This window comes from Bradyrhizobium sp. dw_411 (assembly GCF_018449695.1).
Lineage (GTDB): Bacteria > Pseudomonadota > Alphaproteobacteria > Rhizobiales > Xanthobacteraceae > Bradyrhizobium.
In genome coordinates this window covers 1-114234 of the sequence record NZ_JAAVUY010000015.1, presented here as the reverse complement: position 1 = coordinate 114234, position 114234 = coordinate 1, and the positions used below count along the sequence as shown (strand labels likewise).

Here is a 114234-nt window from a genome sequence, read left to right as displayed (position 1 = left end):
CGGGACGCTGGCGCAGATGGCGCAGGCGACCGTTGCGCTGCTCGGCTTTGTTGCGATCCTGTTTCAGATCAACGAAATCCGCACCGGCAATCGGGCCGCCAGCGCCCGGCAGGCGTTTCTCGGTTACACCGATCTGGCGTTCAAGAATCCGAAATTCTCGTCGCCGGACTACGACGCGATCAAGGTCGGCAGCCGCGACGCGCAGGCCCAATATGAGAGCTTTGTTTCCTACTTCCTCTACGCCTGCGAGGAAGCGACCGCGGCATTCGCCGACAAGCACGAATGGCTGGCGTCGTGCGATTACGATTTGAAGCCGCATCTGCCGTTCCTCTGCGAGAAGAACGTGGCTGAACCGGCTTATCTTGCCACCTATAGTTCCGACACCCAGCGATGGGTGAAGGCGTCCCTGAAGACCGCCAGCGTCACGCCACCCGACTGCAAGCTGCGAAAGACCTGAGACACGCAATGACCAAACTCATCGTCGATGGCAAAGAGATCGATGTTCCCGCGGAATACACGCTGTTGCAGGCGTGTGAAGCGGCGGGCGCTGAAATTCCGCGCTTTTGCTACCACGAGCGCTTGTCGATCGCCGGCAATTGCCGGATGTGCCTCGTTGAGGTGAAGGGCGGCCCGAAGCCGGTTGCAAGCTGCGCCTGGGCGGTCCGCGATTGCCGTCCCGGTCCCAAGGGAGAGCCGCCGGAAATCTCGACGCGCTCGCCGATGGTGAAGAAGGCGCGCGAAGGCGTGATGGAATTCCTGCTGATCAATCACCCGCTGGATTGCCCGATCTGCGATCAGGGCGGCGAGTGCGATCTGCAGGATCAGGCGATGGGCTACGGCGTCGATACCAGCCGCTTTGCCGAGAACAAGCGCGCGGTCGAGGACAAATATATCGGCGCGCTGGTCAAGACCTCGATGAACCGCTGCATCCAGTGCACACGCTGTGTGCGTTTCACCGCCGAAGTCTGCGGCGCGCCCGAGATGGGCGCGACCGGCCGCGGCGAGGACATGGAGATCACGACCTATCTGGAATCCGCGCTGACTTCGGAACTGCAGGGCAACCTCGTCGATATCTGCCCGGTCGGCGCGCTGACCTCGAAACCCTACGCTTTCGCGGCGCGGCCTTGGGAACTCGGCAAGACCCAGTCGATCGACGTGATGGATGGCGTTGGCTCGGCGATCCGGGTCGATACCCGCGGCCGCGAGGTGATGCGCATTCTTCCGCGCGTCAACGAGGCGGTGAACGAGGAGTGGATTTCCGATAAGACCCGTCATGTGATCGACGGTCTGCGTACGCAGCGGCTCGACCGGCCCTATATCCGGGAAAATGGCCAGCTTCGCGCCGCGTCGTGGTCCGAAGCCTTCGCGGCGATCGCAGCCAAGGCCGGGCGCATCGACGGCAAGCGGATCGGCGCCATCGCCGGCGATCTGGCCGCGGTCGAAGAGATGTTCGCGCTCAAGGAGCTGCTGGCGAAATGCGGCTCGGCCAATCTGGCGGTGCAGGGCGGCGACGCCTTCGATCCCAAGGCCGGCCGCGCTTCCTATATCTTCAATCCCGCCATCGCCGGCATCGATCAGGCCGACGCGCTGTTGATCGTGGGTTCTAATCCGCGCCGCGAAGCCGCCGTTCTCAATGCGCGCATCCGCAAGCGCTGGCGCAGCGGTCAGCTCAAGATCGGCGTGATCGGCGCCAAGGCCGATCTGACTTACAGCTACGACTATCTCGGCGCGGGCACGGATTCGCTGAGCGATCTTGCGGCGGGCAAGAATGCCTTCGCGGATGTGCTCAAGAACGCGAAGCATCCGATTGTGCTGGTCGGTGCCGGTGTGGCCGCACGTCATGACGGTGCTGCGGTTCTCGCGGCCGCGGCGAAGCTGGCGGTGGATTTCGGGGCGATCAAGGACGGCTGGAACGGGTTCGCTGTTCTGCAGGACACCGCGTCGCGCGTCGGCGCGCTCGACATCGGCTTTGCCAAGAGCGGTCTCAGCATTGCCGAGATGACGACATTCGGCACGCTCGACGTGCTGTTTCTGCTGGGCGCCGATGAGGTCAAGGTGCCGGATGGCACCTTCGTGGTCTATATCGGCACCCACGGCGATCGTGGTGCGCACCGTGCGGACGTCATCCTGCCGGGCGCGGCCTATACCGAAAAATCCGGCATCTTCGTCAATACCGAAGGCCGGGTGCAGATGGCCAACCGCGCGGCGTTTCCCCCGGGGGAAGCGCGCGAGGACTGGGCGATCATCCGGGCACTTTCGGACGTTCTGGGCAGGAAGCTGCCCTATGACTCGCTTGGCGCCTTGCGGCAGGCGATCTTCAAGGCCACCCCGCATCTGATGCGCATCGACCAGATCGAGGCCGGCAACGCCGCCGATCTCAAGACGCTGGCGGGCAAGGGCGGCAGCGTCGAGAAGGCGCCGTTCACGACATCGGTTGAAGATTTCTATTTGGCCAATCCGATCGCACGCGCTTCGGCGGTCATGGCGGAATGCTCCCGCCTGGCGTCGGGGCGAATGCTGACGGCGGCGGAGTAAGGTGATGGCCGAATTCTGGACCAGTACGTTGTGGCCGCTGATCGTCATGGTCGCCGAGAGCCTGTTGCTGCTCGTGGTGCTGTTGATCGCGATCGCTTACATTTTGTTGGCCGACCGCAAGATCTGGGCGGCGGTGCAGATCCGGCGCGGCCCCAACGTGGTCGGACCCTGGGGGCTATTCCAATCCTTCGCCGACCTTCTGAAGTTCGTGCTGAAGGAGCCGATCATTCCGGCGGGCTCCAACAAGGGCGTGTTTCTGCTGGCGCCGCTGGTGAGCTGCGTGCTGGCGCTGGCGGCCTGGGCCGTGATCCCGATGAATGTCGGCTGGGTGATCGCGGACATCAATGTCGGCGTGCTCTTTATCTTCGCGATCTCGTCGCTGTCGATCTACGGCATCATCATGGCCGGCTGGTCGTCGAACTCGAAATATCCATTCCTCGCAGCACTTCGCTCGGCGGCGCAGATGGTGAGCTACGAAGTCTCGATCGGCTTCGTGATCATCACGGTGTTGCTGTGCGCCGGCTCGCTCAATCTGTCGGCGGTGGTTGAGGCGCAGAAGCTGCACGGATTCGCCAGCCTGATCGGACTGCCGCGACTCACCATTCTGAACTGGTATGTCTGGCCGCTGTTTCCGATGTTCGTGGTGTTCTACGTCTCGGCACTGGCGGAGACCAACCGGCCGCCCTTCGACCTGGTGGAAGCTGAATCCGAACTGGTTGCCGGCTTCATGGTCGAATACGGCTCGACGCCGTATCTGCTGTTCATGCTCGGTGAATACGTCGCGATCACCACGATGTGCGCGCTGGCGACGATCCTGTTTCTGGGCGGTTGGACGTCCCCCATTGATATTTGGCCGCTCAATTCGGCGCCACTGGGGATAATCTGGTTCGTGCTCAAAGTATTCTTCATGTTCTTCCTGATTGCGATGGCGAAGGCGATCGTGCCGCGCTACCGCTACGACCAGCTAATGCGGCTGGGTTGGAAGGTGTTCCTGCCGTTGTCGCTCGCGATGGTGATTGTGGTCGCCGGCGTGCTGCAGTTTGCGGGGATCGCGCCGAAATGAGGTCGCTATGAGTGTCAACATCAACGCTACAGCCCGCTCGCTGCTGCTGACGGAATTCGTATCGGCGTTCTTTCTCGCCATGCGCTATTTCTTCAAGCCGAAGCCGACGCTGAATTATCCCTTCGAAAAGGGGCCGATCTCGCCGCGCTTTCGTGGCGAGCATGCGCTGCGCCGCTATCCCAACGGCGAAGAGCGCTGCATCGCCTGCAAGCTGTGCGAGGCGATCTGCCCGGCACAGGCCATCACCATCGAGGCCGGCCCGCGGCGCAATGACGGCACCCGCCGCACCGTGCGTTACGACATCGACATGGTGAAATGCATCTATTGCGGACTGTGCCAGGAAGCCTGTCCGGTCGATGCCATCGTCGAGGGACCGAACTTCGAATTCGCGACCGAGACCCGCGAGGAACTCTATTATGACAAGGCGAAACTTCTCGCCAATGGCGACCGTTGGGAGCGTGAGATTGCGAAATCGATCGAACTCGACGCGCCGTACCGGTGAGGTGAGGGTATGATCTCACGCTACACCTCCACGTCATTCCGGGGCGCGCGAAGCGTGAACCCGGAATCTCGAGATTCCGGGTCTGGTCCTTTGGACCATCCCGGAATGACAGGGAGCCTCGTATGATCCTTCCCGCACTGTTCTTCTATCTGTTCGCCGGCGTCTGCGTCGCCTCGGCGGTGATGGTGATTGTCTCGCGCAATCCCGTGCATTCCGTGCTGTTTCTGATCCTGGCGTTCGTCAATGCTTCCGGCCTGTTCATCCTGATGGGCGCCGAGTTCCTGGCGATGATCCTGGTCGTGGTCTATGTCGGCGCGGTCGCGGTGCTGTTTCTGTTCGTGATCATGATGCTCGATGTCGACTTCACCGAACTGCGCGAGGGTTTTCTGGAATATCTGCCGGTTGGTCTGGTAATCGGCGCGATCTTCCTCGCCGAATTGCTGCTGGTCGGCGGCGGCTGGGTCATCAATCCCAACGTCGCCAAAACGATCACGGCGGCGATCCCGGCCAATATCAGCAACACCGAGGCGCTCGGCCTCGTGCTCTATACGAAATACATCCACTACTTCCAGATCGCCGGCATGGTGCTGCTGGTCGCGATGATCGGCGCCATCGTGCTGACGCTGCGCCACAAGGCCAGCGTCAAGCGGCAGGATATCAATGTGCAGAACGCGCGCACGCCTGAGCTTGCCATGAGCGTGCGCAAGGTGGCGACAGGGCAGGGCCTGCAGGATGCCGATGCCGCGGAGTGGGTGCAATGACGATTGGTCTCGGGCATTATCTGGCCGTCGGTGCGATCCTGTTCACGCTCGGGATTCTCGGCATCTTCCTCAACCGCAAGAACATCATCGTCATCCTGATGTCGATTGAGCTGATCCTGCTTGCCGTCAATATCAACCTGGTGGCGTTTTCGACCTTCCTCGGTGATATCGTCGGCCAGGTGTTCGCACTGCTGGTGCTGACCGTGGCGGCCGCCGAAGCGGCGATCGGCCTTGCGGTGCTGGTAGTGTACTTCCGCAACCGCGGCTCGATCGCGGTTGAAGACGTCAATCTGATGAAGGGCTAGCGCGGCACATGATCCAGGCAATTGTCTTTCTGCCGCTGATCGGCGCCATTCTCGCGGGGCTGATCGCCTTGTTCGGGGCGCATGCGCGCAATCCGAGCGGTGATGTGCTCGAACATCACGACGACGCGCATGGCGCCGACGCCCATGCATCCGATGCGCACGATGACCATGCCGACGATCACGGCCACGACGACCATCACGTGTCCGAACCGCCGGCCGCCGGCTCGCGTGCGGCCGAATTGATCACGACCGGGCTCCTGCTGGTTTCGGCGGCCTTGTCCTGGGCTGCCCTGGTCGATGTCGGCTTCATGCATCACGACGTCAGGATCGCGCTGTTTCCCTGGATCACCTCGGGCGATCTGCAGGTCTCATGGTCGCTGCGGGTCGATACGCTGACCGCCGTGATGCTGGTGGTGGTCAACACCGTCTCCTCGCTCGTGCATCTCTATTCGATTGGCTACATGGACGAGGACCCGAATCGGCCGCGGTTCTTTGCCTATCTGTCGCTGTTCACCTTCGCGATGCTGATGCTCGTGACGTCTGATAACCTCGTGCAGCTATTCTTCGGCTGGGAGGGCGTGGGTCTGGCGAGCTATCTGCTGATCGGCTTCTGGTATCAGAAGCCGTCGGCAAACGCCGCGGCGATCAAGGCCTTCGTGGTCAATCGTGTCGGCGATTTTGGTTTCGCGCTCGGCATTTTCGCGATCTTCATGCTGATCGGGTCGACCGACTTCGAGACGATCTTTGCCGGCGCGCCGGGCCTCACCGGCAAGACAATCGATTTCTTTGGCTGGCATGCCGACGCGCTGACGCTGACTTGCTTGCTGCTGTTCATGGGCGCGATGGGCAAATCCGCGCAATTCCTGCTGCACACCTGGTTGCCGGACGCGATGGAAGGCCCGACGCCGGTCTCGGCGCTGATTCACGCCGCGACGATGGTCACCGCGGGCGTCTTCATGGTCGCACGTCTATCGCCGCTGTTTGAGCTCGCGCCTAACGCGCAGGCCGTGGTGATGTTCTTCGGCGCCACCACCGCCTTCTTCGCGGCGACGATTGGTCTCGTGCAAAACGACATCAAGCGGATCGTGGCGTATTCGACCTGTTCGCAGCTCGGCTACATGTTCGTCGCGATGGGGGCGGGGGCTTACTCGGTCGGCATGTTCCATCTGTTTACGCACGCCTTCTTCAAGGCGCTGTTGTTCTTGGGCTCCGGTTCGGTGATCTACGCGATGCATCACGAGCAGGACATCCGCAACATGGGCGGGCTCTGGCGCAAGATTCCATTCACGTTTGCTGTGATGGTGGTGGGCACGCTGGCGCTGACCGGCTTTCCGCTCACCGCCGGTTACTTCTCCAAGGACGCAATCATCGAATCCGCCTATGCCTCGCACAATCCATTTGCGCTTTACGCGTTCTTGGCGACGGTGGTCGCCGCGGGGCTGACCTCGTTCTATTCATGGCGCCTGATCTTGAAGACGTTTTTCGGCGAACCCCACGATCAAGAACACTACGAGGCGGCTCATGAGGCGCCGATGTGGATGCTCGTGCCGCTTTTCGTTCTCGCGGTTGGATCGTTCCTCGCAGGCTTTCCGTTCAAGGAACTGTTCAAGGGCGCTGGCGTGGAAGAGTTCTTCCGCGAGTCGGTGAAGATGAATCCGCACATCATTGAGGACATGGAGCATATCCCGGCATGGGTTGGGTGGTCGCCCTTTGTCATGATGGTTGTTGGAGCGATTGTCGCTTATATATTCTACATCCGCCGGCCCTATCTGCCGGTCGAGCTCGCCCGACAACAGCCGCTGCTTTACAATTTCCTGCTCAACAAATGGTATTTTGACGAGCTCTACGACCTGATCTTCGTTCGTCCGGCCAAGTGGATCGGGCGGTTCCTGTGGAAGTTCGGCGACGGCTACATCATCGACGGCTTCGGGCCTGACGGCGTGTCGGCGCGGGTGCTTGACGTTACCCGCAATGTAGTTCGGCTGCAGACCGGCTATCTCTATCACTACGCCTTCGCGATGCTGATCGGGGTGGCCGGATTGATCACCTGGTTCATGTTTGGCGTGGGAGGCCAGTGATGACTACCTGGCCTATTCTATCTGTCGTTACGTTCCTGCCGGTGTTCGGCGCGCTGCTGATCTATATCAGCCGCGGCGATGACGAGGCGGCGCGGCGCAATTCGCGCTGGATCGCGCTGTGGACCACGCTGATCACGTTTGCCGTGTCGCTGATCCTGGTCATGCGTTTCGATCCCAGCCAGCCGGACTTCCAGTTCGTCGAAAAGGCGCCGTGGCTCGCCAATGCCATCACCTATCACATGGGTGTTGACGGCATTTCGCTGCCGTTCGTGATCCTGACCACTGCGCTGATGCCGTTCTGCATCGTCGCGAGCTGGAAATCGGTCACGATGCGGGTGCGCGAATACATGATGGCGTTTCTTATTCTCGAAACGCTGATGATCGGCACTTTCTCGGCGCTCGATCTGGTGCTGTTCTATCTGTTCTTCGAAGGCGGCCTGATCCCGATGTTCCTGATCATCGGGGTGTGGGGCGGACCGCGCCGGGTCTATGCCTCCTTCAAGTTCTTCCTCTACACGCTGCTCGGCTCGGTGCTGATGCTGCTGGCGATCATGGCGCTGTACTGGAATGCCGGCACCACCGACATTCCGGTCCTGATGCACACCGCGGTGCCGCGAAGCTTGCAGACTTGGGCGTGGCTGGCGTTCTTCGCTTCCTTCGCGGTGAAGATGCCGATGTGGCCGGTTCATACCTGGCTGCCGGATGCCCACGTCGAGGCGCCGACCGCGGGCTCGGTGATCCTGGCCGCGATCATGCTGAAGATGGGCGGCTACGGCTTCCTGCGCTTCTCGTTGCCGATGTTCCCGCTGGCCTCGCATGATTTCGCGCCGCTGATGTTTTCGCTCTCCACCATTGCGATCATCTACACCTCGCTGGTCGCGCTGATGCAGGAGGACATGAAGAAGCTGATTGCTTACTCCTCAGTGGCGCATATGGGCTTTGTCACCATGGGGATTTTCGCCGGCACCACCCAAGGCGTCGCCGGCGGCGTGTTCCAGATGATCTCGCACGGCATCGTGTCGGGCGCGCTGTTCCTTTGTGTCGGCATTGTCTACGACCGTCTGCATACCCGCGAGATCGCGGCCTATGGCGGACTGGTCAACCGGATGCCGCTCTATGCGCTGGTGTTCATGGTCTTCACCATGGCCAATGTCGGTCTGCCCGGCACCTCCGGTTTCGTCGGCGAATTCATGACGCTGCTCGGCACCTTCAAGGTCTCGGTCACGACCGCAACCTTCGCCACCACGGGCGTGATCCTGTCGGCTGCCTATGCGCTGTGGCTCTACCGGAAGGTCGTATTCGGCGCGCTGGTCAAGCCGTCGTTGGCGACCATCAAGGATCTCACATTCCGCGAGAGCCTGACGCTGGCGCCACTGGTTATTCTCACCATCCTGTTCGGGGTCTATCCGAAGCCGGTACTCGACATGTCGGCGGCTTCGGTCCAGCAACTCGTTACCAATTACGGCCACGCGGTGACTGCCATGAAGGCAGCCGCCCTGCTGCAGTAAAGGCGCTATTATGAACTTTGCAGGTTATCAGTTGCTGCCCGTGCTGCCGGAGCTTGTGCTGGCCCTCGGTGCCATGACGCTGCTGATGATTGGGGCCTATCGCGGCCCGCAGACGACCGGTCTTGTCACCGGTCTCGCGGTTTGTCTGCTGGTGGTCGTGGGTGCGCTGGAACTGTTGTTACCGGCTGGAAAACTGACGACGTTCAACGGCAGCTTCATCGTCGACGATTTTGCCCGGTTCCTGAAAATCCTGGCGTTGATTGGTTCGGCTGTGACGCTGATCCTGTCGACCGAATTCTTGGCCGATCCGTCCCGGCGCATCTTCGAATACGCGATTCTGGTGCTGCTCTCGACGCTCGGCATGATGGTGCTGATCTCGGCCGGCGACCTGATCATGCTCTATCTCGGGCTCGAATTGATGTCGCTCGCGCTCTACGTGGTCGCGGCCAGCAACCGCGACAACGCCAAGTCGACCGAAGCCGGCCTGAAGTACTTCGTGCTGGGTGCGTTGTCGTCGGGCATGCTGCTGTATGGCGCTTCGCTGGTATACGGCTTCACCGGCACGGTTAGCTTCGCCGGCATCGCGGCCTCGGCCAAGACGGGCAGCATCGGCATCGTGTTCGGGTTGGTGTTCCTGCTGGCAGGGTTGTGCTTCAAGGTTTCGGCCGTGCCGTTCCACATGTGGACGCCCGATGTGTACGAGGGCGCGCCGACGCCGGTAACCGCGTTCTTTGCTTCCGCGCCGAAGGTCGCGGCGATGGCGGTGTTCACTCGCGTCGCGCTCACGGCGTTTCCGGGCATCGTGCCGGAATGGCAGCAGATCGTGGTGTTCGTCTCGATCGCCTCGATGGCGCTGGGATCGTTCGCCGCCATCGGCCAGAAGAACATCAAGCGCCTGATGGCCTATTCCTCGATCGGCCATATGGGCTTCGCGCTGGTCGGGCTCGCGGCCGGTACGGCCGAGGGCGCGCAGGGTGTGCTGGTCTATATCGCGATCTATGTGGCGATGACGCTCGGCACCTTCTCGATCATCCTGGCCATCAAGCGCAACGGTCAGCCGATCGAGAATATCAGCGACTTCGCGGGACTATCGCGCACCAATCCGTTGCTGGCGTTCTTCTTCGCGATGTTCCTGTTTTCACTGGCCGGCATTCCACCGCTCGCGGGCTTCTTTGCAAAATTCTATGTATTCATCGCCGCGATCAAGGCGGGATTGTTTACGCTGGCTGTCATCGGCGTGCTCTCCAGCGTGGTCGGCGCATTTTACTATCTCACCATTATCAAGGTGATGTATTTCGACGAGCCGCTCGCCAAGCTCGATCCGATGCGCGTGGAATTGCGCACGGTGCTGGCGGTCGCGGGCCTCTTCAACATCTTTTTCTTCGTCTATCCGGGGCCGCTGGTCAGCGTGGCAACGGCTGCGGCGAAGTCTCTATTCTAGATGCCATTCACGCTCGGTTCCCGAGCCATATCGGCGGGTTATCGCCTCGCTGCATTTGAAAGTATCGGCTCGACCAACGCGGAAGCCATGTCGCGCGCGCGCGCCGGCGAGCGCGGGCCGATGTGGTTCGTCACCTCAGAGCAGACGGCGGGCCGTGGACGGCGCAATCGCCCGTGGATCGCGCCGCGCGGCAATCTCGCCAGCAGCATCCTCGAGGTCATCGATGTCACGCCGCCGGTCGCGGCGACCCTCGGATTCGCTGCGGGGGTTGCGCTTGAGACGGCGCTGCGAAATGTAAGCCATAAGGCATCGCCGGGATCGGCAGGATCGGAGCACATGAAGTTTTCGCTGAAATGGCCCAACGACGTTCTGGCAGGGTCACAGAAGCTTGCCGGCATCCTCCTGGAAGCCGAGGCCGTGCCCGACAATCGCCTGGCCGTCGTGGTCGGTATCGGCACCAACGTCGTTGCGGCCCCCGAAGGCACGCCGACCCCCGCGACCTCGCTGGCCGCGCTGGGCATTGATGTCGCGGCAGAGGAGCTGTTCGGCGCGCTGTCGGACAGTTGGACGGAATTTCGCGGCGTCTGGGACGCCGGACGTGGCTTTGGCGAGATCCGCAAGCTCTGGCTGGAGCGCGCCGCCGGGCTGGGGCAGCCAGTCGCCGTTCACACCGGCGCCGCCACGATCGAGGGAATATTCGACACCATCGATGAAACCGGCTGCATGATGGTCAGGACGTCAGAGGGCGCGCAGGTTCCGATATCGGCGGGCGACGTCTATTTCGGCGCGGCCGCGTCGGCGGGAGCAGCCTGATGGCGCGCCCGGATGAACTGACCTTTGCGCCCCTCGGGGGCGTCGGCGAGATCGGCATGAACCTGTCGATCTATGGCCTTGGCAACCGCCATCAGCGGTCGTGGCTGGCGATCGACCTCGGCGTATCCTTTGGCGACGAAGAACATCTGCCCGGCATCGACACCATCATGCCGGACGTCCGTTTCCTGGAAAAGGAACGCAAGAACCTGGTCGGCCTCGTCCTGACCCATGCCCATGAGGACCATTTCGGCGCCATCATCGACCTCTGGCCGAAACTGAAGTGCCCGATCTACGCGACCCAATTCAGCGCTGCGCTATTCGAGGCCAAATGCGCGTCCGAGCGCAATCCGCCGAAAATCCCGGTTACAGTGGTGCCATCAGGCGGCCGCGTCGATCTTGGACCGTTCACGGTCGAGTTCATTCCGGTCGCGCATTCGATTCCGGAATCCCATGCGCTGGCGATCCATACCTCGGTCGGCACGGTGCTGCACACCGGCGACTGGAAGATCGATCCGACCCCGATCATCGGCAAGCCGACCGACGAGCGGCGTTTGCGCGAACTCGGCGATGCCGGCGTGCTGGCGCTGGTCGGAGATTCCACCAATGCGGTACGGGAAGGGCGCTCGCCTTCGGAAGCTGAAGTCGCCAAGACCATCATCGAACTGGTGAAAGCGGCCAAGGGCCGCGTCGCCGTAACGACCTTCGCTTCCAACGTCGCGCGGTTGCGCGCCGTCGCCGATGCCGCGAAGGCGGCGGGCCGCGAGGTGGTCGTGGTCGGCCGCGCCATGGAGCGCGTGGTGCAGGTCGCGCGCGAAACCGGCTATCTCGATGGCGTGCAGAATTTCCGCGGCGCCGATCTCTACGGCCATTTTCCGCCCGACAAGGTGCTGGCGCTGTGTACGGGCAGTCAGGGCGAGCCGCGCGCGGCGCTGTCGCGCATCGCCAATGACGATCATCCGCAGGTCACGCTCAACAAGGGCGACTGCGTGATCTTTTCCTCGCGCACCATCCCCGGCAACGAGAAGGCGGTTGGCGCCATCATCAACGGCCTGATCACGCAGGGCGTCGAGGTGATCACCGACCGCACCCATCTCGTCCATGTCTCCGGCCATCCGCGCCGCGACGAACTGCGCGACATGATCTCGTGGGTGCGTCCGCAACTCTTGATCCCCGTCCATGGCGAGGCGCTGCATCTGTTCGAACACGCCAAGCTGGCACGGGCCTCGGGCGTGCCGAAGGTCCTGATCTGCCGCAACGGCGATCTGGTCAAACTCGGGCCGGGCGATCCTGCCGTGATCGAGGAATTGCCGTCGGGCCGGCTCTACAGGGACGGTTCGATCCTGGAGGATTCCAAATCGCGCGCCGTCGTGGAGCGGCGCAAACTGGCTTTCGCCGGTTGCGCCTTCGTCGCGATCGCCGTGACCGAAAAAGGCGAACTGGCCGACGATCCCGAGGTTGATCTGGTTGGCATACCCGAAAAGAATATGGCCGGCGAAATCATTGACGAGATCGTTTTCGATGTCGTGGTTTCGACCGTCGAAGGCTTGCCGCGCGCGCGTCGGCGCGACCCGGATGCGATGGCGGAATCGGTGCGCCGGGCCGTGCGCGCCACGCTGAACGAGCATTGGGGCAAGAAACCGCTGTGCTATGTTCACGTCCTGACGGTTTAGAGCGTTTTCGAGCGAAGTGGATACCGGTTCGCGTAAAGAAAACGCGTCAAAACAAAAGATTAGAGCCCGGTTCAATCAGAACCGATAAGGCTCTAAGGTAGCCGCGTTCGGCAAAAGCCGATGAACGCGCGCGAGAAAAAGGAATACGGAGGAGCGTCATGCTGGGCCGGCTCAATCACGTGGCGATTGCAGTTGCGGATGCCGAGAAGGCCGCCAGGATCTATGGCGCGGCGTTCGGCGCCGATATCTCCGCGGCGGTGCCGCTGCCCGAGCACGGCGTCATTACCGTGTTCGTGACGCTGCCCAACACCAAGATCGAATTTATCCAGCCGCTCGGCGCCTCCTCGCCGATCGCCAAATTCCTGGAGCGCAATGCCGACGGCGGCATTCATCACATCTGCTACGACGTGCCGGACATCATCGCGGCGCGTGATACGTTAATCAGGGAAGGCGCGCGGGTCCTCGGCGACGGGCAGCCCAAAATCGGTGCCCATGGCAAGCCGGTGCTGTTTCTGCATCCCAAGGATTTTTCCGGCGCGCTCGTCGAAATAGAACAGGCTTGAGCAGGGATGGCCTACACAATCTCGACCGGGTTTGCGATCTACTTCGTGATGTGGTGGATCGTGTTGTTTCTGACGCTGCCGTTCGGCGTTCGCAGCCAGCATGAAGACGGCGAGGGCAGTCCGGGCACCGATCCCGGTGCGCCTGTCGCGAGCCAGATGGGCCGCAAGCTGATCTGGACCACTGTGATATCGGCGATCCTCTTTGCCGTCGCGGTACTGGCCTATAATGAGGGGCTTCTCAGCGTCGAACGGCTGTCGAAGCTGATGGGTATTCCGCTCTAATTTACATTTGAATTGTGCGTGCGGGTTTGGAGAACAGGAAATGACGTTTCAAAGAATCATTATCGGGCTTTTGATTCTGACGATTGCCGGTCTTGCGGGATCTTTCTATTTAAACTGGCGAATGGCGGTCCAGCTTCGGACCATCAAGGCGTTTGTCGAAGGCTCTGTGTTCGCGGAAGCCGTGGCCGCCTGCGAAAAGGCGCCGAGCACCACGCCGTTCAAGTGGAATGGCGGGACCCTGACCAACGTGATCGGCTTGAATTCGGTCAAGCTCGACAAGTACCGGGTCGTTTCGAGCTATACGCTGTATGCCGATGGCGTTTATTGCGATTTCGATCCGATCAAGAAGAAGGCCGATATCGGATCGAATTTCCTCGAACGGGAATGATGCTCGCTGGCGTGTCGCAGAAATGAGCACAGAGAGAGGTTCGTTTCAAAAGAACCTGCCCCAAAAAGAAAAAGAGCAGGGCGCGGTGCCCTGCTCTGAAAATTGTGTCGACCCTATTTCCCCGCAAAGTTCGATTTGATCTTGATTTAGCGGGGCGACGCTGCTTGTGCGCGCCAGGGCTCCTCCCGAGACTTGGACCACCAGACTTCAACCTTGCGGCCAGCCTGAGCTTAAACAGGTAGCCTATCTTTCTGCCGTTGTCATCATTCTCAGCAACGATTGTTCAAATTTCGAGCAATTTCTGAAATGAATGGAATCTCGTCATAGTCCGCTGTGGTTAGCCGTGTAGGTTATCTTTTGAGGTATTATAGTAGGGTATTTAAAGAGCGACAGTGGAAGAGCGCTGCATGCGTCCGCGCCTCAGCGCTCGAGAGTGTGAGCATTGGACAAGCGCGCTGTTGCCAGCGCGACTCCTGCAAGGCCAAATTATTCCCTCGGCGCGATGAAATTCCGCGCGGGCTTGGCGATCACGATAGCTCTGGAAATCTCGACAAGCTCTGACGCGGGTGCTACGCCCAAAAGAGATCTCGGGGAGAACCATGCGGCGGCGGCTGGAACTATTCATTCCAATCGTGGTGTTGGCGGTGCTGGTGCAGCTCATTGCGCCGATCGCAGCCTTTCGCGTGGTGGCGTATGCGACCAGCGATCCCCTATATCTGGCGTCGATGTCGATCTGCACCGAAACAGCATCTTCCGCCTCGCAGCAGACGGCTCCCGCCAAGACGCAACATGATCACGGTGAATGCTGCGCGTTCTGCGGCGCCGGCCACGCTGCCAGCGTCGCTCTCGCTTCGCCGCCGCTGATTTTCGTAACGCTGCAGCGTCAATACCAGCAGATATCGTGGCTGGAAGCCGCAGAGCCGATGCCGACGGTTCGAGTCGGCTCGAATGCGCAGGCGCGCGCACCACCGTCCATTTCCTGACCTAGCGAACATCCGAACGATCGGCGCCGCTGCGGGCGTGCCGGTTGGTGCAGTTCAATAAGCTGGCCAAAGTGCCGGCGTCAGGATTTTTCCATGTTTCGTTATCGCGCCTCGGGTTGCGCGAGCACGCTGGTCCTTTGCAGCGCGCTTTCCGCAATTCCTTCGATGGCCAGCGCCCAGACCGAGTTGCCTCCTGTGACCGTCGAAGCGCCGACGCAACGTCAGGCATTTCGACCGGCCAGGAAGCCGGCCCAGCGGACGGCCACGGCGTCGCGGCGCAAGAAGCCCGTTGTAATCGTGACGGGCAAGCCACCGGTTGCGCCGAATGACAGTGACGCGAATGCAGCGCTGGGTACGCCGCCGATCAAGCAGCGATATCAGCTTCCGCAGGAATCCTTCAGCATCACCTCCAAACAGATCGATGAGACCATCAATCTCAGGGATCCGGAGGATGCCGTTAAATACATGCCGAGCCTGTTCGTTCGTAAACGTAATGACGGCGACAACCAGGCGGTGCTCGCGACGCGAAGCTGGGGCCTCAGCTCAAGCGCGCGGACGCTGATCTATTTCGACGACCTGCTGATCTCGGCGCTGATCGGCAACAATAATTCCGGCGCCTCGCCACACTGGAATCTGATCTCTCCGGAATCGATCGGGCGCGTCGATTTTCTCAACGGGCCGTACGCGGCCGCCTATCCCGGCAACTCCATCGGTGGCGTGCTGCTCATTACCTCGAAGATGCCGGACAAGCCCTTCGCGGTCGTGAAGGAAACGGTGTCGGTGATGCCGTGGAATCAATACGGCACTAAAGACACCTATGTGACCAGCCAGACCAGCACCGCGGCGGGTGACCGCAAGGGTCCGGTATCCTTTTTGGTCAGCGCCAACTATCTGAACAGCTATCAGCAACCTCTGACCTATACGACCTTTGGCACCGTTCTTGGCGTTGGTCCCGCGAACACGAGCGGGACTATCGCGGCCCAGAGCAGAACGGGCGGGGTCGCAAACGTAATCGGCACAGGTACGCTGGCGCATTCGGAACAGACTTCTGGCAATTTCCGGGTGGCTTACGACGTCACGCCGCTGGTGCAGGCGACATACTCGTTTGGAATCTGGAACAATATTCAGACATCCAATCCGCAGACCTATCTGACTTCGACGCTCACCGGCCAGCCGACGTTTGGTGGCCAAAGCGGGTTCGCGAGCAATAAGTATACCTGGGATCAAACCCATATGAGCAACGCCGTGTCGCTCAAGAGCGATACCAAAGGCGTGTATGATTTTGATCTATCCGCGTCGAGTTATAATTATCTGCAGGATATCATGCTCAATCCGTTCACCGTCGCTCCCACCGGCGCCGGCTATTCGCTGAACGGAAAGATCACCCGCAACGATGGCACCAACTGGCAGAATGCTGACGCCAAAGGCATCTGGCGTCCGTTCGGATATGATGGTCCGCAGGAAATCAGCTTCGGTTTTCATGGCGACCGCTATGAATTGCAGAATCCGATTTTTGCCTCAACGGTCTGGACCACCACATCCACCACCGGTACCGGCCAGCTCTATTCGGACAGCGTCGGCGAAACCCGAACCGGCGCCGCCTGGGTGCAGGATGCCTGGAAGATCCAGCCCAACCTGAAACTGACGCTCGGCGGTCGGCTGGAGACCTGGCAGGCTTCAAACGGCTTTAACGTCAATACGACGACGAATGCCACTACGGGAGCGATCACCTCGACCGCAGCGCTGAATCAACCCGGCATCAGCTCGACGAACTTCTCGCCGAAGGCGTCCTTGTCCTACGATCCGAACAAGGAGTGGAACATCACCACCAATTTCGGCGAAGCCTATCGTTATCCGACCGTGACCGAACTTTATCAAAACATCACGGTGGCCGGCGTTGCGACCTTCGCCAATCCGAACCTGACGCCGGAGCAGGACATCAACGGCGAGGTGAATATCGAGCGTAAATGGAATGACGGCCGTATCAGGCTGACGCTGTTCGAGGAGCGGGTCAACAACGCGATCATTTCGCAAACCACCAATGTGACCAATTCGACGGGCGGTCAGACGCCCACCACGACGATCGGCAACGTACAGGCGATCCGTCTGCAGGGCGTCGAACTGTCGGGCGAAAAGGACAATGTCGGTATTAATGGTTTGAAACTGTTCGGCAGCGTAACCTATGTGGATTCGCGGATTCTGAGCGATCCGACGTTTGTCAGCACCATCGGCGGCACCACGGCGGTCGGCAAGCAGGTACCCAACGTTCCGGAGTGGCGATCCACGCTTGGCGTGACCTATCGGCCGAATGAGAGTTGGGCCTATACGGTGGCGGCGCGCTACACCGGCAAGCAATATGCGACCCTTGATAACACCGACACCACGCAACACGTCTATCAGGCCTTCGATCCCTTCCTCGTGGTGGATATGAAAATCCACTACAACGCGACCCCGAATTTCTCGTTCGATTTCGGGATCGATAATATCTTCAACGAGCAATACTTCCTGTTCCATCCGTTTCCCGGCCGGACTTTCGTTCTCGCCGCGAAATACGCGCTCTGAGACAGGATGAAAAACAGGAAGCCGGCACAAAGGAAAATATCATGAAGCAAATCATACAAAGGTTTTTGGTCATCGCTCTTCTCGTTGCCCCGTTCGCAGCACCTGCGAGCGCTGAGGAAATCAAGGCCGGCGATCTCGTGATCTCGCAGGGCTGGAGCCGAGCCACGCCGGGCGGCGCCAAGATCGGCGGCGGATATCTTACTGTCGAGAACAAGGGCTCGGCACCTGACCGGCTGATCCATGCCTCCGGCGACGTCGCGGGCAAGATCGAGGTCCATGAGATGGCGATGAAGAACGGCGTGATGACGATGCGCCCGGTCGACAATGGTCTCACCATCGAGCCCGGCAAGACCGTCAAGCTCGCGCCGGGCGGATTTCATCTGATGATGTTCGATCTCAAGAACCCGCTCAAGCAAGGCGACAAGGTGCCGGTCATCCTTGAGTTTGAAAAAGCGGGCAAGGTGACGCTCTCGCTCGATGTCGAGGGCATCGGTGCGCAGGGCCCCGCAGGTGCAGGTAACACTGACGGCCAGACGGATATGAAGAACATGCCCGGAATGAAAATGTGAGAGCGATGATGTCGAACACCCGCTATTCGTTATGTTGCGCCGCCGTCGCTACGCTCATGGCGTCGTCGGCCAGCGCCCATGTCACGCTCGAAAACCATCAGGCCACCATCGGTACTGGATACAAGGCCGTATTCGCAGTGCCGCATGGCTGCGCCGGTTCGGCCACCACCAAAATCCGCGTTCAGATTCCCGAAGGCGTAATCGCGGTGAAGCCGATGCCGAAGGCCGGCTGGAATGTCGAGGTCATCAAGGGCAAATATGCCGCCGAGTATGATTTTCATGGCACCAAGTTTTCGGAGGGCGTCAAGGAAGTGGTGTGGAGCGGCGGCAAGCTGGCCGACGACTACTACGATGAATTTGTCGTCAGCACCTTCCTGACCGGCGTTCTCAAGCCGGACACGGTGCTGTATTTCCCGACCGTGCAGGAATGCGAGCAGGGGGTCAGTCGCTGGATCGAGATCCCGGCAGGCGACCACGCTGCGCACACGGAGAGCAAATGGCCGGCGCCCGGCGTCAAATTGATGCCGAAGCCCTGAACCGGCCTGGATGATGCGCCTTCTCGCCTGCCTGGCTGTGCTGTTGTCGGTTCTATGCGCCACGACGGAGGCATCCGCGCACGCGTCGCTGATTTCGACCGAGCCCGGCGACGGCAGCATGATGGCGCAATCGCCGAAGTCAGTGCGATTGCGCTTCAATGAATCGGTGAGGCCGGCGGCCATCAAATTGATCGACGGCGAGGGCAGGGTGCGCGATGACGCTGTTGTCAGCGCACACGACGACACCATTGAAATCACGCTGCCGGACAACCTCGCGCGCGGCGCCCAGTTCATCAGCTACCGCGTATTCTCCGCGGATGGACATCCGGTCGGGGGATCGCTGACATTTTCGCTCGGCATGCCGGCGGCGAACGTTGTGGCCCAAACCGACGGCAGTTTCGGGCTCGCGCCGCTGATCTGGCTGGCGCGGATCGGCGTTTACCTCGGGCTGTTCGTGGGTGTTGGCGGCGTATTCTTCGGCGTGTGGCTGGCGCGGAGAGATGCAGGCGCGAGCATGATCGGCACGGCTCTGGTGGTGGGGCTTGTCAGTGCCGTTGCAGCGCTGGGGTTGCAAGGCCTCGACCTGTTGGATCTGCCGTCGACTGGCATCGTGACATCGGCGCCGTGGAAAGCCGCGGCGGCGACCAGCCTGTTCTCATCCCTGATGATCGCGATAGCGGCGATGATCGTCGCCGCGATTGCCCGGCGAGACATCCCCGCCAGCGCCGCTCGCGCGCTATCGGCGCTGGCGATTGTGGGCGTCGGTCTTGCGCTGGCCACCAGCGGACACGCCAGTACGGCGCCGCCGCAATGGCTGAGCCGGCCCATGGTGTTTCTGCACGGAATTGGCGTGGCCTTCTGGATCGGCGCACTCGCGCCTCTGGTGGCGATGGCGCGAAGACCAAAAGCGTCGTTGCTCGCTATCCTCAATCGCTTTTCGCGCATGGCCGTGCCGGTGGTGGGAGTTCTGGTGTTGACCGGGCTTGTCCTCGCAATCGTGCAGTTGGAAAGTTTTCGCGCGCTGATCGAGACCCGATACGGGCTGATCCTGTTGATCAAGCTGGCGTTGGTCTTGGTGCTGCTGGGCCTTGCGGCGCTGAATCGGTTTTACCTGACGCCGGCACTCGCGCTTGATCCCTCGAATATCAGTCCATTGGTCCGATCGATCATGGCCGAATGCGTGGTGGCAGTAGCCATTCTGGCGGTGGTCGCCGGCTGGCGCTTCACGCCGCCGCCGCGCGCGCTGGTTACGGCCATCGCGACACCGCTGGCGGTCCATATCCACACCGAGACCGCGATGTTTCAGGTGCTGGTGTCGCCCGGCACGGTCGGCACCGACAGCTTTGTGCTGCAGTTGATGAATGGCGACGCCAGTCCGCTGGAGGCCAAGGAGACCACGCTGTTTCTGAGCCTGCCGGAGCGCGGCATCGAAGCGCTGGAGCGCAAGGCCGTGCTTGGCGCCGACGGCTATTGGCACGTCTTGGATGTGCCGCTGCCCTATGCCGGCCGTTGGCACATGCGCATCGATGCTCTGATCACGGATTTCAAGAAGATCAGCTTGGAAGACGATCTGGACGTGCCGGGGCGCTGAACCCGGAGGGTTATTTTTCGCAACTGTGCGGTTTGCGACGCTTTCGCGCCTTAATCTCACGCTCAAGGTTTTCAGCAAAACAACAGGAAATCCGCAATCTTAGCGGCTTTTTTGGCGGTCTTTTCGCCGGGCGCCGCCCTTGTGTTTTGGCACCCGATCCGGTTTCACTGCTTGCTTCGAACGCTTCACCGATTCTTTGAGAAATCCCATGAGATTGTCGCGGTTCTTTCTGCCCATCCTTAAAGAGAATCCGAAAGAGGCCGAGATCGTCTCGCATCGCCTGATGCTGCGCGCGGGCATGATGCGGCAGGAAGCGGCTGGCATCTATGCCTGGCTGCCGCTCGGTCTGCGGGTACTCAAGAAAATCGAGCAGATCGTGCGCGAGGAGCAAAATCGCGCCGGCGCGATCGAGCTGTTGATGCCGACGCTGCAACTGGCGGATCTGTGGCGCGAAAGCGGCCGTTACGATGCCTATGGCCCGGAAATGCTGCGCATCACCGATCGCCACAAGCGCGAGTTGCTTTACGGGCCGACCAACGAGGAAATGATCACCGAGATCTTTCGCTCCTACGTGAAATCCTACAAGAGCCTGCCGCTCAATCTCTACCATATCCAGTGGAAGTTCCGTGACGAGCAGCGGCCGCGGTTCGGCGTCATGCGCGGGCGCGAATTCCTGATGAAGGATGCCTATTCCTTCGACATCGACGAGGCCGCGGCGCGGCGATCCTATAACCGGATGTTCGTCGCTTATTTGCGGACCTTCGCGCGGATGGGGTTGAAAGCAATCCCGATGCGCGCCGAAACCGGTCCGATCGGCGGCGACCTCAGCCACGAATTCATCGTGCTGGCGGAAACCGGCGAGTCCGCCGTGTATTGCGACAGCGACGTGCTGAATCTGCCGGTGCCCGGCGAAGAGGTCGATTATGAGGGCGACCTTTCGCCCATCATCGCGCAATGGACCTCGGTCTATGCCGCGACCGAGGATGTCCATGACGCCGCGCGCTTCGACCGCGAAGTGCCGGCCGAGAAGAAGGTGCACACCAGGGGCATCGAAGTCGGCCAGATCTTCTATTTCGGCACCAAATATTCGGACACGATGAAAGCGCTGGTCGCCGGCGCCGATGGCGCCGAGGTAGCGATCCATGGCGGCTCCTACGGGGTCGGCGTGTCGCGTCTGGTCGGGGCCATCATCGAAGCCTGCCATGACGATGCCGGTATCAAATGGCCGGAAGCGGTCGCGCCGTTCAAGGCGGCGATCCTGAACCTGAAGCAGGGTTCTGCGGATACCGATGCGGCCTGCGAGCAGCTTTATCGCGAGCTCACGGCGAAGGGCGTCGATGTGCTTTACGACGACACCGACCAGCGCGCCGGCGCCAAATTCGCAGCCGCCGACCTGATCGGTATTCCCTGGCAGATACTGGTCGGCCCCAAGGGCCTCGCCGAAGGCAAGCTCGAGGTCAAACGCCGCAGCGACGGCTCGCGCGAGAATCTAAGCCCGGCTGAAGTCGTGGCACGGCTGACCTAGTGCGTCTTCGAGCGGAGAATTATCCACCGCGGTTATCCGGTTATCAGCCGTCACGGCTACAATTAGCCCGAATCGTGTGAAAATCGGACTATGGATGAAACCATGAGCGAGACAGTTCGAACCAAACCTTTTGCGCCCTTCGAGTGGCTGCTGTCGGGACGCTATTTGCGCGCGCGTCGCAAGGAAGGGTTCATCTCCGTCATCGCCGGATTCTCGTTCCTGGGCATCATGCTTGGCGTCGCCACGCTGATCATCGTGATGGCGGTCATGAACGGCTTCCGCAAGGAATTGCTCGACAAGATACTCGGCCTCAACGGCCATCTTCTGGTGCAGCCGCTGGAATCGCCGCTGACCGACTGGAAGGATGTCGCCGAGCGCATCAATGCGGTCGCGGGCATCCGGCTCGCGGCACCTGTCGTCGACGGTCAGGCGCTGGCGTCTTCGCCGTTCAACGCTTCGGGCGTGTTCGTGCGCGGTATCCGCTCCGACGACCTCAACAACCTCACGTCGATCGCCAAGAACATCAAGCAAGGCACGCTCGAGGGCTTCGACGAAGGGCAGGGCGTCGCGATCGGCCGCCGGCTCGCCGATACGCTGTCGCTGCATGCCGGCGACAGCATCACGCTGGTTTCGCCAAAGGGCGCGGTGACCCCGATGGGCACCACGCCGCGCATCAAGCCCTACAAGGTGACGGCGGTGTTCGAGATCGGCATGTCGGAATATGACGCAAGCTTTGTGTTCATGCCGCTGACCGAGGCGCAGAACTACTTCAATCGCACCAACGACGTGACCGCAATTGAGGTGTTCACGACCAATCCAGATAAGATCGAGGCGTTCCGCAATGCCGTCACCGGGGCGGCTGGCAGGCCTGTCTTCCTGGTCGACTGGCGGCAGCGCAATTCGACCTTCTTCAATGCGCTTCAGGTCGAGCGCAACGTCATGTTCCTGATTCTGACGATGATCGTGCTGGTCGCAGCCCTTAACATCGTCTCCGGCCTGATCATGCTGGTAAAGGACAAGGGCAGCGATATCGCGATCCTGCGCACCATGGGGGCCTCGCAGGGATCGATCATGCGGATCTTCCTGATTACGGGCGCGGCGATCGGTGTGGTCGGCACGCTGACCGGATTTCTGGTCGGCATGCTGATCTGCCTCAATATCGAATCGATCCGGCAGTTCCTGTCCTGGCTCACCAACACCGAACTATTTTCGCCGGAGCTCTATTTTCTCTCCAAGCTGCCGGCCGAGATCGATTTCGGCGAAACCAGCGCGGTCGTGATCATGGCGCTGACGCTCTCCTTCCTCGCCACGCTGTATCCATCGTGGCGTGCCGCTCGCCTCGACCCTGTCGACGCGCTGCGGTACGAGTGAGGGCACGATGGAGCAGGGGGCGGAAGATGTACCGGTTGTTTATCTTCACGAGATAAAACGCCAGTACACCCAGGGGGCGACGACGCTGACCATCCTCAACGGTGCCAAGCTGGCGCTATGGGCGGGGCAGTCGGTCGCGCTGGTGGCGCCGTCGGGCGCCGGCAAATCGACCCTGCTGCATATCGCGGGCCTCCTGGAGAGCCCCGACGACGGCGAGGTCTATGTCGGGGGCACGCCGACCTCCGGCCTGTCGGACATCGACCGGACCCAGATCCGGCGCACCGATATCGGCTTTGTCTATCAATCGCACCGGCTATTGCCGGAATTCTCCGCGCTCGAAAATGTCATGCTGCCGCAGATGATCCGCGGCCTCAAACGCAGCGAGACCGTCAAGCGCGCCACCGAAATCCTAGCCTATCTCGGCCTCGGCGATCGCATCAAGCATCGCCCGGCCGAATTGTCCGGCGGCGAACAGCAGCGGGTCGCGATCGCGCGCGCGGTCGCCAACGCGCCGCGGGCGCTGCTGGCGGACGAGCCGACCGGCAATCTCGATCCGAACACGGCCGATCATGTGTTTGGCGCGCTGATGCAACTGGTCAAGGCGACCAGGGTCGCGATGCTGATCGCAACCCACAATATGGAACTCGCGGGCCGGATGGACCGGCGGGTGTCGCTGGTCGACGGCGAGGTCGTTGAGCTGGATTAGCCCGTCGATTGCCGACCCGCGCAATCGGCCAGACTTCGTTAACCGGCGATTTCCTTAAAGACCATTTTGGCCGGTCGGTCCGGCTGTGGCGGCCTCGACAGACTGGAAAACCGGCAATTCGCGGCGCATATTCCGGGCATGGCTGGCATATGGACAACTGAGCAATTCTCCTGCCCCGAATGCGGGATGAATTACACCGCGACGCGAGAGCAGCATCCGGACAAGCATTCCGGAAATGCCGGCAGCTTCCAATGCGTGTTCTGCGAGACCGAAGTCCACACCTGGACCGGTCTCTATGACTTCTTCGACTGGAAGACCGTCAAGAGCGGCTTGCCGGTGTTCGGGAAGAAGACGGCGGCCGGTCGCTAAGTTAGGTCGTTTCCCAGAACGTTTTGGGAATCCCACACCCATTCGCCAATGCGATCTTTCGAGCTGACCCAGCACGACCCTCTTGGGTAGCTTTGATTATGGCAGCCGGGAGGGGTGGAAACTGTCCGATTCCGGATGCATATTCAAGGTATGCTGGTATCTCCGAAATTTTGGTGGAATGCAGGCCGCTATGTCGGGAGCGCGATCATGCTGGCCGTGTTCATTTACGGAGCGGCTAGGTTTTCGGATGGCCCGATCGGGGAATATCAGGGCGGCTATCGCTCAACCCGCGGCGTTCCTCATACAGCCGAGGAATATCAGGCCTATAAGATTTGGGAAAAGACGATTTTTATCGTTTGGCCACTCGGTATAGCCATCGGGTTCTTGCTCCAATACGCCAAGCCAAAGGGTGAGGATTTATGACCCCAAACGCCTTGGGAACCTCAACCGGCTTGCTATCGATTATCGACCGACAGGGCAGGATGCCGAACGTGACCCCGTTCCGGGCTAGCACCGGCCAAACTCATCCCCGGAATTAACCACGCGATTTCTTTTGGAGCCATTCCTCAAACTGACCCTCGACCGCCTCTTGACCAAAGAACAAAAACAGAACATTGTTCTCTCTATGTTCACACATCAGGAGGCGGGCATGTTGGAGACCTTTGTGGAAGAAGCGGCGGCACTGACGTCGATTGTGCTGTTTGTCGGGATGATCGCGGTCTGGGCGCAATTGATCCCCCAGCTCTGAGGTTCCAAATGGCGTCTTGAGGCGCCTCGGGATGGCGACGCCAGAACTTGACGTCGCTTGGGGAAAAGCCGGATGGCGGGCGCCAATCGCGCCTTCCGCGTGGACTCATCCCATCAGAGGCTTCACCATTGAGGAGCGAGTCGGCCCGCGGGGCCGCCCGGCGCCTCCTCAAGCCCAGTGATTGCTAACGTCCATGACGCAGAAGTCTTCGGCAAATCAGTCCAATGCCGGATTTGTTCATCTCCACGTCCATTCGGCCTATTCGCTGCTGAAGGGATCGATCAAGATCCAGAAGCTCGGCGAACTGGCCAAGGCGGACCGGCAGCCGGCGCTGGCGCTGACCGATACCGACAACATGTTCGGGGCGCTGGAATTCTCCGACAAGATGGCCGGCTACGGCATCCAGCCGATCATCGGCTGCGAACTCGCGGTCGATTTCGGCGATCAGGACCCGAACGCCCGCAACGCGATGGCCTCGGCCCCTTCGCGGATCGTGCTGCTGGCGGCGCGCGAGCGCGGCTATCGCAACCTGATGCGGCTGAATTCACGGGCGTTCCTGGAAACCCCGACCCATCAATCCCCGCACATCAAGTTCGAATGGCTGGAAGGCGACGCCGAGGACCTGATCGTGCTGACCGGCGGCCCGGAAGGGCCGATCTCGCTGGCGCTCCATGCCGATCAGGCCGCACTGGCCGCGGCCCGCTGCGACCGGCTGGCGAGTCTGTTCGGCGACCGGCTCTATGTCGAGCTGCAACGCCACGGACTTGAGAAGGAACGCCGCGTCGAGGCCGGGCTGATTGATCTGGCCTATACCAAGGGTTTGCCGCTGGTCGCGGCCAATGAGCCTCATTTCGCGGCCGCCGATGATTACGAGGCCCATGACGCGCTATTGTGCATCGCCGGCGGACGTCTGATCGCCGAGACCGACCGCGATCAGTTGACGCCGGATCACCGTTTCAAGACCCGCGCCGAAATGGCGGTGCTGTTCGCCGATATTCCGGAGGCGCTGGCCTCGACGGTCGAGATTGCCGAGCGCTGTGCGTTCCGCCCCAAGACGCGCAAGCCGATCCTGCCGCGCTTCACGGTGGGCGCGGCCGTCAACGCGGCCGATGCGGTCAGCGAGGAGGCGATTGAATTGCGCCGCCAGGCCGAGGAAGGCCTGACCAACCGGCTGCGCGTGCACGGCCTTTCGCAGGGCGTGTCGGAGGAAGACTACCGGGCGCGGCTCGCTTTCGAAATCGACGTCATCACCCGCATGCAGTATCCGGGCTACTTCCTGATCGTCGCGGACTTCATCAAATGGGCGAAGGCCGAGGGCATTCCGGTCGGCCCGGGCCGCGGCTCCGGCGCAGGATCGCTGGTCGCCTATGCGCTGACCATCACCGATCTCGATCCGATCAGGTTTGGCCTGCTGTTCGAGCGGTTTCTCAATCCGGAACGCGTATCGATGCCGGACTTCGACATCGATTTCTGCCAGGACCGGCGCGGCGAAGTCATCGACTACGTGCAGCAGCGCTACGGCCGCGATCAGGTCGCGCAGATCATCACCTTCGGTACGCTGCAGGCGCGCGGCGTGCTGCGCGACGTCGGACGCGTGCTGCAGATGCCCTATGGGCAGGTCGACCGGCTGACAAAGCTGGTGCCGCAGAATCCCGCGGCACCGGTCACGCTGGCCGCGGCGATCGAGAGCGAGCCGAAGCTGCAGGCGTTTCGTGATGAGGATGCGGTGGTGGCGCGCGCCTTCGACATCGCGCAGCGCCTGGAAGGCCTGACCCGCCACGCATCCACCCATGCCGCGGGTATCGTGATCGGCGACCGGCCGCTCAGCGAGCTCGTGCCGCTCTATCGCGATCCGAAATCCGACATGCCGGTTACCCAGTTCAACATGAAATGGGTCGAGCCCGCTGGGCTCGTCAAATTCGACTTCCTCGGCCTCAAGACGCTGACCGTGCTCGATGTCGCAGTGAAACTGCTCAAGCAGCGCGATGTCCATGTCGACCTCACAACGCTGCCGCTCGACGACGCGCCCAGCTATCAGATGCTGGCCAAGGGCGATGTGGTCGGCGTGTTCCAGGTTGAAAGTCAGGGCATGCGCCGCGCGCTGGTGGACATGCGGCCCGACCGTTTCGAGGACATCATTGCGCTGGTCGCGCTGTATCGCCCGGGCCCGATGGCGAACATTCCGACCTATTGCGCCCGCAAGCACGGCGACGAAGAGCCGGAATATCTGCATCCCATGCTTGAGCCGATCCTGAAGGAGACTTTTGGCGTCATCATCTACCAGGAACAGGTGATGCAGATCGCGCAGGTCATGGCCGGCTATTCGCTCGGCGAAGCCGACCTGCTGCGGCGCGCGATGGGCAAGAAGATCCGCTCGGAAATGGAAAAGCAGCGCGCTGGCTTCATCGCGGGCTCGGTCAAGAACGGCGTGCCGAAAGGGCAGGCCGATACCATCTTCGAACTGCTGGCCAAATTCGCCGATTACGGTTTCAACAAGAGCCACGCGGCGGCTTATGCGCTGGTGTCGTACCACACCGCCTACATGAAGGCGCATTATCCCGTCGAATTCCTGGCGGCGTCGATGACGCTCGATCTCAACAACACCGACAAGCTGTCGGAATTTCGCGCCGAGGCGCAGCGGCTCGGGATCAAGGTGGAAGCGCCCTCGGCCAACCGCTCCGGTGCGACCTTCGAGGTCAGCGATAACACCATCTATTACGCATTGGCCGCGCTCAAGGGCGTCGGCCCGCAGGCGGTCGAACTGATCGTGGAAACGCGCCGCGAGGGCCTGTTCACGTCGCTGGCCGATTTTGCGGCACGCGTTAATCCACGTGCGATCAACAAGCGCGTGATCGAAAGTCTGGCCGCTGCCGGTGCGTTCGACGCGCTGGATTCCAATCGCGCGCGGGTGTTCGCCGGATCAGATGCGATTCTTGCGGCCTGCCAGCGCAGCCACGAGGCCGCGACCGTCGGGCAGAACGATATGTTTGGTGGCGCGGCCGATGCACCGACCATCATGCTGCCGCAGATCGAACCGTGGCTGCCGGCCGACCGGCTGCGGCGCGAATATGATGCGATCGGTTTTTTCCTGTCGGGCCATCCGCTCGACGACTACGCCACGGTGTTGAAGCGCCTGCGGGTGCAGTCCTGGGCGGAATTTTCGCGCGCGGTCAAAACCGGCGCGACCGCGGGCAAGGTCGCGGCGACCGTGGTGTCGCGGATGGAGCGGCGCACCAAGACCGGCAACAAGATGGGCATCATCGGATTGTCGGATCCGACCGGCCATTTCGAAGCCGTGCTGTTTTCCGAGGGGCTTGCCCAGTACCGCGAAGTGCTGGAACCCGGCGCTGCGGTGCTACTGCAACTCGGTGCCGAGTTGCAGGGCGAGGATGTCCGCGCGCGCGTGCTGCACGCCGAACCGCTGGATGATGCGGCGGCCAAAACCCAGAAGGGTCTGCGCATCTTCGTGCGCGACACCAAGCCGCTTGAGTCTATCGCCAAGCGACTGCAGATGCCGGAAGCCGCGGGTGTCACCACCGCACCGGCTGCCGCCAATGGCGACGTCTCGCTGGTCATGATGCTCGACCTCGAAACCGAGGTGGAAATGAAGCTGCCGGGCCGCTTCAAGGTCTCGCCGCAGATCGCCGGCGCGATCAAGGCGGTCTCGGGCGTGGTGGACGTGCAAACGCTTTAGGCGAGGGGGCTGTCGCCATACGCGAAGTCTGCGTGCTGTTCTGACGACGCACCTGCCGCACGCAGATCACGCGATCCTCGATATCCGCAAGATCGAGGACTGCTGTCTGAACCCGGCTCATCCGCGAGGCCGGCACAAGTTCCGAGTCTTTCGCGAAGCACTTAATGTCGGGCCGAGCGATGCGGCGTGGTTGCGAGGCGTTTTGCTGGAGGGCGTCCGGGAGAGCGACGCCTCGCTATTGGCAACCGATGCCTGAGGAAGTCGCTGGCGCGTCGATGTGAACGTCAGGCGACATGAAAGGAGCGCTGTGGTAAGAACCGTCTGGATTATTCGAGCCGGGGAGAATGCGCCAAGGTTCGTTACCGGTTGGGTGCTATGATGAAAGCGAAAAAGCAAGCGACGATCGAAGGGCCATCTGTTTTGGATGTGGTCGCCTTGTTGGTGGACGTTCCCTCGGAAGGGCTTTCACACGGGCAGGTCGGCACCATCGTTGAGCACCTCGACGACAAGACTCTACTCGTGGAATTTAGTGACGATACCGGGCAGGCCTACGCGATCGCGCCGTGTCCGCGTACGGAATTGCTTGTCCTGCACTACGTCCCGGAAGCCGCTTGATCAGTTCGACGCCTCGGAAAATTAGCAGGGTGGAGATTAATCATGTGCGAGATATGTCGCCAAGCTGCGATCCCCGGATTTGGACCCTCGCGCCGCAATCTGCTTTTCGGTGCAGTATCGGCCATGGGAATAATGTTGGCCAACGCGGCTGGCGCCAAGGAAATGAAGGCGCCCCCGAAGCCGCAAAACGTATTATCGCCGGATGCTTCGCTCGAACGTCTCCTGAAAGGCAATACGCGCTATGTCGAAGGCGTGTCGCGGCGCCATGACTTCAAGCATGAACGGGAGGCGTTGGCGGGAGGTCAAAATCCTTACGCCGCGATATTGAGCTGCGCTGATTCACGCATCGCGCCAGAATATGCCTTCGATAGCGGACGGGGCGATCTCTTTGTTTGTCGCGTGGCCGGCAACTTTGCCAGCACCGAGACGGTCGCCAGCCTCGAATACGCCGTCGCGGTTCTGAACGTGCCTGCGATTTTGGTGCTGGGTCACGATAGCTGCGGCGCCGTCGGTGCTGCCATAAAATCCCTCGCCGACAACACAGCATTGCCAGGACACATGCCCTCATTGGTCACGGGCGTTGCACCTGCGGTGAAGGCGGTATCGCAGGAAGGCAGTGATGTGCTGGCGAAAGCAATTCGGCAGAACGTGCTCGATAACGTCGCCCAGTTACGTTCTGCCACGCCCATCCTGAGTGCTGCGGTTGAACAGGGTAAACTCAAGGTCGCCGGCGGGGTGTATCGGCTCAGGGATGGCCGGGTCGATATGGTCGCCTGAGAGAATCGGCCAATCCGGCCGCCGAGCCCTCAATCGGGGTGCAAAACGGCGCTGGCGGCAAGATTTGGACGTCGGCCCCTCGGATTTGCTGGTTTGGGCCCGGTTTGGCTGGGTTAAGGGCACCGAAAAGCCCCGGATTTCCTTGCTTCTGCCGGAAATCCCGCTATATACCGCGCCATCTCACACGGAAACATGGCTCAAAAGGCCGTCCGGTGGCAACCGGGCCATAAGGCTCGTTTGCTCACACGTTTCCGGAGGAACCAACCGGAGAATTAGACTATGGCGCTTCCCGATTTTTCTATGCGTCAGCTGCTTGAAGCTGGCGTTCACTTTGGTCACCAATCGCACCGCTGGAATCCGAAGATGGCGGATTACATCTTCGGTGCCCGCAACAACATCCACATCATCGATCTCGCCCAGACCGTGCCGCTGTTGCATCGCGCGCTCCAGGCGGTCAGCGATACCGTCGCCAAGGGCGGCCGTGTCCTGTTCGTCGGCACCAAGCGGCAGGCGCAGGATGGCGTCGCTGAAGCTGCCAAGCGCTCGGCGCAGTATTTCGTCAATTCGCGCTGGCTCGGCGGCACGTTGACCAACTGGAAGACGATTTCCGGCTCGATCAAGCGGCTGCGGCACCTCGATGAAGTGCTCAATTCCGGCGATGCCAATGCCTATACCAAGAAGGAGCGGCTTACGCTGCAGCGCGAGCGCGACAAGCTCGATCGTTCGCTGGGCGGCATCAAGGACATGGGCGGTCTGCCCGACATGATCTTCGTGATCGACACCAACAAGGAAGACATCGCGATCCAGGAAGCCCAGCGGCTCAACATCCCCGTTGCGGCGATCGTCGATACCAATTCCGATCCCAAGGGCATCACCTATGTCGTGCCCGGCAATGACGACGCCGGCCGTGCCATCACGCTGTATTGCGATCTGATCGCGCGTGCGGTCATCGACGGCATTTCGCGCGCGCAGGGCGATTCCGGGATCGATATCGGCGCCTCGGCGCAGCCCGTTCGCGAGGCCATTCCGGCCGCGCCGCAACCGGCCGGCTTCCAGGGCTTGGCGGGACCGCGTGGCGCTGCTGACGATCTCAAGAAGCTCACCGGCGTGTCCGGCGCGATCGAGAAGAAGTTCAACGATCTCGGCATTTTCCACTATTGGCAGCTGGCCGAACTCGATCACGACACCGCGCACAAGATCGGCGAAGAGGTCGGACTTCCGAGCCGGGCCGATGGCTGGGTAGCCCAGGCCAAGGCGATGACGGCGGAAGCCGAATAACGACGCGTTGGCCGGCACATCCCGGCCAACACCTTCCAACGACGGCATTCCTGATGGTGGATGGCGGCGAGGCGACCACGCCCGCCGCGCCAGCTCTGACAGGCAGAGGACGTACAACGATGACAACAATCACGGCAGCGATGGTCAAGGACCTGCGCGAGACGACCGGCGCGGGCATGATGGATTGCAAGGCTGCGCTCACCGAGAACGCCGGCGACATGCAGGCGTCGATCGACTGGCTGCGCAAGAAGGGCTTGTCGAAAGCCGCCAAGAAGGCCGGCCGCATTGCGGCTGAGGGCCTGATCGGTGCGGTGACCGCGGGCAACAAGGGCGTCGTCGTCGAGGTCAATTCCGAAACCGACTTCGTCGCGCGCAACGGCCAGTTCCAGGGACTGGTCAAGATGATCGCGCAGGTCGCGCTCGATGTCGGCGCCGACGTGGAAAAGATCAAGGCCGCCAAGGTCGGCAGCGTCACCGTCGAGACCGCCGTCGCGGACGCGATCGCGACCATCGGCGAGAACATGACGCTGCGGCGCGCGGCTTCGCTGGAAGTCAGCAAGGGCGTGGTGTCGAGCTACGTGCATAATGCCGTGATCGAAGGCGCCGGCAAGATGGGCGTGATCGTCGCGCTGGAATCGGCCGGGAAGACCGACGAACTGGCAACGCTGGGCAAGCAACTCGCGATGCATGTTGCGGCCGCCAACCCGCTGGCGCTGGATTCGGCCGGGCTGGACCCGGCCACCGTCAAGCGCGAAAAGGACGTGCTGGCCGACAAGTACCGTCAGCAGGGCAAGCCCGAGAACGTGATCGAAAAGATCGTCGAGTCCGGCTTGAAGACCTATTACAAGGAAGTCTGCCTGCTGGAGCAGGCCTTCATCCACGACAGCGGCAAGTCGGTCGCCCAGGCGGTGAAAGAAGCTGAGGGTAAGGTTGGCGGACCGATCAAGGTGACCGGATTTGTGCGCTATGCTCTGGGCGAGGGAATCGAGAAGCAGGAAACCGATTTCGCAGCCGAAGTTGCGGCGGTCAGCGGCCAGAAATAGCCGTCCGAACAGTGCTTTCGGCCGGTTTCGCCGGGAGCGCCGGGCGGAGTTAGGGAAAGCGATTCGCAATGGCTGAGCCGATCTATCGTCGTGTGGTGATCAAGCTCTCGGGCGAATACCTCGCCGGCGCGCAATCCTTCGGCCTCGATCAGCCCATCGTCGACCGGATCGCAGGCGATCTGATTGCCGCCCGCGAACTCGGGGCCGAGATCGCCGTGGTGGTCGGGGGTGGCAACATCGTTCGCGGCGTCGAAGTGTCGTCGCGCGGTGTGTCCCGGCCGACCGGCGATACCATGGGCATGCTCGCCACCGTGATGAACTGCCTCGCGCTTGAGGCCGCGATCGAACGCCGCGGCGCGCCTGCGCGCACGCTGTCGGCATTTGTGATGCCGCAGATTTCAGAGCTATTCACCCGAAGCGCCACGCACCGCTATCTCGCCGAGGGACGGATCGTGCTGCTTGGCGGCGGGACCGGTAATCCGTTCTTCACGACCGATACCACCGCCGTGTTGCGCGCGGCCGAAATCGGCGCGCAGGCGGTGCTGAAGGCCACCAATGTCGATGGCATTTACAGCGCCGATCCCAAGAAAGATCCATCGGCGAAGCGATTCGACCGTTTGACGCATTCGCAGGCGATCGAAGGCAATTACAAGGTCATGGACGCGACCGCTTTCGCGCTTGCCCGCGAGACTTCGCTGCCTATCATCGTGTTCTCGATCGCCGAGCCGGGCTCGATCAGTGCGATCTTGCGCGGCGCCGGCCAAGGTACCATCGTCGCCGGCTGACCGGCCTTTAAAGCGCCGAACGCGCGAAAGGCCGGCGGCATCGACGAGTTTTCAGGAGGAAGAGCGTTATGCCCACGGGTAGTTTCGACGTCAGCGAATTGAAGCGCCGCATGCAGGGCGCCACCCAATCTCTCAAGCACGAACTGGGCGGCTTGCGGACCGGCCGCGCGACGGCCTCGATGCTGGAACCGGTGCAGGTCGATGCTTACGGTACGCATATGCCGCTCAATCAGGTGGCGACCATCAGCGTGCCCGAGCCGCGGCTGCTTTCGGTGCAGGTATGGGACAAGTCGATGGTCAAGGCCGTGGAAAAGGCGATCGTCGATTCCAATCTTGGCCTCAGTCCCGCGACCGAAGGGCAGGTGCTCCGTCTGCGCATTCCCGAACTCAACGAGGATCGCCGCAAGGAACTCGTCAAGGTCGCGCACAAATATGCCGAAGCTGCCAAGGTCGCGGTCCGCCATGTCCGCCGCGACGGCCTCGATACGATCAAGAAGCTTGAGAAGAATCACGAGATTTCCGAGGACGATCAGGAACGTCTGGCCAATGACGTGCAGAAGGCGACTGACGGGACGATCACGGAGATCGATCAGTTGCTTGCGGTCAAGGAAAAGGAAATCCTCACCGTCTAGACTGTCTTTTGTGTGAGCATGATCCCGGAACAGGCGATGTCGTTTGTCCGGGAAGTCCGGTTCCCACTGTTCCGGACGCTGCTCTTAAGGGCATGCTCTTAAGGAATTGATTGATGTCGAACGCCGCAGCCCCTGCAACCGAAGGATCGGATCGATCCGATGGTCCGTTGCATGTGGCGATCATCATGGACGGGAACGGGCGTTGGGCGGCGGCCCGCGGTCTGCCGCGTGCCGAAGGCCATCGCCGGGGCGTCGAGGCGCTGCGCCGTGTGGTTCGCGCCGCCAGCGAACTCGGTGTGTTGTATCTGACGATTTTCTCCTTCAGTTCGGAAAACTGGTCGCGTCCAGCGACCGAAATCGGTGACCTGTTCGGTTTGCTCCGGCGCTTCATCCGCAACGATCTGGCGACGCTGCATCGCGACGGTGTGCGGGTCCGTGTCATCGGCGAGCGCGACGGACTGGAACCAGACATCTGCGCGCTTCTGAAGGAAGCCGAGGATCTCACGCGCGACAACGTCCGGCTCAACCTGGTGGTCGCCTTCAACTATGGATCGCGGCAGGAAATCGCGGCCGCGGCGCAGCGGCTGGCGCGGGAAGTCGCGGAGGGCAAGCGTGATGCGTCCTCGATCGACGCCGATACGCTCGGCCAATATCTCGATGCGCCCGATATTCCCGATCCCGATCTGATCATTCGCACCAGCGGCGAGCAGCGGCTGTCGAATTTCCTGATGTGGCAGGCGGCCTATAGCGAACTCGTGTTCGTGCCGATTCACTGGCCGGATTTCGACAAGGCCGCGCTTGAAGGCGCGATCGCCGAATATGCCAGACGGGAGCGTCGTTTCGGCGGTCTGGCCGCGAAAACCGGATCGTGACCGAGGGCGACGCCGCGCCCGCGGCCGCCGTCGAGCAGGGGACCAATAATCTCCTGATGCGCGTGATCGTCGCGCTGGTTTTGGCGCCTCTTGCGCTCGCGATCGCCTATGCCGGCGGATGGCTGTGGACCGTTCTGGTGACGCTGGCGTCGATTGGTCTCTATGTCGAATGGCTGACGATCGTGGCGGCGTCGCGCGAAACGCGCGCGATAGCTGCGGGCATAGCTGCGCTGGTAATATCGGGACTTTGCCTGGCGCTGGGGCGGATCGACGCTGCTTTCCTGGTGCTCGTTGTTGGCGTGGCCGGTGTCGCGTTGTTCGCCAAGGAGCGCCGTGTCTGGGCTGTCAGCGGATTTCTCTATGCGGCTGCGGCCGAAATCGCCTCGGTGCTGGTGCGGCTCGACCAGGTCAAGGGATTTGCCGCGCTGATCCTGGTGTTGCTGGTGGTGTGGGTGACCGATATTGGCGGTTATTTTGCCGGCCGCGGCATCGGCGGACCAAAACTCTGGCCGCGGGTCAGTCCCAAGAAGACCTGGGCCGGCGCTATCGGCGGCTTTGTGGCCAGTCTGGTGATTGCCGGCGGATTTGCGCTATTGGGTCTGGGCAAAACCGGGCCTCTGCTGCTACTTGGGGCCGTGCTCTCGATCGTCTCGCAACTGGGGGATCTGTTCGAGTCTGCCGTGAAGCGCCGGTTTGGCGTCAAGGACTCCAGTCACATCATTCCCGGGCATGGCGGCCTGTTGGATCGTCTCGACGGTTTCGTTGCAGCCATCGTCCTGGCGGCAGTTTTCGGATTTTTGCGGGGCGGCGCGGATGGCGTCGGCCGCGGTCTTATGGTTTGGTGATCTCATGAGCGCAGTACCGTTGCGTAACAACAAGTCCGTGGCGTCGGCCGTACGCTCGGTGACCGTGCTGGGGGCCACCGGCTCGATCGGCGACAGCACGATGGATTTGCTGAGGGCTTCGCGCGACCGCTATCAGGTCGAAGCGTTGACCGCGAATACCAACGTGCAGGGGCTGGCCAAGCTGGCCAAGGAGTTCGGCGCGCGTTTTGCGGCTGTCGCCGATCCCAGTCGCCTTAATGAGTTGAAAGACGCGTTGGCCGGGACCCGCATCGAATGCGGCGCCGGTGAAAGCGCTATTATCGAGGCCGCGGCCCGTCCGGCGGATTGGGTCATGGCGGCGGTGAGCGGCGCGGCCGGCTTGAAGCCCGCGCTCGCCGCGGTCGATCGCGGCGCCAGCGTCGCGCTGGCCAACAAGGAATGCCTCGTTTGCGCCGGTGATTTCTTCATGCAGCGCGCGGCCAAGGCCGGTGCCTGCATACTGCCAGCCGATTCCGAGCACAACGCGCTGTTCCAGGCGCTGGGTTCCGGCAACCGCGAGGAACTGGTTCGCGTCATCATCACCGCATCGGGCGGACCATTCCGGACCTGGGCCAGCGCCGATATCGAGCAGGCCACGCTCGCACAGGCCCTGAAACATCCGAACTGGAGCATGGGACAGAAGATCACCATCGATTCGGCGTCGATGATGAACAAGGGGCTCGAAGTCATCGAGGCCTCCTATCTGTTCGCGCTGGCGCCGGAAGAGATCGACGTTCTGGTGCATCCGCAGTCGATCATCCACGGCATGGTGGAGTTTTCCGATCGTTCGGTGGTGGCGCAACTGGGGTCGCCCGACATGCGCACGCCGATCGCGCATTGCCTCGGCTGGCCCGATCGCATCGTCGGGCCGGCGGCCAAGCTCGATCTGGCCAAGATCGGGCAGTTGACCTTCGAGGCGCCGGATTTCGAGCGGTTCCCGGGGTTGCGGCTGGCGTATGATGCGCTGCGGACCGGTCGTGGCGCGACCACAGTTTATAACGCGGCCAACGAGGTCGCCGTGGCGGCATTCATCGCCGGCAAGATCAGATTCGGGGCGATCGCCCGGCTGGTCGAGGCGACCATGGACGCCTGGATCCGCTCCGGAAACCTGGCCCCGCTGACGTCCGCCGACGATGCGATTTCCGTTGACCATAATGCGAGAAATAAAGCGGTCACCCTATTGCCTCAAATTGCCTTAAAGGCATCCTAGAGCGTTGGGGGCAGGGCCTTTTGGCTCTGGTTGAGGGGAAGCGGATGGTTGAGTTTTTTCTACATAGTTTCAATACGTTGACCCATGGCCTGATCGGTTACGTCGTCCCTTTCCTGTTCGTGCTGACCATCGTCGTTTTCTTCCATGAGCTCGGTCACTTCCTGATCGCGCGCTGGGCTGGCGTGAAAGTGTTAACGTTCTCGCTCGGCTTTGGACCGGAACTGGCGGGGTTCAACGACCGTTTTGGCACCCGTTGGAAGATCTCGGCCGTCCCGCTCGGCGGCTACGTCAAGTTTTTCGGCGACGAGAGCGAGGCTTCCACGCCGTCCTCCGAAACCCTCAGCAACATGACCGAGGAAGAGCGTGCCGGCAGCTTCCACCACAAGGATGTGGGGCGGCGGGCGGCGATTGTGGCCGCCGGTCCGATCGCCAATTTCCTGCTGGCGATCGTAATCTTTACCTGCCTGTTCACCTTTTTCGGCAAGCCCAGCACCACCGCGCGCGTCGACAAGATCGAGGCATCCAGTGCGGCAGCGGCGGCCGGCTTTCAGGTCGGCGACATCGTAACCGAGATCGATAAACAGGCGATCGGAAGCTTCTCCGATATGCAGCGCATCGTCAGTATTCATGCCGGCGAGCCACTGACGTTCACGATCAAGCGCGGCGATTCGACCCTGCAATTGCAGGGCACCCCGGAGCTCAAGGAAGTAAAGGACGCATTCGGGAACGCGCATCGGCTGGGCGTGCTGGGCATTACCCGCCAGACCTCGGCCGGCGACGTTACCACCGAACGAGTAGACCCCGCGACCGCGCTCTGGCTTGGCGTCAAGGAAACCTGGTTCGTGGTTGATCGCACCCTGGCCTATATCGGCGGTGTCTTCACCGGGCGCGAAGCGGCCGACCAGGTCGGCGGCCCGCTGCGGATCGCCCAGATTTCAGGGCAGGTCGCTACCATCGGTCTTGCAGCGCTGATTCATCTGGCCGCGGTTCTCTCGATATCGATCGGGCTGTTGAACCTGTTCCCGGTTCCCCTGCTCGATGGCGGCCATCTTTTGTTCTATGCGGTCGAGGCAGTCCGCGGGCGCCCTCTGTCGGAGCGGGCGCAGGAGATGGGGTTCCGAATCGGATTGGGGTTGGTGCTGATGCTGATGGTGTTTGCCACCTACAACGACATCTTGCATCTGGCCGCATCGTGAAGCGGCTTTTTTATGGCGTGGCCGATGGGCAACGTCTTGGAATGAAAATGAAATCGCACTGCGATAGAACGTTTGCCGGCTTGGTAAAATTGGCTACAAGCGGGTCGACAAATGGGATTCTGCCGGGTCGTAGGGGTACGAACCGGTATTGGAATGACGAGGGCGCGTTGCGCATGAATGTTGGAATGCGAGTGCGGGGGGGCTTGTTGGCCGCCCTGATCATGGTCGCCGTGCCGGTTGCTGCCTCTCTGGCGGCTGTGGTTGTGTCGTCACCGGTGGCTGCCCAAACCGTGGATTCTATCCAGGTCGAAGGTAATCGCCGCGTCGAAGTGGCGACCATCCGTTCCTATTTCAAGGCGGGCCCCGGCGGGCGCCTCGACCAGCCTCATATCGATGACGGCCTGAAGGCCCTGATCGAGACCGGGCTTTTCCAGGACGTCAGGATCAATCAGGCCGGCGGCCGTCTGGTGGTGACCGTGGTCGAAAACCCGGTCATCGGCCGCGTTGTCTTCGAGGGCAACAAGAAGGTCAAAGACGAACAGTTGACCGGGGAAGTCCAATCCAAGCCGCGTGGCACGCTGTCGCGTCCCGTGGTCCAGTCCGATGCCCAGCGCATCGCCGAAATCTATCGCCATTCCGGCCGTTATGACGTGACCGTCACGCCCGAAATCATCGAACAGCCCAACAACCGCGTCGATCTGATTTTCACGATCACCGAGGGCGCGAAGACCGGCATTCAATCGGTCAATTTCGTTGGTAACGTCGCTTATTCGTCGTATCGCCTGCGGGACATCATCAAGACGCGTGAATCGAATCTGCTGAGCTTCATGGGCGGCAGCGACACCTACGATCCGGACCGGATCGAAGCGGATCGCGATCTGATTCGCCGCTATTACCTCAAGCATGGTTTCGCCGACGTGCAGGTGGTCGCCGCGCTGACGGAATACGATCCGCAGCGCAAGGGATTCATGGTGACCTTCACGATCGAGGAGGGCCAGCAGTACCGGGTCGCCTCGGTCAACTTCCAGTCCAGCATCGGTTCGCTCGACGGCAATTCACTGAGCCGGTTCTCGCGCGTCAATGTCGGCTCGCTCTACAACGCCGAAGCGCTGGAGAAGTCGGTCGAGGAAATGCAGATCGAGGCCTCGCGCCGTGGTTTTGCCTTTGCGATCGTGCGTCCGCGCGGTGATCGCAATTTCGAGGCGCACACCGTTTCCATCGTCTTCACCATCGACGAGGGTCCGCGGACCTACATCGAGCGAATCAACATTCGCAACAACACCCGTACCCGCGATTACGTGATCCGCCGTGAATTCGATATTGCCGAGGGTGACGCCTACAACCGCGCGCTGGTTGATCGCGCCGAACGCCGTCTGAAGAACCTCGACTTCTTCAAGACCGTGAAGATTTCCACTGAACCTGGATCCTCGAGCGATCGCGTGATTCTCATCGTCGACCTCGAAGAGAAATCCACCGGCGACTTCTCGGTATCGGGCGGTTATTCGACCACCGACGGTCCGCTCGCCGAAGTCAGTATCTCCGAGCGTAACTTCCTTGGACGGGGCCTGTTTGCGAAAGCGTCGGTGACATACGGCGAATACGCGCGCGGCATATCGCTGTCGTTTGTCGAGCCTTATCTGCTGGATTACCGCGTCGCTCTCGGCCTCGACACGTATTACCGTGAGCAGCTACCCAATAACTATATTTCGTACGGCACCAAAACCCTGGGCATCAGCCCGCGGCTCGGGCTCGCCTTGCGTGAAGATCTCACCTTGCAGCTTCGGTATTCGATCTATGAGCAGGATATTTCGCTGCCGAGCTATCTGAACAACTGTAACAACAATCCGTCGAATGGCCTGCTCGCCTTTAACCCGTCGCCGGCATGGGTCGCAGGAAACGGAGGACCTCCCGTTGCAACCGCGATGGGCGCTACGGATATTTCGGGCATGGGTCTGTGGTGCTACAGCGACGGCGAAGCTTCGTTGCCGGTCCGCAAGGAACTCGCCAACGGTTCCACGTTGACGTCGGCGATCGGTTACACGCTGAACTACAACACGCTCGACAATAACAAGAACCCGACCGACGGTCTGATGATCGATTTCAAGCAGGACTTCGCGGGCGTTGGCGGCGACGTGACCTACCTGAAAACCGCGATCGACGCGAAGTACTACACCCCGCTGGTGTCCGATATCGTCGGGTTGGTCCATGTGCAAACCGGCCTGCTGACCCAGGTCGGCAACAACGCCATTCGCATGCTCGATCAGTTCCAGATGGGACCGAATCTTGTTCGCGGCTTTGCGCCGAACGGCATTGGTCCGCGTGACATCAATCCTTACGGTACGCAGGATGCGCTCGGCGGCACGAAGTATTGGGGTGCGTCGCTGGAAATGCAGATGCCGTTCTGGTTCCTGCCAAAGGAAATCGGCTTGAAGGGCGCGGTCTATGCGGACGCGGGCGGTCTGTATGACTACACGGGACCGACGTCGTGGGCTGCCACCGGCGAAGTCAACACGCCGGGTTGCGTGCCTCCGACCAATCCGTCGGCTCATCCGAACGTTCCGCCCAATCCCGGAACCTGCTTGGGATTGCAGTATGACAGTTCCAGCGTGGTCCGTTCGTCGGTGGGTGTCGGTCTGATCTGGGCGTCGCCGTTCGGTCCGCTGCGTTTCGATTATGCGGTTCCGCTGACCAAGAGTCCGTATGATCGAGTGCAGCAATTCAGATTTGGCGGCGGCACATCGTTCTGAGTTTAATTGCCGGCCGGACCGCGACGGGTGGAATGGCGCAACCGATATTCTTTGAGCAACCACCTTCGTCGACGCTGGCTGATATCGCCGCGTTGACGAAGGCGCATCTGTCCGATGCATCGCTGGGTAACCGGCAGATCACGGGACTGGCTTCGCTCGACGAAGCCGGCCCGATGCATCTGACGTTTTTCGATAATCTCAAATATGCCGATCAGCTTGCTTCGACGATGGCCGGAGCATGCCTGGTCAGCGCTCGATTCGAGGGCCGTGTGCCGGCTCATGTCGCGGCATTGCGGGTGGAGCATCCGTTCCGTGCGTTCGTGAAGATTGCGCGCAAGCTCCACAGCGATGCGCTGCGTCCGCAGTCCTGGTTCGGCAATAGCGGCATCGCGCCATCAGCCATTATCGACCCGACGGCGCATCTGGAAGATGGCGTGATTGTCGATCCGCTCGCGGTGATCGGTCCAAATGTGGAAATCGGCGCCGGAACGGTGATCGGCGCCGGGGCCATCATCGCGGCCAATGTCAGGATTGGCAGGGATTGCAATGTCGGGGCCCGCTGCTCGATTCAATTCGCGCTGATCGGAAACGACGTGCTGATCCATCCCGGCTGCAGCATCGGACAGGATGGCTACGGCTTCATCTTCTTCGGCGAGGGCGGGCATTTGAAGGTGCCGCAAACCGGCCGCGTCCTGATCCAGAACGGCGTGGAGATCGGCGCCGGAACGACCATCGATCGCGGCAGCCTGCGCGATACGGTAATCGGGGAAGGCACGAAAATCGACAATCAGGTCCAGATCGGCCACAATGTGACAATCGGCAGGCATTGCCTGCTCGCGGCCCAGATCGGGCTCGCCGGCAGCCTGACGATCGGGGACAATGTGGCATTGGGCGCCAAGGTGGGCATCAACAACCATCTTCATATCGGCGACGGCGCCCAGGTGACGGCGATGAGCGGCGTAAAGGACGACATTCCGGCCAATGGACGCTGGGGAGGCTTCTTCGCAAAGCCGACCAAACAGTGGTTCCGGGAGATCGTGGCGGTGGAACGTTTGGCGCGCGATGGCGCGGCCGATCCGAAGGGCAAGGGGCAGGGTTGATGGAGGAGGCCGCGGTCAAATTTGAGCTCGTGGATATCAACGAGATCCTCAAGACGCTCCCGCACCGTTATCCAATGCTGCTGATCGACCGGGTGATCAAAATCCGGAGCGACTACAGCGGCATCGGCATCAAGAACGTCACCTATAACGAGCCGCCGTTTCTCGGACATTTTCCAGAGCGTCCGGTCTATCCGGGGGTGATGATGATCGAGGCCATGGCGCAGACCGCCGGCGTCATCGGAATCAAATCGGTCGAAGGCACCGAGAAGCCGCGCGCGGTTTATTTTCTGACCATCGACAAGTGCAAATTCCGCAAGCCCGTGTTGCCCGGCGACACCATCGAATATCACATGCGCAGCATCGGACGGCGCAAGGCGATGTGGTGGTTTCACGGCGACGCCAAGGTCAACGGCGTGGTCGTTGCCGAAGCCGACGTCGGCGCGATGCTGACCGACTGACGCGCCGTACGTGCGCGTTATCGGCGCCGGTGCCTTGCGTCACGGCGCTCCAATCGACAGTACGGAATTTGTGTGGTCTAATTTCCGCGACATGGCTGGGAAACATCCCGTGTCTTGGAAACGTCCAATGCGTATCGCGATCACGCTCACCGTTTTAGCGGCACTATCGGTGATCCCTCGCAGTGGCGCGGAAGCCGGCCAGACCTGCGTATCCAAGGCCACCGAGGCGCTGCCGCGCATCGTGGGACTGGTGGTAAAGAAGTCGCGCACACGTCCGGTACCGCCGGAGATTCTGGCGACGTGGAAGGGCCAGTCACGGCCCGTGATCATCGACGTGGATGTTGAGGATTCAGGTGAAGCGCAAACCTATTCCTACATGTGCGTGGTCACGCAAGGGTCTGCCTTCGTGCAGCGCACGATGAATTAGCCAACGGATTTTCCGGCTGGTGAAGACGCCGTCTCAATCCTCGCTCGTAAGCTGCGGACCTTGTGTCCTGCGAATTTCGCCGATGGCAATGAACGTCAGTACCGCAAGGATGGTAAGCCCGATCATCATCGCATTGATCCCTGTATCTCCTGGCTGGATTGTAGGCACGCGGCGTCGGCTTTTTCGCGCTCAAATGCTGTCCAAGCGTCTCGAAGTTTGGGCACGGCCGAGGCCCAAGCAATGGGCATGGGGCCCGTCGCCTCATCGTTTTTAGGCGGCAAAGGCGTCATAGAAGGTAACCAGACGTCACTGGACAGCCCCGGCAGCCCGCGCTAACCACTGCAAAATCAATCAGATGACCACCCGACACCACAGGGACCAAGAGACTTCGATGAGTACGATCGATCCCACCGCGCGGATTGAAGATGGCGCTGTGATCGGCGAGGGCACGTCAATCGGCCCTTATTGCGTCATCGGCCCCCACGTCGTGATCGGCGCGAACTGCAAGCTGGTCGCGCATGTCCACATCACCGCGCAGACCAGTATTGGCGACGGCACCACGATCTACCCCTTCGCCTCGCTCGGCACGCCGCCGCAATCGCTGAGCTATCGCGGCGAACTGACCAGGCTGCAGATCGGCCAGGGCTGCACCATCCGGGAATCGGTGACCATGAACGCGGGGACCGTGGCCGGTGGCGGCATCACGCGCGTCGGCGATCGCGGCTACTTCATGAATTGCAGCCATGTCGGTCATGATTGCCAGGTCGGCAATGACGCGATTTTTGCGACGTCGGCGACGCTCGGCGGTCACTGCGAAATCGGTGATTTTGTTTTCATCGGCGGCTTATCGGCTGTGCATCAGTTCACGCGCATCGGGCCGCAGGTGATGGTCGGTGGAGTCTGCGGGGTTCGCGGCGACGTGATTCCGTTCGCGCTCGTCAACGGCCAGTACGCCAGCCTCGAAGGCCTTAACATCATCGGCATGAAGCGCCGCAAATTCACCAAGGAGCGGCTGGCCACGGTGCGCTCGTTCTACCAAAAGCTGTTCCATGGGCCCGGCATTTTTGCCGAACGGCTCAGTGCCGTACAGCCACTGGCGAGCGAGGATCCCGCGATCGCGGAAATCCTTGCGTTCATCGAAAACGGCAAGCATCGCGCGCTATGCCTCCCGGCCAATCCGCGCGACAGGCCGTGATGATGAGGCCGCCGGAGCCATGACATCGGGGGCTTTGCAAATTTCATCGCCGGTCGGCCTGATCGCGGGAGGCGGCGTAATGCCGTTTGCGGTCGCGGATTCGCTGATCGCGCGCGGCATCGATCCCGTTGTTTTTGCGCTGAAGGGCGCCTGCGACCCGGTAGCCGCCGAGCGCTTTCGCCATCACTGGATATCGGTCGGTCAGCTCGGGCGGGCGGAGAAACTGTTTCGCGCCGAAAACTGCCGGAATCTGGTTTTCATCGGCACGCTGGTGCGGCCGGCGTTATCCGAGATCAGGCTCGACTGGTCGACGGTTCGCGTGCTCGGGCGGGTATGGGCCGCCTTCCGGGGAGGGGACGATCATCTGTTGTCCGGGATCGGCCGCATCCTCGAGCAAGATGGTTTCCAGATGATGGGCATCAAGGATGTCGCGCCCGATGTCCTGATGCCGCAGGGCTGTCTCACCCGGACCTTGCCCGATGAAAGCTCCGCCGCCGACATCGCCAAAGGACGGGACGTATTGAGTGCGCTCAGTCCCTTCGACATCGGGCAGGCCGCGGTCGTGATCGACGGCCATGTGGTCGCGGTGGAGGATATCGAAGGCACCGACGGATTACTGGCCCGGGTCGCGCGCCTGCGCACCGAGGGCCGCATTCGCGCCAAGGCTGCGCGCGGCGTGTTGGTGAAGGCTCCCAAGCGCGGACAGGATCTGCGCTTCGACCTGCCCACGATCGGACCGCGAACCGTCGAGGGAGCGGCGGCCGCGAAGCTGGCGGGGATTGCGATTGTCGCCGGCAATACCATCGTGGTTGAACCGCAGAGCGTGGTCGAGGCCGCGGAGGCCGCGGGTCTGTTCGTCACCGGTTTGCCTGCGTGATGGCGGCGCGCGGAACCAGTGATGTGGCGCGAAAGATTTTCCTGATCGCCACGGAAGAATCCGGCGATCGGCTTGGCGCCAGCCTGATGAAAGTATTGCGCCAGCGTCTTGGCGGCGCGGTGCAGTTTGAAGGCGTCGGCGGCCAGTCGATGGCCCGCGAGGGATTGACGTCGCTGTTTCCGATCGAGGAACTCTCGATTATCGGGCTGGCGGCTGTCGTTGCGCAATTGCCGAAAATTCTGCGGCTGATTGGCGAGACCGCCCGTGCGGTGACGCAGGCCTCGCCCGATATTCTGGTGATTATCGACAGTCCTGATTTCACCCATCGGGTTGCGCGCCGCGTTCGTGCCAGCGATCCCTCGATCCCGATCATCGATTATGTATCCCCCTCGGTCTGGGCGTGGCGGCCCGGCCGGGCGCGGGCGATGTGCCGCTATATCGACCATGTTCTGGCCGTGCTGCCGTTCGAGCCGGAGGAGTATCGCAGGCTGCGCGGTCCGCCCTGCAGCTATGTCGGTCATCCCCTGACCGAGCAGACCGGGATGCTGCGGCCCGACCCCGGCGAGCAGAAACGCCGGGACGAGGCGCCGCCGGTTCTGCTGGTTCTGCCAGGAAGCCGCCGCAGCGAAATCAGGCATCACATGGCGATCTTCGGCGAGACATTAAGCCGGCTGCGCGACGAGGGTGTCGCGTTTGAACTGATCCTGCCGACCATGCCGCATCTGATCGAAGCGGTCAGCGAGGGCATCAAGGACTGGAAGGTGGCGCCGCGGATTGTGGTCGGTGAGCAGGAAAAGCGGGCGGCGTTCCGGATTGCCCGTGCCGCGCTCGCCAAGTCCGGCACCGTGACGCTTGAACTGGCGCTGGCCGGCGTGCCGATGGTGACGGCCTACCGGACCGGCGCGGTCGAGGCGTGGATCGTTCTGAAGGTAATCGATGTGAAGTCCGTCATTCTGGCCAATCTGGTGGTCGGCGAGAACGTCGTTCCGGAATTCCTGCAGCAGGATTGCACGCCGGAGAAACTGGCGCCCGCGCTGCGCGAGGTGCTCGAGGATTCTCCGTTGCGCCGCCGCCAGGTCGAAGCCTTCGCGGGGATCGATGGGATCATGACGACAGGCGATCAGCCGCCCGGCGTACGCGCCGCCGATATCGTGCTGGCGACGTTGCAAACGGCGCGGGGCGCGAATTAAACGAAAAAGCCCCGGTTCGGATAGAACCGGGGCTTTGGCCGTGTTTTTTTTCCGAAGCCTGGCTTATTTGCGCTTGTCGATGTCGACGTAATCGCGGTGCGTCGCGCCGGTATAGAGCTGGCGCGGACGGCCGATCTTCTGCTGCGGATCTTCGATCATCTCGCTCCACTGGCTGATCCAGCCGACGGTGCGGGCGACCGCGAACAGCACGGTGAACATCGAGGTCGGGAAACCCATCGCCTTCAGCGTGATGCCCGAATAGAAGTCGACATTCGGATAGAGCTTGCGGTCGATGAAGTAGGGATCGCTCAGCGCGATCTTTTCCAGCTCCAGCGCGACCTTCAGCATCGGATCGTCACCATGGCCGGTTTCCTTCAACACGGCGTGACACATCTTCTGCATGATCTTGGCGCGGGGATCGTAGTTCTTGTAGACGCGATGTCCGAAGCCCATCAGGCGGACTTCGCTGTTCTTGTCCTTCACCTTGGCGATGAATTCGGGAATCTTGTCGACGGTGCCGATCTCGGCGAGCATCGCCAGCGCCGCTTCGTTGGCGCCGCCATGCGCCGGTCCCCACAGGCAGGCGATGCCGGCGGCGATACAGGCGAACGGGTTGGCGCCGGAAGAGCCGGCGATACGCACGGTCGAGGTCGAGGCGTTCTGCTCATGGTCGGCGTGCAGGATGAAGATCTTGTCGAGCGCGTCGGCGAGAACCGGATTGATCTTGTAGTCCTCGCAGGGCACCGCGAAGCACATGTTCAGGAAGTTCTCGGCAAAGCTCAGCGAGTTCTTCGGATAGATGAAGGGCTGCCCGATGGTGTATTTGAACGCCATCGCGGCCAGGGTCGGGATCTTCGCGATCATGCGCATCGAAGCGATCATGCGCTGCTGCGGATCGTTGATGTCGGTGGAGTCGTGATAGAACGCGGCCAACGCACCGACGGAAGCGACCATCACGGCCATCGGATGGGCGTCGCGGCGGAAGCCCTGGAAGAACCGGGCCATCTGTTCGTGAACCATGGTGTGCAGGATCACACGCCGGTCGAAATCCGCCTTCTGCGCCTTGGTCGGTAATTCCCCGTAAAGCAGGAGGTAGCAGGTCTCCAGGAAGTCGCCGTGCTGGGCGAGCTGTTCGATCGGGTATCCCCGGTACTCCAGGATACCGGCGTCGCCGTCGATATAGGTGATCTTGGACTGGCAACTGCCGGTGGAGGTGAATCCGGGGTCATAGGTGAACATCCCGGATTGGGCGTAGAGCTTGGCGATGTCGACGACATCCGGCCCAACAGTGCCGCTCAAAATCGGGAAATCGTAGGTCTTGTTGCCTACCGTCAGTGTTGCGGTTTTGCTTTTGGATGTTGCGTCCATCGTGAAGTCCCCGATGAGATCGTTGCGAAAAGCCGGCGGCCGCTTTCGCCATTCCGATGTGGGTGGCGAGCGAAGCCGGGTATTCTGAAAAGAACGCCTAAATGGGTAGCTTATTGCACTGTGCGCTGCAAGATGGCCGCTTCACGGCGGCGGTCCGCCTTAAGCAGGGGACTGGTCGCCGAGCCGGGCCAGGCATTCCTCACGTCCCAACACCGCCAGCACGTCGAAAATCCCTGGCGAGGTGGTGCGCCCGGTCAGGGCGGCGCGAAGTGGCTGGGCGACCGCGCCAAGCTTGAGGCCGTTTTCGTCCGCAAACGCGCGCATCGCGGCTTCGGTGGTTGCCGCACTCCAGGCCGTGACCGCTTCAAGGGCGCTGCGCAATCTACCGATCAATTCGCGGTTTTCCGGTGTCAAAATTGCTGCAGCTTTTGGCTCGATCTCGAGCGGCCGGTCGGCAAAGATGAAGTAGGCGCCGTCGATCAGCTCGATCAGCGTCTTGGCGCGTTCCTTCAGGCTCGGCATCGCCTGCAGCAATTGCGCGCGCGTGGTGTCGTTGAGTTTTGCCTTCAGGTCCGACCCGTTCGGAACATAGTCCAGCACGCCCTCGAACATGGTCACGAGGGATTGATCGCCGGCATGCCGGATGTAGTGGCCGTTGAGGCTCTCGAGCTTGGCGAAGTCGAACCGGGCGGCGGAGCGGCCGACGCCCGGCAGGTCGAACGCGGCGATCATTTCCTCGGTCGAGAATATCTCCTGGTCGCCATGGCTCCATCCGAGCCTGACCAGGTAATTGCGCAAGGCGGCCGGCAAATATCCCATGGCGCGGTAGGCGTCGACGCCGAGCGCACCGTGGCGCTTGGAGAGTTTTGAGCCGTCGGGCCCGTGGATCAGCGGGATGTGGGACATGCTTGGAATGCCCCAACCCAGCGCGTCGTAGATCTGCTTCTGACGCGCCGCATTGATCAGGTGGTCGTCGCCGCGAATGATATGGGTGACACCCATGTCATGGTCGTCGACCACGACCGCGAGCATATAGGTCGGGTTGCCGTCGCCCCGCAGCAGCACGAGGTCATCGAGGTTTTCGTTCTGCCAGACCACGCGGCCCTGGACCTGGTCCTCGATCACGGTTTCGCCGGTCTGGGGCGCCTTGAGCCGGATGGTTGGTTTCATGCCGGACGGGGCATCCGAAGGGTCGCGGTCGCGCCACAGGCCGTTATAGAGGCGTGTGCGGCCCTCGGCGCGGGCCGTTTCGCGCATCGCGGTCAGTTCCTCTGGGGTGGCGTAGCAGCGATAGGCCATGCCACTGGCCAGCAAGGCTTCCGCGACCTCGCGGTGGCGTGCCGCCCGGCTGAATTGATAGATGACGTCGCCGTCCCAATCGAGTTCGAGCCATTTCAGCCCATCGAGAATGGCCGCAATGGCCGCCTCGGTCGATCGCTCCCGGTCGGTGTCCTCGACGCGCAGCAGCATCTTGCCGCCACGGCCGCGCGCGTAGAGCCAGTTGAACAGCGCCGTGCGGGCCCCTCCGATGTGGAGAAAGCCGGTCGGCGAGGGAGCAAAGCGTGTGACGATCTGATCGGTCATTATATGTAGCAATGGCGGGGAGGGCGGGATACGCCCTGATGGCGTCGGGGCTATATAGCAGGAACCGGGCGTAACTAAAGCCTTCCTTGGGAGGTGCGGATTTGGCAGATAGACCGTTGATTCCGGAACAGGAAACAAGAATGACCGTAGAACCAGAGGCCGCAGAGGCAGGGCGCGATTTCATTCGCGACATCGTCCAGGCCGATCTCGACAGCAAAAGACACAGCCAGATCGTGACGCGCTTCCCGCCGGAGCCGAACGGCTACCTGCATATCGGTCATGCCAAGTCGATCGCGCTCAATTTCGGCATCGCGCAGGAGTTTTCCGGCCGCTGCAACCTGCGGTTCGACGACACCAATCCGACCCGGGAAGAACAGGAATACATCGATTCAATTCAGGCTGACGTGAAGTGGCTCGGTTACGACTGGGGAACCGATCTGCACTACGCGTCGGATTATTTCGAGCGCCTGTATGACTGGGCGGAAGGCCTCATTCGCGCCGGTCTCGCCTATGTCGACGACCAGTCGCAGGAGGAAATCCGCCTCAAGCGCGGCACGCTGACGGAACCCGGCCAGAACAGCCCGTTCCGCGGTCGCTCGGTGGACGAAAACCTCGATCTGTTTCGCCGCATGAAGGCCGGTGAATTTCCGAACGGCGCGCGGGTGCTGCGCGCCAAGATCGATATGACGTCGGGCAATATCAATCTGCGCGACCCCGTGCTCTATCGCATCCTCCGCGCCACCCATCCCCGCACCGGGGATAAATGGGCGATCTATCCGAGCTACGATTACGCTCACGGCCAGTCGGACGCGATCGAGGGCGTTACCCATTCGATCTGCACGCTGGAATTCGAGGACCACCGGCCGCTCTACGACTGGCTGCTCGACAAGCTGCCGGTGCCGTCGAAGCCGCACCAGTACGAATTCGCCCGGCTCAATCTGACCTACACGCTGCTGTCGAAGAGGGTGCTGACCGAACTCGTGCGCGGCGGCCATGTCGCGGGTTGGGACGATCCGCGGATGCCGACGATCGCCGGACTGAAGCGGCGCGGAGTGCCGCCGGCCGCGGTCCGGGAGTTCGTCAAGCGCATCGGCGTCGCCAAGGCCAACAGCATTGTCGATGTCGGCATGCTTGAGTTTTGTATTCGCGAAATTCTCAACCGGACGGCGCAGCGCCGCATGGCGGTGTTGCGGCCGCTCAAGGTGGTGATCGAGAATTACCCCGAAGGGACGAGCGAAGAACTCGAAGCCATCAACCATCCGGACGATCCCGCCGCCGGCACGCGCAAAATCGCGTTTGGCCGCGAACTCTATATCGAGCAGGACGACTTCATGGAAAATCCGCCGAAGAAGTTCTTCCGCCTATCGCTCGGCACCGAAGTACGACTGCGCTACGCGTATTTCATCAAGTGCCACGAGGTCGTGAAGAATGCGGCCGGCGAAGTCATCGAACTGCGTTGCACCTATGATCCCGCGACCAAGGGCGGCAACGCGCCGGACGGGCGCAAGGTCAAGGCGACGATGCATTGGCTGTCGGCCGCGCAGTCGGTACCGGCAGAGATTCGCGTCTACAATCCGCTGTTCGCGAAATCATCGCCGGACGCCGGCAATTTCGCCGCCGACCTCAATCCGCAGTCGCTGGAAATTCTCAAAGACGCCCGGATCGAGCCTGACGTCGCGCAGAGCACGTCGTCCGACGTGATGCAGTTCGAGCGGCAGGGCTATTTCGTGCGCGACAAGGATTCGACGCCGACACATCCGGTATTCAACCGGACCATCGGCCTGCGCGATACCTTTGCGAAGGAAGTCGGCAAGGGGTGACGGAGGTATGCTCTGAGCTAAGCAGGCGAGGGCCGCGGAAGCATCCACGCCGTTACTCCTTGTTCAAGTCGGCGGCGCCGAGGCGGGTCGCGGCGCTTGCCTCGCAACTGGTGCAGCCCGGGGCGGCGGTGCCGGCTTGGCAAGCGGCTGCAATGGCTCGGGCGGAGGTGCATTCCTGCCATCGCTGGTCGGCCCGCATAGCCCGCCCAGGGCCGCAGCGGCGTTGGTGTTGGACGCTTGCAACTCAGCGGTTGCTTGCTGACAGGTTACCCAGTCCTGACGTCGGTTGAGCATATATTCGACGCGGTTCCAAAACAGACGATACAGGGGTACGCTCGCCATTGCTCCTTCGTAGTTACTCCTCGAATATCCGCCGCCGGACGTGCCTTCTTCGCTGATAGAAACCGATGCCTTTAATCCGCTCGGATCGGGCTCTGTCAGGAATTCCCATTTCTCGCGCCCGTTTGCTGCGGCAACGACGGCGTAGATGAAATAACGGCGTAAACCCGTGAAACCGGTCAGCGTGTATCGAAACTCAAAATCGTCCGGGTCCGATATTCTTAATACGGTTTCTGCCGCCTTGAGAACGCGCTCGCGTGTCTCTCCCGGAAATACGCGGGTAGCCTCTGCCAGATAATCATCCCGATCTCGCACTTGATGCGGCGCCGCGGCACAACCAGCCAGCGCAGCGCTGAACGCTACGATTCCAATAATACGCATTTTTAGCTTTTCCCCAACCGACTGGATTGTTCCGCAACCAGAAGGCGAGAGCAAGGGCGATTGTGAGGTACGGTTACCGGCGGTAGGCAGTTTGGCTTGAGATGACTTGCCCTGCGATTCCGATCGTCCGGCGCTCGGAAAGAAGACGACGCTCGTTTACCTGTCGTCGGGCCGGCAGAGATTCCATGCCGTGACGCTGCTAGCGGTCCGATCTATCAGTCCTGATCATCGGCGCTGGAACTGGTCTTCAATCCCAGTCCGTTGAGTCTGGCGCGCATCGCTTGTACGGCGAGCTTGTCCCGGGCTTTCTCTTCGATCAGGAGATTGATGAATGCCATTCGCTTGGAGTCATCGTCCGCTTCCGCCAGCAATTGGTGATAGCGATCGTAGTCATATCCCGCGTCCGGTTTACTCATAGCTCGCCCTACAGCACGCAACCCATCCGCGTACACTTTCCCGCAATAGGCGCCGGCGTGCAAGGGAATGATCGATGCTTGATGAATCAATTTACGCGGCGCATCTCGTGCGGTGGATAACTGAACCGGATGGCGTTGCCGGGAACCCGCTCATTCCAGCCGCTCGCGAATCTCGTTGCGCATCTTTTCGCGGAATTCCTCGCGGCGCGCCGGCCGTTCCGCTTCCGGAATATTGAAGCGATCGAAGACGTTAAAATTGTCCAGGATCGGATAACGATCGCTGGCCATCGCCAGAATGGCAAGCAGTTTGCCGGCCGGTCCGCTGGGGCCGGAGACTTCCCAGCGGCGGATGGTGTCGGCGCCAGCGCCTGGTGCGAGGCCGCACAGCCTGGCCATGTCGGCCGCTGACAATTGTTTGCCGAGGGCGTCGCTGAGATCCTTGCGAAGTTGCTTTAGTTCCGGACCGGTCAATGGATGTCCCTGGTTGGCAAATCAGCTACTAACGGAATCACGCTTGCCCAAGAATTTGGGCTTTTCCAAGCATTCAGGCTTTTCCGCGCATTCTGCTTCCGTTCCGCTTTTTCGGCCCGACACGCCACGGTAGCATCCCGGCCAGTAGAGTATGGGGACGGCCAGAATGGCGGAGCCGGGCGGGGCTCGAACGCGGGGCTATGCGGGAACCTGGCCGCCACGTGAGGCCGTGCGGGCAGGCGGCTTTGCGCCGTCGGGATTCGAAGCGTGGCCGGCCTTCACGATCAAGCTGCGCGAATGGGTGCGCGCCGAGGCCGGCGCCGGCCGGTTGCTGCCCTGGGTGCCGATCGCGTTCGGCACCGGCATTGCGTTCTATTTCGCCGCCGATCATGAGCCAGTGCTGCCGGTAGCGGTTCTGACCGCCATTGGGCTTTGCGTGGCGGCGTTCCTGTTGCGGCGGCACAAGCTGTTTCCGGTCGCGGTTATGATCGCTTCGGTCGCCGCGGGGTTCGCCACCGCCACCTGGAAAACCGCGCGGATCGCGCATGGCGTGCTGGCGCGGCCGATGTACTCGGTGTCGGTCTCCGGCTTTGTCGAGGCCCGCGACGTGCGCGAGCGCACCGACCGGTTCGTGCTGCGGGTCACGCAGATGGATGCGCCGCATTCCCAGGTCAAACTGGAGCGTGTGCGGCTGTCGGTGCGCAAAGGCACTGCGCCGGCCGTCGGCAGCTTTGTCGAGTTGAAAGCCCGGCTGCAACCGCCGCTCGCGCCGCTACGGCCCGGCAGCTACGATTTCGGCCGCGACATGTTTTTCCAGGGCATCGGCGCCTCCGGCTTTGTCACCGGCGCGATCAAGACCGTCGAGCCGCCGGTCGCCGGCGGCCTGTCGCTGCGCTACGCAGCCTTCATGCAGGGGCTGCGCGATGCGATCGATGCGCGAATCCGCACCACGCTGGAGGGCGACAAGCGCGCGATCGCAACCGCATTGCTGACCGGCCGCCGCGATGCGATCACGACGCCGGTCAACGATGCCATGTTCATTTCCGGCCTCGGGCATGTTTTGTCGATCTCGGGCTAGCAGATAGAACCTCGCATCAGGACGGTTCAGGAAGCATCACCGTCCACAATTATCGCTGCGGAATCAAAGCTCTCCACGTGACAAATCAGATCACGAAGGAGCAGAATCATTCACGGCGCTGCTTACCGGGTGCTTCCCAACCACTTTCTGAGGTGCTTCCCATGCCAGCTGCAATGCCCGTTGAAATCGTCCGGATTCCGCAACGTTTTACGGACGCCTATATCCGCCGCCTGAAGCTTGGCGCCGATGAGAGCGACCGCATCGAGTGGGATCCGGAGATGCCGGGTTTCGGCGTCCGCTTGCGATCAACGAAGGCGGTCTACGTTGTCCAATATCGGTTCCAAAAGGCCACCCAGCGCGAAAGCCTGGGCGACGTTCGCCGGCTCAATCTTGATGAAGCCCGCAAGGTCGCGCGGCAGTTTTTCGCAAAGCTTGAACTCGGGATCGACCCGCGGGCCGAAAAGCGAAAGTCGGACGAAGCCGCTGAGGCTGCCAAGCTGACATTCAAAACGGTGGTCGATCTCTATCTGAAGGCCAAAGAGACCAAGATGCGGCCGAACACCTACAGGGCGGCCGAGGTCTATTTCAACGTAAAATGGTCCCCCTTGCACCGGAAGCCTATCGGCACGATCGACCGAAAGGCCGTGGCGGAGCAGATGCGTCGGATCGTGTCCGAACACGGCGCGACCTCGGCCGCCCGAGCACGGTCGAATCTTTCCGCGCTGTTCGCGTGGGCGATGAAGGAGGGCATGGTCGACGCGAATCCGGTGGTTGGGACGAACAACCCGATCGAAGGCCAGCAGGCCCGGGACAGGGTGCTGACCGATGAGGAATTGCGGATTATCTGGCGAAACTGCCTTGATGACGACTTTGGCCGCATTGTCCGGCTCCTGCTTTTGACCGCCTGCCGGCGGGATGAAATCGGCTGGCTGCGGTGGCCGGAGGTCGACCTGTCCGGCAGCCGGCTGTTGCTGCCGGCCGAACGTACGAAGCCCGGGAGGGCGCTGCAGATGCCTTTGGTGCCGACGGCGCGGGCGATCCTCGAGGGCGCCCCCAGGCGCCTCGGTCGCCAATACGTCTTCGGTGGCAGCGGCGGCGGGTTTGGCGCTTGGTCGTGGTGCAAGCTGGCTATCGACGGCCGAATAGCAGCCGCGGAGGGGCGGGCGCTGCCCCACTGGACGCTGCACGACCTCCGGCGGACGGTGAGGACAGGGATGTCCAAGATCGGGGTGCAGCCTCACGTCGCCGAACTGGTCCTAAACCACGTTGCTCATCGGTCTGGGGTAGTCGGCGTCTATGACCACCATGACTATCAGCCGGAGATCGCCAACGCGCTCGCTAAGTGGGAGGCGCATTTGCTCGAGATCGTCGCCAAGGCGCCTTCGCCATGAAACGTTGTCCGCTGTGCAAAAAAGAGATCACGAATTTGGCCTTGGAGGGGATCGAGCACATCGGAGGCGCCGACAGGATGGCCTATGAACTTTTTCGCCAGATCGAGAAGCATCACGGCAGACAGGCTGCGCGGCGGATCTTCGCAAAGTGGGGCGAGGAGCCGTCGCAGCGCCGGCGCAACGAGATCAAAAGCCTGTCGCTGCTTGATCGCCTCGACATGATGAACCCTCCCAACATGGCGCTATTGGCGCGCGAGGTCGCCGCCGAGAACGAGGCGCTGCCAACGAAAGATCGGCGGGGGCCAGGGAAAAGTTCGATTGCCTCTACGGTGGAACATTACATCCGGACCTTGGTCAGGAAGCGCAGGGACGGGATCAAGGCCGGCACATGGACCGGCCCGTTTCCACCGGAAAAGTAAGCCTGAGAAATTCTCAAAAAAATTCTACGGTAGTTTTTCCAGCAAAAGATACAGAATTGGAGCGGTCAGCCGGTCGTCCTACGTCAGATTCCAGCATGAATGTGCATGGAGGTTCAGATGGAAGACGATCGCGTTATGTCATTCGACGACTGGTGCAAGCTGAATTGCTTCTCACGCAGCACCGGGCAGCGCCTCGTCGCCGACGGCAAGGGGCCGCGGTTCATTCAGCTTTCTGAACGTCGCAAGGGCGTCACCGTCGGCGAAAACCGGCGCTGGCAAGAATCCCGTCTCATCGACAGCGCAGCATAGCAAAAAGCCGCCCCGGCCAGGGAGCGGCTTTTGTCGTTTTTCCAGATCACCACCACAGAGATCTTGCTATGGACATACTTTCCAACGACGGAGCTAGCAACGCACTCGGCCGCGAGCGACTTCCGAACAAGCGAGTTTGCGAAACGATCGCATTCGAGCGCGACGGCCATCAATTTCAGATGACAGTCGGATTTTATCAAGACGGGCGCGTCGGCGAGATATTCCTCAATCACGACCGCAGCGACAGCCTGTTCGATGCCCTGACCAGCGACGCGGCAATTCTCGCCAGCCTCGCCCTGCAGCACGGTTGCACCCTCGAGACAATCGCGCACGCATTGAAGCGTGATGCGCGTGGGACCGCTGCGAGCCCGATCGGCGCTGCGGTGGATCAAATCACATGAGCACAGATCCCAAGCCGCTCACCGAAGCGATCGAAATAGCCAAGTGGTGGAAGTCACGCCGGCGCGACGTCGCTGTCGTCGTTTCGCTCAGCTCCTATGAGGGCCACAACCTCATCAATGTCCGCGAATACCTCGTTGGTGGCGATGGCTGCATGCGGCCGTCGACCAAGGGCATCGCGATGGTGGTACGGCGCCTTCCTGAATTCTCCCGGGCGATACGAAAGGCACTGGAAAAAGCTCGCGAGCTTGACCTGCTGCCGGAAGGCGAGGGCGAATGAACCTCGCGAGCCCCGTTGAACGTGAGCTCGATCCGGTCGAGGTTGACCCGCGGCCTTGTGGCAGATGCGGTCTGACGATCGACAAGCATATTCGCATCGATACGCCGGAAGGCCCCGAGTTCGATTGCGATCCGCGCGAGCTCGAAATGTTTGCTTCCGCGAAGATCACGCGCCTGCGGATGGAAATGAATGACCCGCGCGACCGGGACAGGGCGCGCCAAGAACTCGCGCTAATGGGCATCACGGAGCCGGGCCCCGTCGAACACCAAACGTCCGAGGAAGCGCCTCTCGTCGATTCTTTCGAGGCCTACGGGGCAGTGCAGGCGCCGGAGATCGACGGTAGTGACCAGCCAGCCGTCCAACGCCTGCAACTGGTCTGCCCGCCGGCATGGCGCGACGTTCCACTCGAGCCGATGCGCTGGCTAGCAACCAACCGGATCCCCGCGGGCGACGTCACGATTCTTTCAGGCGACGGCGGTGGCGGCAAAACTACCGTGGCGCTGCAGCTTGCGGTGTCGGTGGAGCGCGGCCTGGGCGATTGGCTGGGCACCGTGACGGAATCGGGCCCGGTGATCTTTTTCAGTGGCGAGGAACCGGAGCCCGAGATGCGGCGACGCCTGCACCGGGTGGCGCGCAAGCGTGGCGTTGATCCGGTTGACATGGAGGGGCTTCATTTCCACTTCGCCGATCCAGACGCCTGTTTGCTCGGCATTTCTCAGCGTGACGGCACCATGGCGCCAGCGGCGCTGTTCACATCGCTCGCGGTCGCGGCCCGGGACAAACGGCCGGCTCTGATCGTGGTCGACAGCATCGCTGCGGTCTTTGGTGGCAATCAAAACGACCGCGTCCACGCCCGCACCTTCGTCGGCCTGTTCCGAACACTCGCTCGACAGATCGGCTGTGCCATCCTGCTGCTCGACCACCCGAGCCTCGCCGGGATCACCAGCGGCACGGGGCGAGGCGGCAGCATGGATTGGCAGAACGCGACCCGGGCGCGTCTGCACCTCGAAACCGTGGAAGGCGGCGACGGCAGCACCGGCCGCGTGCTCGAGGTCAAGAAAACGAACTATGGCCCGTGCGGCGAGAAGGTCCCCCTGCAATGGGATGACGGCTGCTTCGTTCTGCAGGGCACCGCCAGTGCGCCCCATCAGGCCGCAGGCAACGCCGCTGCCGATCAGCGCTACCTCGAATGCCTCGACGCGATCACGGCGCAGGGCCGTCACGTTTGTCACGCTCCGGGACGTGGTTATGCCCCCAAGACCTTCGCCGCCATGCCACAGGCGAGCGGCCTCGCCTGGCGTGCGTTCCAAGCAGCCCAAGAGCGCCTGTTCGCCGCCGGCACCATCGAGAACGTTCCCTACGGTCCGAAGTCCAAAGGGACCAAATGCATCGCGCGAAAGGCCTGACAATGCCTTCTATCCGCCTGCGATCCGATAGAAACAGCCTGCGATCCACCTGCGATCCCTATACCGATCCGCTTTCTATCAGGCTTCTATCCGCTGCGATCACCCTGCACGTTTGCCCCCTAACCCCCAGCGGATCGCAGGCTCCGCTTTCGGCTGGGCACCGAGCGAGCCACGACCCGGAAGAAGGGAAGGGACGGAAAGGACCTCATTGCTGGCATGCAACAAGTAACGCCCGAAAGTTGGCGCACGAAGTAACTGACTGTTTTGGCTCACCATATGCTTCCCGTAGGATGGTAACGGTTACTTACCATCTGGAATGGTTGAGTTTTCCGTCTATCGCCCGATGTTGCCCCCTCATCGGATGGCCCCAATCCCAGGAGATCGCCCCCAAAAGAACCCGGCGGGGTGGGTGCCGGGGTCGAAAAACGCAGACCGTCTCCAGAATTTACATCCTCGCGCCATTTCGCGGCGGCCTCCAAAATTCCGCCGGCGGCTCTAACGAAAACTTTGTCTACAAATGACAGCGAAGGTCATCAACTCAATGGCCGGACTGCTCGATGCCATTCGCGCGCGCCGTGATGAGCTCGACCTGAGCCATGAGACGATCGACGCGCTGGCGGGCTTCCCGGGCGGTTACACGAGCAAGCTGTTGGCGCCGGAGCCGATGCGCGGAATTTCTCACATGAGCCTCACGGCGATCCTAGCGGTTCTGGGAATCGGGCTGGTGGTCGTCGAGGATAATGACGCCCGGCGAAAGGTTGAGAGCCGGTGGCAGCCGCGGAAGCGCCCGCCCACCAACCGAAAACCGACGGGTGCGTTGCTGGATGATGCGAGCAGGCACATCGTTTCGTCAACAAGCGGAGATGCCAATGTCCAAACCACTTTTGAGTTTCCGGGCCAAGCCCGAGCTTGCCGACCAGATCAAGGCGGCGGCCGAGCAGGATCGCCGGACGGTCAGCCAGTTCGTTTCGAACCTTGTTGAGGACGCGCTCGCCGCTCGCCGAGCTGGTGAACCGCAGCACGACCATGTGGCCACTTAGGAGATTTTCGATGCCAAAGCTCACGGCCCTGTTGCCAGGCGGCAAGACCAGCGTGCCCATCGCGCCGACGGTGGCAGAGGAGATCGCCAACGCTGAAAGGGACCTTGCCGCGCTTGAGGCCGGCCGCGGCGCCGCGGCGCTGTCGGCTATGACCGACGGCGGCGACGTCAACGCGCTTGCCAAGCTCGATGCTGAAGCGGCGAGCATCAGGACCAAGATTTTCAACCTGCAGGCAGCCTATCGGGCTGCAAACGAGCGCGACGCCCGCCAGGCCGCCGCAGCTTGGTATCGGCAGCGATTGTCTGAGTTGGGGACCTTTGAGGATGCATTGGACAGGCGCACGGCCGCGGTCGGTAAGTTTTGCGATGCGATCAAGGTCGCCGCAGAGGCATATCGGGACATCCTCGATTTAAGCGATGCCGTTGACGTGATGTTGCCGCAGGGCACTCAATTGCCGAGCGGCTTCTCTGCGCATCATGGCGAAGTACGGGTTGACGGACAAAGCCACGCCGCGCCTCTCGATCATCTGGCAAAATTTGAGATGTTTCGTCACTCGGGGATCACCATCCCCGGCGAGCAAAGCCGCGCGCTCCCAGGAGCAGAGCCGTTTTCTGTTTCGACGATGTTCAATTCGGCGGCAGTGGAGCCGTGGCACGAATCATCGAAGCGCTTGAACAAATATCTCGTAGAAGCGGTGAAAAACCAGATCGAGCTTGGCCACCAGTTGGAGGTCGAGGCGATCGACGAAGCGATGGAGGCCAACGTTGCCTGAGAATAGCATGGGCGCCGGCGGCGCATCCCTTGAAGCACCCGCGGTGCCGGCCGATGTGGCGGCTGCGTCCGTTCGCAAGGCCGAGCTGATGGCAAACCCGGAATGGCGCGGAAAGTATCTCGAGAATGATGCGACCGCGCGGGCGGAGATGACCGCGCTTCATCAAGTGATCCTTGGCACCAACCCTGACGCCGGCCCAATCGATCCGCACGCTCAAGAGCATTCCAGCGACGTCCTGGAGCACGCGCGCGAGATGGGCGTGAGCGAGGAAGTGGTTCAGCAGATCAAGGAAGGCAAGCCGGTTTCGCAGTTCGAGCACGATTCCGTGCAGCGCTGGAAAAACTCGCACATGAAGGATCCGGCGTTTTTGAGCAAATTCTTCGACGGCGATTTTGAAGCGCGCAAGCAGGTCTTTCTCGCGAACGTCACTCTCTCACTTCCGATCAAACAGGCCTAGCCGGAGCAAAACACATGGCGAAAAATTGGGGCATTCCCGAAGCTGTCTTTGGCGGAGCAAAAATTCATCCAGTGACGCATCGGTACATCGAAAATGGTAGCGGCGCGCTGCCGGAGAGTGCACAGGTCCGGCAGCATCTTGCCGATATCGAGCGAGAGCAGGGCAAAACCGTTGCCGACCGCATGCGCGAAGAAATCAAATTTCTCGAAGAAGCTACAGCAAAGCAGGAGCAGCACTCATGACAAACCTTTTTCAAGGCAAAAACGGCGGTGTTCCGTTCCCGCGGACCGAGAAGGAGTGGATCGAAAAGAAAATGTCGCAGGGCGTTCCATACGAAGATGCGCAGAAGGAAGCGCAACACAGGCTGTGCCAGGACGTGTTCGGTCACGACTACAAGGTCGACGCGAAAGGCAGCCCTATCGAGACCGGCAGAGGGTCCGCCCAGCAATCAACCGTGCAGCACCAACAGGCATTGGCGCGCTCTGCCGGTGCCCGCGCCGCCATGCGCAGCAAGGTCGGATACACGCCGGCGCTTGCTGGCTCGTTCGACCCGCGCGAAGGGAAATAAAAATGACCGCAATTTCGCGCGACGATACCTATCCACGGGTCACTATCTCGCTCCTCAAGCGCCACTTGCTGGAAGAAATGTCACCGGAAACTCGGAAGCAGTTTGTCGGATCTCTGGAAAGATGGGCGGCGGACCTCGGCGCCGATGTTGTCGAGGCGATCAAGCCGATGTGTGACAAGGGCTATGCGATCCTCAGCGAGGTTGGCGCGTCAGGAGCGGTGGACTCTTTCAACGAGCGTTTTCACGAATTCGCCGCGCTCAATCCTTCGTTAAAATTCAACAATACTGCTCGGCGGACTCTGCAATGACCCGTTATGATTGGCGACTCAACATCCAACGGTAGGAGCGCCATCATGTCAGATAATAAAGTTGTGAAATTTCCCAAGTCCAAACAGCCGCGACCATCAACCTTGAGCGAGCGGGAGCAAGAGATGATCGCACAAGCACAGGCAGAAGGCCTCGTCGAACTCGCGAAAACGGGGTTCGCAGAGACCGAGGCTATGAAGATCGCACGCTCGATCGCCGAGATTGGGGAGGAAGACGATTCCAAACATTAAGCCCTTCGAGGCACCGAATAATCTCGGCCTGCAGCCCACCGAAACCGGAATCGAGGCGGCTTCGCAGGCCGCTCGGAGTATTCGCGCCTCTTATGGCGAGGCCGCGGACACGTTGAAGGAAACCGGTCGGCTGGCGGCTTCCACAATTCAAGACGTCGGCGACGTCGCGGTTAAATATGAAGAGCATCAGGAGATCAGCCACGGCGCTGCGCAATTTGCGACGGCGATGTCCGGCCTCGACGGCGCGTGGAATAAAACTATCAATACGGCAGATGCGAACGATTCCTCAGTCGCGGCAAAATTTCGTGACGAGACGCTTGAGCCCCAACTCGATAAGCTTCGCGACGCATTCATCACGGAGGGCGGTCAGAAATACGCCGAGGCGCAGATTGGCCGCATCCGCGATCATTTTGTCGTCAAAACATCGGCGGACATGTCGACGAAGGCTGGATATGCAGTTCAGCAAAACATCACGACACTAGTAAATCAGCTAAGTAACGCCGCGCTCAATGACCCGACTTCGCTAAAGACATCGCTCGATCTGATCGAGCATTCCATCGGCGCGATGGTGGACAGCAGCCCAAATTTGCGGAGTGCCGATCGGGAGCGCATCAAAACCGAGGTATTACAGAATTCCCAAGCCACGATCGTAAAGTCGGCAGCGGTCGGCGCAGTTGCAATTAATCCAGAAGCCGGTTTGAAGCAGTTTAGCAGTCCAGAATACGGAAAATGGGTAAACGGCGCCGAACTCAAAGCACTAGAGCAGCAGTCACGAACCGTCCAGAGCGCGATGCGCACTGATCAGACGCGGCAACTCGCATTGCAGAAGCAAGAGGCCCAGGACAAATCGGACCAGGCTGAAGGGCAGTATCTTGCGAAGCTGCATGACGACGATCCGAGCGTTTCCGGTCAGGTCACCGCCAAAGCGATAGCGAACGACTTCACGCTGACCCGCGAGGCCCGCGAGCGGATGATTGGTATTGTAAATCGAGAGATGAAGCCGGAGGCGGCATCCAAGATTTCCAACGGCACCGCGGCCGACCTGATCGCCCGCATTCGCGCGCCGGTCGGTGATCCCAATCGCATCGACGATCTCAACCCGGTCTATGATGCTTTCGAAAAGGGCAAGCTCAATAAGTCCGACTTGAAATTCGTCCGCGACGAGTTCGCCAACATCCGCACGCCGGAGGGCGAAGCGTTGAGCCGGCGACAGGCTGAATTCATTGATAGCGTGAAGCCGCTGATCGACAAGTCCAACCCGCTGATGGGCAAGATCGATCAGTCAGGCCACCAACAGATTTATAATTTCACCCTCGATCTGCAGCGCAAGGTCGCGGAATTTCGCAAGGCCGGCAAGGATCCGCGATCGCTGATGGACCCGCAGTCGCCTGACTACATGGGCAGCCCAGCCGCGCTGATGCCGTATCAGCGGACGCTGCAGCAATCACAGCAAGACATCGCGAAGTCATTGCGGGGCGGCGGGTTGCCGGCGGCAGACACGATCACCGGCTTGCAGGCGGTGCCCGCGCCGGCAGCAACATCCGTTCCGCGACCGCCGGCCGCGAAGCCTCCAGAGAAGGGGACAGTCAAGGACGGCTACGAATTCCTCGGCGGTAACCCAGGCGTCGCCAGTAGTTGGCGTAAGGTTGAGGAGCGATCGTGAGCGGTCCCTGGGAAGCCTACGCCGAGCCCGCCGCTGAGCAACCGCCGACGGCGGGACCATGGAGCGCATACCAGGCCGCAGTCGAGCCGCCGGACGCAATCCCGCAAGCGATGGAAGATCGCCTCATTGCGGGCTCCGAGGCCCGAAAGCGTGAGGGCGGTCTCCTGCAGACGATCCCCCAAGGGCTCGACATGATCTCAACGCCGGACGGCCGCACCAAACTCTGGGACGCCGTAAAGACGTACCCGTCGAAATTCATCAGCGACATGTTCGATATGGCGAAGCTGCCCGGCGACGTCGCCGGGGGCAAGGTTGACCTGTCGACGCAGGAGGGTGTCGACAAGGCGATCGGTCTCGGCATGCTCGTGGGGTTGGGCAAGCTGCAACGGCCCGGCCAGCCCGGCTTCACCACCGGCCTATCGGTGCGCCTGGGGGAGAACGTTGCGCGGATCGAGCGGGGGCCGACCGGCGATATTTATGACCTGCCAATCGGCGGGGCTGCTCGGTCCGAGGACTTCGCCACTGCGGCGCAGATCGTCGGCGGTGAGGATGCAGCGGCCGGCGTCCAGCAGAAGTTACTCAGGGCATATACCGAGCAAGGCCTGCATCCGGCCGAGTTGGCCCACGACGCTCAGACCGATCCTGTAATCGCGCAGCGACTCCTTTCGAGCGACCCGGCGGATTTGCCCGGTGGTGAGCCTCCCAAACCGCCAAAGCCTCCCAGCGAGTCCGGCAAGCCACCTGAACCGCCTCCTGAAGGGTCATTCGAGGAAGCCGAGCAGAAGATCCTCGACAAGATCAGCATTGGAGAGACCGCGCCGACTGAGCGTTATAGCTGGGCCAAGTTTTATCGGCAGGCGGTGGACGACCTGCACCCGCTCAAGGGCGTGGACGAGGACGCCTACCAGCTTGCCCGGTTGACCCGGGGGCAGTTCGGGAAGGCCGAGCACTTCCTCGAGCACGGCACGTTCGATTTCGATACCTACCAGACCAACGGCAAGCCGCTGGCGGAAGTGCTGGCGCCGGTGCGGGACGATCTCGACGGCCTGCGCGCCTATCTGGCGTCAAAGCGCGCCCTTGAGATCGAGGGCAGCGGCCGGACGTCCGGCATGGACGTCGAGGCTGCACAGCGCGTCGCCACCGAAGGCGAGGGGAAGTACGGAGCCATTGCCCGCGATCTCAGCGCCTACCAGGACAACCTGCTTAATTACCTGAAGCAGTCCGGCGTGCTTTCCGACAAAGCCGTCGACGCCATGCGGGAGGCGGGACAGAACTACATTCCGTTCTATCGTGTGATGCAGGCCGCGGAGACCGGGAAAGGCACGGGATCAAGCTTCGGGCCGGGCAACCCGGTGAAGCGCCTGAAGGGCTCGGAACGCGACATCATCGATCCGCTCGAAAGCATCATCAAGAACACCTACGCCTATGTGTCGGTTGCCGAGCGCAACGCGGTAGGCATTAAGCTGATCGACGCGCTGAAAGCTGACGGCGCCGCCGACACGGTGACCGGTGCGCGCGACCCCGAGCTTGCGGCCTATCTGCAAGAGCACGGCGTCAGCGATCCGCAGGCCCTGGTCGATTTCGTCAAATCCGCCATCCCCGAAGACGGCGACACGCTGTTCGCTTTCCGTAACGGCGTGAAGGAAACCGTCAAGGTCAACGATCCCGAACTGGTGAAGGCGTTCCGCGGCCTCGATCGTGAGAGCGCCGGTATGCTGACCAAGATCCTTGCGGTTCCGGCAAAATCGCTACGCGCCGGTGCCGTGTTGTCGCCGGATTTCATCGTCCGCAACGTGGTGCGGGATTTCCTGACCGCGTTCGTCAACACCGGGAAGGGGATGTTTTCCCCGATCGATACCGCCAAGGGTCTGGTCAGCGTCATCCGCAAGGACAGCGATTTCCTCGATTGGCTGAAGGGCGGCGGCGCCAATGCCACGATGGTGGGTTTGGATCGGCGCTACATGCAGGAAAGCCTGCAGAAGCTGAGCGGCGAAACCGGCCTGATGGAGCGCAGCTGGAACGTCGTCAAATCACCGCTGGCGGGTCTGCGGCTTGCTTCAGAACTTGCCGAGAACGCGACGCGCCTCGGGGAATTCAAGAAGCTCACCGGCGCCAGCAAGGAGGCCATCCAGGACGCGGCCTATGCCTCCCGGGAAGTAACCCTCGACTTCTCACGCATCGGCGCATCGATGCGCGCCTACAACATGATCACCGCATTCGGTAACGCTCAGCTTCAAGGCCTCGATCGCATCGGCCGCCAGTTTACGGACCGCCCGATTAACACGCTCGCCAAGGTCGCCGGCGGCATCACGTTGCCCTCGGTGCTGCTTTGGTGGGCCAACCACGATGACCCGCGCTGGCAGGAACTGCCGCACTATCAGAAAGACCTGTTCTGGATCGTGATGACCAAGGATCACGTATTCCGAATTCCGAAACCGTTCGAACTCGGCGTCGTGTTCGGCTCCGGCGTCGAGCGCATCCTCGATGCAACGATAGGCAAGAACCCGGGCGCCTTCGACGATCTGACCAAGTCCATCACCCAGGTCGTCACGCCGAACTATATCCCGACCTCAGTGCAGCCGCTGTTCGAGCAATACGCCAACCGGACAACGTTCAACGATCGCACCCTGATCCCGGCCGATCAGGAAAAACACCTGCCGGAATACCAGTACACGCCTTACACCACTGAGTTGACCAAGGCGCTGGGCAAGATCGTGAGCGCGTTTCCGGGCATGCGGGATACCGCGATAGGGCCGGGGGCGCCGTTTGGACCGATCGCGCGCGCGGTGACGTCCCCGATCTTGATGGAAAACTACATCCGTGCGTGGACCGGTGGGCTCGGCAATTACGCGGTGCAAGCCGCAGACGCCGGCTTGCGCAAGGCCGGCGTGCTGCCTGACCCGGTGAAGCCGACGGACACGCTGGCGGACGTTCCGGTCGTGAAGGCGTTCGTGGTGCGATACCCCTCGGCATCGGCGCAGTCGATCCAGGACTTTCACGATCAGCAGGAGGTTGCCGACAAATTTTACAAGACGTGGGCTGCGAAGGCGGAAGAGGGCGATGCCGCGGCCATGCAGCGCATCCAGGATGCCGGCGGCCCGGCGATGTTCCTGCGGCTCGACGCCATCAAGAACGTCCTCACCGAGCATTCAAAGCTGGTGCGGGACATCTACAAGAACCCGACGATCTCAGCCGACGAGAAGCGCCAACTGATCGATGGGTTGTACTTCAACATGATCGAGGTCGCGAAGGGCGGAAAAGAGATGATGCGCGCGGTTAAATAGGGTTTCAGGGAAAGCGCTTTGGTTGCGGCGGTCCCAGCACCAAATTTCGGATGTTTTTAACGGTTGCGCGTACCTTCATAACATCGACGGCAGGATAGCGGTCTCCGATCTCAACAGCGATATCGTCGCTCATATCTTCCGCCTGATTGAAAGCCTCGGTTAGCCTGTGATGCATAGTTCGGTCGCGCGCCAGATGGCTTAGCACCGCGTCGATAACCAGCATGTATGCACATTGCTGAACGGCAAGTGACTTCAGTTCGCCTTCAATATCCACGTCGAAATCCCTTTTATTTTGAGGCCGTCTGCAACAGCGAGATAAGAGCGAACACATTTAAGCCGACGCCACAAAATATCAGCCAAAATACTGACACATGCACCCAGCGCGGATAGACAGGCTGAAGGGCCAGCGTACGCGAAGTGCCAGTGACTTGTTCACTTGTGACAGTAACCATTTCGGGCAACGGTGCATTTATCGATAGTAACTCGAAACCAATGACATCCTTAGGGGGCAGGTTAGCGAAAATAATCGAAAAGCGACGGTCCGGCGCGGTCTTCGTCTCGTAATGACGGCTTGGCCACACGTTGAAATATTGCGGTTGCCAATTGAAAACAATTTCAACGTTTTTCGCGGCCAGACTTCCTGCGTTGACAATATGAAGCGAAGCAACGTTGACCAATTGGCTTGGATTAATAAGATTTCCTGCGGCGTCATGGAGCGGCTCGTTGATCAGATAAGTAAAGGCGTGCCGCGTACTGCGAACTAAACGTGGACGGCTAGAAAAATATCTCGTGAGCATCCACGCTATAAACGGAACAACCACCGAGACAATTTCTCGAAGATGATCGGTCAGGAATTGTTGCATTGTCATCTTTCGATCAGCTCGTCGGTTGCGGCTCGATACGACCTTTCGGTATGCCGCAAGGTCGTACGCCAGGCCCCATCAGGATCTGATTCCTTATCGGCGTCGGAAACGACAACATCGCTCCTGAGGCGATCATTCCCTTGTTAATCACGCACCAGTTTGGATGTTGTGTTGGCGTAAGCGATGCCCAGCCGTCACCAGGCTGAACGACGTGGCAGCCAAGAGTCGCGGCACACGTCGCCGCAGTCAGATAAAGGGCGGTGACATACTCTATCATTTGCGCTTCCCGTGCCGCGGTGATTCGCGATCATGCAGCAGGTTGACACGCCCAACGGGCGCTCGCTGGTAATTACTCGCTTGTCCCGGTTATACACAGGTGCGTCACCCATCATCAGATCTCAACGGCAGTCCGAAACGACGTGTGGCTGGCTGGCGTCTATGCCCCGCACACACTCGCGCACTTCCCCGGTAATACGATTGACCCTCCAGACTAGCGCAGGGCCACTGGCCATCTCGTATGGAGTGATGAGCTGTGCCGCGATTATAGACAGGCCGATAACGGCGGCGCCGGCGACAATGGATTGCTGGATTGTCATGCTTTGTTAGCCCCCCGGTGGCGGTGTCTGTAGGAGCGGCCCCAAAGGGGATAGATTTTTAACCCAAATCAGCGGATGATGTCCGCGGGCCTAGAAACCCGGACCAGTGATAAGCCGCGTCATTCCTTGTCAGAATGCTCCCGATTGGCGTCGGGGGTTGCGGCTGAATGTCAGCTCGATGCTGACGACGGACGAGCTTGGCGGCTCGGCTCCGAACCCTGCCTTTATGGCCGGGGGGTGCCGTTCTGTCCAGAGGGAGCAATCCCTTAAAAGCGACACGCCTGTCTCACTGGCAGGTTTCTAGCCCCCGGCTGCTCGGTCTGACACCGAGCGCGGCCCTAGAAAGCCAAGCAGTGAGCATTCCCATGACAACCTTAATCCACGAATCCGGACCACCGGTCTCCTCGCCGTGCGCGCCGGCGATGCCAACGGATCAGACCGAACAGAACGATCGGGCTGCGGCATTGGTCCGAATGGAGCAGGTCGTCGACCTTTTGCGGACCTGTTATGTGCGCGAAGGCTGGAAGATCGATGACGTGGCGGCAGAGCGTGCTTTGGACTTTGTTCGCCAGTACGCCAAGGACGGCTCCGAATCCGACGAAGGTCGTGAAGCCGCGTTGCAATTTCTCGGGTCTCACGGTCAATCGCTTGATTGGATCTTCTGTGGCGACGTTGGCGGCATGATTTGCCGGCTGGCAAAGAACTCGGAACGCGCTACTTCGCTCGTTCCACATCCGGACGCCAAAATCATTGAACTTGCGCGGCAATATCCTGCGGCGGTGAACGAACGGCGACGGCTAGGCGTGATCATGGATGAAATCAAAGAGGCCTACCGCATGTCAGGATTCCCTGAATCACTGCGCATCCGCCCGACCGATGCCGCGCTTGGCCGAACGCCTTGGCAAGATACGGATGAATTTTGGCATCGCCCGTGCGATATCGATAAGTGGCGCAGTGTGAATACCTATGATTGCACGAGAGAGGACACTGCCGATGGTATTGTCATGACCCTTCGGACGATAAAGGCCTCAGCTAAATTGCAGGCACGCGCTGAGGAAATCGTGGCTGCATACGACCAATGGGACGCCAAGCATCAGGGAACGCCGAAAGGCTACGGCCCGGCAAAGCAAGCCTATAAGAAGGCCGACAAGGTCGAGACAAAAATCGAGAAGCAAATCGTGGAGCTCAAGGCCACGACGATCGAGGGATTGATCGCAAAATCCCGCTGCGCTGAGGTCTACGAATTCGACGACACGGCGTTCATGGTTTCCGTAGCCGAGGATCTGGTCGCGCTCGGCACCAGGACTGCTCCTATCGCGGCGCTCGCCTGACGTTCACGCTCAATCGAGGCGCGGGCATCGATAGGTCAGAAAGCACAACCGATAGCGGTTGAGATCCCGCGCGACAAGGAAGCCCGCCGGTCACGCCGGCGGGCTATTGATTAGCGCGATAGGGCCTACTGGCAGTATTTTTGAACGCAATTGCGCAAAGCTATGTCGCAAGCTGCGATGCAATTGTTGTTGCCCCCTCCGCATGAGGCGCGGCACGATATATTGTTCGGATTGCAGGTGGCGCATGTCGCTTGAGCGAGAATAATTTTCCCATCTAATATGTTAAATCGTGTCGCATTCGGTTCGGCAGATGCAGAACTCGCCATGATTACCGCGACCCAAATTCCTAAAATGTAGCGCAAGTTTAGCCCTCCCTCGTTGTGATGAGGAAAATGTACACGCAAGAGTCATCGGCACCATCGGCTATGATGCCGCACTGGCTGTCTCAAGAGCAAAGGCCGACGAGGGGCATGTCGAATTTTCCGCTCACGGCGTTCTCCCAATGGCTTCCCGATACCTAGAACTGGGAAGCAGCCACCCAATAAGCAACTGTAAATGTTGACAAATAATTGTTATTGACTGATCTCGGGCTATCACATGGCGGTTGTGGCGGGCATTGTATTCTTCGCTGTTCGAGCGTTGCTCGCGCTGTTCCCGGTACTGTCGGCTTCGTATCCGATCAAGAAATGGTCGGCCGCCGCAGCGCTCGCGGCCGCCGCGTTCTATCTGTTGCTGTCGGGCTGTGACGTCGCGACCCAGCGTTCGTTTTTCATGACGGCGGTGGTGCTGATCGCGATCATGGTCGATCGCCGCGCGGTGACATTTCGCACGCTGGCGGTCGCGGCGATGATCGTGCTGGCCCTGGCGCCGGAGGCGGTGGTGCATCCAAGCTTCCAGATGTCGTTCGCGGCCACGCTCGGGCTGGTGGCGCTGGTGCAGATTGGCATGCCGCGCTTGTTTGCCGCTCCGGACAATTCGATCACCGCCAAGGTCGCGTTATGGGGCGGGCGGGAGATCATGACGCTGATATTGGCCTCGTTTGTCGCGGGGCTGGCGACCACGCCCTATGCGGCCTTTCACTTTCATAGGGTGACGCCTTATGGCGTGCTGGCCAATCTGGCGGCGATGCCGGTGGTGTCGGCGGTGGTGATGCCGGCGGGCATTCTCGGTCTCGTCGCAATGCCGTTCGGGTTCGACGGCTTCTTCTGGTGGCTGATGGGGATCGGGATCGACTGGATGATCGTGGTGACGAAATGGGTCGCCGCGCTTCCGGGCGCGATCGGCCGGATGGCTGCCTTCGGGACCGGGCCATTGATCGCCGCCAGCGCCGGAATTGTATTGCTGGGGCTATTGCGGACGCCGCTACGCTGGTCCGGGGCTTTGGTACTGATGATTTCCATTGTCTGGGCACTGGCGATGCCTCAGCCGGATGTCCTGATCTCGGCGGACGGCCATAATGTCGGCGTTCGCGGCCGGGACGGGCGCCTGCATCTGATGCAGACGGCCAAGGACGCGTTCCTGGTCAAGGAATGGCTCGCCGCTGACGCCGACGCGCGTCCGGCCGGCGATGCGTCGTTCAAGGACGGCGTCTCCTGCGACGACGCGGGATGTGTGGTTCAGATGGCCGATGGCGGGTTCGTCACGCTGGCGCTCAAGCCCGAGGCCTTGAGCGACGATTGCGAGCGCGCGGCGCTGGTGGTGACCGCAAAGCCGGTGCCGTCGTCATGCGCGGCCTCCATCATCGACCTGGAACGTCTGCGCCGGCACGGCGCGATGGCGTTGCGGCGAACCCGCGACGGATTTGCGGCTGAGGCGGTCAAGCCCGGAGGTGTCGACCGGCCATGGTCGCCGGCGCCTCCGGGGGAGGCGGCGGATAACGACGCGACGTTGATATCGCGTCCGGCAGGCCCGAAAGGCGTGGATGCCACGCCGTCAGAAGCGGATGTGCAGGCGGACGATTAAAATCGCGTCGAACAGGCATCCGACAAAACGGCCTCAGTGCTCACCAAGCGTGGATTTTTCCGGCAGCTCGAATGCACCGAGATGAAATTCCTCCGCCACGTCCTCGTCTACCGGTGTCGCCGCCGCCGTTTTGACGAGCGCAAACAGGGCGTGCGGAAACTGCTTCCAGACGGCGAGATCATCCGCCGCAATCGTGAGCCAGCCGAACCTGAACATGTAACGTCCCGGTTCGGTTACGTGTCCGACCCGATGCCAAGTGACCTTATTGACCGCCAATCATCGCGTCCTTTCGAGGGTCACGACTGCGACGCTGCCGCCCCGTCGGGCCGACCGCCGGGGCGGCAGCGCCGGGTTTAAGGGGTGGAGACCGGCGTCGCCGCGTCGATGCCAATAACGGACGGTGCGCGTTTCGCAACCTGTTGAACCACCGGCAATTGCAACACGCTCACACGCTGCCCTTTACAGAGCTGCGTCACCAGCACACGGCTTCCATCCGGAAATTCGATCGCGTCATGGTGCCGGTCCGGCGCATGCGGTTCTGTCACGCCGAATTTTCCGACGCGGAAATTGATTTCTCGCGCCCAGATCAAGCGCCTGTCGTATCTGACGTTTTTGACGAATGCCAGTTCGGTCCCGGGCAGCATACAGACCGCGACGTCGGGCTCACGTTCTGACGCGAAGCCACGTGTCGAGGTATTGCGAAATGTCGTGGTGATCAGCGTCTCTCCAACTTCGGCGGGACGCGATTCCACTGCATGCAAGCTATAGTCACACATCGGATTTGCTCCTCATTCGAGATAGCAACCCGCACCGCTTCCCGCACGATCCGAGAGCACCACGCGTAACCGAAAGCGACGCAGGTTTCCATCAGAGTGGATGGGTAGAGTGTGAGACTTCGCCTCGTTGAAGGCAAATGTGCGGCTCCCGCCGACGAGCCAAATCACAAATGCGTTTGGCGCCCCAAGCTTAAACCGACGTCGGCTTCAACCGACGTCATTCCGCGCCATCAATACTTTCGGTAGAGCCCGATCAGCTTGCCCTGAATCTTGACCCGGTTCGGCGGCAGGATGCGGACCTCGTAGGAGGCGTTGGCGGGCTCAAGCGCGATCGAGGCGCCACGGCGGCGGAAGCGCTTCAAGGTGGCTTCCTCTTCGTCGATCAGCGCCACCACGATATCGCCGGTATCGGCGGTCTCGTTGCGCTGGATCAGAGCCATGTCGCCGTCGAGAATACCGGCATCCATCATCGAGTCGCCGCGCACCTCAAGGGCATAATGCTCGCCGGAGCCCAGCATGTCCGGGGGCACGCTGATGGTGTGGCTGCGGGTCTGCAATGCTTCGATCGGCGTGCCGGCGGCGATGCGGCCCATGACCGGCACCGCGACCGGGCGGCTGCCATCGTCGTCAGAACCGATGCTGCCGCCGCTGCGGACCTTGCCGAGCGTGCCTTCAATGACACTGGGGGTGAAGCCACGGCGGCCATTGCCGTTGCTGCCGGTCAGTTCCGGCAGCTTGATGACCTCGATGGCGCGGGCGCGGTTGGGCAGGCGGCGAATGAAGCCGCGTTCTTCCAAGGCGGTGATGAGGCGGTGAATACCGGACTTCGAGCGCAGGTCGAGCGCATCCTTCATCTCGTCGAAGGAGGGCGGGACACCGGACTCCTTCAGGCGCTCGCTGATGAATCGCAGGAGTTCGTATTGTTTGCGCGTAAGCATCTCGACCAGTCCCCAGGTTGCGGTGTCGTTCGATTTCGAGACGTCTTGGTTTGAGGCGTCTTGGTTTGAGACTGCGGGGTCTCAGACCCCGTTTGGTGCCATCAACGTCAGAAACAAATCATGAACGAACACTATATGTTCCATATGTGTTCCGCAACCACTTAATTTCCCGTCAACAAGACCGGTTTGTGGCGTGAGCGTTAAGGCTCAGGATGGCAGCCGCAGGATGTCGCAAGGCGTGCCGGCTGTAGCTGCGGGGGCAAACGGCGGGCGGATCAGAAGTGCCCGTGCCGCAGCGAGATTCCCCAGCAACGAGCTGTCCTGATGGCTCACCGGCGTGGCGATCAGAGCGCGGTCGCTGCGCACGTCCAGGCGGGCGCGCAGATAGTCTTCGCGCTGGTCATTGGCGGGGACGTCACGCCCGAGCAGCGCCGTTTCGATACGGTGATGGACGTCCGATCGGCCCGACAATTGGCGAATCAACGGCACCACAAACAGGAAGCCGCAGACATAGGATGACACGGGATTGCCGGGCAGCCCGATCACCCGCATGCCGCCGAGCCGGCCATGCATCATCGGCTTGCCCGGCCGCATCGCGATCCGCCAGAACGCCATCGTGACGCCTTCGGCCTCCAGCGACCGCTTGACCAGATCATGGTCGCCGACCGACGCACCGCCTGTCGTAACCAGGATATCGGCGCCGCTGTCGCGGGCGCGCCGGATGCCCTGCGCGGTCGATTCCACGGTATCGGCGGCAATACCGAGGTCGATCACGTCAGCGCCTTCGTGACGGGCCAGGGCCCTTAGCGCGTAGCCGTTGGAATAGACGATCTGTCCGGGGCCGGGGGTCGAGCCCGGCAGCACCAGCTCATCGCCGGTCGCCAGCAGCGCGAGTTTGGGCCGGCGCCGCACGGCCAAATCTGGATAGTTCATCGCGGCGGCCAGCGAGAGATCGCGGTCGACAAGGCGGGTACCGCCGGCCAGCAGCACATCGCCGGTGCGGAAATCGACGCCGGCGGGGCGGATATGGCGTCCCGGAGCCGCGGCTTCGGTGATGGTGATGCCGATCCCTTCGACAACCGTATCTTCCTGGATGACGACAGCGTCGGCGCCGTCGGGGATTACGCCGCCGGTGAAAATCCGCACCGCTTCTCCGGGACCCACAGTTTTCTCAAACGGGCGGCCGGCCGCGATCTCGCCGATCACTTTAAGCTGCGTCGCGGCGCGCGAGGCATCGACGGAGCGTACCGCATAGCCGTCCATCGCCGACATCGCCTGCGGCGGCTGGGTGCGTAATGCGGCGAGGTCGCGTGCCAACACCCGGTGGTGCGCCGCGTCGAGCGCGACCATTTCCTCCGGCAGCGGCTCGGCGCCCGCCAGGATTGCCGCCATGGCTTCGGTGACCGGCATCAATGCCAAAATGAAACTCCCAAAGCCCGACTCCCTAAATACCAAGTGCGGTCAGCGCATTCGCGACGTCGTCAGGCGATGTCACGTGAACGCCGATCAAGCCCTGCGCCTTTGCGCCCTCGATATTCTCCGCGAGATCGTCGAAGAACACGATGCGCGAGGCTGGCGCGCCGATCGCCTGCACCACGTGATCATAGGCTTTTGCGTCGGGTTTCCGAAGCCCGATCACCGAGGACAGGAAGATTTTACGGAAATGGCCGAGCACATCGGTAAATCTGGGCGAGAAATGCTCGATATGGGCGCCATTGGTATTCGAAAAAGCATAGAGCGGCAGGTGTTTTGCGGCGCGCGCCAGCAGGAGCGCGATGCCGGGGACTTCACCGACGAAGATATCGTTCCAGCCGTCCAGGAATTGGGCGTCCGACAATGGGATGCCGAGTGAAGTGCGCAGGCCTGCAAAGAATTCGGCGTCGCTGGTCTCGCCGGTCTCATGGCGCTTGAAGATATGGTCCGGCGAAAATCTTCCCGTGAGCTGTGCGGGCTCGCAACCGGCATGACCCGCCCAGCGGGCCAGCGTCCTGTTGAAGTCGATATCGATCACGACGCGGCCGAGATCGAACAGCAGCGCGTCGGCCGCGCCGGGAAAAAGCAGGGATTGGGTCATCGCGGTCTCTGACCCAACTCCTCAATACCGGTACGGCTCGATGTCCACGAGCGGGAACGCGCTGAGGACATGGGGCAGGTTGGTCGGCGTGGCCGGATGCAGATAGGATTTGTCGAGATCGGCGAAGCGCGTGACGCCGAGCAGGCCGAGACAGCGGATCACTTCGTCCTCGAGAATTTCCAGCATCCGCACGATTCCCTTTTCACCGCCGGCCGCCAGCGCCCAGCATTGCAGGCGGCCGATGCCGACGAGATCGGCGCCCATCGTGATCGCCTTGACGATGTCGGTGCCGCGGCAGAACGAGCCGTCGACCATGATCTTGGCGCGGCCGGCCGCCGCGGCGACGATCTCGGGCAGCACATGCATCGAGCCCCGGCCATGATCGAGCTGGCGTCCGCCGTGGTTCGACACGTAGATCCAGTCGACTCCGTGATCGAGTGCGATCGCGGTGTCTTCGGCAGTGGCGATACCCTTGATGACCAGCGGGATCTTGTACTTGTCCTTGATCAATTTGACGGTCCGCCATTCCAGCCCCTTCTGGAAGTCGCCGCCGGTGGCGCGCAAGCGGCTTTCACGAACGTAGCGCTTGGCGATATCGCGTTCGCGGCGGCTGTAATGCGCGGTATCGACGGTGAGACAGAATGCAGTGTAGCCGCTCGCAATGGCGCGGCTGACGCGATCCTCGACAAAGGCATCGTCGCCGCGGGCATAGAGCTGATAGATCCGCAGCGCATCGGGCGCGGCTTCGGCGACCTTTTCGAGGCCGGGTTCGGACACCGAGCTCAGCATATGAGCCGCACCGAACCTTCCGGCGCCGCGCGCGACGCTGGCCGCACTGCCTTGCGGATCGAAGATCTCGAGCGCGCCGACCGGCGCCATCATCACCGGCAGGCGCAATTTGCGGCCAAATACTTCGGCAGACGGATCGACCTTGGCGACGTTGCGCAGCACCCGCGGCCGGAATGCGATCTCGTCCAGCGCCATGCGGTTGCGGCGCATGGTGGTTTCGGTCTCGGTGGCGCCGACGATGTAGTCCCAGGCATTCTGGTTGAGATTGGCGCGGGCCTTGCGCACGAACTCGTGAAGGTTCTGGAACTCTTCGGGGCTGGCGCCGAGCTCGGACGATGCCGGCTGGATGCGGGTCGCTTCGTTCATCTTGTTCTCCCAGGGAATATCGGACGGCTCTTCTCTCGGGAGCGGTCCCGCAAAGATGCGCTAAGTAAGCGCATCCGGCCGTAATCGAGAAATGCCCAGCCGGCAACCGTAGGGCCGGCTGATGCATGACTGGCGTTATTGGGGCTTCCTTAGTGCTTATCGGCCCCGTTATTTGGCTTGCGCGTTGGTCGCGGTTACCTTCATCTGCCGCGCGTCGCGCTTGGCGACCATGGCGCCGGTGGTGGCCGCATATTTCTTGAAATGCTCGGTGACGCGGTGGGCCTGAAACGCCGCTTCGTTGTCATAGACTTCATACAGCAGGAAGTGGTTCGGATCGCTGTTGAGGTTGAGAATATCGAAGCGGCGGCAGCCCGGCTCGGTGACCGCGGCCTTGCCGTTTTCGGTAAGAGCGGCGAGGAACTTTTCCCGCTCGGCCGGGACGATATCGAGATCCACGGCATTGACAAACATCCCGGCAGATTGCGCCGCGACGCGCTGGCCCGGCGCCGGCAACAGGATGGCGCATGCAGCCAGCAACGCGATCGCGGCAGTTGGCACCCAGACTGATTTGGACATTCGACGATCCTCCCCTGATGGCCCCGGAATTATTTCCGGTGGCAAGCGCCAGCCAACCCGCCACGTGGCGAACCGGCTTTGCGCCTTGGCACTATCCATAACCGATTGCGCAGGTCCGGGTAAGTCTTCGCCGGGCTGCTTCCCTGGGCTTACCCGGCATCTCAAAATTTGCTATGGCTGGCACCCGCAAAAGGCGAGCATAATTAATAACACATCGATAGGGAGTGCGGCCATGACGATATCCCCGATGACGAGATTTGCGGTATCGAGATTTGCGTTCTGGATCGCGGCGCTTGGGATCGGCTTGTCAGACGCGGGCGCGGCGAATGCGCAGAGCATGATCTTGACCAGCCCCGACATCACCGAAGGCGCGACGATTGGCAACGAACAGGCGCTGAATGGTTTCGGCTGCAGCGGCGGCAACGTTTCGCCTGCCCTGAGCTGGAGCGGGGCGCCGGCGGGCACCAAGGGCTTCGCGGTCAGCATGTTTGATCCGGATGCGCCGACCGGCAGCGGTTTCTGGCACTGGGTCGTGTTCAACATTCCGGCCGCCACGACTTCGTTTCCGAAGGGCGCCGGGAACGTGAAGAAGAAGCTGATGCCTAAAGGGGCCATTCAGAGCCGGACTGATCTGGGCACCGACGGTTATGGCGGCCCGTGCCCACCGGCCGGCGACAAGCCGCATCGGTATCAGATCACGGTCTTTGCGGTGGATGTCGACAAACTGCCATTCGCCAAAAATCACAATGCATCGGCCGCGATGGTCGGCTTCGATCTGCACTTCCATACCCTTGCGAAGACGACGCTGACGGGTGTCTTCGGCCACTGACGTTCAGGAGACCTGCGAAGAACAGGCGACATTGACCGGCCGGTGCGGCTGCTGTCATCTTTGCTGCCTCGGCACGTGCTGGCATCAAGATCAGCTTTCATCGCCGACAAGGGAGTTTGATGATGATCCGCAAAACACTCTGCGCGAAGATATTTGGCGCGCGACCGAAGCGAAGATGGAACCCGGCTTTCTGATGAAGACGGTTGGCCCGGTGGCGCCGGCGCGCGGCGTTCCGGTGACGCATCCGTTGATGCATCGTACCCGCAGCGTCGATTATGCCGTCGTCCTGTCGGGAGAGATCGACATGATGCTCGACGACACCGTGGTTCATCTCAAGCCCGGCGATACCATCGTGCAGCAGGCGACCAATCACGCCTGGGTCAATCACGGAACCGAGATGTGCCGCATTCTGTTCGTGCTGATGGATTCCAGGCAGCCGTAAAGCAGGACAAAGCGGGCCGGCCGTCGATTACAAATTGGTTATGAGCGGGATTCCGGCTTTCCCGCTGCAGTAGAGCGCGTATATCCTTTTGTGATGTACCGATGCGTTCGGCGATGTTCCGCCGTGGTTCGGCCGTTGGCTCGGCGTCCGGGTCATCTCAAGCGGCCTCAATGATACCCGAAAGGTGTTGTGAGCTTCTGGCCGGACGGACGTGCGAGCGATTTTTTTGGCCCGAGGCGGGCCGCAACTGACAGCGAGAAGGTTTGCCAACCATGCGCAAGAATTCGATGTTTTTCCTGGGCTCCGCAGCCGGCATCTGCCTGACCCTTCTCGTCACCGGGCCGCAGGGTTCGCAATGGGTCGCGGCAGCCAAGGCTGCGGCCAATGCCGACACCTATTCGCAGCTCAATCTGTTTGGCGAAGTGTTCGAGCGCGTCAAGAGCGACTACGTCGAGAAGCCCGACGATGCCAAGCTGGTCGAAGGCGCGATCAACGGCATGATCACCTCGCTCGATCCGCATTCGCGCTACATGAACGACAGCGCCTGGCGTGAGATGCAGGAGACGACTCATGGCGAGTTCGGCGGGCTCGGCATCGAGGTCACGATGGAGGACGGCCTGATCAAGGTGGTCGCGCCGATGGACGACACGCCGGCCTCGAAGGCCGGCATCCTGTCGGGCGATCTTGTTACCCAGATCGACGACGAGGCGGTTCAGGGCCTCACGCTCGAGCAGGCCGTGAACAAGATGAAGGGGCCGATCAATACCAAGACCAAGCTGACGATCATCCGCAAAGGCAAGGACGAGCCGATCGTGGTTTCGATCGTGCGTGAAACCATTCGCGTGAAGCCGGTCAGCCATCATGTCGATGGCGGCAATATCGGCTATATCCGGATCAGCTCGTTCAACGAACAGACCACCGATGAACTGAAGAGCGCGATCAGTGACATCTCGAAACAGGTTCCGTCCGACAGTCTGGCCGGCTATGTCGTCGACCTCCGGAACAATCCGGGCGGATTGCTCGATCAGGCGGTGTCGGTTTCGAGCGCGTTCATGACGCGGGGCGAGGTGGTCTCGACGCGGGGTCGCACGCCGGAGGAAACCCAGCGCTTCACGGCGCGGGGCGGGGATCTCATCAAGGGCAAGCCGCTCGTGGTGCTGATCAACGGCGGATCTGCTTCGGCTTCGGAGATCGTGGCCGGAGCGCTGCATGACCACAAGCGCGCGACCCTGATCGGCACCCGCTCGTTCGGCAAAGGCTCGGTGCAGACGATCATTCCGCTCGGCGCCGGCAATGGCGCCCTGGCGCTCACCACCGCGCGCTATTTCACGCCATCCGGCCGATCGATCCAGGCCAAGGGTGTCGCGCCCGATATCGAAGTGCTGCAGGAGGTGCCTGACGAGTTCAAGACCCGTTCGGAGACCAAGGGTGAGGCCTCGATGCGCGGTCACTTGTCAGCCGAGGGCGCCGAACAGACCGGTTCGCAATCTTATGTGCCGCCGGTCGAGAAAGACGACAAGGCGCTGGGTGCGGCCTACAATCTGCTGCGCGGCGTCACCGTCAATGCCGGCGTGCCGGCGTCGAAGACGGCGGTTCCGAACTGATCTCCGAACCGATTCTTGATGCGACGGGAATGAACACGATCGGGGCGGCGAGGCCGCTCCGATCGGCTTTCGAGCGAAGCGGATACCGGTTCGTGTGAAGAAAACGCTTCAACGGGATTCTAGGCCACGGCTACGGGTCTGGGGCGGTGTCCGAACAGCAACGGCCTGATCTCGGCGGCCGGCTTCGGCGGGCTGAACAGGTAACCCTGCATCTCCGTGCATCCGAGCGAGCGCAGCAATTCCTGCTGCTCGATCGTTTCGACGCCCTCCGCCGTGGTCGTCATGTGCCGCTCGGCGGCGATGTTCACCACGGCCCGCACGATGCCGGACGATCCGCTGGCCTCGGTGATGTCGGTGACGAAGCAGCGATCGATCTTGATCTTGTCGAACGGGAAACGCTGCAGATAGCTCAGCGAGGAGTAGCCGGTGCCGAAATCGTCGAGCGCGATCCGCACGCCGATGGCGCGAAGCTGATGCAGAATCTCCAGCGCGGCGTCGTCATCGCGGATCAGCACGGCTTCGGTGATCTCAAGTTCCAGCCGGTGGGCCGCAAGACCGGATGCCGACAGCGCCGCGACCACCTTCAAGGCCAGCGTGCCGCTGCGAAATTGAACCGGCGAGACGTTGACCGCGAGCCTGGTATCGTCGGGCCATTTGGTGGCTTCCGCGCACGCGGTGGCCAGCACCCATTCGCCGAGCTGGTTGATCAGGCCGGTCTCTTCCGCGATCGGGATGAATTCGACGGGCGAGATCATGCCGCGTTCGGGATGCCGCCAGCGCACCAGTGCCTCGCAGCCGTTGATCTTGTTGCCCTGAAGGCCGACGCAGGGCTGATAGTAAACCTCGAGCGCTTCGTCGGCGATCGCCTGGCGCAGATCCATCTCAAGGATGCGGCGGGCCTTCACCTGCGCGTCCATGGCCGGCTCGAAGAAACGATAGGTACGCCGCCCGGCCGCCTTGGCCGCATACATCGCCATATCCGCGTTCTTGAGGATTTGATCGAGGTCTGCGCCGAGCTGCGGGGCCATTGCGATGCCGATGCTGGCATCGGTGGCGACCTGGTGACCGAGGCATTCGTAAGGTGCGCGGATCGCATCGAGAGCCCGCTCGACGAGGTCCGTGACGTCGGCTTCGGTCTTGACGGCGGTCATAACGATGGCGAATTCATCACCGCCGAGCCGGGCGACGAAGTCGGCACCGCCGATGCAGCGGCGGAAGGTGTTGGCGACCGATTTCAGCAGTTCATCCCCGATCATGTGTCCGAGCGAATCGTTGACGCTCTTGAATTCGTCGATGTCGATATACAGCACCGCCAATTGCTGGCCCGGGACGATCTCGGTCAGCTCCTTTTTCAGCCGTTCGCGAAACAGCGCGCGGTTCGGCAGATCGGTCAGTGCGTCATAATGCGCCAGATGGGTGATGCGCTCCTCGGCGTGCTTGCGCTCGGTGATGTCCTCGTGGGTCGCCACCCATCCGCCATCGGCCAACGGCTCGTTGATGATGTGAACGCAGCGGCCGTCCGTGGTTTCGATCGTCATGGAATTTCGATGCGGGATTTCCCGCAGCACGTGCGCGCAGTATTCGTCGACATCGCCGAGGAATGATCCGGTATCCCTGCGATGGGAAATAACTTCGTGGAAGGTAAGGCCGGGTTTGAGGACCTCGGCCGACAGGCCGTACATATCGATATAGCGCTGGTTGCAGACCACGAGCCGCTGCGAGGAATCGAACAGCAGCAGGCCCTGCCTCATATTGTTGATCGCAGTGTCCAGACGCTGCTTTTCCATCTGATGCTGTGTCGATAGTTTGCGCACGACGAGAAACAGCACGGCGGCTATCACGATCACGAACAGACCGGCGATCGCGATCAGCGATCGGGTTTGCTCGCGCCAGTCTTCTAGCGCCGCCGCGATCGTCGTTGTTGCAATGATCGAAACCGGGAATTTCGTCAGCGTACGCGCGGCCGCCAGCCGGTCGAGACCGTCCATCGGACTGGAGAGGCGCGTCGTGCCATGGTCTGACTTGGCGAAGATCTGCTGATGAATGACGCCGCTTTTGAAGTTCCGGCCGATCAGCGGCTCGATATGCGGATAGCGCGCCAGCAGGGTGCCGTCGCGAAGGTACATTGTGATCGCGGCACCTTCGCCGAGCGCCATGGATTCGAAAAACTTCTCGAAACTGGCCGGCGCGATGCCTCGTGTGATGACGCCGACAAATTCGCCTTTCTGTCCGACCACCTTCTGGGCGAGGATCACAGCCCAGCCTTCGCCGAAGCGGGCCGGAGCCAGTTCGATCAAAATCGGCGAGGTCGGTGCGCCCGATTTGAATATCTTGAAGGAGGACCGGTCGGTGATGGAAACATCCGGAGCCGGCCAGACATCGGACGAATTGACCAGCCTGCCGTTGGCATCGAACACGTGGACGCCGGCCATGTCAGTATAGGAGCCGACTTTTGCCTTCAGCATTTCGTGCCATTCCTGGGTCGCCAAATTCGCCCTGAGCGTATCGGGCGTAATTCCGGCTGACAGGATTTGCGAGGCAATGTCCTTTTCGACGATCGTGAAATCTTCGAGATGCTGATCGAATTGACGAGTCAGCAACAATACGGTGTTTTCGAGTTCGCGTTCCCGGCTGTTCAGCGCGCGTTCGCGAAAATTGTCGGCCATGATCGTGGTGCCGATCGTGATCGCCACAATCAGGAAAACGCCGCCGACAACGAGCCAGCGGATCGGACCTGTGCGAAAGAATGCCTTGATGTTGAAAGAAGCGGTGCCGTCTGCGGTCATGATCTGGATCGCTGCCAAAGCTGAATTGAGAAGGCTTGATTGAAATGGCTGAACAGAGAAGGTGGAACGCCGAACAGCTTGCTTCGCCCCGGCTGCACACGACTACTTTACCGATGTGGAAACGGCGTTAGGAATTTGGGTTAATGCCGGGTTAAGCGCCGATGGTCGCGGCATCATTTGCCGGTGGGACCGGATTCGATCGGCATTGGATTCCCGGTGCGCGTTTGATCAAAGGAAACTTAACCATCTAACGCACTGACGGCATTCAGGACGGCTCTGGCACGCGATTTGCGAATTCTTGGCCGTGTCCCCTGAATGCGAAGCCGAGGCGTTAGCAATGACAAAATTACTGAAGGATTTTCTCGCCGACGAGCGAGGCGCAACCGCGATCGAATATGGATTGATCGCAGCCGGCATCTCGCTTGCGATTATCGCCGCCGTGAACGGGCTCGGCACCAAGCTCAATGCCAAGTTCACGACGATCAACAGTTCGCTGAAATAGCCGCCCGGGTTCAATCCGCGGCGCGATAATGCCCGGACTTGCCGCCAATCTTCTCGACCAGATGAATGCCTTCGATGCGCACGCCGCGCTCGACTGCCTTGATCATGTCGTAGATCGTGAGACATGCGACCGATACCGCGGTCAGCGCTTCCATCTCGACGCCGGTCGGGCCGGTGACCTTGACCGCGGCGCGGACGATGCAGCCGGGCAGCTTGGCGTCCGTCGCGATGTCCAGCGTGACTTTTGACAAAGCGAGCGGATGGCACAGCGGAATAAGCTCGGAAGTGCGCTTGGCCGCCATGATGCCGGCGACGCGCGCGGTGCCGAGCACATCGCCCTTTTTGGCGTTGCCGGAAACGATCAGCGCGAGCGTGGCCTTGCTCATGACGACGCGGCCTTCGGCCACTGCAGTCCGTTCCGTCGCGGGCTTGGCGGAGACATCCACCATCCGCGCATCGCCCTTGCTATCGATATGGGTGAGGGCGGGTTTGCTTTTGGATGCAAGTTTTCCTTTGGATGAGTTGCGCGCCATGCGTCAGCGCGTCCCGGTCGCGCTGTCGCTGTTGCCGCGCGCGAGCAAAGCGCGGGTCGCCGCCGTCACATCGGCCTGCCGCATCAGGCTTTCGCCAACCAGGAACGTCGACATGCCCACATTCGCCAGCCGCGCGAGGTCCGCGGGCTGGAAGATTCCGCTCTCGCCGACCATCAGGCGATCCCTTGGGACCAACGGCGCCAACGCCTCGCTGGTCGCCAGCGTGGTTTCGAAGGTGCGCAGATTGCGGTTGTTGACGCCGATCATCGGCGAACGAAGCTTCAAGGCACGTTCGAGTTCGCTGCGGTCATGGATTTCGATCAGGACGTCCATGCCGTGCGCGATGGCCGCCTGCTCGATATCCATGGCCGCGGCGTCGTCGAGCGCCGCCATGATGATCAGGATGCAATCGGCGCCGTGGGCGCGGGCCTCGACCACCTGATAGGTGTCGTAGATGAAATCCTTGCGCAGCACCGGCAAGGCGGTGGCGGCGCGCGCCGCCACCATGAAATCGAGGTGGCCCTGAAACGATGGCGTGTCCGTCAGCACCGACAGGCACGCCGCGCCGCCGGCTTCGTAGGCCTTCGCCAGCGCGGGCGGATCGAAATCGGCGCGGATCAATCCCTTGGACGGTGAAGCCTTTTTCACCTCGGCAATCAGCGCATATTCGCCGTGCGCGAGTTTTTGGCGGATCGCGCGGACAAAGCCGCGGGGCGCGGATGCCGCCTTGGCCTTGGCCTCGAGGCTCGAGAGCGGATGCGCGCGCTTGGCGGCGGCGATCTCGTCGCGCTTGTAGGCTTCGATTTTGGTCAGGATATCCGACACGTCAGGCTCGCCGATCGTTGGAGACCGCGATCAACTGCTTCAGCCGCGCCGCCGCAGCCCCGCTGTCGAGCGATTGGGTGCCGAGCGCGACGCCTTCCTTCAAATTGGCGGCCTTGCCGGCCACGATCAGCGCGGCTGCGGCGTTGAGCAGCGCGACATCGCGGTAAGCGCTGGGCTTGCCGTCGAGAACGCCTTGCAGCGCGACCGCGTTGGCATTGGCATCGCCGCCTTTCAGTCCATCGCCGCTGACACGCTTCAGGCCGGCTTCTTCGGGCGCGACATCGAAAGTGCGGATATTTCCATTATCGAGCGCGGCGACAAAGGTTGGGCCGGTGAGGGTGATTTCATCGAGTCCGTCGGAGCCGTGCACGACCCATGCGGATTCCGCGCCGAGATTCTTGAGCACCTGCGCCAGCGGCAGCACCCATTGCCGCGAAAATACGCCGACCATCTGCCGCTTGACCCCGGCCGGATTGGACAGCGGCCCCAGCAAATTGAAAATTGTCCGTGTCGCCAGTTCGACCCGGGTCGGGCCGACATTCTTCCAGGCCGGGTGATGCGACGGCGCAAACATGAAGCCGATGCCCGCCTCGGTGACACAGCGGCCGACTTGATCGGGCGTGATGTCGATCTTGACCCCGAGCGACGACAGCACGTCGGCCGCGCCTGAACGCGACGAGAGCGCGCGATTGCCGTGCTTGGCGACGGGCACGCCGGCGCCCGCGACAATGAAGGAGGCACAGGTCGACACATTGACCGAGCCGGAGCCGTCGCCACCGGTGCCGACGACATCGACGGCGTCGGCAGGCGCCTTGACGCGCAGCATCTTGGCGCGCACCGCGGATACCGCGCCGGTGATCTCATCGACGGTTTCGCCGCGCACCCGCAGCGCCATCAGCAAGCCGCCCATCTGCGAGGGGGTAGCCTCGCCGGACATCATGCTGTCGAAGGCCGCTGCCGACTCGGCGCTGGACAGCGTCGCGCCGGTCGCGACCTTGCCGATGATAGATTTGAGATTGTCCATCACGTACTTTCAAATCCAGGCAGATCAACATTTCATGGCGAGAGGCGCTTTCGCGCCGTCTCGAACCACGCAGATGTGCTCAGTTGTTGCTGGTATTCGCGCCGGTGGCCAGGGCGAAGGCTTCCTCATTGATGTTGGTGCCGATCTGCGATTCAAGCTTCGTGATGTATTGCGCGAGCTGTTCATCGGTCTGCGCGCGCAGAACGGTATCCTTCAATTTCTTCAGGTCGTCCGAGAGCGGATCGACCGGGGGAACGCTGACATCGGTCACCCGGAACACGATCCACGCATTGGCGCTGGCATCGGGGGTTTGTCCGACGCCGTCCTTGGCGGTGCGAAACGCCGCGGCGACGACGGCAGCGGGCACCCCGGGCGCGGAGGCATCGCGCTTGAGGCCGCTGGCGGTTTCGACCTTCAGTCCCGCCGCTGCGGCTTCATCGGCAAGCTTGCCGCCCTGATCGAGTTTGGTGACCATCTCGGTCGCCTTGGTGCGCAACCGGCTGATGATCTGGTCGTCGCGCCATCTGGTCTCGACCTGGTCCTTGACCTCGTCAAGCGTGCGTTCGCGCGATGGCGTGATGCCGAGCACGTCGTACCAGACATAGCCGCCATTGTACTGGATCGGGTCGTTGTCGACGCCGACATCGCTGGAGAAGGCGGGTGCTATGATTTCGAGGCCGCGGGGAATGTTGGGTACCGGCTGGCCGGTGGGCAGGCGGCCGGAGCGATCGACGGCGTCGACCGTGACGGCGGTGAGGCCCAGTTTCTGCGCGGCTTCGATCACGCTGGCGCCGCCACCGCGTTCGTCTTCCATCTTGTCACGCAGTTCCGCGACTTTGGTGCGCGCGCGCTCGACCGCAATCTCCTTTTTGAGATCGGCAGCGCTGGTCGCATAGTCCGGCTCGACCCCGGGTTCGATCTTGCCAACCTTGAGCAGCGCGACGCCGAACCGGCCTTGCGCCGGCTGGCTGACTTCGCCTGATGGCAGCGAGAACGCCGCGTCCGCAATCGCGGAATCGCCTATCGCCGATTTGGCGATCACACCGAGGTCGATGTCGGACGGCGTAAGGCCGCGCTCCTTGGCCAGGTCCTCGAATGAGGTTCCGGACGCGATGCGGCTGCGAGCGGCGGTGGCCTCGTCGGCGTTCGGAAACATGATCTGCGACAATTGCCGGCGCTCCGGCGTGCCAAGCCGGTCGCGGCGTTGCTCGAAGGCCTTGCGGGCATCCTCGTCGGAGACTTCCGACCATTTGCCGATATCTTCCGGATTGATCGCGACAAAGGAAATCTTGCGATATTCGGGCGCGCGGAACTGGACTTTATGGTCTTCGAAATAGCCGGCCAGCGCTTCCGGCGACGGCGGATCGATCGTTCCGGCCTGGGCAGCGTCCAGTTTGACGTAGTCGATGCTGCGCTGTTCGTTGGCAAACCGGGTGAGGGCGTCGATCAGGACTTTCGGTGGCTCAAGGCCCGATGAAACCGAGCCAGCGATCTGGCGCCGCAGCGACACCTTGCGCTGCTCGGCGATATAGCGCTGTTCGCTGAATCCGAATTGCCGAATGGCTTGCTGGAAGCGGTTCGGGTCGAAAGCACCGTTGACGCCCTGGAAATTGGGATCGGTGGTGATCATGCGCATGGTTTCGTCGTTGGACTGGCCAAGACGCAACTGCCGCGCTTCCTCATCCAGTGCCGCTTCGGCAATGGTCTGCTGCAGCACTTGCCGATCGAGCCCGAAGGCGCGGGCCTGATCCGCGGTCAACGGGCGGCCGAACTGGCGGCCGATCTGCTGCAGCCGGTCGGTATAGATCTGGCGGAATTGATCGGTCGAAATCTCGGTCCAGCCGACCTTGGCCAGCGTCGATTGTCCGAACCCTCTGAAGATATCGGCGATGCCCCAGACACCGAAACTGATGATCAATACGCCCATCACCGTGGCCATAATGATTTTGCCGAGCCAGTTTGATGAGGCCTTGCGCATTCCTCGAAGCATGGGTCCGTCTTCTATCTAATAATTAAGGGGCTGATTTTATTGGCTTTTCCGGATTTTAGCCCGCGCCTCAGCCGAAGGCGCGGAATAGATGTTCTATTTTCCGGTCTCGGCACGATCTAACTTGCCGATGGCCCCCGCCGCAAGCCTGCTCCGGGGCGCGCTTTTGGCTTGGAAGGGATCCCATCCGTATCCGGGCGGTTCGCATGGCGGGCGTCTTGCCCGCCGCCTTAAGGCCGATTTTAGGACAATCCCGGCGCGAAGGTCATGCGACCTGTTGCGACATCTTGACCTTCGAGGCGCGATGTTCGCCGGCGAGCACTGGCACATGCCTGGCGCCTTCGCTCACCGACAGGCAGGTCGGGATGCAGCGGATCAGGGCGTCGTAGTTGGCGTGCGCGAAGTACGCGACCGACAGCCGGCGGGTCGACTGACCCGGAGCAGCCGGCGGATTGCTGACGCGATGAATGTTGGACACCCACTGATCGTTGGTCCACATCGCCATCAAGTCGCCGATATTGATGATGAACGCGCCCGGCTGCGGTTCGACGTCGACCCAGCCGCCATTGCGCAACTTGACCTGTAATCCGCCGAGCGCCTTCTCGGCGAGCAGGATGGTCAGGGCGCCATAGTCGGTGTGGGCACCCGACCGCGTCTGTGCCGCATCGACGCGCATGCCACTCTGATCGGGATAGTTGATGATGCGCATCACGCTCGTATGCTTGTCGAAGAACTCGGCGAAGAAATCCCGCTCGACATTCAAGGCGCCGGCGAAGATTTGCAGCAGGCTTCTGCTCAAATTCTCCATGCACTGATAATAGAGCCGGATGTTGTCCGCGAAGCCCGGCGGCCGGTCGGGCAGGATATTCGGCTCGAACGCGGTCGCGGCGAACGCCTGCTGGTAGTATGGCGTAGCCGGCACGTCGAAGCGGCCGAAGGCAAGCTGTTCCTTGATATCGACCAGTGCGGCACCGTTATGCGTGCGCCCGAGATTCTCCTGACCGACCCCGACATATCCGCGACTGATGCTGCCACGGGGGTTGCTGCAGCGCTGCTTGTCCGCGTCCGGCAGGTCGAAGAACGTCTTTGCGGTTTTCGACAGGGTGGACGTGATCTGTTGGTCGATGCCATGTCCGACGACGGTGAAGAACCCAACCTCTCTTAAGGCCTCGTTGACCTGATCGTAGATGCGGCGCGTGGCGATCGGATCGTTGCCGAGAAAGCCCGCGATGTCGATTTCCGGTATGCTCATAATGTCACCTGATTGAGTGGGCGGCTTTAGCCGGGCAGAGCGAGATGGCGTTCACCGGCCGGGGCGAGGAAGGCCGGATCGAACACCTCGCCCGGCGCAGGCGTGCGCGGCAACTGGTAGCCCTCGACCACGGCCTTGATCGACGTTTCCAGCTTTGCAGGATCGACGCCGCCAAAGCCGTTTGCGTTGGTCCAGGGTGTCCCCATGACGTGGCGCAGCGTGTAGTCGAGGCGTTGCTTCTCGACATTCGTGTTCAGCAACGGTTCGACCGCCAACATCGACTTGATGGCGCCGTCGACGTCGGCGATCGTTGCCTTGAAGCCGCGATGGATGGCGCGGACGAGGCCGCGCACCGCGTCCGGATTGTTCTTGATGAATGATTGGGAGGCCATCACGCCGTTGGAGTAGAGATCAAGGCCGAAATCCGAATAACTGAACCAGCGCGCATCCTTGTCCGGATCGAACTTCGCCTGCATCAGATTGACGTAGATCGAGTAGTTGAAGCCGAGTATGCCGTCGAGCTTCGACGTGATCAGCATCTGCTCTTGCAGGTTCGCCGCGACGTTCTGCTTTTCGATCTTGTCGTAGTCGATGCCGTTGATGCGTGCCAAAAGCGGCAGGAGCCGCGCGGATGCGCTGCCTGCGGGGGCTCCGACCGTGCGGCCTGCAAGATCCCTGAGCGTCTTGATCGGCCCGTCGGCGCGCGTCACCACCACGGACGGTCCGCGATTGTACATTTCGTAGACCATGCGCGGCGCCTGCTCGGGCTTCTGCGCGGCGGCTGCGATCAGGGCATTGATGTCGCCGAACCCGGCTTCATAATTGCCGGTCATGATACGGGATATCGTTGCTGCCGATCCTTCGCCCTGGTCGATAACGACCTCGAGCCCTTCGTCGCTGAAATAGCCCTTGTCGCGCGCCACATAAAACCATGCGTGAACGCCCTGGTATTTCCAATCGAGCGTGAAGCGGATCTTCGTCGGCGGCGCCGCGCGCGCTCGCGCGACAAACGGGAGCATGGCCGTGCCCGCAATGACGGAGCGTCGTGTGATCGATCTCATAATCAACTCCCTCGCGGGCGCGCTAGATTTGCGTGCGCTGCAAGTTATGCAATCCACGTGCCGACAAAACAAGTTTTATCGATAAAGTCAATTTTATCGATTATCATCGGATTTTAGTTCGCGGCCGGGAATGGAAGGCGTATAGGAGAGTTCTTGCATTGCCGTCGAAGCGAGCGACCTGATGAAAGTTCAATCACGCGCACGGGCAAAGCCCGAGCCACCGAAGCCGATGGCGGTCGATCCCGCCGTGTCAGCGCCAACGCTGACCGAGCATGTGTTGCAGCGGCTGCGTGACGATATCGTCAGCGGTACGCTTGCCGCCTCGGAAAAGCTGCGCGTGCAGGATCTCAGCCGCCGCTACGGTGTCGGGGCCTCTCCGCTGCGCGAAGCCCTGTCGCGGCTGACCGCGGATGGTCTGGTTGCGAACGAGAGCAACCGCGGGTTCCGCGTGGCGCCGATGTCGGTCGCTGAATTCATCGATGTTGCGGAAAACCGTCGGCGCATCGAAAGTCTTGCGCTCGAGCGATCGATCAAGGCCGGCGACGACGCGTGGGAAGGCCGCCTGATCGCCGACTATCATCAGTTGCGGAAACTCGAAGCGACCTATCGTCCGAATTCGAAGCTCAACGAGCCGACCTATGAATGGGAGCGGCGGCATCGCAATTTCCATCAGTCGTTGATCGCGGCTTGTCCGTCGCCCTGGCTGTTGCATTTCGACTGGCTATTGGTTTGCCAGTTCGACCGCTACCGCCGGTTGGTCATCCTCAATGCGGGTTCAACGCGCGCCGGCCGGCAGCAGGAGCAGGCACTGGTCGACGCGGCGCTGACGCGCGATGCGAAAACCGCAACTCAAATCCTCTGCGGGCATATCGACGATTCAACGGCTCAGATCGTGCGGCAACTGCGTGAGCGGCTGTAAGGAGGGAGAGGACGGACCCGAGAATTGTCCAAATGAAGTGGTTAGGTTCTCCGGGGGCTCCCGTGGCGAGTATCTGGCGGGGGTGTGCCGGCTCTGCTAGCGCTTGATTGAGCCAAATCTCAGGGAATTCGACATGACCAATACCCATCGGCCGCTGATCGCCGGCAACTGGAAAATGAACGGCCTCAAGGCGTCCATGGCCGAGTTTGAGGCGATGCTGGCAGGCGCGTCCAGGGTTACGAGCAAGGCGGACCTCTTGGTTTGCCCGCCGGTGACGCTGATCACGGCCTTTGCCGACAAAGCGCGTGGCTCAAAAGCCCTTGCGGTCGGGGGGCAGGATTGCCACCCCAAGGCATCGGGCGCCCATACCGGGGATATTTCGGCCGAAATGCTGGCCGATGCCGGCGCCAGCGCCGTGATCGTCGGCCATTCCGAGCGGCGGGCCGACCACGGCGAGAACGATGCGCTGGTCCGGCAAAAGGCCGAGGCGGCGTGGCGCGCGGGCCTTTTGGCCATTGTCTGCATCGGCGAGACCCAGGCTCAGCGCGATGCCGGGCAAACCCTCGATATTTGCGGCAGCCAGCTCAAGGGATCACTCCCGGACGGCGCCACCGCGGCCAAGCTTGTGGTGGCCTACGAGCCGGTCTGGGCGATCGGAACCGGTCTCACGCCAACGGCCGGAGATGTCGAGCAAATTCATAAGTTTATACGGCAAACCCTGATGACTCGGTTTAGCGGCGAGGGGGCCAGTATGCGCATCCTCTACGGCGGTTCCGTAAAACCCTCTAACGCCGCGGAATTGATGGCGGTTGCCAACGTCAACGGGGCCCTGATCGGTGGCGCCAGCCTGAAAGCATCAGACTTTCTTGCGATTGCGGCCGATTGCCCCTAACTAACGGCTTGATAGCGCAGGCATGACCACGTCCCGGGGGTGACAATCCCCCATCCGATCGTGTAACACCGCGCAACTCAAAACACCGCAAGCCCTAAGATGCTGCCGGCTACCGGCGCGTTTGGTTTGCGACGGAAGGTAGAGATGCAGACCGTCGTTATCGTAATCCATCTGATGATCGTCGCGACCTTGATCGCGACCGTGCTGTTGCAAAAATCCGAGGGCGGCGGCCTTGGGGTTGGTGGCGGCGCCGGCTTCATGTCGAGCCGCGGCACGGCCAATCTGTTGACGCGCACGACGGCGGTTCTGGCGGTGGGCTTCTTCCTGACCAGCCTGTTCCTGTCCTGGCTCGCGAGCTACGACCGCAAGCCGAGTTCGATCATCAATCCCGTGACGCAATCGCAGCCGGGCGGCGGCGCGCAGCCGCTGGCTCCGACCAGTGGCGGCGGCGTGCTGGATTCGCTCAAGAAGACCGACGAGCAGCAGAATCAGCCTGCGCCATCCGGCCCGCAGGCGCCGCGTTCGCAATAAAGCGGGATGGCCATGCATGGACGGCATCTACCGTCCTGCATCAGCAATCCCTATCAACACACTGACAATACTTTAAATTCCAAGACTTCAAATTCTAAGTCACCCACAGCCCGGCAAAATGTTCGCTGCGGCGTGCGATTCGTTTTGGCGAATCGTGCCGGTAGCCTTAAAGGTTAAGCCCCATGGCGCGGTATATCTTCATCACCGGCGGCGTGGTTTCCTCGCTCGGCAAAGGTCTGGCTTCGGCGGCACTCGGTGCGCTGTTGCAGGCGCGTGGCTACAAGGTCCGGCTGCGCAAGCTCGATCCCTATCTCAATCTCGACCCCGGAACGATGTCGCCCTACCAGCATGGCGAAGTGTTCGTGACCGATGACGGTGCGGAGACCGATCTCGATCTCGGCCACTATGAGCGCTTCACCGGGCGTCCGGCGACCAAGGCCGACAACATCACCACCGGCCGCATCTATCAGGATATTCTGACCAAGGAGCGGCGCGGCGATTATCTCGGCGCTACCATCCAGGTGATTCCGCACGTCACCAACGCGATCAAGGATTTCATCCTCGACAGCAATGACGAATTCGATTTCGTGCTGTGCGAGATCGGCGGCACCGTCGGCGACATCGAAGGCCTGCCATTCTTCGAGGCGATCCGCCAGATCAAGAACGATCTGCCGCGCGACCACGCCATCTACATTCATCTGACGCTGCTGCCGTTCATCCCAAGCGCCGGCGAATTGAAGACAAAACCGACCCAGCATTCGGTCAAGGAACTGCGTTCGATCGGCATCCAGCCGGATATCCTGCTGTGCCGTACCGACCGCCCGATCCCGAAGGAAGAGCGCCGCAAGCTCGGCCTGTTCTGCAACGTGCGTGAAAGCGCCGTGATCGAGGCGCGCGACGTCGACAACATCTATGCAGTGCCGGAGGGTTATCACGCCGCCGGCCTCGACGACGAAGTGCTGGCGGCGTTCGGCATCGAGCCGAAGGCTCCCCCCGCGCTGCAAAGCTGGCACGTGATCAACGAGCGGGTGCGCAATCCCGAGGGTGCGGTGACGATCGCGATCGTCGGCAAGTACACCGGCATGAAGGATGCGTATAAATCGCTGACCGAGGCGCTGTCGCATGGCGGCATTGCCAACAAGGTGAAGGTCAATCTCGACTGGATCGAGAGCGAGGTGTTCGAGAACGAGGATCCCGCGCCGTTCCTGGAACACGTCAACGGCATTCTGGTGCCCGGCGGCTTCGGCCAGCGCGGCGCTGAGGGCAAGATCCGCGCGGCCCAATTCGCGCGCGAGCGTAACGTGCCGTATTTCGGTATCTGCTTCGGGATGCAGATGGCGGTGATCGAGGCCGCGCGCAATCTGGTCGGCATCGAGCAGGCCAATTCGACCGAGTTCGGTCCGACGCCGGAACCGCTGGTCGGCCTGATGACGGAATGGCTGCGCGGCAATGAGCTTGAGAAGCGCACCAAGGCGGGCGATCTCGGCGGCACCATGCGCCTTGGCGCCTATCCCGCAGCCCTCAAGCGCGGCAGCCGGGTGTCGGAAATCTATGGCGGGGCGCTGGAGATTTCGGAGCGCCACCGTCATCGCTATGAGGTCAACACCGCCTATAAAGATCGGCTCGAGCAGCACGGCCTGCGATTTTCCGGCCTGTCGCCCGACGGCGTGCTGCCGGAGATCGTCGAATATGAGGACCATCCCTGGTTCATCGGCGTGCAATTCCATCCCGAATTGAAATCACGCCCATTTGAACCGCACCCGCTGTTCGCCTCATTCGTTCAGGCCGCGATGGTCCAGTCGCGGCTGGTTTGATGCTATGCATCGGCGGCCTTTGACGGGCGCGCCGATTGTTGCGACAAAACGATCCCTGCACCCGCAAGAGCAGATCAGAGAACAGATCAGGGAGTTATGTCGATGATTTACGAGACCCGTGTCTATCGTTGCCTGCCAGGCCGCCTGCCGGCGCTGTTGAAGCGTTTCGAGACCCTCACGCTGAAGCTGTGGGAAAAGCACGGCATCAAGCAGGCCGGCTTTTTCACCACGCTGGTCGGCGAATCCAACCAGGAATTGACTTATTTTCTGGCCTGGGAATCACTGGCCGATCGCGAGAAGAAATGGGCCGCGTTCCAGAGCGATCCGGACTGGATCTCCGGCCGTGCGAAAACCGAGGAAGACGGCCAGATCGTCAGCAATATCGTCAATCAACTGCTGGTCCCGACCTCGTTCTCATCGGTGAAGTGACCGGCCTTAGAGCCCGGTTCTGATTGAATCAGAACCGGGCTCTAATCTTTTGTTTTGTCGCGTTTTCTACGCAGATAAGTCTACGCAATCTGCGTAAACTTGATTGCTATGCGAACCGGTATCCACTTCGCTCGAAAACGCTCTAGAAAGGGCTCGGGTCACCCGGATGCCCCACGGTCTCGACCACATCGTGCACGCCGTCCGCGATCTCGACGCGGCGGCGGCGTTCTATGCGAGCGCCGGCTTTACCGTCGGCGCGCGCAACCGCCATCCATGGGGCACGCATAACCGCATTGTGCAGTTAAAGAACTGCTTCATCGAGATTCTCAGCGTTGCCGAACCTGAAAAGATCGTGCCGCACGGCGCGCGCTCGTTTTCATTCGGCGCCTTCCATCGCGACTTTCTCGCCGCGCGGGAGGGATTCTCGATGCTGCTCCTCAATAGCAGCAATGCCATCGAGGATGCACGCGCGTTCGAGTCCTCGGGAATTTCGGACTTCGACGTATTCAATTTCGGCCGCGAAGGCACCAAGCCTGATGGCACACCGGTGAAGCTGGCGTTCTCGCTGGCCTTTGCGCGGGACGCAGCTTCGCCTGACACAGGCTTTGCGGTGTGCCAGCATCATTTTCCGGAAAACTTCTGGAATCCGGCATTTCAGACCCATGCCAACGGCGTCAAGGCCTCGCCCGGCGTAGTGCTGGTGGCCGATAATCCTTCCAGTCATCAGGGCTTCATCAAAGCGTATACCGGTGTCAGCACGGTGGATGCAGGTTCGTCCGGCGTTACGGCTCACACCGAAAACGGCGATATCGACATCCTGCAGCCGACGTCATTTCGCGACCGGTTCGGCGCCTCAATCGGCGCGACAGGCGAGGGGATGGTATTCGGCGCGCTGCGGTTTGCCGTCGCGGACCCCGCGCAAACCGAGGCCCTGCACCGGCAGAACGGCATCGCCTCGCAGCGCCATGGCGGGCGTCTGGTGGTGCCGCCTGAACTGGCCCACGGCGCAACCCTGATATTCGAGACCGCATAGATATTTAGCGCGTATTTCGGCGCCAAAACCGCTACGCCCCTTGGCGAAAAGGCGCGCGAGGGTTGATCCTCCCGGCGCTGCACGGCATGGTCTGCGGACGCCGTAACGAAGGAAAAGTCTTGAGCGCCACTATTTCAGCTGCGCCGGTCGTCGCCGCCGGATCGGTCAAATTCGGCAATGACCTGCCGATTTCGATCATCGCCGGCCCGTGCCAGCTTGAGAGCCGCGCACACGGGCTCGAGGTGGCGGCCGCACTGAAAGAGATTGCGGCACGCCTGAAGATCGGCCTCGTCTACAAGACCTCGTTCGACAAAGCCAACCGCACCAGCGTATCCGCCGCGCGCGGCATAGGCCTTGCGCAGGCGCTGCCGATTTTTGCCGAGATCCGCTCGTCGCTGGGATTGCCGGTGCTGACCGACGTCCACGAAGTCGCGCAATGCGCCGAGGTCGCGCAGGCGGTCGATGTGTTGCAGATCCCGGCGTTCCTGTGCCGGCAGACCGATCTGCTCGTGGCGGCCGCTGCGACCGGCAAGGTCGTCAACGTCAAGAAGGGCCAGTTCCTGGCGCCGTGGGACATGGCCAATGTCGTCGCCAAGATCACGGGCGCAGGCAATCGCAACGTGCTGGTCACTGAGCGCGGCGTTTCGTTCGGCTACAATACGCTGGTGTCGGACATGCGGGCGCTGCCGATCCTGGCGCGCACGACCGGCGCGCCTGTGATCTTCGACGCCACCCATTCGGTGCAGCAGCCCGGTGGCAAGGGCACTTCGTCGGGCGGTGAGCGCGAATTCGTGCCGGTGCTGGCGCGCGCTGCCGTCGCGGTCGGCGTCGCCGGGGTGTTCATCGAAACCCATCCCGATCCCGATCACGCGCCGTCCGATGGCCCCAACATGGTGCCGCTGCGCGATTTCGAAGGCTTGTTGCAGACGCTGATGGCGTTCGACATCATCACCAAGAACATTGCCCAAAATTCCGCAAAGCAAGGTTCTGAAAAGAATGTAGCGCGTTGATGCCGCAGAAAGTATTGCGGCCGCCCGATCAGCGCATGCCGCCGGCCATCAATATCATCGCACTGGCGAATTTCGCCGCCAGCCTGTCGACCCGCGCGCTCGATCCGGTGCTGCCGCATGTCGCCGACGATTTCGGCATCACGATCGCGACCGCTGCAAGTTTCGTCGCGGTATTCGCCTTTACCTTTGCGATCGTCCAGCCCGTGCTGGGGGCCGCCGCCGACCTGTTCGGCAAGGCGCGGCTGATGATCGTGTGCCTGGTGCTATTGGGCATAGCGAGCATCTTGGGCGCGCTGTCGACATCGTTTTCGATGCTGTTCGCGTCGCGTATCCTCGCCGGTATCGCTTCCGGCGGTGTGTTTCCGGTGGCACTCGGTTTGGTCAGTGACCTCGTCGCGCCAGACAAGCGCCAGGTCGCGATCGGGCGTACGCTGGCGGGTTCGATGACCGGCAATCTGCTCGGCGCTTCGTTTTCCGGCGTGATCGGCGACTTTCTCGGCTGGCGCGGTGTGCTGGCGCTGATCGGCGTGCTGGTGATCGTGGCGTCGGTCGCGGTCGCGGCGGGCTTTCGCGGCGCGGCGCTCAAGCGCGCACCCCGGACCAATCTGTCGGCGCTCCGGCACGGCTATCACACGATTTTCACCAACCCGAACGCGTTTTGCTATGCCGCGGTCTTCATCGAAGGCTGCTGCGTATTGGGATTGTTTCCGTATCTCGCATCGTTCCTGTTCGAACTCGGCGAGACCAGCCTGTCGATTGCCGGGCTCGTCATCGCCGGTTTTGCGCTCGGCGGTCTGTTTTACACGCTGACGGTTTCGCGCTTTCTGCCGCGGCTTGGCGTCAAGGGCATGATGATCGCGGGCGGGTCGATGGTCGGCCTGCAACTCGCCGTCATCGCGTTCGGTCCCAGTTGGAAAGTGCAGGGGATCAGCCTGTTGTTCATGGGCTGGGCATTCTACAGCATCCATGGCTGCCTGCAGGTGTTCGCCAGCGAGCTTTCAGTCGAAGCCCGCGCCACCGCGATGTCGCTGCATTCGTTTTTCTTCTTCATGGGCCAGACCGTGGGACCGATCGCCTACGGCTTCGGCATCCTGCATGTCGGAAAGACGCCGACTTTGCTGACCAGCGCGTGCATCATCACCGCGCTCGGCTTCGCCTGCGCACGGCTGCTGCGGCAAAGGCGGCCGGAGGATGCGGCCGCGCGGCCTGACGTTCAGCCTTAGCATCGTGCCGCAATATTGGATGTCGGGCGTCACCATCTTCTCGCTGAGGTTCCTCATTTGCTTTGCTTGAGCATCGCTTCGAGTTCTTCTTCGAGCGATCGCGGCGAAATGCCGAGCACGCGAAACCCCGGCAAGTTGTCTGAGGCCGTGGTATCGATCTGCATAAGCTCGACCTGATTGCGGGTGAGGGGCGGGTGCGGCAGGATTTCAGCGACGCCGGCAAGTGCATCCCATAGGGCAAACGGAGTCCGCATCAGCACAGGCCGCAATCCTGCAATACGGGCAACGGTCCGCAACAACTCCTCATATGAATAGACGCGCGGGCCGGCCAGTTCGTAGACAGGATACGGCTTTTTGCTCAGCCGCAGAACTTGTGCAATCGCCACGGCAACGTCATCCGCGTAAGCCGGCTGGAGCTTCGTCCTGCCGTCGCCGAATATTGGATAAGCCGGCAGGCGCCGAAGCAGCCTGAGAATTGTCGTGAGAAAGCTGTCGTCCGACGCAAACATCACCGCCGGGCGGATGATGACCGAGCCTGGGAATGCGGCCCGCACGGCTGCCTCGCCCTCACCGCGACTGCGAATATACGGCGAAGGCGAGGTCGCGTCGGCGCCGATTCCCGACAGGTGAACCAGCCGTTTGGTCCCGACCCGCCGCGCTACGCTTGCGATCCTGGCGGCTGCTTCGACGTGCACCGAATGGAATGTACTGCTTCCGTGCTCGACGTACAGGCCGATCGCGTTGACCACGCCATCGGCACCTGCAACAGCGTCTTCAACGGAATGCTCATCATTTGCGTCAACGGCGATTTGTTCGACGTGGGCGCCCTCGGCCTGCCCGGGATGCCGCGATGCGACGCGCACGGTGGCGCCGGAGTCGGACAAATAGCGCACGATGCGACGGCCAATAAAGCCGGTTCCTCCAAACACGGTTACGCGGCCCATTTGCAGATCGATCTGACGGTCCTGGGCGCCGCTCTCGAGTGAGCCGTTAAGCGCCGTGCGTACTGTCTCAGCAGCCTCTGCCGGTGAACCACCTTTGCTGACATGATGCCCGATAACATCGAGCAAAATTTGCGCCGCAGGGCCGACGGTCTGCAACTCTTTCATCGCTTCATGGATCAGCGGCTCGGCTTCTGCATACAGCTTTTGCGCCTGTTCGATCATCGGCTTTGCCCGATAGACAAGATCGATCAGCGCCCTGCTGGCCGGCAAAGATTTCTCAATTTGTCTCAGTTGTGTCTCGCTGAAACCAGAAACGTGACCAATGAGGTCAATGAGCCACTGATTCAACATGGTCTACCCTGCTATTGGCTTTACCGTCGGCCAATCGGTCGTTCCAAACGGACAGACGGCCCCTCGGGTATCCGTTTACACCAAATAGCCCGCGAAGGCTGCTGTTGGCACGAAACGGACCAGTCGGCTCGGTTGGAGATGTCCGTTTATGGGGGTAGAGCGGGCTCTCCGCGAACGGCTCTCCACTTGTCGTCAAGAATTGGAATCGCCGAAGCAACAGGAGGCGTGAGAAAAATCCTTGGCAGAAGCAGTACGTAAAACATCATACGGCTTCCTCGAATTGTCTTATGCGCCGCGAGTTGTAGGTATTCTCACGATGTCATGGAGGCTCCCCTAGCAACCGTCTGACATCGCGGCGTGCCGGATGTGGATCGCGACAATGACTTGGCCTAAGCTAATCCGGTGGACCTTGGAATTGATCATCGGTATTCGTCACTGGGAGATCGCGCATGAGGATCGTCTTTGCGGTTCTGCCGCATCTTATCATTGCCGTCGCATTGCTCGGACTGATCTTTCAAATATTTCGGTTCGGCGAAACTCGGCGCGCGCCTGGAATGGCAACCGTCACCGATTGGCTGTGGAGAATCGCGCGCTGGCTGTATGGAGGCTATTTCATCTATACGGCAGTGATGATTGGACGCACGCTTTGGATCGGCGGCAAAGGCGTCCAACAACCGACGCCTGAGGCCAAAGCGTTTTATGAAGCCCTGCACGCCACCGGCTTTCTCTACCCATTGATGGGAATTACTTTCGGCGTTGGTGGCCTTGCACTTATCCTTCACCGGACTGCGCCATTGGGGTTGGTTTTGCTTGCGCCGTCCGTGGGCGTAATATTTCTCTTCCACCTTATGCTCACCGGCAGCGTCGTTTGGGGTAGCGAATGGGCCCTTGGATTGGTTCTTCTGGCTTGGCACTATCGGTCCGCATATACGGCGCTCTGGAACTATACTTCTCCGGGCGTTACGATGGGCGCAAACCGCTAGGTAATAACGGGCCGAATTGGCACTCGGCGGAAGGTCTCCGACCTTTCGCGTTTACAATGCGTGAACGGCTGCTATGGGGGAGTTTTTTCTTTTAGCCGCATCACGTGGGCAGCTTCCGTTCATGGCACTTTCCAGACATGGCTCGATGTCCGTCTTGAGTCCGTTATGCGCACCAAAGCGGACGTTCGCCAGCGCCTCTGCGCCGCTTGCTCAACCCATGAACGATTTAAGCAACGCCTGCTCGATGCGGCTGGCATGCCGCTCCCTATGCCGCAAAACATAGAAAGCGCGTCGCGGCAGTTCGAACCTGACGCGGTGCAGGGTTTTGGCGGCGAGCGAGGGCGCAACCACGAGATCGGAGATCGCGGTCGCGGTGTCGCCGGTTTCCACGGCGGTACGGACGGCTTCGTTGGAGGGCAATTCCAGCGCGATCTGAAGATCGGATAATTTGATGCCGGAATGCCGGAGTGCTGACTCGAACATCGAGCGCGTGCCGGAGCCGGGCTCGCGCAACACCCAGTCGGTCGTCAGCAGATCCTTTGCCGCGATTTTCTTGCGGTCGACCCATGGATGCCTGGCGCCGACGACGACGATCAGCGTGTCGCCGTCGATCTTCTTCGCCGAGAGCGAGGCTTCATCGACTTCGCCTTCCACAAAACCGAGATCGGCGCTGCCCTGAGCGACGGCGCGCGCGACCAGTTCGGTATTGGCGATGGTGACCTTGAGATCGACGCCGGGATAGGCGGCGTGAAAGGCCTGAAGCCGGCCCGGCAGCCAGTAATTCGCGACCGTCTGGCTGGCGGCAATCGCCAGCGAGCCGCGCTTCAACCCAGCGAGATCGTTGAGAACCTGCTCGGCGGCCCTGGCGCGCGCCAGCACCGCACGGGCCTCGATCAGGAAGTCGCGGCCGGTCTGGGTCAGCACGATGCCGCGGCCGATGCGGTCGAACAGCTTGATGTCGTAACGCGCTTCGAGCGCCGCGATGGCGGCACTCGTGGCGGATTGCGTCAGGTTCAATTCGCCGGCGGCCTGTGTGACGTGCTGCTTTTCCGCGACCGCGATGAAGATGCGCAATTGTTCCAGCGTCATGCTCTATCCGATGAGTTTGATCAGCCCAAGGCTGAAGCTTGCGATGAAGAGGAAGGCGAGGGCGCCGAGAAGCGCAGGCCGAACACCCTTGGCGAGCAGCTTGCGGATGTCGGTCTCCAGCCCCATCGCCGCCAGTGCGATCGTCAGCAAGAATGTGGTGACAGCCACAATCCACATTTTCGCTTCGGCCGGAATCGTGATCAGGCTGTTGACCCCGACCAGAGCGACGAAACCAAGCACGAACCAGGGCATTGGGGGGCGAGCAGATGATTGCTCGCTCTTGCTGGTGCCGCGAGCCATCAATCCCAGCGTGATCACGACGGGCGCCAGCAGCATCACGCGGGACAGCTTCGCGATGGTGCCGAACTCGCCGGACTTTTGGCCGTCCTGGAACGCCGCGGCGACGACCTGCGCGATTTCGTGGATCGATGCGCCGCTCCACAGCCCGAACGCGTGGGGATCGAGATGCAGCAGCCCCGGCAGCAGCGGATAGGTGAACATCGCGACCGATCCGAACACGGTCACGCAGGCGACCGCGTAGGCTACGTCTTCATCGGATGCGTTGGTCACGGTGTTGGTGGCGATCACGGCGGAAGCGCCGCAAATCGAAGTGCCGGCGGCAATCAACTGCGCCAGTTTGCGCTCGACGCCGAGCAGGCGTCCCATCCAGACCGTAAAGGCGAAGGTTGCGATTAGCGTGGCGGCGATAATGCCGATGCCGCGGCCACCGACCTCGATCACCTGAGAGATCGTCAATTGCAGCCCGAGCAGGATGATGGCGATGCGCAACAATCGTCGCATGCTGAAGACCACGCCCGCCTTGGCGACAGCGGGCGTGCCGATGAGATTGTGGAAGGCGATGCCGATCACGATGGCCAGGATCAGCGGGCTGAATGTTGCCAGTCCCGGCAAGTGCCGAAGCCCATAGGCCGAGACCGCAACCGCCGATGCCAGCAGCAGGCCGGGCAGGGTGGTCAGGACGGCCTTGCCCCGTTCGTGCCCCGATCCGGACATGGCGTTCGGGGCAGGCTGAGCGGCGAGATTGGCGCTGGAAAGGGAGTGGGAGGCTACGTTGGTCATGATCGGGCTCCATCGATTTGGTTCGCCCAAGATCGACAGTTTCGATCAATCAATCCAACAGATAATAATATTCAAATCAATCGATTTAACCGATTAATCCGCAGTCACCCCCGTCCGCGATAGGGCGCGACGCCTTGGTCGGGGATCCACATTCCCTTCGGCAGTTTGCCGGTCTGCCAGAACACGTCGATCGGTATGCCGCCGCGCGGATACCAGTAGCCGCCGATGCGCAGCCATTTCGGTTTGATTTCCGCCGCGATCCGCTTGCCGATCGCGACCGTGCAATCCTCATGGAAAGCGCCGTGATTGCGGAAGCTCGCGACATAGAGCTTCAGGGATTTCGACTCCAGCAGCCATTGTCCCGGCACATAATCGATCATTAGATGCGCGAAATCCGGCTGGCCGGTGACCGGGCAGAGCGAGGTGAATTCGGGCGCGGTGAATCGCACCACATAATTGGTGTCCTTTTGCGGATTGGGCACGCGGTCGAGTTTCGCCTCATCGGGCGAGGTCGGCCATTCCACGGCGCGGCCAAGCTGCAGGCCGGTTGAATTCGATGCCGGATTGGACGATTTTTTTGAGGATTTGCGGGGCTTCTTGGACATAAGGGTCTCCGTTGCCGCGTTATTAGACAATTCGCCGGGCGGCGTCACTGCCAAGGACCGCCAAGGCAACTTTGCAAGGCAACCTTTTCCGCCGTGATGGCTTGCTGTAGAAGCAGCGCCAACCTGTCCAATCCCGACTTCCAAAGAGGCTCCCATGACCGCCATCGTCGACATCATCGGCCGCGAAATCCTCGATAGCCGCGGTAATCCCACGGTCGAGGTCGATGTGGTGCTGGAAGACGGCTCGATCGGCCGCGCTGCCGTGCCGTCGGGCGCCTCGACCGGCGCCCATGAGGCGGTTGAACTGCGCGACGGCGATAAGGCGCGCTATCTCGGCAAGGGCGTGCAAAAGGCCGTCACGGCTGTGAACGGCGAAATCTTCGATGCGCTCAGCGAAATGGCGGTCGAGGAACAAGTCCAGATCGACCAGATCATGATCGAACTCGACGGCACGCCGAACAAGAGCCGGCTCGGCGCCAACGCCATCCTCGGCGTCTCGCTCGCCTGCGCCAAGGCGGCGGCGGAATCCTTCGACATGCCGCTTTATCGCTATGTCGGCGGCACCTCGGCGCGGACCTTGCCGGTGCCGATGATGAACATCATCAATGGCGGCGTGCATGCCGACAATCCGATCGATTTTCAGGAATTCATGATCATGCCGGTTGGTGCTGCGACCTTTGCCGAGGCGCTGCGCTGCGGTTCGGAAATCTTCCACACGCTGCGTGGCGAGTTGAAGAAGGCCGGTCACAACACCAATGTCGGCGACGAAGGCGGCTTCGCCCCGAACCTGCCGTCGGCGGACGCCGCGCTGGAGTTCGTCATGGCTGCGATCGGCAAAGCCGGTTACAAGGCCGGCAGCGACGTGATGCTGGCGCTGGATTGCGCCGCCACCGAATTCTTCAAGGACGGCAATTACGTTTACGGCGGCGAGAACAAGACCCGTTCCGGTTCGGAACAGGCGAAATATCTTGCTGACCTGGCGTCGCGTTATCCGATCGTGTCAATCGAGGACGGCATGTCCGAAGACGACATGGACGGCTGGAAGCAATTGACCGATCTGATCGGCGGCAAATGCCAGCTCGTTGGCGACGATCTGTTCGTCACCAACGTGACGCGGCTCGCCGACGGCATCAAGAACGGCCGCGCCAATTCCATTCTGGTCAAGGTCAACCAGATCGGCACGCTGACGGAAACGCTCAGCGCCGTCGAGATGGCCTACAAGGCCGGCTACACCGCCGTGATGTCGCACCGCTCCGGCGAGACGGAAGACTCCACCATCGCCGATCTCGCCGTCGCGACCAATTGCGGCCAGATCAAAACCGGCTCATTGGCCCGCTCCGATCGCACCGCCAAGTACAATCAGTTGCTGCGGATCGAGCAGGAATTGGGAAGCCAGGCAAAATACGCGGGCAGGGCGGCGCTGAAGGCGTTGGCCTGAGGCCGCCACCGCGGATTTCGCTATTTCGGACGGCACAATCAGGCTTGCCTTCCCGTCGTAACCTGAGAACACTCCCGGCCAATTCGGCTTAAGCTGAAACAGGGAGGGTTACGATGAGTTCAGATGGCAAAACCGGGCTGGAACTGCGTTCGCTGATCAAAAAGAGCGGCGAACTCGAAATATCGCTCGTCAGCGTTCCGATTGCCGAGCCCTCCGCCGACCAGGTCGTGGTCCGCGTCGAGGCCGCGCCGATCAATCCGTCGGACCTCGGTCTTCTGGTTGGCGCCGCCGACATGAGTTCAGCCAAGGCGTCCGGCAGCAAGAATGCGCCGGTCATCACGGCAAAAGTCCCGGAAGCGGCGATGCGCGCGATGGCCGCGCGGCTCGATGAATCCATGCCGGTCGGCAATGAGGGCGCCGGCGTCGTGATCAAGACCGGATCGTCCGATGCCGCGAAAGCGCTGATGGGCAAGACCGTCGCGATGATCGGCGGCGCGATGTACGCGCAATACCGCACCATCAGGGCAGGCGACTGCCTGGTGCTGCCCGCCGGCATCACACCCGCCGAGGGCGCGTCGTGCTTCGTCAATCCGCTGACGTCGCTCGGCATGGTCGAGACCATGCGCCGCGAGGGGCACAAGGCACTGGTTCACACCGCGGCCGCTTCCAACCTCGGCCAGATGCTCAACAAGATCTGCCTCAAGGACGGCGTCGATCTCGTCAATATCGTGCGCAGCTCCCTGCAGGCGGACATCCTGCGCAAGCTCGGCGCCAAGCACATCGTCGATTCCACCGCGCCGACCTTCATGGCCGATCTGACGGCGGCGCTGGTGGAAACCGGCGCGACGCTGGCGTTCGATGCGATCGGCGGCGGCAAGCTCGCCGGCCAGATTCTGACCGGCATGGAAATCGCGATCAACAAGACCGCCAAGGTCTACAGCCGCTATGGGTCGAGCGTGCACAAGCAGGTCTATATCTACGGCAGCCTCGATCCCAGCCCGCTCGAATTGAACCGGGCGTTCGGCATGGCCTGGGGTGTCGGCGGCTGGCTGCTGTTTCCGTTCCTGCAGAAGATCGGCCCGGCCGACGGGATGCGGCTGCGCCAGCGCGTCGTCGACGAACTCAAGACCACCTTCGCCAGCCATTACACGCAGGTAGTGTCGTTGCAGGAGGCGCTGCAGCTCGCGCACATCGCCGTCTACAACAAGCGCGCGACCGGAGAGAAATACCTGATCAATCCGAACAAGGGCTGATGGTTTCCAGGCCCTCAGCCGGGCTGACGATCAGGCCGATCATTGTCCAACGAATGACGTGACAGGAGTTGTTGAAAACAGTTTTTAAAAACGGGGGAAATCAATGTCTGCAGATATAAAATACCTCGCCTTTACGGCCATTTTGACCGCGTCCCTGTGGATTCCCTATATCGCCTGCCAGGTGATGACCAATGGGGGACTGGCGCCCCCGAATTATCTCGATCCCACGCCACGGCCGGTGCCGCTGTGGGGCAGGCGGGCCGACCGGACCTATATCAACGCAGTAGAGACCTTCGCGCCATTTGCGGCGCTGGTGATCGCGGTTCACCTGGCGGGCAAAGCCAACGCGATGACGGCATTCTGGGCGATGGCTTTCTTCTGGCTGCGGCTGGCCCATGCCGTCGTCTATCTCCTGGGCATTCCCTATCTGCGCACGGTGCTGTTCACGCTCGGTTATGTCGCGGTGGCCGGGATCTTCTGGGAATTCATTAAGTAAGTGCGCAGGCGGTCTCGGTGACGGATTGCGCGGGCGCATGACAATATGATTTGACAGACTGCCCTGATCGGGCGACTTGCCTGCCGCTCCCGAGCGGGGCATTGGGGCTGAAACGCATGCCGAAAACGCATACTCACGAGGGGAAAATCTGCCATGGCTGACCTGAATTTGAATCGCCGTGATCTTTTGGCTGTGGCCGCCGCCGGCGCCGCGACCGCCTTGACGTCATTGCCCGCCGCTCACGCGGCGGCGCCGTCAGCCGCAGCGCAGGCGCCGGGTTTCTATCGCTACAAGGTCGGCGCCTATGAATGCACGTCGATCAATGACGGCGCGCGCTCGTTCCCGCTGCCGGATACATTCGTGAAAAACGTCCCCAAGGACGAAGTGCTGGCGGCAGCCGAGGCCGCCTACATGCCGAAGGGCATGGTCACGGTGCCGTTCAACCCGCAACTCATCAACACCGGCAGCAAGCTCATTCTGATCGACAGCGGCAACGGGATCGCGACCTATGAGCCGACCAAAGGCGCGGTCGGCCGTACTCTGCAAAATCTCGTGGCCGCCGGCGTCGATCCCAAAAGCATCGATGTCGTGCTGATGTCACATTTGCATCCCGATCACACCAATGGCATCCGCGCCGCCGATGGTTCGATGGCGTTCCCGAATGCCGAAATCATGGTGCCGGCCAAGGAGTGGGATTTCTGGATGAGCGACGAGAACGCCGCCAAGGCCCAATCCAACGAAATGATGAAGAATTATTTCGCCAATGTGAAGAAGATCTACGCCGGCATCGAATCCAAGGTGACGCGATATGACTGGGGCAAGGAAGTCGCACCGGGCATCACGGCGATCGCGACGCCTGGCCATACGCCGGGACACACCTCCTTCGCGGTGGCCTCGGGCGGCTCAAAGGTCCTGATCCAGTCCGACGTCACCAATATTCCCGAGTTCTTCCTGCGCAATCCGGATTGGCATGTCGCCTATGACACCGATCCGGTGCTGGCGCAGGAAACCCGGCACAAATTCTACGACATGGCGGCGGCCGAGAAGGCGATGGTGGTGGGCTTCCACTTCGCTTTCCCCTCGATCGGTCATGTCGAGAAGGACGGCGCGAAATATCGTCTCGTCCCGGTGGCGTGGAATCCGACGATCTGATCGCGGCCTGACCATTCAGCGCGTCCGGGATCGGCCACGGCTGGTCCCGGAAACGGAATCTCACGCCTGACATCGATGACGAGAGCGTGAACAATTCATGCACTTGCATCTTGTGCCGGCGACGCTAGGGTGACGCCCGAATTCAGTCCCGTGCCCGCATCAAAAGGAAATTCCATGGCCCACACCTACAATGTCGTCGTCATTCCCGGCAGCCTTCGCAAGGAGAGCTTCTCGCTCAAGATCGCCAATGCGTTCGTCGAGCTGGCGCCCGAAGGGCTCAAGCTCAGTGTCGTGACCTTGAACGGGCTCTCCTTTTTCAACCAGGACCTGGAAGCCAGCCCGCCGGCCGATTGGGTGGCTTTCCGTGAAAAAATCCAGGCGTCGCAGGGCGTGCTGTTCGTCACCCCCGAATACAATCGTTCGATCTCCGGCGTGTTGAAGAATGCCATCGATATCGCGTCGCGGCCTTACGGAAAAAGCTCGTTCCTCGGCAAGCCGACCGGCATTGTCGCCAATTCGCCGGGCCCGCAGGGCGGCGTCAGTGCGGCTAAGCATCTGCAGCAGATCCTGCCCGGCATATCCGGATCGATCATGGGCCAGCCCGAGATCTACCTGAACGGCGTTGGGGATTCCTTCAATGAGAAGGGCGCGCTGGTCAAGGAATCGATGCAGACGGTGATGAAGCAGTATATCGACGCCTTCGCGGCGTACGTGCACAAGCACAACACCTAAAGCGTTTTTCGAATGTGGGCGCGGCCCGGTTGGGAATTTTAGGATTCCGTTAACCGGGCCGGTCGCATGTTCGGCTCATGGTCTCACGCAGCCGACTCAAATCCGTTCTGACCGGGCTCGCCCTCTACACGATGGCGGCGGCCATGGTCGGCTATTTCGGTGTCAACGCCTATACCGGAAAGTATGGGTTGAATGCGCGCCAGGAGCTCGACCAGGAGATCATCGCGCTGACCTCCGAGCTGGCCCGCCTGAAGCGGGAGCGGGCAGAGGGCGAACAGCGGGTCTCGCTGCTGCGGTCCGACCGGGTCGACCCCGACATGCTCGACGAGCGTGCGCGCTATCAGCTCGATTATGCCAACCCGCACGACCTGATCCGGACCGGCAATCCGAACTGATCGCCAAAATTACAAATTTGCGCGAAATAGATTTCGAAAATGTCGCGCCGCATTGCACTGCGGCATAGCAAAGTTTCGGCAAGATCACGCAATCCTTTCATGGCGGTTTGAGTTGGGTTAGAGAGGGCTATTCGTTCTCTCATCCGGAAATGCCATGGCCGCACCGAAGAAAAGCGTCGCGAAAGAAACTGCGCAGGGGAATGGCGCCGACACCCCCCCGGAATTCACCCGGGAGCAGGAATTAAGCGCGCTGCGCGACATGCTGCTGATCCGCCGATTCGAGGAAAAGGCCGGCCAGCTCTACGGAATGGGCGCGATCGGCGGCTTCTGCCATCTCTATATCGGCCAGGAAGCGATCGTCGTCGGCATGCAGATGGCCCTGAAGAAGGGCGATCAGGTCATAACCGGATACCGTGATCACGGGCACATGCTGGCCACCGGCATGGAAGCCAAGGGCGTTATGGCCGAACTGACCGGACGCCATGGCGGCTATTCCAAGGGCAAGGGCGGCTCCATGCACATGTTCAGCAAGGAGAAGAACTTCTTCGGCGGTCACGGTATCGTCGGCGCCCAGGTTTCGCTCGGCACGGGATTGGCTTTCGCTAATCGCTATCGCGGTAACGATTTCGTCAGTCTGGCCTATTTCGGCGATGGCGCGTCGAACCAGGGCCAGGTCTATGAAAGCTTCAACATGGCGGAGCTGTGGAAGCTCCCGGTGATCTACATCATCGAGAACAACCGCTACGCGATGGGCACCTCGGTCACGCGCTCCTCGGCGCAAACAGACTTTTCCAAGCGCGGCATTTCCTTCAACATTCCGGGCGAGCAGGTCGACGGCATGGACGTTCGCGCGGTGAAAGCCGCGGGCGACCGCGCCACCGCCTGGTGCCGCGCCGGCAAGGGTCCTTTCATCCTGGAAATGCAGACCTACCGCTACCGCGGCCACTCGATGTCGGATCCGGCGAAGTATCGTACCCGCGAGGAGGTCGACAAGGTCCGCCACGACAGCGACCCGATCGAGATGGTGCGCAACCGTCTGCTGGAAGCCAAGATGAGCGAACAGGACCTGAAGGCGATCGACGCCGAGGTGCGCGAGATCGTCAACGCTGCCGCCGACTTCGCCCAGCACGACCCCGAACCCGATGCCGCCGAATTGTGGACCGACGTCTATCGTTAAACGCGCGAAACGCTTGTCGCGCAGGATGTGCGCAGCCTAAAGCAGCTTAAAGAGTGAATTTTCCGGAGCGGATATGCCAATTCAAGTGCTAATGCCTGCGCTGTCGCCGACCATGGAGAAGGGCAACCTTTCGAAATGGCTGAAGAAGGAAGGCGAGGCCATCAAGTCGGGCGATGTCATCGCCGAGATCGAAACCGACAAGGCGACGATGGAAGTCGAAGCCACCGATGAGGGCACACTTGGCAAGATCCTGATCCCGGAAGGCACCGCCGACGTTGCGGTCAACACGCCGATCGCGACCATTCTGGCCGATGGCGAAAGCGCCGCCGATGCCGGCAAGGCCAGCGCTCCAGCGCCGGCCAAACAGGAAGCACCGGCGCCGGTTGCTGAAGCGAAATCCGCGCCCGCGCCCAAAGACGAAACACCGGCACCGCAAGCTGCACCCGCTGCGCCCAAAGCCGCCGCCGAGCCCGATCCGGAAGTGCCCGCCGGCACCGAGATGGTGACCATGACGATCCGCGACGCCTTGCGCGACGCGATGGCGGAAGAAATGCGTAGGGATCCCGACGTGTTCCTGATGGGTGAGGAAGTCGCCGAATATCAGGGCGCCTACAAGGTCAGCCAGGGCTTGCTGCAGGAATTCGGCGCCCGCCGCGTGATCGACACCCCGATCACCGAGCATGGTTTTGCCGGTATCGGCGTCGGCGCCGCGATGTCGGGCTTGAAGCCGATCGTCGAATTCATGACCTTCAACTTCGCCATGCAGGCGATGGACCAGATCATCAACTCCGCGGCCAAGACGCTGTACATGTCCGGCGGACAGATGGGCTGCTCGATCGTGTTCCGCGGCCCCAATGGTGCCGCGGCCCGCGTCGCGGCCCAGCACAGCCAGGATTACTCGGCCTGGTATTCGCAGGTGCCCGGCCTCAAGGTGGTCGCGCCGTTCTCGGCCGCCGACTACAAGGGCCTGCTGAAGGCCGCGATCCGCGATCCAAATCCGGTGATCTTCCTCGAAAACGAAATGCTGTACGGTCATTCCGGCGAGGTCCCCAAGCTCGACGATTATGTGATCCCGATCGGCAAGGCGCGTATCGTGCGCTCCGGCGGTCATGTCACCATCATCTCCTGGTCGAACGGCATGTCCTATGCGCTCAAGGCCGCCGATGAACTCGCCAAGGAAGGCATCGAGGCCGAGGTGATCGATCTGCGCACGCTGCGCCCGATGGATACTGATACGCTCGTGGCTTCCGTGAAAAAGACCGGCCGCGCCGTCACGGTGGAAGAAGGCTGGCAGCAGAACGGCGTCGGCGCTGAAATCGCCGCCCGGCTGATGGAGCATGCCTTCGATTACCTCGATGCGCCGGTGGCGCGGGTGTCGGGCAAGGACGTGCCGATGCCTTACGCGGCCAATCTCGAAAAGCTCGCATTGCCTTCGGTGGCCGAGGTGGTCGAAGCCGCCAAAGCCGTTTTGTACCGGTGACGCATGCCGGGTCCCAAGGAACAGCCATTGCCGCCTGACGTGATAGGGCGCGATGACGCCACCGAGGTGTTGCGCACCTTTGTGGTCGATGGCGGCCTTTCGATCGCGTTTACCCGCGCCTTCGAGGAGCCGGACATGTGGGGCCTGCTGCTGGTGGACATCGCGCGGCATGCCGCGCGGGCCTATGCCAAGGAAAGCGCCTATAGCGAGGACGAAGCGCTGGCGCGCATCGTCGAGATGTTCGAAGCTGAAATCGCGCGGCCGACCGATCTGGGCGATACCACGCCGCGGTCGCAACAGGGACATTGACGGTGAGCGTTGAATCCTACCATTTCGATTTCATGGCGGAAGCGATCCGCGAGGCGGAGATCAGCATCTCCGAAGGCGGTCTGCCGATCGGCGCGGTGCTGACGCGCGACAAGAAGATCATTTCACGCGGCTATAATCGCCGGGTGCAGGAGCAGAACGTCATCCTGCATGGCGAGATGTCCTGCATGCGCAATGCCGGGCTGATCCCGTTTCATGACACCGTCATGTACACCACGCTGTCGCCATGCTCGATGTGCGCGGGCGCGATCGGGTTGTTCAAACTGTCGCTGCTTGTGATCGGCGAGTCCGTGACGTTTCCGGGCAGCAAGGACATCCTGACCCAGTTCGGCATTCCCTTTATCGATCTCGAAGACGAACGATCGATCAACATGATGAAATCATGGCGATCGGTTCCCGCCAACGAACGCCTCTGGCAAGGCGATATCGGCAATTGACGCGGCGTTTCGAACTTTCATCGGGTGATGACAACACCCAAACCTTTCCGCGTTGGGCTTTCCAGCGATTGGAAGACAACGAACAAGAATATCCTGTGAGGTCAGTATGCCCATCAACATTCTGATGCCTGCGCTGTCGCCGACGATGGAGAAGGGCAACCTTGCCAAGTGGCTCAAGAAAGAGGGCGACAAGGTCAAATCCGGCGATGTGATCGCGGAAATCGAAACCGACAAGGCGACCATGGAGGTCGAGGCGGTCGATGAGGGCACCATCGCGAAGATCCTGGTACCCGAAGGCACGCAGGACGTCGCCGTCAACGACGTGATCGCGGTGCTCGCCGGTGACGGCGAGGACGTCAAGTCGGCAGGGACAGGAGCAAGCGCAGGGACCGCCAGCGCGCCGCCGAAAGCGGCAGCGGCTCCGGCGGCGGAAGCCCCGGCCGCAAAACCGGCACCGGCTGCGGCAGCCGCACCCGCACCGGCTGCAGTTCCCGCGGCCAAGGCTCCGGCACCGGCCGCCGCAGCGCCAGCACCCTCCGCGGCGCAGGCCAACGGCCACGCCCGCACATTCTCCTCGCCGCTGGCGCGCCGTCTCGCCAAGGAAGCCGGCATTGAGCTGACACGCATCAACGGCTCCGGCCCGCATGGCCGCGTCGTTGCCCGTGACGTCGAGGAAGCCAAATCCGGCAAGGGCCTCAAGGCGCCCGCGGCAGCCCCGTCGGCCGGCGCACCGTCGATTGCGCCCGGGATCTCGGACAAGCAGATTCTCGCGCTGTTCGAACCCGGCAGCTACGACGTCGTTCCGCATGACGGCATGCGCCGGACCATCGCGCAACGGCTGACCGCCTCGGTGCAGACCGTTCCGCATTTCTACCTGACGATGGACTGCGACATCGGCAAGCTTTTGGCCGCACGCGAGGAAATCAACGCGAGCGCGCCCAAGGACAAGGAAAAGAAGCCGCTCTACAAATTGTCGGTCAACGACTTCGTCATCAAGGCGATGGCGATCGCGCTGCAACGCATTCCCGACTGCAATGTGAGCTGGACCGAAGGCGGCATGCTCAAGCACCATCACTCGGACATCGGCGTAGCCGTGGCGATGCCAGGCGGGCTGATCACGCCGATCATCCGCAAGGCCGAAACCAAGTCGCTGTCGACGATCTCGGCCGAGATGAAGGATTTCGCGGCGCGGGCGAGGGCGCGCAAGCTCAAGCCCGATGAATATCAGGGCGGCACCACGGCGATTTCCAACCTCGGCATGTACGGCATCAAGGATTTCACCGCCGTGATCAACCCGCCGCACGCCACGATCCTCGCAGTCGGCACCAGCGAGGAGCGCGCGGTTGTGCGCAATGGCAAGATCGAAGCCGCGCACATCATGAGCGTGACGCTGTCCTGCGACCATCGCGCCGTCGACGGCGCGCTCGGGGCTGAGTTGATCGGCGCGTTCAAGATGCTGATCGAAAACCCCGTAATGATGATGGTGTGATTTAACCAGGGCTGTCGAATAAGGCTCTTTCTTCCCTCTCCCCTTGTGGGAGAGGGTGGCTTCGCGAAGCGAAGACGGGTGAGGGGGATGCGTCAGAGCGTACCGTTTCAGAGGAGGGCCTTCGCAAGAACTCTCCGAGCGAACGCAACGGACGCCGAGATCAAGCTCTGGCGACTGCTTCGCTCGCGTCGGCTTGCAAGTATGAAGTTTCGTCGCCAAGTTCCTATCGGATCATGGATCGTGGATTTCGTCTCGTTCGAGCAGCATTTGATTATCGAGGCGGATGGCAGCCAGCACGCGGAAAGCGAACATGACACACGCAGCGATGACGATTTGTCGGAGCGTGGATTTCGTGTTTTACGTTTCTGGAACAACGACATTCTGTTGCGGTCACAGTCGGTCATGGAAATGATCATCGATTTTGCCGCGCGATCCCCCTCACCCGGCTGCGCGCCTGGCGGCGCGCATCCACCCTCTCCCACAAGGGGAGAGGGCAAGGCAGCGAACAGTGAGTAAGACATGGCCGACACGTCCTTCGATATCATCATCATCGGCTCCGGCCCCGGCGGCTACGTCGCGGCGATCCGGGCGGCGCAGCTCGGCTTCAAGACCGCGATCATCGAGAAATCCTATTTGGGCGGCATCTGCCTGAACTGGGGCTGCATCCCGACCAAGGCGCTGCTGCGCTCGGCGGAAATCTATCACTACATGCAGCATGCCGCCGATTACGGATTGTCGGCCGAGAAAGTGTCGTTCGATCCTGCTGCGGTCGTGAAGCGCTCGCGCGGCGTCTCCAAACGCCTCAATGACGGCGTCGGCTTTTTGATGAAGAAGAACAAGGTGTCGGTGATCTGGGGCGAAGCCTCGATCGACGCGCCCGGCAAGATCACGGTCAAGAAATCCGCCGTCGAGGCGCCGAAGGGTGCGCTGGGCGAGGGCGCCTATCAGGCCAAGCACATCATCCTGGCCACCGGCGCGCGCCCGCGCGTGCTGCCGGGGCTTGAGCCCGACAAGAAGCTGATCTGGACCTATTTCGAGGCGATGGTACCGGAGAAAATGCCGAAATCGCTGCTGGTGGTCGGCTCCGGCGCGATCGGCATCGAATTCGCGTCGTTCTTCCACACCATGGGCGCCGAGGTCACCGTGGTCGAAGTGCTGCCGCAGATCCTCCCCGTCGAGGACGCCGAAATCGCGACCTTGGCGCGCAAGCGGTTCGAGAAACAAGGCATCAAGATTCTCAGCAGCACCAAAGTCACAAAACTTGAGAAGAAGAGCGACAGCGTCGTCGCCACCATCGATGACGGCAAGGCGCCGCAGAGCGTCGAGTTCGACCGGGTGATTTCGGCGGTCGGCGTGGTCGGCAATATCGAAAATCTCGGATTGGAAAAGCTCGGCGTCAAAACCGAACGCGGCTGCGTCGTGATCGACGGCTATGGCAAGACCAACGTGCCCGGCATCTACGCCATCGGCGACGTCGGCGGCCCGCCGATGCTCGCGCACAAGGCCGAACATGAAGGCGTGATCTGCGTCGAGGCCATTAAGGGCCTGCATCCGCATGCGATGGACAAGAACCTCATTCCCGGCTGCACCTATTGCAACCCGCAGATCGCTTCGGTGGGCCTGACCGAAGCCAAGGCCAAGGAAGGCGGCCGCGAAATCCGCGTCGGCCGTTTCCCGTTCGTCGGCAACGGCAAGGCGATCGCGCTTGGCGAAGATCAGGGATTGATCAAGGTGATCTTCGACAAGAAGACTGGCCAATTGCTCGGCGCCCACATGATCGGCGCCGAAGTCACCGAACTGATCCAGGGCTATGTGGTCGCGATGAATCTCGAGACCACCGAAGAAGAACTGATGCACACGGTCTTCCCGCATCCGACCTTGTCGGAGATGATGAAGGAAGCCGTGCTGGATGCCTATGGGCGTGTGTTGAATATGTAACTTCCGCCCTCATCCTGAGGAGGCCGCATCGCGGCCGTCTCGAAGGATGGCCGCGAGTCGGTACGTTTCATC

Annotated in this window: 110 protein-coding genes and 2 pseudogenes (1 of these 112 only partly in view); 87 read left to right on the top strand and 25 right to left on the bottom strand. The window is 61.4% G+C overall.

Going from position 1 to position 114234, the window contains the following annotated elements; translation table 11 throughout:
- From HB676_RS24315 to lpxB, 42 genes are all read left to right on the top strand, one after another.
- On the top strand, nucleotides 1-457 hold the 3' portion of the coding sequence (locus tag HB676_RS24315) for a hypothetical protein (protein WP_213740997.1). 35 nt of this gene lie to the left of the window's left edge; the window shows 457 of its 492 coding nt (coding positions 36-492); its start codon lies off the left edge, out of view; its stop codon occupies nucleotides 455-457.
- 8 nt (nucleotides 458-465) lie between these two features.
- Nucleotides 466-2535: an NADH-quinone oxidoreductase subunit NuoG gene (gene nuoG, locus HB676_RS24310; RefSeq protein ID WP_213740996.1), complete on the top strand. Its 2070-nt coding sequence runs from the start codon at nucleotides 466-468 to the stop codon at nucleotides 2533-2535.
- A gap of 4 nt (nucleotides 2536-2539) precedes the next feature.
- Nucleotides 2540-3598 carry an NADH-quinone oxidoreductase subunit NuoH gene (nuoH, locus tag HB676_RS24305; protein WP_213740995.1) on the top strand — a complete coding sequence of 353 codons (1059 nt, stop codon included), beginning with the start codon at nucleotides 2540-2542 and terminating at the stop codon, nucleotides 3596-3598.
- A 7-nt stretch (nucleotides 3599-3605) separates the two neighbouring features.
- Nucleotides 3606-4100 carry an NADH-quinone oxidoreductase subunit NuoI gene (gene nuoI, locus HB676_RS24300; protein WP_192733447.1) on the top strand — a complete coding sequence of 165 codons (495 nt, stop codon included), beginning with the start codon at nucleotides 3606-3608 and terminating at the stop codon, nucleotides 4098-4100.
- A gap of 122 nt (nucleotides 4101-4222) precedes the next feature.
- The gene (locus HB676_RS24295; RefSeq protein WP_213740994.1) at nucleotides 4223-4861 is read left to right on the top strand and encodes an NADH-quinone oxidoreductase subunit J; all 639 of its coding nucleotides are present in this window, start codon (nucleotides 4223-4225) and stop codon (nucleotides 4859-4861) included.
- Nucleotides 4858-5166 carry an NADH-quinone oxidoreductase subunit NuoK gene (gene nuoK / locus HB676_RS24290; RefSeq protein WP_171581897.1) on the top strand — a complete coding sequence of 103 codons (309 nt, stop codon included), beginning with the start codon at nucleotides 4858-4860 and terminating at the stop codon, nucleotides 5164-5166. Before HB676_RS24295 ends, nuoK begins: the two co-directional genes overlap by 4 nt.
- 8 nt (nucleotides 5167-5174) lie before the next feature.
- Nucleotides 5175-7244, top strand: a complete 2070-nt coding sequence (gene nuoL / locus HB676_RS24285; protein WP_213740993.1) for an NADH-quinone oxidoreductase subunit L — start codon at nucleotides 5175-5177, stop codon at nucleotides 7242-7244.
- Nucleotides 7244-8752: an NADH-quinone oxidoreductase subunit M gene (locus HB676_RS24280; RefSeq protein ID WP_213740992.1), complete on the top strand. Its 1509-nt coding sequence runs from the start codon at nucleotides 7244-7246 to the stop codon at nucleotides 8750-8752. The genes nuoL and HB676_RS24280 overlap by 1 nt, the downstream gene beginning before the upstream one ends.
- A 10-nt stretch (nucleotides 8753-8762) precedes the next feature.
- A complete protein-coding gene (gene nuoN, locus HB676_RS24275) occupies nucleotides 8763-10193 on the top strand; it encodes an NADH-quinone oxidoreductase subunit NuoN (RefSeq protein WP_213740991.1) in 1431 nt (476 codons plus the stop codon).
- Nucleotides 10194-11006, top strand: a complete 813-nt coding sequence (locus tag HB676_RS24270) for a biotin--[acetyl-CoA-carboxylase] ligase (protein ID WP_213740990.1) — start codon at nucleotides 10194-10196, stop codon at nucleotides 11004-11006. It abuts the gene before it with no gap.
- A complete protein-coding gene (locus HB676_RS24265; protein ID WP_213740989.1) occupies nucleotides 11006-12676 on the top strand; it encodes a ribonuclease J in 1671 nt (556 codons plus the stop codon). Before HB676_RS24270 ends, HB676_RS24265 begins: the two co-directional genes overlap by 1 nt.
- Nucleotides 12677-12834: 158 nt before the next feature.
- Nucleotides 12835-13239 (top strand): methylmalonyl-CoA epimerase, encoded by a 405-nt coding sequence (gene mce / locus HB676_RS24260; RefSeq protein WP_213740988.1) that lies wholly within the window; start codon nucleotides 12835-12837, stop codon nucleotides 13237-13239.
- 6 nt (nucleotides 13240-13245) lie between these two features.
- A complete protein-coding gene (locus HB676_RS24255; RefSeq protein ID WP_213740987.1) occupies nucleotides 13246-13521 on the top strand; it encodes a DUF1467 family protein in 276 nt (91 codons plus the stop codon).
- A gap of 40 nt (nucleotides 13522-13561) precedes the next feature.
- Nucleotides 13562-13909: a hypothetical protein gene (locus HB676_RS24250; protein WP_213740986.1), complete on the top strand. Its 348-nt coding sequence runs from the start codon at nucleotides 13562-13564 to the stop codon at nucleotides 13907-13909.
- A 599-nt stretch (nucleotides 13910-14508) separates the two neighbouring features.
- Entirely contained in the window at nucleotides 14509-14892 is a 384-nt protein-coding gene (locus HB676_RS24245; RefSeq protein WP_213740985.1) for a DUF2946 domain-containing protein, read from the top strand.
- A gap of 93 nt (nucleotides 14893-14985) precedes the next feature.
- The gene (locus tag HB676_RS24240) at nucleotides 14986-17454 is read left to right on the top strand and encodes a TonB-dependent receptor (RefSeq protein WP_213740984.1); all 2469 of its coding nucleotides are present in this window, start codon (nucleotides 14986-14988) and stop codon (nucleotides 17452-17454) included.
- Nucleotides 17455-17495: 41 nt separating this feature from the next.
- Entirely contained in the window at nucleotides 17496-18023 is a 528-nt protein-coding gene (locus HB676_RS24235) for a copper chaperone PCu(A)C (protein WP_213740983.1), read from the top strand.
- Nucleotides 18024-18031: 8 nt separating this feature from the next.
- Nucleotides 18032-18559 carry a DUF1775 domain-containing protein gene (locus tag HB676_RS24230; protein ID WP_213740982.1) on the top strand — a complete coding sequence of 176 codons (528 nt, stop codon included), beginning with the start codon at nucleotides 18032-18034 and terminating at the stop codon, nucleotides 18557-18559.
- A gap of 13 nt (nucleotides 18560-18572) precedes the next feature.
- A complete protein-coding gene (locus HB676_RS24225; RefSeq protein ID WP_213741085.1) occupies nucleotides 18573-20150 on the top strand; it encodes a CopD family protein in 1578 nt (525 codons plus the stop codon).
- A gap of 208 nt (nucleotides 20151-20358) precedes the next feature.
- Nucleotides 20359-21675, top strand: coding sequence for a proline--tRNA ligase (gene proS / locus HB676_RS24220; protein ID WP_213740981.1), 1317 nt, complete (start codon nucleotides 20359-20361; stop codon nucleotides 21673-21675).
- A gap of 90 nt (nucleotides 21676-21765) precedes the next feature.
- Nucleotides 21766-23046: a lipoprotein-releasing ABC transporter permease subunit gene (locus tag HB676_RS24215; protein ID WP_213740980.1), complete on the top strand. Its 1281-nt coding sequence runs from the start codon at nucleotides 21766-21768 to the stop codon at nucleotides 23044-23046.
- Nucleotides 23047-23053: 7 nt separating this feature from the next.
- Nucleotides 23054-23752 (top strand): ABC transporter ATP-binding protein, encoded by a 699-nt coding sequence (locus HB676_RS24210; RefSeq protein ID WP_213740979.1) that lies wholly within the window; start codon nucleotides 23054-23056, stop codon nucleotides 23750-23752.
- Between the two features lie 186 nt (nucleotides 23753-23938).
- A complete protein-coding gene (locus HB676_RS24205; RefSeq protein ID WP_346347416.1) occupies nucleotides 23939-24121 on the top strand; it encodes a hypothetical protein in 183 nt (60 codons plus the stop codon).
- 207 nt (nucleotides 24122-24328) lie between these two features.
- Nucleotides 24329-24544 (top strand): hypothetical protein, encoded by a 216-nt coding sequence (locus tag HB676_RS24200; RefSeq protein ID WP_213740978.1) that lies wholly within the window; start codon nucleotides 24329-24331, stop codon nucleotides 24542-24544.
- 518 nt (nucleotides 24545-25062) lie between these two features.
- Complete coding sequence (dnaE, locus tag HB676_RS24195; protein WP_213740977.1) at nucleotides 25063-28563, top strand: DNA polymerase III subunit alpha; 3501 nt, start codon at nucleotides 25063-25065, stop codon at nucleotides 28561-28563.
- 375 nt (nucleotides 28564-28938) lie between these two features.
- Nucleotides 28939-29178, top strand: a complete 240-nt coding sequence (locus tag HB676_RS24190; protein WP_213740976.1) for a DUF4926 domain-containing protein — start codon at nucleotides 28939-28941, stop codon at nucleotides 29176-29178.
- A gap of 42 nt (nucleotides 29179-29220) precedes the next feature.
- Nucleotides 29221-29955: a carbonic anhydrase gene (locus HB676_RS24185; protein ID WP_213740975.1), complete on the top strand. Its 735-nt coding sequence runs from the start codon at nucleotides 29221-29223 to the stop codon at nucleotides 29953-29955.
- A 279-nt stretch (nucleotides 29956-30234) separates the two neighbouring features.
- On the top strand, nucleotides 30235-31233 hold the full coding sequence (locus tag HB676_RS24180; protein ID WP_213740974.1) for a 30S ribosomal protein S2: 999 nt from the start codon (nucleotides 30235-30237) through the stop codon (nucleotides 31231-31233).
- A 119-nt stretch (nucleotides 31234-31352) separates the two neighbouring features.
- Complete coding sequence (gene tsf, locus HB676_RS24175) at nucleotides 31353-32276, top strand: translation elongation factor Ts (RefSeq protein WP_213740973.1); 924 nt, start codon at nucleotides 31353-31355, stop codon at nucleotides 32274-32276.
- Nucleotides 32277-32344: 68 nt separating this feature from the next.
- On the top strand, nucleotides 32345-33061 hold the full coding sequence (pyrH, locus tag HB676_RS24170) for a UMP kinase (protein WP_213740972.1): 717 nt from the start codon (nucleotides 32345-32347) through the stop codon (nucleotides 33059-33061).
- Nucleotides 33062-33129: 68 nt separating this feature from the next.
- Nucleotides 33130-33693 carry a ribosome recycling factor gene (gene frr, locus HB676_RS24165; protein WP_213740971.1) on the top strand — a complete coding sequence of 188 codons (564 nt, stop codon included), beginning with the start codon at nucleotides 33130-33132 and terminating at the stop codon, nucleotides 33691-33693.
- A gap of 113 nt (nucleotides 33694-33806) precedes the next feature.
- Nucleotides 33807-34565: an isoprenyl transferase gene (locus tag HB676_RS24160; RefSeq protein WP_213740970.1), complete on the top strand. Its 759-nt coding sequence runs from the start codon at nucleotides 33807-33809 to the stop codon at nucleotides 34563-34565.
- Nucleotides 34562-35410, top strand: coding sequence for a phosphatidate cytidylyltransferase (locus HB676_RS24155; protein ID WP_213740969.1), 849 nt, complete (start codon nucleotides 34562-34564; stop codon nucleotides 35408-35410). The genes HB676_RS24160 and HB676_RS24155 overlap by 4 nt, the downstream gene beginning before the upstream one ends.
- A 4-nt stretch (nucleotides 35411-35414) precedes the next feature.
- Nucleotides 35415-36638, top strand: coding sequence for a 1-deoxy-D-xylulose-5-phosphate reductoisomerase (dxr, locus tag HB676_RS24150; RefSeq protein WP_213740968.1), 1224 nt, complete (start codon nucleotides 35415-35417; stop codon nucleotides 36636-36638).
- A 44-nt stretch (nucleotides 36639-36682) separates the two neighbouring features.
- Entirely contained in the window at nucleotides 36683-37834 is a 1152-nt protein-coding gene (locus HB676_RS24145) for an RIP metalloprotease (RefSeq protein WP_213740967.1), read from the top strand.
- A gap of 173 nt (nucleotides 37835-38007) precedes the next feature.
- Complete coding sequence (gene bamA / locus HB676_RS24140; RefSeq protein ID WP_213740966.1) at nucleotides 38008-40581, top strand: outer membrane protein assembly factor BamA; 2574 nt, start codon at nucleotides 38008-38010, stop codon at nucleotides 40579-40581.
- A 32-nt stretch (nucleotides 40582-40613) separates the two neighbouring features.
- Nucleotides 40614-41681, top strand: a complete 1068-nt coding sequence (gene lpxD, locus HB676_RS24135) for a UDP-3-O-(3-hydroxymyristoyl)glucosamine N-acyltransferase (RefSeq protein ID WP_213740965.1) — start codon at nucleotides 40614-40616, stop codon at nucleotides 41679-41681.
- Nucleotides 41681-42139 (top strand): 3-hydroxyacyl-ACP dehydratase FabZ, encoded by a 459-nt coding sequence (gene fabZ, locus HB676_RS24130; protein ID WP_213740964.1) that lies wholly within the window; start codon nucleotides 41681-41683, stop codon nucleotides 42137-42139. Before lpxD ends, fabZ begins: the two co-directional genes overlap by 1 nt.
- 127 nt (nucleotides 42140-42266) lie before the next feature.
- Nucleotides 42267-42566, top strand: a complete 300-nt coding sequence (locus HB676_RS24125) for a hypothetical protein (RefSeq protein WP_213740963.1) — start codon at nucleotides 42267-42269, stop codon at nucleotides 42564-42566.
- 391 nt (nucleotides 42567-42957) lie between these two features.
- Nucleotides 42958-43761, top strand: a complete 804-nt coding sequence (gene lpxA, locus HB676_RS24120; RefSeq protein WP_213740962.1) for an acyl-ACP--UDP-N-acetylglucosamine O-acyltransferase — start codon at nucleotides 42958-42960, stop codon at nucleotides 43759-43761.
- A gap of 19 nt (nucleotides 43762-43780) precedes the next feature.
- Nucleotides 43781-44638 carry a UDP-2,3-diacylglucosamine diphosphatase LpxI gene (gene lpxI, locus HB676_RS24115; protein ID WP_213740961.1) on the top strand — a complete coding sequence of 286 codons (858 nt, stop codon included), beginning with the start codon at nucleotides 43781-43783 and terminating at the stop codon, nucleotides 44636-44638.
- Entirely contained in the window at nucleotides 44638-45828 is a 1191-nt protein-coding gene (lpxB, locus tag HB676_RS24110; RefSeq protein WP_213740960.1) for a lipid-A-disaccharide synthase, read from the top strand. Before lpxI ends, lpxB begins: the two co-directional genes overlap by 1 nt.
- A 63-nt stretch (nucleotides 45829-45891) precedes the next feature.
- On the opposite strand, the gene gltA is transcribed toward lpxB, so the two are convergent.
- On the bottom strand, nucleotides 45892-47196 hold the full coding sequence (gltA, locus tag HB676_RS24105) for a citrate synthase (RefSeq protein ID WP_213740959.1): 1305 nt from the start codon (nucleotides 47194-47196) through the stop codon (nucleotides 45892-45894).
- Between the two features lie 159 nt (nucleotides 47197-47355).
- A complete protein-coding gene (gene gltX / locus HB676_RS24100; protein WP_213740958.1) occupies nucleotides 47356-48780 on the bottom strand; it encodes a glutamate--tRNA ligase in 1425 nt (474 codons plus the stop codon).
- 140 nt (nucleotides 48781-48920) lie between these two features.
- Between gltX and HB676_RS24095 the strand changes: the two genes are divergently transcribed.
- On the top strand, nucleotides 48921-50600 hold the full coding sequence (locus tag HB676_RS24095) for a glutamine--tRNA ligase/YqeY domain fusion protein (protein ID WP_213740957.1): 1680 nt from the start codon (nucleotides 48921-48923) through the stop codon (nucleotides 50598-50600).
- Nucleotides 50601-50663: 63 nt separating this feature from the next.
- Here the strand turns inward: HB676_RS24095 and HB676_RS24090 are convergent, their stop codons facing one another.
- The 3 genes from HB676_RS24090 to HB676_RS24080 form a co-directional block, all read right to left on the bottom strand.
- On the bottom strand, nucleotides 50664-51320 hold the full coding sequence (locus HB676_RS24090) for a hypothetical protein (protein WP_213740956.1): 657 nt from the start codon (nucleotides 51318-51320) through the stop codon (nucleotides 50664-50666).
- A 215-nt stretch (nucleotides 51321-51535) separates the two neighbouring features.
- Nucleotides 51536-51736, bottom strand: coding sequence for a hypothetical protein (locus tag HB676_RS24085; RefSeq protein ID WP_213740955.1), 201 nt, complete (start codon nucleotides 51734-51736; stop codon nucleotides 51536-51538).
- Nucleotides 51737-51886: 150 nt separating this feature from the next.
- Nucleotides 51887-52207 (bottom strand): hypothetical protein, encoded by a 321-nt coding sequence (locus HB676_RS24080; protein WP_213740954.1) that lies wholly within the window; start codon nucleotides 52205-52207, stop codon nucleotides 51887-51889.
- A gap of 166 nt (nucleotides 52208-52373) precedes the next feature.
- Between HB676_RS24080 and HB676_RS24075 the strand changes: the two are divergent.
- From HB676_RS24075 to HB676_RS34280, 16 genes and pseudogenes are all read left to right on the top strand, one after another.
- Nucleotides 52374-53282, top strand: a pseudogene (locus HB676_RS24075) (ComEC/Rec2 family competence protein); the annotation flags it as partial.
- Nucleotides 53283-53446: 164 nt separating this feature from the next.
- Nucleotides 53447-54676 (top strand): integrase arm-type DNA-binding domain-containing protein, encoded by a 1230-nt coding sequence (locus HB676_RS24070; protein WP_249780442.1) that lies wholly within the window; start codon nucleotides 53447-53449, stop codon nucleotides 54674-54676.
- 77 nt (nucleotides 54677-54753) lie between these two features.
- Entirely contained in the window at nucleotides 54754-55095 is a 342-nt protein-coding gene (locus HB676_RS24065; RefSeq protein WP_213740952.1) for a hypothetical protein, read from the top strand.
- Between the two features lie 117 nt (nucleotides 55096-55212).
- On the top strand, nucleotides 55213-55404 hold the full coding sequence (locus HB676_RS24060; RefSeq protein ID WP_213740951.1) for a transcriptional regulator: 192 nt from the start codon (nucleotides 55213-55215) through the stop codon (nucleotides 55402-55404).
- Between the two features lie 68 nt (nucleotides 55405-55472).
- Nucleotides 55473-55805 (top strand): hypothetical protein, encoded by a 333-nt coding sequence (locus tag HB676_RS24055; protein WP_213740950.1) that lies wholly within the window; start codon nucleotides 55473-55475, stop codon nucleotides 55803-55805.
- Complete coding sequence (locus tag HB676_RS24050) at nucleotides 55802-56083, top strand: transcriptional coactivator p15/PC4 family protein (RefSeq protein ID WP_213740949.1); 282 nt, start codon at nucleotides 55802-55804, stop codon at nucleotides 56081-56083. Before HB676_RS24055 ends, HB676_RS24050 begins: the two co-directional genes overlap by 4 nt.
- Entirely contained in the window at nucleotides 56080-57489 is a 1410-nt protein-coding gene (locus HB676_RS24045; protein WP_213740948.1) for an AAA family ATPase, read from the top strand. The genes HB676_RS24050 and HB676_RS24045 overlap by 4 nt, the downstream gene beginning before the upstream one ends.
- A gap of 869 nt (nucleotides 57490-58358) precedes the next feature.
- A complete protein-coding gene (locus HB676_RS24040; RefSeq protein ID WP_213740947.1) occupies nucleotides 58359-58529 on the top strand; it encodes a hypothetical protein in 171 nt (56 codons plus the stop codon).
- 10 nt (nucleotides 58530-58539) lie between these two features.
- The gene (locus HB676_RS24035; RefSeq protein WP_213740946.1) at nucleotides 58540-59301 is read left to right on the top strand and encodes a hypothetical protein; all 762 of its coding nucleotides are present in this window, start codon (nucleotides 58540-58542) and stop codon (nucleotides 59299-59301) included.
- A 7-nt stretch (nucleotides 59302-59308) separates the two neighbouring features.
- A complete protein-coding gene (locus HB676_RS24030) occupies nucleotides 59309-59758 on the top strand; it encodes a hypothetical protein (RefSeq protein WP_213740945.1) in 450 nt (149 codons plus the stop codon).
- 14 nt (nucleotides 59759-59772) lie between these two features.
- Nucleotides 59773-60000 carry a hypothetical protein gene (locus tag HB676_RS24025; protein WP_213740944.1) on the top strand — a complete coding sequence of 76 codons (228 nt, stop codon included), beginning with the start codon at nucleotides 59773-59775 and terminating at the stop codon, nucleotides 59998-60000.
- On the top strand, nucleotides 59997-60326 hold the full coding sequence (locus tag HB676_RS24020; protein ID WP_213740943.1) for a hypothetical protein: 330 nt from the start codon (nucleotides 59997-59999) through the stop codon (nucleotides 60324-60326). The genes HB676_RS24025 and HB676_RS24020 overlap by 4 nt, the downstream gene beginning before the upstream one ends.
- Nucleotides 60327-60328: 2 nt before the next feature.
- The gene (locus HB676_RS24015; RefSeq protein WP_213740942.1) at nucleotides 60329-60634 is read left to right on the top strand and encodes a hypothetical protein; all 306 of its coding nucleotides are present in this window, start codon (nucleotides 60329-60331) and stop codon (nucleotides 60632-60634) included.
- 45 nt (nucleotides 60635-60679) lie between these two features.
- The gene (locus HB676_RS24010) at nucleotides 60680-60883 is read left to right on the top strand and encodes a hypothetical protein (RefSeq protein ID WP_213740941.1); all 204 of its coding nucleotides are present in this window, start codon (nucleotides 60680-60682) and stop codon (nucleotides 60881-60883) included.
- Nucleotides 60855-62546, top strand: a complete 1692-nt coding sequence (locus HB676_RS24005; protein WP_213740940.1) for a hypothetical protein — start codon at nucleotides 60855-60857, stop codon at nucleotides 62544-62546. Before HB676_RS24010 ends, HB676_RS24005 begins: the two co-directional genes overlap by 29 nt.
- A complete protein-coding gene (locus HB676_RS34280; RefSeq protein WP_213740939.1) occupies nucleotides 62543-65830 on the top strand; it encodes an LPD38 domain-containing protein in 3288 nt (1095 codons plus the stop codon). Before HB676_RS24005 ends, HB676_RS34280 begins: the two co-directional genes overlap by 4 nt.
- A 4-nt stretch (nucleotides 65831-65834) precedes the next feature.
- Here HB676_RS34280 and HB676_RS23995 read toward each other — a convergent pair whose 3' ends face one another.
- Complete coding sequence (locus HB676_RS23995; protein WP_213740938.1) at nucleotides 65835-66104, bottom strand: hypothetical protein; 270 nt, start codon at nucleotides 66102-66104, stop codon at nucleotides 65835-65837.
- 13 nt (nucleotides 66105-66117) lie between these two features.
- The gene (locus HB676_RS23990; protein ID WP_213740937.1) at nucleotides 66118-66693 is read right to left on the bottom strand and encodes a hypothetical protein; all 576 of its coding nucleotides are present in this window, start codon (nucleotides 66691-66693) and stop codon (nucleotides 66118-66120) included.
- A gap of 961 nt (nucleotides 66694-67654) precedes the next feature.
- Between HB676_RS23990 and HB676_RS23985 the strand changes: the two genes are divergently transcribed.
- On the top strand, nucleotides 67655-68620 hold the full coding sequence (locus HB676_RS23985; RefSeq protein WP_213740936.1) for a hypothetical protein: 966 nt from the start codon (nucleotides 67655-67657) through the stop codon (nucleotides 68618-68620).
- A gap of 582 nt (nucleotides 68621-69202) precedes the next feature.
- Nucleotides 69203-70582, top strand: a pseudogene (locus HB676_RS23980) (ComEC/Rec2 family competence protein); the annotation flags it as partial.
- A gap of 33 nt (nucleotides 70583-70615) precedes the next feature.
- Here the strand turns inward: HB676_RS23980 and HB676_RS23975 are convergent.
- The 7 genes from HB676_RS23975 to HB676_RS23945 form a co-directional block, all read right to left on the bottom strand.
- Nucleotides 70616-70798 carry a hypothetical protein gene (locus HB676_RS23975; RefSeq protein WP_346347414.1) on the bottom strand — a complete coding sequence of 61 codons (183 nt, stop codon included), beginning with the start codon at nucleotides 70796-70798 and terminating at the stop codon, nucleotides 70616-70618.
- Between the two features lie 137 nt (nucleotides 70799-70935).
- Nucleotides 70936-71358 carry a hypothetical protein gene (locus HB676_RS23970; RefSeq protein WP_213740933.1) on the bottom strand — a complete coding sequence of 141 codons (423 nt, stop codon included), beginning with the start codon at nucleotides 71356-71358 and terminating at the stop codon, nucleotides 70936-70938.
- A gap of 230 nt (nucleotides 71359-71588) precedes the next feature.
- Entirely contained in the window at nucleotides 71589-72296 is a 708-nt protein-coding gene (gene lexA, locus HB676_RS23965) for a transcriptional repressor LexA (RefSeq protein ID WP_213740932.1), read from the bottom strand.
- Between the two features lie 207 nt (nucleotides 72297-72503).
- Nucleotides 72504-73715, bottom strand: a complete 1212-nt coding sequence (gene glp, locus HB676_RS23960) for a gephyrin-like molybdotransferase Glp (protein ID WP_213740931.1) — start codon at nucleotides 73713-73715, stop codon at nucleotides 72504-72506.
- Nucleotides 73716-73740: 25 nt separating this feature from the next.
- Entirely contained in the window at nucleotides 73741-74370 is a 630-nt protein-coding gene (locus tag HB676_RS23955; protein ID WP_213740930.1) for an HAD-IA family hydrolase, read from the bottom strand.
- A 21-nt stretch (nucleotides 74371-74391) separates the two neighbouring features.
- A complete protein-coding gene (locus HB676_RS23950; RefSeq protein WP_213740929.1) occupies nucleotides 74392-75525 on the bottom strand; it encodes an alpha-hydroxy acid oxidase in 1134 nt (377 codons plus the stop codon).
- A 168-nt stretch (nucleotides 75526-75693) separates the two neighbouring features.
- Nucleotides 75694-76101: a putative quinol monooxygenase gene (locus HB676_RS23945; protein ID WP_213740928.1), complete on the bottom strand. Its 408-nt coding sequence runs from the start codon at nucleotides 76099-76101 to the stop codon at nucleotides 75694-75696.
- 337 nt (nucleotides 76102-76438) lie between these two features.
- On the opposite strand from HB676_RS23945, the gene HB676_RS23940 reads away from it, so the two are divergent.
- The 3 genes from HB676_RS23940 (at nucleotide 76439) to HB676_RS23930 (ending at nucleotide 78976) form a co-directional block, all read left to right on the top strand.
- A complete protein-coding gene (locus HB676_RS23940) occupies nucleotides 76439-76930 on the top strand; it encodes a YbhB/YbcL family Raf kinase inhibitor-like protein (protein ID WP_213741082.1) in 492 nt (163 codons plus the stop codon).
- A 193-nt stretch (nucleotides 76931-77123) separates the two neighbouring features.
- Nucleotides 77124-77372: a cupin domain-containing protein gene (locus HB676_RS23935; RefSeq protein ID WP_249780441.1), complete on the top strand. Its 249-nt coding sequence runs from the start codon at nucleotides 77124-77126 to the stop codon at nucleotides 77370-77372.
- A gap of 272 nt (nucleotides 77373-77644) precedes the next feature.
- Nucleotides 77645-78976 (top strand): S41 family peptidase, encoded by a 1332-nt coding sequence (locus HB676_RS23930; protein WP_213740926.1) that lies wholly within the window; start codon nucleotides 77645-77647, stop codon nucleotides 78974-78976.
- A 119-nt stretch (nucleotides 78977-79095) separates the two neighbouring features.
- On the opposite strand, the gene HB676_RS23925 is transcribed toward HB676_RS23930, so the two are convergent.
- A complete protein-coding gene (locus HB676_RS23925) occupies nucleotides 79096-81762 on the bottom strand; it encodes an EAL domain-containing protein (protein ID WP_213740925.1) in 2667 nt (888 codons plus the stop codon).
- A 337-nt stretch (nucleotides 81763-82099) separates the two neighbouring features.
- Here HB676_RS23925 and HB676_RS23920 point away from each other — a divergent pair, with 337 nt between their 5' ends.
- Complete coding sequence (locus HB676_RS23920) at nucleotides 82100-82264, top strand: Flp family type IVb pilin (RefSeq protein ID WP_213740924.1); 165 nt, start codon at nucleotides 82100-82102, stop codon at nucleotides 82262-82264.
- Between the two features lie 10 nt (nucleotides 82265-82274).
- Here the strand turns inward: HB676_RS23920 and moaC are convergent, their stop codons facing one another.
- The 6 genes from moaC to HB676_RS23890 all read right to left on the bottom strand — a co-directional run bounded on the left by moaC (nucleotide 82275) and on the right by HB676_RS23890 (nucleotide 88945).
- Nucleotides 82275-82796, bottom strand: coding sequence for a cyclic pyranopterin monophosphate synthase MoaC (gene moaC / locus HB676_RS23915; protein WP_213740923.1), 522 nt, complete (start codon nucleotides 82794-82796; stop codon nucleotides 82275-82277).
- 3 nt (nucleotides 82797-82799) lie between these two features.
- The gene (gene trpC / locus HB676_RS23910) at nucleotides 82800-83621 is read right to left on the bottom strand and encodes an indole-3-glycerol phosphate synthase TrpC (RefSeq protein WP_213740922.1); all 822 of its coding nucleotides are present in this window, start codon (nucleotides 83619-83621) and stop codon (nucleotides 82800-82802) included.
- A gap of 1 nt (nucleotide 83622) precedes the next feature.
- The gene (trpD, locus tag HB676_RS23905; protein WP_213740921.1) at nucleotides 83623-84645 is read right to left on the bottom strand and encodes an anthranilate phosphoribosyltransferase; all 1023 of its coding nucleotides are present in this window, start codon (nucleotides 84643-84645) and stop codon (nucleotides 83623-83625) included.
- 79 nt (nucleotides 84646-84724) lie between these two features.
- On the bottom strand, nucleotides 84725-86635 hold the full coding sequence (locus HB676_RS23900; protein ID WP_213740920.1) for a peptidylprolyl isomerase: 1911 nt from the start codon (nucleotides 86633-86635) through the stop codon (nucleotides 84725-84727).
- Between the two features lie 262 nt (nucleotides 86636-86897).
- Nucleotides 86898-87884 (bottom strand): 2-oxoglutarate and iron-dependent oxygenase domain-containing protein, encoded by a 987-nt coding sequence (locus HB676_RS23895; RefSeq protein WP_213740919.1) that lies wholly within the window; start codon nucleotides 87882-87884, stop codon nucleotides 86898-86900.
- A 26-nt stretch (nucleotides 87885-87910) separates the two neighbouring features.
- Nucleotides 87911-88945 (bottom strand): ABC transporter substrate-binding protein, encoded by a 1035-nt coding sequence (locus HB676_RS23890; protein ID WP_213740918.1) that lies wholly within the window; start codon nucleotides 88943-88945, stop codon nucleotides 87911-87913.
- 181 nt (nucleotides 88946-89126) lie between these two features.
- Between HB676_RS23890 and HB676_RS23885 the strand changes: the two genes are divergently transcribed.
- From HB676_RS23885 to HB676_RS23850, 8 genes are all read left to right on the top strand, one after another.
- On the top strand, nucleotides 89127-89864 hold the full coding sequence (locus HB676_RS23885) for a GntR family transcriptional regulator (RefSeq protein ID WP_213740917.1): 738 nt from the start codon (nucleotides 89127-89129) through the stop codon (nucleotides 89862-89864).
- Between the two features lie 133 nt (nucleotides 89865-89997).
- Nucleotides 89998-90756 carry a triose-phosphate isomerase gene (tpiA, locus tag HB676_RS23880; protein ID WP_213740916.1) on the top strand — a complete coding sequence of 253 codons (759 nt, stop codon included), beginning with the start codon at nucleotides 89998-90000 and terminating at the stop codon, nucleotides 90754-90756.
- A gap of 144 nt (nucleotides 90757-90900) precedes the next feature.
- The gene (gene secG, locus HB676_RS23875; protein WP_213740915.1) at nucleotides 90901-91287 is read left to right on the top strand and encodes a preprotein translocase subunit SecG; all 387 of its coding nucleotides are present in this window, start codon (nucleotides 90901-90903) and stop codon (nucleotides 91285-91287) included.
- Between the two features lie 182 nt (nucleotides 91288-91469).
- A complete protein-coding gene (locus tag HB676_RS23870; protein ID WP_213740914.1) occupies nucleotides 91470-93101 on the top strand; it encodes a CTP synthase in 1632 nt (543 codons plus the stop codon).
- A 102-nt stretch (nucleotides 93102-93203) separates the two neighbouring features.
- Entirely contained in the window at nucleotides 93204-93530 is a 327-nt protein-coding gene (locus HB676_RS23865; protein ID WP_213740913.1) for an NIPSNAP family protein, read from the top strand.
- 166 nt (nucleotides 93531-93696) lie between these two features.
- The gene (locus HB676_RS23860) at nucleotides 93697-94563 is read left to right on the top strand and encodes a VOC family protein (RefSeq protein ID WP_213740912.1); all 867 of its coding nucleotides are present in this window, start codon (nucleotides 93697-93699) and stop codon (nucleotides 94561-94563) included.
- A 119-nt stretch (nucleotides 94564-94682) separates the two neighbouring features.
- On the top strand, nucleotides 94683-95573 hold the full coding sequence (gene kdsA, locus HB676_RS23855; protein ID WP_213740911.1) for a 3-deoxy-8-phosphooctulonate synthase: 891 nt from the start codon (nucleotides 94683-94685) through the stop codon (nucleotides 95571-95573).
- Nucleotides 95573-96796 carry an MFS transporter gene (locus HB676_RS23850; protein ID WP_213740910.1) on the top strand — a complete coding sequence of 408 codons (1224 nt, stop codon included), beginning with the start codon at nucleotides 95573-95575 and terminating at the stop codon, nucleotides 96794-96796. Before kdsA ends, HB676_RS23850 begins: the two co-directional genes overlap by 1 nt.
- 53 nt (nucleotides 96797-96849) lie before the next feature.
- Here HB676_RS23850 and HB676_RS23845 read toward each other — a convergent pair whose 3' ends face one another.
- Complete coding sequence (locus HB676_RS23845) at nucleotides 96850-98091, bottom strand: complex I NDUFA9 subunit family protein (RefSeq protein ID WP_249780440.1); 1242 nt, start codon at nucleotides 98089-98091, stop codon at nucleotides 96850-96852.
- Between the two features lie 449 nt (nucleotides 98092-98540).
- Here HB676_RS23845 and HB676_RS23840 point away from each other — a divergent pair, with 449 nt between their 5' ends.
- Nucleotides 98541-99074, top strand: coding sequence for a hypothetical protein (locus HB676_RS23840; RefSeq protein ID WP_213740909.1), 534 nt, complete (start codon nucleotides 98541-98543; stop codon nucleotides 99072-99074).
- A gap of 210 nt (nucleotides 99075-99284) precedes the next feature.
- Here the strand turns inward: HB676_RS23840 and HB676_RS23835 are convergent, their stop codons facing one another.
- The 3 genes from HB676_RS23835 to queF all read right to left on the bottom strand — a co-directional run bounded on the left by HB676_RS23835 (nucleotide 99285) and on the right by queF (nucleotide 101848).
- Nucleotides 99285-100163, bottom strand: coding sequence for a LysR family transcriptional regulator (locus HB676_RS23835; protein ID WP_213740908.1), 879 nt, complete (start codon nucleotides 100161-100163; stop codon nucleotides 99285-99287).
- Between the two features lie 3 nt (nucleotides 100164-100166).
- Entirely contained in the window at nucleotides 100167-101177 is a 1011-nt protein-coding gene (locus HB676_RS23830) for a YeiH family protein (RefSeq protein WP_213741080.1), read from the bottom strand.
- 170 nt (nucleotides 101178-101347) lie between these two features.
- The gene (queF, locus tag HB676_RS23825) at nucleotides 101348-101848 is read right to left on the bottom strand and encodes a preQ(1) synthase (RefSeq protein WP_213740907.1); all 501 of its coding nucleotides are present in this window, start codon (nucleotides 101846-101848) and stop codon (nucleotides 101348-101350) included.
- Between the two features lie 154 nt (nucleotides 101849-102002).
- Here queF and eno point away from each other — a divergent pair, with 154 nt between their 5' ends.
- From eno to lpdA, 13 genes are all read left to right on the top strand, one after another.
- Entirely contained in the window at nucleotides 102003-103286 is a 1284-nt protein-coding gene (gene eno, locus HB676_RS23820; protein ID WP_213740906.1) for a phosphopyruvate hydratase, read from the top strand.
- 113 nt (nucleotides 103287-103399) lie between these two features.
- Complete coding sequence (locus HB676_RS23815) at nucleotides 103400-104539, top strand: zinc-binding dehydrogenase (RefSeq protein ID WP_213740905.1); 1140 nt, start codon at nucleotides 103400-103402, stop codon at nucleotides 104537-104539.
- 103 nt (nucleotides 104540-104642) lie between these two features.
- Complete coding sequence (locus HB676_RS23810) at nucleotides 104643-105035, top strand: MAPEG family protein (RefSeq protein WP_213740904.1); 393 nt, start codon at nucleotides 104643-104645, stop codon at nucleotides 105033-105035.
- 153 nt (nucleotides 105036-105188) lie between these two features.
- Nucleotides 105189-106187 (top strand): MBL fold metallo-hydrolase, encoded by a 999-nt coding sequence (locus tag HB676_RS23805; protein ID WP_213740903.1) that lies wholly within the window; start codon nucleotides 105189-105191, stop codon nucleotides 106185-106187.
- 174 nt (nucleotides 106188-106361) lie between these two features.
- Nucleotides 106362-106919 carry an NAD(P)H-dependent oxidoreductase gene (locus HB676_RS23800; protein WP_213740902.1) on the top strand — a complete coding sequence of 186 codons (558 nt, stop codon included), beginning with the start codon at nucleotides 106362-106364 and terminating at the stop codon, nucleotides 106917-106919.
- 77 nt (nucleotides 106920-106996) lie between these two features.
- The gene (locus tag HB676_RS23795; protein WP_213740901.1) at nucleotides 106997-107314 is read left to right on the top strand and encodes a septum formation initiator family protein; all 318 of its coding nucleotides are present in this window, start codon (nucleotides 106997-106999) and stop codon (nucleotides 107312-107314) included.
- 154 nt (nucleotides 107315-107468) lie between these two features.
- Entirely contained in the window at nucleotides 107469-108491 is a 1023-nt protein-coding gene (gene pdhA, locus HB676_RS23790) for a pyruvate dehydrogenase (acetyl-transferring) E1 component subunit alpha (RefSeq protein WP_213740900.1), read from the top strand.
- A gap of 73 nt (nucleotides 108492-108564) precedes the next feature.
- Entirely contained in the window at nucleotides 108565-109971 is a 1407-nt protein-coding gene (locus HB676_RS23785; RefSeq protein ID WP_213740899.1) for a pyruvate dehydrogenase complex E1 component subunit beta, read from the top strand.
- Nucleotides 109972-109974: 3 nt separating this feature from the next.
- On the top strand, nucleotides 109975-110280 hold the full coding sequence (locus tag HB676_RS23780; protein ID WP_213740898.1) for a DUF5076 domain-containing protein: 306 nt from the start codon (nucleotides 109975-109977) through the stop codon (nucleotides 110278-110280).
- A 2-nt stretch (nucleotides 110281-110282) separates the two neighbouring features.
- The gene (locus tag HB676_RS23775) at nucleotides 110283-110735 is read left to right on the top strand and encodes a deaminase (protein WP_213740897.1); all 453 of its coding nucleotides are present in this window, start codon (nucleotides 110283-110285) and stop codon (nucleotides 110733-110735) included.
- Between the two features lie 106 nt (nucleotides 110736-110841).
- On the top strand, nucleotides 110842-112224 hold the full coding sequence (locus tag HB676_RS23770; protein WP_213740896.1) for a pyruvate dehydrogenase complex dihydrolipoamide acetyltransferase: 1383 nt from the start codon (nucleotides 110842-110844) through the stop codon (nucleotides 112222-112224).
- 87 nt (nucleotides 112225-112311) lie between these two features.
- Nucleotides 112312-112740 carry an endonuclease domain-containing protein gene (locus HB676_RS23765; RefSeq protein ID WP_213740895.1) on the top strand — a complete coding sequence of 143 codons (429 nt, stop codon included), beginning with the start codon at nucleotides 112312-112314 and terminating at the stop codon, nucleotides 112738-112740.
- A 3-nt stretch (nucleotides 112741-112743) separates the two neighbouring features.
- Nucleotides 112744-114162 carry a dihydrolipoyl dehydrogenase gene (gene lpdA, locus HB676_RS23760; protein WP_213740894.1) on the top strand — a complete coding sequence of 473 codons (1419 nt, stop codon included), beginning with the start codon at nucleotides 112744-112746 and terminating at the stop codon, nucleotides 114160-114162.
- The last annotated feature ends 72 nt before the right edge of the window (nucleotides 114163-114234 follow it).

What these genes read in the sequence shown, in the direction of transcription:
- nuoG (WP_213740996.1), top strand. Translation starts at nt 466, where the DNA reads ATGACCAAACTCATCGTCGATGGCAAAGAGATCGATGTTCCCGCGGAA.
- nuoH (WP_213740995.1), top strand. Translation starts at nt 2,540, where the DNA reads ATGGCCGAATTCTGGACCAGTACGTTGTGGCCGCTGATCGTCATGGTC.
- nuoI (WP_192733447.1), top strand. Translation starts at nt 3,606, where the DNA reads ATGAGTGTCAACATCAACGCTACAGCCCGCTCGCTGCTGCTGACGGAA.
- HB676_RS24295 (WP_213740994.1), top strand. Translation starts at nt 4,223, where the DNA reads ATGATCCTTCCCGCACTGTTCTTCTATCTGTTCGCCGGCGTCTGCGTC.
- nuoK (WP_171581897.1), top strand. Translation starts at nt 4,858, where the DNA reads ATGACGATTGGTCTCGGGCATTATCTGGCCGTCGGTGCGATCCTGTTC.
- nuoL (WP_213740993.1), top strand. Translation starts at nt 5,175, where the DNA reads ATGATCCAGGCAATTGTCTTTCTGCCGCTGATCGGCGCCATTCTCGCG.
- HB676_RS24280 (WP_213740992.1), top strand. Translation starts at nt 7,244, where the DNA reads ATGACTACCTGGCCTATTCTATCTGTCGTTACGTTCCTGCCGGTGTTC.
- nuoN (WP_213740991.1), top strand. Translation starts at nt 8,763, where the DNA reads ATGAACTTTGCAGGTTATCAGTTGCTGCCCGTGCTGCCGGAGCTTGTG.
- HB676_RS24270 (WP_213740990.1), top strand. Translation starts at nt 10,194, where the DNA reads ATGCCATTCACGCTCGGTTCCCGAGCCATATCGGCGGGTTATCGCCTC.
- HB676_RS24265 (WP_213740989.1), top strand. Translation starts at nt 11,006, where the DNA reads ATGGCGCGCCCGGATGAACTGACCTTTGCGCCCCTCGGGGGCGTCGGC.
- mce (WP_213740988.1), top strand. Translation starts at nt 12,835, where the DNA reads ATGCTGGGCCGGCTCAATCACGTGGCGATTGCAGTTGCGGATGCCGAG.
- HB676_RS24255 (WP_213740987.1), top strand. Translation starts at nt 13,246, where the DNA reads ATGGCCTACACAATCTCGACCGGGTTTGCGATCTACTTCGTGATGTGG.
- HB676_RS24250 (WP_213740986.1), top strand. Translation starts at nt 13,562, where the DNA reads ATGACGTTTCAAAGAATCATTATCGGGCTTTTGATTCTGACGATTGCC.
- HB676_RS24245 (WP_213740985.1), top strand. Translation starts at nt 14,509, where the DNA reads ATGCGGCGGCGGCTGGAACTATTCATTCCAATCGTGGTGTTGGCGGTG.
- HB676_RS24240 (WP_213740984.1), top strand. Translation starts at nt 14,986, where the DNA reads ATGTTTCGTTATCGCGCCTCGGGTTGCGCGAGCACGCTGGTCCTTTGC.
- HB676_RS24235 (WP_213740983.1), top strand. Translation starts at nt 17,496, where the DNA reads ATGAAGCAAATCATACAAAGGTTTTTGGTCATCGCTCTTCTCGTTGCC.
- HB676_RS24230 (WP_213740982.1), top strand. Translation starts at nt 18,032, where the DNA reads ATGTCGAACACCCGCTATTCGTTATGTTGCGCCGCCGTCGCTACGCTC.
- HB676_RS24225 (WP_213741085.1), top strand. Translation starts at nt 18,573, where the DNA reads ATGCGCCTTCTCGCCTGCCTGGCTGTGCTGTTGTCGGTTCTATGCGCC.
- proS (WP_213740981.1), top strand. Translation starts at nt 20,359, where the DNA reads ATGAGATTGTCGCGGTTCTTTCTGCCCATCCTTAAAGAGAATCCGAAA.
- HB676_RS24215 (WP_213740980.1), top strand. Translation starts at nt 21,766, where the DNA reads ATGGATGAAACCATGAGCGAGACAGTTCGAACCAAACCTTTTGCGCCC.
- HB676_RS24210 (WP_213740979.1), top strand. Translation starts at nt 23,054, where the DNA reads ATGGAGCAGGGGGCGGAAGATGTACCGGTTGTTTATCTTCACGAGATA.
- HB676_RS24205 (WP_346347416.1), top strand. Translation starts at nt 23,939, where the DNA reads ATGAATTACACCGCGACGCGAGAGCAGCATCCGGACAAGCATTCCGGA.
- HB676_RS24200 (WP_213740978.1), top strand. Translation starts at nt 24,329, where the DNA reads ATGCTGGCCGTGTTCATTTACGGAGCGGCTAGGTTTTCGGATGGCCCG.
- dnaE (WP_213740977.1), top strand. Translation starts at nt 25,063, where the DNA reads ATGACGCAGAAGTCTTCGGCAAATCAGTCCAATGCCGGATTTGTTCAT.
- HB676_RS24190 (WP_213740976.1), top strand. Translation starts at nt 28,939, where the DNA reads ATGATGAAAGCGAAAAAGCAAGCGACGATCGAAGGGCCATCTGTTTTG.
- HB676_RS24185 (WP_213740975.1), top strand. Translation starts at nt 29,221, where the DNA reads ATGTGCGAGATATGTCGCCAAGCTGCGATCCCCGGATTTGGACCCTCG.
- HB676_RS24180 (WP_213740974.1), top strand. Translation starts at nt 30,235, where the DNA reads ATGGCGCTTCCCGATTTTTCTATGCGTCAGCTGCTTGAAGCTGGCGTT.
- tsf (WP_213740973.1), top strand. Translation starts at nt 31,353, where the DNA reads ATGACAACAATCACGGCAGCGATGGTCAAGGACCTGCGCGAGACGACC.
- pyrH (WP_213740972.1), top strand. Translation starts at nt 32,345, where the DNA reads ATGGCTGAGCCGATCTATCGTCGTGTGGTGATCAAGCTCTCGGGCGAA.
- frr (WP_213740971.1), top strand. Translation starts at nt 33,130, where the DNA reads ATGCCCACGGGTAGTTTCGACGTCAGCGAATTGAAGCGCCGCATGCAG.
- HB676_RS24160 (WP_213740970.1), top strand. Translation starts at nt 33,807, where the DNA reads ATGTCGAACGCCGCAGCCCCTGCAACCGAAGGATCGGATCGATCCGAT.
- dxr (WP_213740968.1), top strand. Translation starts at nt 35,415, where the DNA reads ATGAGCGCAGTACCGTTGCGTAACAACAAGTCCGTGGCGTCGGCCGTA.
- HB676_RS24145 (WP_213740967.1), top strand. Translation starts at nt 36,683, where the DNA reads ATGGTTGAGTTTTTTCTACATAGTTTCAATACGTTGACCCATGGCCTG.
- bamA (WP_213740966.1), top strand. Translation starts at nt 38,008, where the DNA reads ATGAATGTTGGAATGCGAGTGCGGGGGGGCTTGTTGGCCGCCCTGATC.
- lpxD (WP_213740965.1), top strand. Translation starts at nt 40,614, where the DNA reads ATGGCGCAACCGATATTCTTTGAGCAACCACCTTCGTCGACGCTGGCT.
- fabZ (WP_213740964.1), top strand. Translation starts at nt 41,681, where the DNA reads ATGGAGGAGGCCGCGGTCAAATTTGAGCTCGTGGATATCAACGAGATC.
- HB676_RS24125 (WP_213740963.1), top strand. Translation starts at nt 42,267, where the DNA reads ATGCGTATCGCGATCACGCTCACCGTTTTAGCGGCACTATCGGTGATC.
- lpxA (WP_213740962.1), top strand. Translation starts at nt 42,958, where the DNA reads ATGAGTACGATCGATCCCACCGCGCGGATTGAAGATGGCGCTGTGATC.
- lpxI (WP_213740961.1), top strand. Translation starts at nt 43,781, where the DNA reads ATGACATCGGGGGCTTTGCAAATTTCATCGCCGGTCGGCCTGATCGCG.
- lpxB (WP_213740960.1), top strand. Translation starts at nt 44,638, where the DNA reads ATGGCGGCGCGCGGAACCAGTGATGTGGCGCGAAAGATTTTCCTGATC.
- gltA (WP_213740959.1), bottom strand. Translation starts at nt 47,196, where the DNA reads ATGGACGCAACATCCAAAAGCAAAACCGCAACACTGACGGTAGGCAAC.
- gltX (WP_213740958.1), bottom strand. Translation starts at nt 48,780, where the DNA reads ATGACCGATCAGATCGTCACACGCTTTGCTCCCTCGCCGACCGGCTTT.
- HB676_RS24095 (WP_213740957.1), top strand. Translation starts at nt 48,921, where the DNA reads ATGACCGTAGAACCAGAGGCCGCAGAGGCAGGGCGCGATTTCATTCGC.
- HB676_RS24090 (WP_213740956.1), bottom strand. Translation starts at nt 51,320, where the DNA reads ATGCGTATTATTGGAATCGTAGCGTTCAGCGCTGCGCTGGCTGGTTGT.
- HB676_RS24085 (WP_213740955.1), bottom strand. Translation starts at nt 51,736, where the DNA reads ATGAGTAAACCGGACGCGGGATATGACTACGATCGCTATCACCAATTG.
- HB676_RS24070 (WP_249780442.1), top strand. Translation starts at nt 53,447, where the DNA reads ATGCCAGCTGCAATGCCCGTTGAAATCGTCCGGATTCCGCAACGTTTT.
- HB676_RS24065 (WP_213740952.1), top strand. Translation starts at nt 54,754, where the DNA reads ATGGCCTATGAACTTTTTCGCCAGATCGAGAAGCATCACGGCAGACAG.
- HB676_RS24060 (WP_213740951.1), top strand. Translation starts at nt 55,213, where the DNA reads ATGGAAGACGATCGCGTTATGTCATTCGACGACTGGTGCAAGCTGAAT.
- HB676_RS24055 (WP_213740950.1), top strand. Translation starts at nt 55,473, where the DNA reads ATGGACATACTTTCCAACGACGGAGCTAGCAACGCACTCGGCCGCGAG.
- HB676_RS24050 (WP_213740949.1), top strand. Translation starts at nt 55,802, where the DNA reads ATGAGCACAGATCCCAAGCCGCTCACCGAAGCGATCGAAATAGCCAAG.
- HB676_RS24045 (WP_213740948.1), top strand. Translation starts at nt 56,080, where the DNA reads ATGAACCTCGCGAGCCCCGTTGAACGTGAGCTCGATCCGGTCGAGGTT.
- HB676_RS24040 (WP_213740947.1), top strand. Translation starts at nt 58,359, where the DNA reads ATGTCCAAACCACTTTTGAGTTTCCGGGCCAAGCCCGAGCTTGCCGAC.
- HB676_RS24035 (WP_213740946.1), top strand. Translation starts at nt 58,540, where the DNA reads ATGCCAAAGCTCACGGCCCTGTTGCCAGGCGGCAAGACCAGCGTGCCC.
- HB676_RS24030 (WP_213740945.1), top strand. Translation starts at nt 59,309, where the DNA reads ATGGGCGCCGGCGGCGCATCCCTTGAAGCACCCGCGGTGCCGGCCGAT.
- HB676_RS24025 (WP_213740944.1), top strand. Translation starts at nt 59,773, where the DNA reads ATGGCGAAAAATTGGGGCATTCCCGAAGCTGTCTTTGGCGGAGCAAAA.
- HB676_RS24020 (WP_213740943.1), top strand. Translation starts at nt 59,997, where the DNA reads ATGACAAACCTTTTTCAAGGCAAAAACGGCGGTGTTCCGTTCCCGCGG.
- HB676_RS24015 (WP_213740942.1), top strand. Translation starts at nt 60,329, where the DNA reads ATGACCGCAATTTCGCGCGACGATACCTATCCACGGGTCACTATCTCG.
- HB676_RS24010 (WP_213740941.1), top strand. Translation starts at nt 60,680, where the DNA reads ATGTCAGATAATAAAGTTGTGAAATTTCCCAAGTCCAAACAGCCGCGA.
- HB676_RS23990 (WP_213740937.1), bottom strand. Translation starts at nt 66,693, where the DNA reads ATGCAACAATTCCTGACCGATCATCTTCGAGAAATTGTCTCGGTGGTT.
- HB676_RS23985 (WP_213740936.1), top strand. Translation starts at nt 67,655, where the DNA reads ATGACAACCTTAATCCACGAATCCGGACCACCGGTCTCCTCGCCGTGC.
- HB676_RS23975 (WP_346347414.1), bottom strand. Translation starts at nt 70,798, where the DNA reads ATGTTCAGGTTCGGCTGGCTCACGATTGCGGCGGATGATCTCGCCGTC.
- HB676_RS23970 (WP_213740933.1), bottom strand. Translation starts at nt 71,358, where the DNA reads ATGTGTGACTATAGCTTGCATGCAGTGGAATCGCGTCCCGCCGAAGTT.
- lexA (WP_213740932.1), bottom strand. Translation starts at nt 72,296, where the DNA reads ATGCTTACGCGCAAACAATACGAACTCCTGCGATTCATCAGCGAGCGC.
- HB676_RS23955 (WP_213740930.1), bottom strand. Translation starts at nt 74,370, where the DNA reads ATGACCCAATCCCTGCTTTTTCCCGGCGCGGCCGACGCGCTGCTGTTC.
- HB676_RS23950 (WP_213740929.1), bottom strand. Translation starts at nt 75,525, where the DNA reads ATGAACGAAGCGACCCGCATCCAGCCGGCATCGTCCGAGCTCGGCGCC.
- HB676_RS23945 (WP_213740928.1), bottom strand. Translation starts at nt 76,101, where the DNA reads ATGTCCAAATCAGTCTGGGTGCCAACTGCCGCGATCGCGTTGCTGGCT.
- HB676_RS23940 (WP_213741082.1), top strand. Translation starts at nt 76,439, where the DNA reads ATGATCTTGACCAGCCCCGACATCACCGAAGGCGCGACGATTGGCAAC.
- HB676_RS23935 (WP_249780441.1), top strand. Translation starts at nt 77,124, where the DNA reads ATGAAGACGGTTGGCCCGGTGGCGCCGGCGCGCGGCGTTCCGGTGACG.
- HB676_RS23930 (WP_213740926.1), top strand. Translation starts at nt 77,645, where the DNA reads ATGCGCAAGAATTCGATGTTTTTCCTGGGCTCCGCAGCCGGCATCTGC.
- HB676_RS23925 (WP_213740925.1), bottom strand. Translation starts at nt 81,762, where the DNA reads ATGACCGCAGACGGCACCGCTTCTTTCAACATCAAGGCATTCTTTCGC.
- HB676_RS23920 (WP_213740924.1), top strand. Translation starts at nt 82,100, where the DNA reads ATGACAAAATTACTGAAGGATTTTCTCGCCGACGAGCGAGGCGCAACC.
- moaC (WP_213740923.1), bottom strand. Translation starts at nt 82,796, where the DNA reads ATGGCGCGCAACTCATCCAAAGGAAAACTTGCATCCAAAAGCAAACCC.
- trpD (WP_213740921.1), bottom strand. Translation starts at nt 84,645, where the DNA reads ATGGACAATCTCAAATCTATCATCGGCAAGGTCGCGACCGGCGCGACG.
- HB676_RS23900 (WP_213740920.1), bottom strand. Translation starts at nt 86,635, where the DNA reads ATGCTTCGAGGAATGCGCAAGGCCTCATCAAACTGGCTCGGCAAAATC.
- HB676_RS23895 (WP_213740919.1), bottom strand. Translation starts at nt 87,884, where the DNA reads ATGAGCATACCGGAAATCGACATCGCGGGCTTTCTCGGCAACGATCCG.
- HB676_RS23890 (WP_213740918.1), bottom strand. Translation starts at nt 88,945, where the DNA reads ATGAGATCGATCACACGACGCTCCGTCATTGCGGGCACGGCCATGCTC.
- HB676_RS23885 (WP_213740917.1), top strand. Translation starts at nt 89,127, where the DNA reads ATGAAAGTTCAATCACGCGCACGGGCAAAGCCCGAGCCACCGAAGCCG.
- tpiA (WP_213740916.1), top strand. Translation starts at nt 89,998, where the DNA reads ATGACCAATACCCATCGGCCGCTGATCGCCGGCAACTGGAAAATGAAC.
- secG (WP_213740915.1), top strand. Translation starts at nt 90,901, where the DNA reads ATGCAGACCGTCGTTATCGTAATCCATCTGATGATCGTCGCGACCTTG.
- HB676_RS23870 (WP_213740914.1), top strand. Translation starts at nt 91,470, where the DNA reads ATGGCGCGGTATATCTTCATCACCGGCGGCGTGGTTTCCTCGCTCGGC.
- HB676_RS23865 (WP_213740913.1), top strand. Translation starts at nt 93,204, where the DNA reads ATGATTTACGAGACCCGTGTCTATCGTTGCCTGCCAGGCCGCCTGCCG.
- HB676_RS23860 (WP_213740912.1), top strand. Translation starts at nt 93,697, where the DNA reads ATGCCCCACGGTCTCGACCACATCGTGCACGCCGTCCGCGATCTCGAC.
- HB676_RS23850 (WP_213740910.1), top strand. Translation starts at nt 95,573, where the DNA reads ATGCCGCAGAAAGTATTGCGGCCGCCCGATCAGCGCATGCCGCCGGCC.
- HB676_RS23845 (WP_249780440.1), bottom strand. Translation starts at nt 98,091, where the DNA reads ATGTTGAATCAGTGGCTCATTGACCTCATTGGTCACGTTTCTGGTTTC.
- HB676_RS23840 (WP_213740909.1), top strand. Translation starts at nt 98,541, where the DNA reads ATGAGGATCGTCTTTGCGGTTCTGCCGCATCTTATCATTGCCGTCGCA.
- HB676_RS23835 (WP_213740908.1), bottom strand. Translation starts at nt 100,163, where the DNA reads ATGACGCTGGAACAATTGCGCATCTTCATCGCGGTCGCGGAAAAGCAG.
- HB676_RS23830 (WP_213741080.1), bottom strand. Translation starts at nt 101,177, where the DNA reads ATGTCCGGATCGGGGCACGAACGGGGCAAGGCCGTCCTGACCACCCTG.
- queF (WP_213740907.1), bottom strand. Translation starts at nt 101,848, where the DNA reads ATGTCCAAGAAGCCCCGCAAATCCTCAAAAAAATCGTCCAATCCGGCA.
- eno (WP_213740906.1), top strand. Translation starts at nt 102,003, where the DNA reads ATGACCGCCATCGTCGACATCATCGGCCGCGAAATCCTCGATAGCCGC.
- HB676_RS23815 (WP_213740905.1), top strand. Translation starts at nt 103,400, where the DNA reads ATGAGTTCAGATGGCAAAACCGGGCTGGAACTGCGTTCGCTGATCAAA.
- HB676_RS23810 (WP_213740904.1), top strand. Translation starts at nt 104,643, where the DNA reads ATGTCTGCAGATATAAAATACCTCGCCTTTACGGCCATTTTGACCGCG.
- HB676_RS23805 (WP_213740903.1), top strand. Translation starts at nt 105,189, where the DNA reads ATGGCTGACCTGAATTTGAATCGCCGTGATCTTTTGGCTGTGGCCGCC.
- HB676_RS23800 (WP_213740902.1), top strand. Translation starts at nt 106,362, where the DNA reads ATGGCCCACACCTACAATGTCGTCGTCATTCCCGGCAGCCTTCGCAAG.
- HB676_RS23795 (WP_213740901.1), top strand. Translation starts at nt 106,997, where the DNA reads ATGGTCTCACGCAGCCGACTCAAATCCGTTCTGACCGGGCTCGCCCTC.
- pdhA (WP_213740900.1), top strand. Translation starts at nt 107,469, where the DNA reads ATGGCCGCACCGAAGAAAAGCGTCGCGAAAGAAACTGCGCAGGGGAAT.
- HB676_RS23785 (WP_213740899.1), top strand. Translation starts at nt 108,565, where the DNA reads ATGCCAATTCAAGTGCTAATGCCTGCGCTGTCGCCGACCATGGAGAAG.
- HB676_RS23780 (WP_213740898.1), top strand. Translation starts at nt 109,975, where the DNA reads ATGCCGGGTCCCAAGGAACAGCCATTGCCGCCTGACGTGATAGGGCGC.
- HB676_RS23770 (WP_213740896.1), top strand. Translation starts at nt 110,842, where the DNA reads ATGCCCATCAACATTCTGATGCCTGCGCTGTCGCCGACGATGGAGAAG.
- HB676_RS23765 (WP_213740895.1), top strand. Translation starts at nt 112,312, where the DNA reads ATGCGTCAGAGCGTACCGTTTCAGAGGAGGGCCTTCGCAAGAACTCTC.
- lpdA (WP_213740894.1), top strand. Translation starts at nt 112,744, where the DNA reads ATGGCCGACACGTCCTTCGATATCATCATCATCGGCTCCGGCCCCGGC.